Source organism: Streptomyces mangrovi (assembly GCF_900114215.1).
Lineage (GTDB): Bacteria > Actinomycetota > Actinomycetes > Streptomycetales > Streptomycetaceae > Streptomyces > Streptomyces barkulensis.
The window spans coordinates 57672-164182 of record NZ_FOSG01000013.1 but is presented as its reverse complement, the minus strand read 5'-3'; the positions used below and the strand labels follow the sequence as shown (position 1 = coordinate 164182).

At 73.4% G+C, this 106511-nt stretch carries 101 protein-coding genes, 7 tRNA genes and 2 pseudogenes (1 of these 110 only partly in view); 78 read left to right on the top strand and 32 right to left on the bottom strand.

Translation table 11 applies throughout. The features are described 5' to 3' along the window. From BM237_RS19040 to BM237_RS19025, 4 genes are all read left to right on the top strand, one after another. The coding region (locus tag BM237_RS19040) for a vitamin B12 dependent-methionine synthase activation domain-containing protein (protein WP_281253939.1) at positions 1-584 on the top strand (584 nt) is incomplete at its 5' end. A 100-nt stretch (positions 585-684) separates the two neighbouring features. Then, positions 685-1467, top strand: coding sequence for an HAD family hydrolase (locus BM237_RS19035; RefSeq protein WP_093850899.1), 783 nt, complete (start codon positions 685-687; stop codon positions 1465-1467). Between the two features lie 387 nt (positions 1468-1854). Continuing rightward, the gene (locus BM237_RS19030) at positions 1855-3453 is read left to right on the top strand and encodes an ABC transporter substrate-binding protein (protein WP_093850898.1); all 1599 of its coding nucleotides are present in this window, start codon (positions 1855-1857) and stop codon (positions 3451-3453) included. A gap of 93 nt (positions 3454-3546) precedes the next feature. Further along, complete coding sequence (locus BM237_RS19025; RefSeq protein ID WP_093850897.1) at positions 3547-5139, top strand: ABC transporter substrate-binding protein; 1593 nt, start codon at positions 3547-3549, stop codon at positions 5137-5139. A gap of 82 nt (positions 5140-5221) precedes the next feature. Here BM237_RS19025 and BM237_RS19020 read toward each other — a convergent pair whose 3' ends face one another. Then, complete coding sequence (locus tag BM237_RS19020) at positions 5222-5893, bottom strand: response regulator (protein ID WP_093850896.1); 672 nt, start codon at positions 5891-5893, stop codon at positions 5222-5224. A gap of 95 nt (positions 5894-5988) precedes the next feature. After that, positions 5989-6948 (bottom strand): RecB family exonuclease, encoded by a 960-nt coding sequence (locus BM237_RS19015; protein ID WP_245793748.1) that lies wholly within the window; start codon positions 6946-6948, stop codon positions 5989-5991. Here BM237_RS19015 and BM237_RS19010 point away from each other — a divergent pair. The 3 genes from BM237_RS19010 to BM237_RS19000 all read left to right on the top strand — a co-directional run bounded on the left by BM237_RS19010 (position 6937) and on the right by BM237_RS19000 (position 10164). After that, positions 6937-8313, top strand: a complete 1377-nt coding sequence (locus tag BM237_RS19010) for a site-2 protease family protein (RefSeq protein ID WP_093850895.1) — start codon at positions 6937-6939, stop codon at positions 8311-8313. The genes BM237_RS19015 and BM237_RS19010 overlap by 12 nt on opposite strands. Before the next feature lie 122 nt (positions 8314-8435). Then, a complete protein-coding gene (locus BM237_RS19005) occupies positions 8436-9335 on the top strand; it encodes a tRNA (adenine-N1)-methyltransferase (RefSeq protein ID WP_093850894.1) in 900 nt (299 codons plus the stop codon). Positions 9336-9486: 151 nt separating this feature from the next. Beyond that, entirely contained in the window at positions 9487-10164 is a 678-nt protein-coding gene (locus BM237_RS19000; RefSeq protein WP_342746246.1) for a hypothetical protein, read from the top strand. A gap of 48 nt (positions 10165-10212) precedes the next feature. On the opposite strand, the gene BM237_RS18995 is transcribed toward BM237_RS19000, so the two are convergent. Further along, positions 10213-10527 carry a ferredoxin gene (locus BM237_RS18995; RefSeq protein ID WP_093850893.1) on the bottom strand — a complete coding sequence of 105 codons (315 nt, stop codon included), beginning with the start codon at positions 10525-10527 and terminating at the stop codon, positions 10213-10215. A gap of 278 nt (positions 10528-10805) precedes the next feature. On the opposite strand from BM237_RS18995, the gene arc reads away from it, so the two are divergent. The 5 genes from arc to prcA all read left to right on the top strand — a co-directional run bounded on the left by arc (position 10806) and on the right by prcA (position 16543). Then, entirely contained in the window at positions 10806-12572 is a 1767-nt protein-coding gene (arc, locus tag BM237_RS18990; protein ID WP_093850892.1) for a proteasome ATPase, read from the top strand. A gap of 260 nt (positions 12573-12832) precedes the next feature. Then, a complete protein-coding gene (gene dop, locus BM237_RS18985; RefSeq protein WP_093850891.1) occupies positions 12833-14344 on the top strand; it encodes a depupylase/deamidase Dop in 1512 nt (503 codons plus the stop codon). Positions 14345-14536: 192 nt separating this feature from the next. Continuing rightward, positions 14537-14755: a ubiquitin-like protein Pup gene (locus BM237_RS18980; RefSeq protein ID WP_093850890.1), complete on the top strand. Its 219-nt coding sequence runs from the start codon at positions 14537-14539 to the stop codon at positions 14753-14755. Between the two features lie 125 nt (positions 14756-14880). Then, the gene (gene prcB, locus BM237_RS18975; RefSeq protein ID WP_093850889.1) at positions 14881-15726 is read left to right on the top strand and encodes a proteasome subunit beta; all 846 of its coding nucleotides are present in this window, start codon (positions 14881-14883) and stop codon (positions 15724-15726) included. 22 nt (positions 15727-15748) lie between these two features. Then, entirely contained in the window at positions 15749-16543 is a 795-nt protein-coding gene (gene prcA, locus BM237_RS18970) for a proteasome subunit alpha (RefSeq protein WP_093850888.1), read from the top strand. Positions 16544-16595: 52 nt separating this feature from the next. On the opposite strand, the gene BM237_RS18965 is transcribed toward prcA, so the two are convergent. Then, positions 16596-17792, bottom strand: a complete 1197-nt coding sequence (locus tag BM237_RS18965; RefSeq protein ID WP_093850887.1) for a LacI family DNA-binding transcriptional regulator — start codon at positions 17790-17792, stop codon at positions 16596-16598. A 96-nt stretch (positions 17793-17888) separates the two neighbouring features. Here BM237_RS18965 and BM237_RS18960 point away from each other — a divergent pair, with 96 nt between their 5' ends. The 11 genes from BM237_RS18960 (at position 17889) to BM237_RS18910 (ending at position 30046) form a co-directional block, all read left to right on the top strand. Continuing rightward, positions 17889-19184, top strand: a complete 1296-nt coding sequence (locus BM237_RS18960) for an MFS transporter (protein ID WP_093850886.1) — start codon at positions 17889-17891, stop codon at positions 19182-19184. Positions 19185-19193: 9 nt separating this feature from the next. Next, complete coding sequence (pafA, locus tag BM237_RS18955; RefSeq protein ID WP_093850885.1) at positions 19194-20555, top strand: Pup--protein ligase; 1362 nt, start codon at positions 19194-19196, stop codon at positions 20553-20555. A 191-nt stretch (positions 20556-20746) separates the two neighbouring features. Further along, positions 20747-21757, top strand: a complete 1011-nt coding sequence (locus BM237_RS18950) for an FKBP-type peptidyl-prolyl cis-trans isomerase (RefSeq protein WP_093850884.1) — start codon at positions 20747-20749, stop codon at positions 21755-21757. Positions 21758-21836: 79 nt separating this feature from the next. Beyond that, positions 21837-22208, top strand: coding sequence for an FKBP-type peptidyl-prolyl cis-trans isomerase (locus BM237_RS18945; RefSeq protein WP_093850883.1), 372 nt, complete (start codon positions 21837-21839; stop codon positions 22206-22208). A 114-nt stretch (positions 22209-22322) separates the two neighbouring features. Continuing rightward, the gene (locus BM237_RS18940; protein ID WP_093850882.1) at positions 22323-23306 is read left to right on the top strand and encodes a helix-turn-helix transcriptional regulator; all 984 of its coding nucleotides are present in this window, start codon (positions 22323-22325) and stop codon (positions 23304-23306) included. Between the two features lie 91 nt (positions 23307-23397). Further along, entirely contained in the window at positions 23398-24360 is a 963-nt protein-coding gene (locus BM237_RS18935) for a helix-turn-helix transcriptional regulator (RefSeq protein ID WP_093850881.1), read from the top strand. A gap of 73 nt (positions 24361-24433) precedes the next feature. Beyond that, positions 24434-24631 (top strand): hypothetical protein, encoded by a 198-nt coding sequence (locus BM237_RS18930; protein ID WP_093850880.1) that lies wholly within the window; start codon positions 24434-24436, stop codon positions 24629-24631. A gap of 279 nt (positions 24632-24910) precedes the next feature. Continuing rightward, complete coding sequence (tatA, locus tag BM237_RS18925) at positions 24911-25204, top strand: Sec-independent protein translocase subunit TatA (RefSeq protein WP_093850879.1); 294 nt, start codon at positions 24911-24913, stop codon at positions 25202-25204. Positions 25205-25340: 136 nt separating this feature from the next. Then, complete coding sequence (gene tatC, locus BM237_RS18920; RefSeq protein WP_093850878.1) at positions 25341-26249, top strand: twin-arginine translocase subunit TatC; 909 nt, start codon at positions 25341-25343, stop codon at positions 26247-26249. A gap of 17 nt (positions 26250-26266) precedes the next feature. Next, a complete protein-coding gene (locus BM237_RS18915) occupies positions 26267-27193 on the top strand; it encodes a diacylglycerol kinase (protein WP_093850877.1) in 927 nt (308 codons plus the stop codon). Positions 27194-27238: 45 nt separating this feature from the next. Then, positions 27239-30046, top strand: a complete 2808-nt coding sequence (locus BM237_RS18910) for a DEAD/DEAH box helicase (RefSeq protein ID WP_093850876.1) — start codon at positions 27239-27241, stop codon at positions 30044-30046. A gap of 43 nt (positions 30047-30089) precedes the next feature. On the opposite strand, the gene BM237_RS18905 is transcribed toward BM237_RS18910, so the two are convergent. Both BM237_RS18905 and BM237_RS18900 read right to left on the bottom strand, forming a co-directional pair. Further along, entirely contained in the window at positions 30090-30998 is a 909-nt protein-coding gene (locus BM237_RS18905) for a siderophore-interacting protein (protein WP_093850875.1), read from the bottom strand. A gap of 96 nt (positions 30999-31094) precedes the next feature. Further along, positions 31095-32030, bottom strand: coding sequence for a 5'-3' exonuclease (locus BM237_RS18900; protein WP_093850874.1), 936 nt, complete (start codon positions 32028-32030; stop codon positions 31095-31097). An 88-nt stretch (positions 32031-32118) separates the two neighbouring features. Between BM237_RS18900 and BM237_RS18895 the strand changes: the two genes are divergently transcribed. Further along, positions 32119-32940, top strand: a complete 822-nt coding sequence (locus tag BM237_RS18895; protein WP_175541059.1) for a helical backbone metal receptor — start codon at positions 32119-32121, stop codon at positions 32938-32940. A gap of 148 nt (positions 32941-33088) precedes the next feature. Continuing rightward, positions 33089-34054 carry a DUF2510 domain-containing protein gene (locus BM237_RS18890; RefSeq protein WP_245793759.1) on the top strand — a complete coding sequence of 322 codons (966 nt, stop codon included), beginning with the start codon at positions 33089-33091 and terminating at the stop codon, positions 34052-34054. Positions 34055-34139: 85 nt separating this feature from the next. Here BM237_RS18890 and BM237_RS18885 read toward each other — a convergent pair whose 3' ends face one another. Then, positions 34140-35354 carry an amino acid deaminase/aldolase gene (locus BM237_RS18885; protein ID WP_245793743.1) on the bottom strand — a complete coding sequence of 405 codons (1215 nt, stop codon included), beginning with the start codon at positions 35352-35354 and terminating at the stop codon, positions 34140-34142. A 388-nt stretch (positions 35355-35742) separates the two neighbouring features. Here BM237_RS18885 and BM237_RS18880 point away from each other — a divergent pair, with 388 nt between their 5' ends. The 3 genes from BM237_RS18880 to BM237_RS18870 are packed head-to-tail and all read left to right on the top strand — an operon-like array spanning position 35743 to position 38562. Continuing rightward, positions 35743-36540, top strand: a complete 798-nt coding sequence (locus BM237_RS18880) for a hypothetical protein (protein WP_342746245.1) — start codon at positions 35743-35745, stop codon at positions 36538-36540. Then, positions 36537-37799, top strand: coding sequence for a type VII secretion-associated serine protease mycosin (gene mycP, locus BM237_RS18875; protein ID WP_093850871.1), 1263 nt, complete (start codon positions 36537-36539; stop codon positions 37797-37799). The genes BM237_RS18880 and mycP overlap by 4 nt, the downstream gene beginning before the upstream one ends. 22 nt (positions 37800-37821) lie before the next feature. After that, a complete protein-coding gene (locus BM237_RS18870) occupies positions 37822-38562 on the top strand; it encodes an SseB family protein (protein ID WP_093850870.1) in 741 nt (246 codons plus the stop codon). 99 nt (positions 38563-38661) lie between these two features. Here BM237_RS18870 and BM237_RS18865 read toward each other — a convergent pair whose 3' ends face one another. Then, on the bottom strand, positions 38662-39066 hold the full coding sequence (locus BM237_RS18865; RefSeq protein WP_175541057.1) for a DUF1844 domain-containing protein: 405 nt from the start codon (positions 39064-39066) through the stop codon (positions 38662-38664). Between the two features lie 422 nt (positions 39067-39488). Between BM237_RS18865 and infC the strand changes: the two genes are divergently transcribed. From infC to pheT, 7 genes are all read left to right on the top strand, one after another. Continuing rightward, positions 39489-40103 (top strand): translation initiation factor IF-3, encoded by a 615-nt coding sequence (gene infC, locus BM237_RS18860; protein WP_093850869.1) that lies wholly within the window; start codon positions 39489-39491, stop codon positions 40101-40103. A gap of 137 nt (positions 40104-40240) precedes the next feature. Beyond that, positions 40241-40435 carry a 50S ribosomal protein L35 gene (rpmI, locus tag BM237_RS18855; protein WP_093850868.1) on the top strand — a complete coding sequence of 65 codons (195 nt, stop codon included), beginning with the start codon at positions 40241-40243 and terminating at the stop codon, positions 40433-40435. A 137-nt stretch (positions 40436-40572) separates the two neighbouring features. Continuing rightward, the gene (rplT, locus tag BM237_RS18850; RefSeq protein ID WP_093850867.1) at positions 40573-40956 is read left to right on the top strand and encodes a 50S ribosomal protein L20; all 384 of its coding nucleotides are present in this window, start codon (positions 40573-40575) and stop codon (positions 40954-40956) included. A gap of 137 nt (positions 40957-41093) precedes the next feature. Then, positions 41094-41951, top strand: coding sequence for a TrmH family RNA methyltransferase (locus BM237_RS18845; RefSeq protein ID WP_093850866.1), 858 nt, complete (start codon positions 41094-41096; stop codon positions 41949-41951). A 39-nt stretch (positions 41952-41990) separates the two neighbouring features. Next, positions 41991-43151, top strand: coding sequence for a sensor histidine kinase (locus BM237_RS18840; RefSeq protein WP_425443712.1), 1161 nt, complete (start codon positions 41991-41993; stop codon positions 43149-43151). 191 nt (positions 43152-43342) lie between these two features. Beyond that, positions 43343-44488 carry a phenylalanine--tRNA ligase subunit alpha gene (pheS, locus tag BM237_RS18835; RefSeq protein WP_093850865.1) on the top strand — a complete coding sequence of 382 codons (1146 nt, stop codon included), beginning with the start codon at positions 43343-43345 and terminating at the stop codon, positions 44486-44488. Next, positions 44488-47025 carry a phenylalanine--tRNA ligase subunit beta gene (gene pheT / locus BM237_RS18830; protein WP_093850864.1) on the top strand — a complete coding sequence of 846 codons (2538 nt, stop codon included), beginning with the start codon at positions 44488-44490 and terminating at the stop codon, positions 47023-47025. Before pheS ends, pheT begins: the two co-directional genes overlap by 1 nt. Before the next feature lie 153 nt (positions 47026-47178). Here pheT and BM237_RS18825 read toward each other — a convergent pair whose 3' ends face one another. Both BM237_RS18825 and BM237_RS18820 read right to left on the bottom strand, forming a co-directional pair. Further along, the gene (locus tag BM237_RS18825; RefSeq protein WP_093850863.1) at positions 47179-48036 is read right to left on the bottom strand and encodes a 3-hydroxybutyryl-CoA dehydrogenase; all 858 of its coding nucleotides are present in this window, start codon (positions 48034-48036) and stop codon (positions 47179-47181) included. Between the two features lie 170 nt (positions 48037-48206). Next, complete coding sequence (locus BM237_RS18820) at positions 48207-50954, bottom strand: cellulose binding domain-containing protein (protein WP_412720814.1); 2748 nt, start codon at positions 50952-50954, stop codon at positions 48207-48209. Between the two features lie 227 nt (positions 50955-51181). Here BM237_RS18820 and BM237_RS18815 point away from each other — a divergent pair, with 227 nt between their 5' ends. Then, positions 51182-52441 carry a glycoside hydrolase family 10-like protein gene (locus BM237_RS18815; protein ID WP_093850862.1) on the top strand — a complete coding sequence of 420 codons (1260 nt, stop codon included), beginning with the start codon at positions 51182-51184 and terminating at the stop codon, positions 52439-52441. 63 nt (positions 52442-52504) lie between these two features. Here the strand turns inward: BM237_RS18815 and BM237_RS18810 are convergent, their stop codons facing one another. Next, positions 52505-52726: a DUF1918 domain-containing protein gene (locus BM237_RS18810; RefSeq protein WP_093850861.1), complete on the bottom strand. Its 222-nt coding sequence runs from the start codon at positions 52724-52726 to the stop codon at positions 52505-52507. Positions 52727-52909: 183 nt separating this feature from the next. Between BM237_RS18810 and BM237_RS18805 the strand changes: the two genes are divergently transcribed. Together BM237_RS18805 and BM237_RS18800 are read left to right on the top strand one after the other, a co-directional pair. After that, positions 52910-53329 (top strand): GNAT family N-acetyltransferase, encoded by a 420-nt coding sequence (locus tag BM237_RS18805; protein ID WP_175541056.1) that lies wholly within the window; start codon positions 52910-52912, stop codon positions 53327-53329. Between the two features lie 72 nt (positions 53330-53401). After that, a complete protein-coding gene (locus BM237_RS18800) occupies positions 53402-53974 on the top strand; it encodes a histidine phosphatase family protein (protein ID WP_093850859.1) in 573 nt (190 codons plus the stop codon). 82 nt (positions 53975-54056) lie between these two features. On the opposite strand, the gene BM237_RS18795 is transcribed toward BM237_RS18800, so the two are convergent. Together BM237_RS18795 and BM237_RS18790 are read right to left on the bottom strand one after the other, a co-directional pair. Then, positions 54057-54806 carry a MerR family transcriptional regulator gene (locus BM237_RS18795; RefSeq protein ID WP_093850858.1) on the bottom strand — a complete coding sequence of 250 codons (750 nt, stop codon included), beginning with the start codon at positions 54804-54806 and terminating at the stop codon, positions 54057-54059. A gap of 136 nt (positions 54807-54942) precedes the next feature. Next, positions 54943-55764, bottom strand: coding sequence for a LysR family transcriptional regulator substrate-binding protein (locus BM237_RS18790; protein WP_093850857.1), 822 nt, complete (start codon positions 55762-55764; stop codon positions 54943-54945). A gap of 72 nt (positions 55765-55836) precedes the next feature. On the opposite strand from BM237_RS18790, the gene BM237_RS18785 reads away from it, so the two are divergent. The 6 genes from BM237_RS18785 (at position 55837) to BM237_RS18760 (ending at position 61483) form a co-directional block, all read left to right on the top strand. Continuing rightward, positions 55837-56232, top strand: coding sequence for a DUF5997 family protein (locus BM237_RS18785; RefSeq protein WP_093850856.1), 396 nt, complete (start codon positions 55837-55839; stop codon positions 56230-56232). 227 nt (positions 56233-56459) lie between these two features. Continuing rightward, the gene (gene argC / locus BM237_RS18780) at positions 56460-57488 is read left to right on the top strand and encodes an N-acetyl-gamma-glutamyl-phosphate reductase (protein ID WP_093850855.1); all 1029 of its coding nucleotides are present in this window, start codon (positions 56460-56462) and stop codon (positions 57486-57488) included. A 102-nt stretch (positions 57489-57590) separates the two neighbouring features. Continuing rightward, positions 57591-58745: a bifunctional glutamate N-acetyltransferase/amino-acid acetyltransferase ArgJ gene (argJ, locus tag BM237_RS18775; RefSeq protein ID WP_093850854.1), complete on the top strand. Its 1155-nt coding sequence runs from the start codon at positions 57591-57593 to the stop codon at positions 58743-58745. Beyond that, positions 58742-59656, top strand: a complete 915-nt coding sequence (gene argB / locus BM237_RS18770) for an acetylglutamate kinase (protein ID WP_093850853.1) — start codon at positions 58742-58744, stop codon at positions 59654-59656. Before argJ ends, argB begins: the two co-directional genes overlap by 4 nt. Next, positions 59653-60915, top strand: a complete 1263-nt coding sequence (locus BM237_RS18765) for an acetylornithine transaminase (protein WP_093850852.1) — start codon at positions 59653-59655, stop codon at positions 60913-60915. Before argB ends, BM237_RS18765 begins: the two co-directional genes overlap by 4 nt. A gap of 7 nt (positions 60916-60922) precedes the next feature. Next, a complete protein-coding gene (locus tag BM237_RS18760) occupies positions 60923-61483 on the top strand; it encodes an arginine repressor (RefSeq protein ID WP_093850851.1) in 561 nt (186 codons plus the stop codon). A gap of 44 nt (positions 61484-61527) precedes the next feature. Here the strand turns inward: BM237_RS18760 and BM237_RS18755 are convergent, their stop codons facing one another. From BM237_RS18755 to BM237_RS18745, 3 genes are all read right to left on the bottom strand, one after another. Further along, complete coding sequence (locus tag BM237_RS18755; RefSeq protein ID WP_093850850.1) at positions 61528-62094, bottom strand: GNAT family N-acetyltransferase; 567 nt, start codon at positions 62092-62094, stop codon at positions 61528-61530. 125 nt (positions 62095-62219) lie between these two features. Next, positions 62220-62732 carry a GNAT family N-acetyltransferase gene (locus BM237_RS18750; protein WP_245793752.1) on the bottom strand — a complete coding sequence of 171 codons (513 nt, stop codon included), beginning with the start codon at positions 62730-62732 and terminating at the stop codon, positions 62220-62222. 127 nt (positions 62733-62859) lie between these two features. After that, a complete protein-coding gene (locus tag BM237_RS18745; protein WP_093850848.1) occupies positions 62860-63447 on the bottom strand; it encodes a pyridoxamine 5'-phosphate oxidase family protein in 588 nt (195 codons plus the stop codon). A gap of 60 nt (positions 63448-63507) precedes the next feature. On the opposite strand from BM237_RS18745, the gene BM237_RS18740 reads away from it, so the two are divergent. From BM237_RS18740 to argH, 3 genes are all read left to right on the top strand, one after another. After that, complete coding sequence (locus BM237_RS18740; RefSeq protein ID WP_093850847.1) at positions 63508-63933, top strand: DUF488 domain-containing protein; 426 nt, start codon at positions 63508-63510, stop codon at positions 63931-63933. Between the two features lie 133 nt (positions 63934-64066). Next, complete coding sequence (locus BM237_RS18735) at positions 64067-65263, top strand: argininosuccinate synthase (protein WP_093850846.1); 1197 nt, start codon at positions 64067-64069, stop codon at positions 65261-65263. Positions 65264-65423: 160 nt separating this feature from the next. After that, on the top strand, positions 65424-66890 hold the full coding sequence (gene argH, locus BM237_RS18730) for an argininosuccinate lyase (RefSeq protein WP_093850845.1): 1467 nt from the start codon (positions 65424-65426) through the stop codon (positions 66888-66890). 86 nt (positions 66891-66976) lie between these two features. Here argH and BM237_RS30555 read toward each other — a convergent pair. Further along, positions 66977-67342 (bottom strand): annotated as a pseudogene (locus BM237_RS30555) (carbonic anhydrase); the annotation flags it as partial. 162 nt (positions 67343-67504) lie between these two features. Here BM237_RS30555 and BM237_RS18720 point away from each other — a divergent pair. After that, entirely contained in the window at positions 67505-68107 is a 603-nt protein-coding gene (locus BM237_RS18720) for a hypothetical protein (RefSeq protein ID WP_093850844.1), read from the top strand. Between the two features lie 100 nt (positions 68108-68207). On the opposite strand, the gene BM237_RS18715 is transcribed toward BM237_RS18720, so the two are convergent. After that, positions 68208-68888: a lysophospholipid acyltransferase family protein gene (locus BM237_RS18715; protein WP_093850843.1), complete on the bottom strand. Its 681-nt coding sequence runs from the start codon at positions 68886-68888 to the stop codon at positions 68208-68210. A 246-nt stretch (positions 68889-69134) separates the two neighbouring features. Here BM237_RS18715 and BM237_RS18710 point away from each other — a divergent pair, with 246 nt between their 5' ends. Next, positions 69135-70289 (top strand): glycerophosphodiester phosphodiesterase, encoded by a 1155-nt coding sequence (locus BM237_RS18710; protein ID WP_093850842.1) that lies wholly within the window; start codon positions 69135-69137, stop codon positions 70287-70289. Between the two features lie 394 nt (positions 70290-70683). Then, positions 70684-71211: a GNAT family N-acetyltransferase gene (locus BM237_RS18705; RefSeq protein WP_093850841.1), complete on the top strand. Its 528-nt coding sequence runs from the start codon at positions 70684-70686 to the stop codon at positions 71209-71211. Positions 71212-71300: 89 nt separating this feature from the next. Here the strand turns inward: BM237_RS18705 and BM237_RS18700 are convergent, their stop codons facing one another. Continuing rightward, entirely contained in the window at positions 71301-71729 is a 429-nt protein-coding gene (locus BM237_RS18700) for a hypothetical protein (protein WP_093850840.1), read from the bottom strand. Further along, a complete protein-coding gene (locus BM237_RS18695) occupies positions 71722-72090 on the bottom strand; it encodes a hypothetical protein (RefSeq protein ID WP_093850905.1) in 369 nt (122 codons plus the stop codon). The genes BM237_RS18700 and BM237_RS18695 overlap by 8 nt, the downstream gene beginning before the upstream one ends. Positions 72091-72650: 560 nt before the next feature. Between BM237_RS18695 and BM237_RS18690 the strand changes: the two genes are divergently transcribed. The 9 genes from BM237_RS18690 to BM237_RS18650 all read left to right on the top strand — a co-directional run bounded on the left by BM237_RS18690 (position 72651) and on the right by BM237_RS18650 (position 84008). Further along, a complete protein-coding gene (locus tag BM237_RS18690) occupies positions 72651-73745 on the top strand; it encodes a methionine ABC transporter ATP-binding protein (protein ID WP_093850839.1) in 1095 nt (364 codons plus the stop codon). Then, positions 73742-74410, top strand: a complete 669-nt coding sequence (locus BM237_RS18685; protein WP_093850838.1) for a methionine ABC transporter permease — start codon at positions 73742-73744, stop codon at positions 74408-74410. Before BM237_RS18690 ends, BM237_RS18685 begins: the two co-directional genes overlap by 4 nt. Before the next feature lie 114 nt (positions 74411-74524). Further along, a complete protein-coding gene (locus BM237_RS18680; RefSeq protein ID WP_425443711.1) occupies positions 74525-75400 on the top strand; it encodes a MetQ/NlpA family ABC transporter substrate-binding protein in 876 nt (291 codons plus the stop codon). Between the two features lie 121 nt (positions 75401-75521). Further along, complete coding sequence (locus BM237_RS18675; RefSeq protein WP_093850836.1) at positions 75522-76187, top strand: GNAT family N-acetyltransferase; 666 nt, start codon at positions 75522-75524, stop codon at positions 76185-76187. 180 nt (positions 76188-76367) lie between these two features. Next, positions 76368-77606, top strand: a complete 1239-nt coding sequence (gene cbiE / locus BM237_RS18670) for a precorrin-6y C5,15-methyltransferase (decarboxylating) subunit CbiE (RefSeq protein WP_093850835.1) — start codon at positions 76368-76370, stop codon at positions 77604-77606. Between the two features lie 203 nt (positions 77607-77809). Further along, positions 77810-81238: a nicotinate-nucleotide--dimethylbenzimidazole phosphoribosyltransferase gene (cobT, locus tag BM237_RS18665; protein WP_093850834.1), complete on the top strand. Its 3429-nt coding sequence runs from the start codon at positions 77810-77812 to the stop codon at positions 81236-81238. A 186-nt stretch (positions 81239-81424) separates the two neighbouring features. Next, the gene (gene cobA, locus BM237_RS18660; protein ID WP_093850833.1) at positions 81425-82657 is read left to right on the top strand and encodes a uroporphyrinogen-III C-methyltransferase; all 1233 of its coding nucleotides are present in this window, start codon (positions 81425-81427) and stop codon (positions 82655-82657) included. A 56-nt stretch (positions 82658-82713) separates the two neighbouring features. After that, on the top strand, positions 82714-83550 hold the full coding sequence (locus tag BM237_RS18655) for a TrmH family RNA methyltransferase (protein WP_093850904.1): 837 nt from the start codon (positions 82714-82716) through the stop codon (positions 83548-83550). A gap of 245 nt (positions 83551-83795) precedes the next feature. Beyond that, positions 83796-84008: a hypothetical protein gene (locus BM237_RS18650; protein ID WP_093850832.1), complete on the top strand. Its 213-nt coding sequence runs from the start codon at positions 83796-83798 to the stop codon at positions 84006-84008. A 20-nt stretch (positions 84009-84028) separates the two neighbouring features. Here BM237_RS18650 and BM237_RS18645 read toward each other — a convergent pair whose 3' ends face one another. Beyond that, the gene (locus BM237_RS18645; RefSeq protein WP_093850831.1) at positions 84029-85396 is read right to left on the bottom strand and encodes a serine/threonine-protein kinase; all 1368 of its coding nucleotides are present in this window, start codon (positions 85394-85396) and stop codon (positions 84029-84031) included. Between the two features lie 246 nt (positions 85397-85642). Between BM237_RS18645 and BM237_RS18640 the strand changes: the two genes are divergently transcribed. The 4 genes from BM237_RS18640 to BM237_RS18625 all read left to right on the top strand — a co-directional run bounded on the left by BM237_RS18640 (position 85643) and on the right by BM237_RS18625 (position 88068). Beyond that, positions 85643-85885: a DUF8836 family protein gene (locus tag BM237_RS18640; protein ID WP_093850830.1), complete on the top strand. Its 243-nt coding sequence runs from the start codon at positions 85643-85645 to the stop codon at positions 85883-85885. Positions 85886-86141: 256 nt separating this feature from the next. Next, complete coding sequence (locus BM237_RS18635) at positions 86142-86351, top strand: hypothetical protein (protein ID WP_093850829.1); 210 nt, start codon at positions 86142-86144, stop codon at positions 86349-86351. A gap of 344 nt (positions 86352-86695) precedes the next feature. Then, the gene (locus BM237_RS18630) at positions 86696-87604 is read left to right on the top strand and encodes a phosphotransferase family protein (RefSeq protein ID WP_425443713.1); all 909 of its coding nucleotides are present in this window, start codon (positions 86696-86698) and stop codon (positions 87602-87604) included. Between the two features lie 137 nt (positions 87605-87741). Next, positions 87742-88068 carry a TFIIB-type zinc ribbon-containing protein gene (locus BM237_RS18625; protein ID WP_093850828.1) on the top strand — a complete coding sequence of 109 codons (327 nt, stop codon included), beginning with the start codon at positions 87742-87744 and terminating at the stop codon, positions 88066-88068. Positions 88069-88146: 78 nt separating this feature from the next. Here BM237_RS18625 and BM237_RS18620 read toward each other — a convergent pair. The 5 genes from BM237_RS18620 to BM237_RS18600 all read right to left on the bottom strand — a co-directional run bounded on the left by BM237_RS18620 (position 88147) and on the right by BM237_RS18600 (position 88579). Further along, positions 88147-88218, bottom strand: a tRNA-Val gene (locus BM237_RS18620). Between the two features lie 18 nt (positions 88219-88236). Continuing rightward, positions 88237-88308 (bottom strand) — tRNA-Val (locus BM237_RS18615). Positions 88309-88335: 27 nt separating this feature from the next. Continuing rightward, a tRNA-Val gene (locus tag BM237_RS18610) sits at positions 88336-88407 on the bottom strand. Between the two features lies 1 nt (position 88408). Further along, positions 88409-88479 (bottom strand) — tRNA-Cys (locus BM237_RS18605). Between the two features lie 27 nt (positions 88480-88506). Next, positions 88507-88579: transfer RNA gene (locus BM237_RS18600), tRNA-Gly, on the bottom strand. A 134-nt stretch (positions 88580-88713) separates the two neighbouring features. Here BM237_RS18600 and BM237_RS18595 point away from each other — a divergent pair. The 3 genes from BM237_RS18595 to BM237_RS18585 all read left to right on the top strand — a co-directional run bounded on the left by BM237_RS18595 (position 88714) and on the right by BM237_RS18585 (position 91572). Beyond that, entirely contained in the window at positions 88714-89829 is a 1116-nt protein-coding gene (locus tag BM237_RS18595; RefSeq protein WP_093850827.1) for a chorismate-binding protein, read from the top strand. Beyond that, positions 89826-90650 carry an aminotransferase class IV gene (locus BM237_RS18590; RefSeq protein ID WP_093850826.1) on the top strand — a complete coding sequence of 275 codons (825 nt, stop codon included), beginning with the start codon at positions 89826-89828 and terminating at the stop codon, positions 90648-90650. The genes BM237_RS18595 and BM237_RS18590 overlap by 4 nt, the downstream gene beginning before the upstream one ends. 91 nt (positions 90651-90741) lie before the next feature. Then, positions 90742-91572: a GNAT family N-acetyltransferase gene (locus tag BM237_RS18585; RefSeq protein ID WP_093850825.1), complete on the top strand. Its 831-nt coding sequence runs from the start codon at positions 90742-90744 to the stop codon at positions 91570-91572. A 23-nt stretch (positions 91573-91595) separates the two neighbouring features. Here the strand turns inward: BM237_RS18585 and BM237_RS18580 are convergent, their stop codons facing one another. Then, entirely contained in the window at positions 91596-92099 is a 504-nt protein-coding gene (locus BM237_RS18580; protein ID WP_093850824.1) for a DsbA family protein, read from the bottom strand. Between the two features lie 142 nt (positions 92100-92241). Between BM237_RS18580 and BM237_RS18575 the strand changes: the two genes are divergently transcribed. Continuing rightward, positions 92242-92721 (top strand): hypothetical protein, encoded by a 480-nt coding sequence (locus BM237_RS18575; RefSeq protein ID WP_093850823.1) that lies wholly within the window; start codon positions 92242-92244, stop codon positions 92719-92721. A 74-nt stretch (positions 92722-92795) separates the two neighbouring features. Next, positions 92796-93005: a hypothetical protein gene (locus BM237_RS18570; protein WP_093850822.1), complete on the top strand. Its 210-nt coding sequence runs from the start codon at positions 92796-92798 to the stop codon at positions 93003-93005. Between the two features lie 19 nt (positions 93006-93024). Here the strand turns inward: BM237_RS18570 and BM237_RS18565 are convergent, their stop codons facing one another. Together BM237_RS18565 and BM237_RS18560 are read right to left on the bottom strand one after the other, a co-directional pair. Further along, the gene (locus tag BM237_RS18565; RefSeq protein WP_093850821.1) at positions 93025-93585 is read right to left on the bottom strand and encodes a CGNR zinc finger domain-containing protein; all 561 of its coding nucleotides are present in this window, start codon (positions 93583-93585) and stop codon (positions 93025-93027) included. Between the two features lie 192 nt (positions 93586-93777). Beyond that, the gene (locus BM237_RS18560; protein ID WP_003959770.1) at positions 93778-94191 is read right to left on the bottom strand and encodes an SsgA family sporulation/cell division regulator; all 414 of its coding nucleotides are present in this window, start codon (positions 94189-94191) and stop codon (positions 93778-93780) included. Between the two features lie 121 nt (positions 94192-94312). Between BM237_RS18560 and BM237_RS18555 the strand changes: the two genes are divergently transcribed. The 7 genes and pseudogenes from BM237_RS18555 to BM237_RS30035 form a co-directional block, all read left to right on the top strand. Beyond that, complete coding sequence (locus BM237_RS18555; protein WP_093850820.1) at positions 94313-94777, top strand: TIGR02611 family protein; 465 nt, start codon at positions 94313-94315, stop codon at positions 94775-94777. A gap of 76 nt (positions 94778-94853) precedes the next feature. Further along, positions 94854-94925 (top strand) — tRNA-Val (locus BM237_RS18550). A gap of 210 nt (positions 94926-95135) precedes the next feature. Next, positions 95136-96407: an ABC transporter substrate-binding protein gene (locus tag BM237_RS18545; protein WP_093850819.1), complete on the top strand. Its 1272-nt coding sequence runs from the start codon at positions 95136-95138 to the stop codon at positions 96405-96407. Between the two features lie 20 nt (positions 96408-96427). Beyond that, positions 96428-97435 carry a carbohydrate ABC transporter permease gene (locus BM237_RS18540; protein ID WP_093850818.1) on the top strand — a complete coding sequence of 336 codons (1008 nt, stop codon included), beginning with the start codon at positions 96428-96430 and terminating at the stop codon, positions 97433-97435. Beyond that, positions 97432-98331: a carbohydrate ABC transporter permease gene (locus BM237_RS18535; RefSeq protein WP_093850817.1), complete on the top strand. Its 900-nt coding sequence runs from the start codon at positions 97432-97434 to the stop codon at positions 98329-98331. The genes BM237_RS18540 and BM237_RS18535 overlap by 4 nt, the downstream gene beginning before the upstream one ends. Then, on the top strand, positions 98328-99032 hold the full coding sequence (locus BM237_RS18530) for a hypothetical protein (RefSeq protein WP_245793736.1): 705 nt from the start codon (positions 98328-98330) through the stop codon (positions 99030-99032). Before BM237_RS18535 ends, BM237_RS18530 begins: the two co-directional genes overlap by 4 nt. 89 nt (positions 99033-99121) lie before the next feature. Continuing rightward, positions 99122-99331 (top strand): annotated as a pseudogene (locus BM237_RS30035) (exo-rhamnogalacturonan lyase family protein); the annotation flags it as partial. A gap of 78 nt (positions 99332-99409) precedes the next feature. On the opposite strand, the gene BM237_RS28775 reads toward BM237_RS30035, so the two are convergent. Then, positions 99410-101998, bottom strand: coding sequence for an SCO7613 C-terminal domain-containing membrane protein (locus tag BM237_RS28775; RefSeq protein WP_139238128.1), 2589 nt, complete (start codon positions 101996-101998; stop codon positions 99410-99412). Positions 101999-102224: 226 nt separating this feature from the next. Here BM237_RS28775 and BM237_RS18515 point away from each other — a divergent pair. Next, positions 102225-102296, top strand: a tRNA-Val gene (locus BM237_RS18515). Positions 102297-102387: 91 nt separating this feature from the next. On the opposite strand, the gene BM237_RS18510 is transcribed toward BM237_RS18515, so the two are convergent. Continuing rightward, a complete protein-coding gene (locus tag BM237_RS18510; RefSeq protein WP_093850816.1) occupies positions 102388-103113 on the bottom strand; it encodes an exonuclease domain-containing protein in 726 nt (241 codons plus the stop codon). Positions 103114-103364: 251 nt separating this feature from the next. Here BM237_RS18510 and thrS point away from each other — a divergent pair, with 251 nt between their 5' ends. After that, a complete protein-coding gene (gene thrS, locus BM237_RS18505) occupies positions 103365-105344 on the top strand; it encodes a threonine--tRNA ligase (protein ID WP_093850815.1) in 1980 nt (659 codons plus the stop codon). 100 nt (positions 105345-105444) lie between these two features. Next, a complete protein-coding gene (locus BM237_RS18500) occupies positions 105445-106008 on the top strand; it encodes an HIT family protein (RefSeq protein ID WP_093850814.1) in 564 nt (187 codons plus the stop codon). A 39-nt stretch (positions 106009-106047) separates the two neighbouring features. On the opposite strand, the gene BM237_RS18495 is transcribed toward BM237_RS18500, so the two are convergent. Next, a protein-coding gene (locus tag BM237_RS18495) for an AbeC-like domain-containing protein (RefSeq protein WP_093850813.1) crosses the window boundary here: on the bottom strand, positions 106048-106511 show its 3' portion. 1204 nt of this gene lie beyond the right edge of the window; the window shows 464 of its 1668 coding nt (coding positions 1205-1668); its start codon lies off the right edge, out of view — the gene reads right to left on this strand; the stop codon is at positions 106048-106050.

The window sequence follows — 106511 nt, the reverse complement described above, 5'->3', positions numbered from 1 at the left end:
TGCTGGAGGCCGCGGTGGTCTACGGCTACTTCCCCTGCCACGCCGAGGGTGAGGACCTGGTGGTGCTGGCCGAGGACGGGGCCGAGCGGTGCCGGTTCACCTTTCCCCGCCAGCGCCGCGGCCGGCGGCTGTGCCTGGCGGACTTCTTCCGCCCGAAGGAGTCCGGTCAGACGGACGTGGTGGGTTTCCAGGTGGTCACCGTCGGCTCCCGTATCGGCCAGGCCACCGCGGAGCTGTTCGCCGCGGATGCCTACCGCGACTATCTGGAGCTGCACGGCCTGTCGGTGCAGCTGGCCGAGGCGCTGGCCGAGTACTGGCACGCCCGGGTCCGTGCCGAGCTCGGCTTCGCCGGCGACGATCCGGACGCGATCGAGGACATGTTCGCCCTCAAATACCGCGGCGCCCGCTTCTCGCTGGGCTACGGGGCGTGTCCGGACCTGGAGGACCGCGCCAAGATCGCCGAGCTGCTCCGGCCGGAGCGGATCGGGGTGAAGCTGTCCGAGGAGTTCCAGCTCCATCCCGAGCAGTCCACCGACGCCATCGTCGTCCACCACCCCGAGGCCAAATACTTCAACGCGCGATAGTTCGCGGGCCGACGTAGACTGATCTGTCCGGTACAGGCCGGTCGTCCGTATCCGTCAGGTGCGGGCGACCGGCCTTCGCGTCCCCGTAGGAGGCACACGGATGACTCGTCCCCTTTCCCGCGCCGAGGTCCCGCCCGCCTTCGGCGGCAGCGCTCCGGCTTCCGTCTCCGCGCCCGTGCGGGTCCCCGGCGGAGGGGGGAGACCGGCGGCGGCCGGGTCCGCCGCGGCCGGCCTTCAGGCCGTCCTGCTGGACATGGACGGCACGCTGGTGGACACCGAGGGGTTCTGGTGGGAGACCGAGGTCGAGGTGTTCGCCGAGCTGGGGTACGAGCTGGCCGACGAGCACCGTGAGGTGGTGGTCGGCGGGCCGATGTCCCGGAGCGCGACCTATCTGATTCAGGCCACCGGGGCGGATGTCTCCCTGGGGGACCTGACGGTGCTGCTCAACTCCAGGTTCATCGAGCGGGTCGAGCGCGGGGTGTCCCTGATGCCCGGTGCCCGGCGGCTGCTGACGGAGCTGGCCGCGCACGACGTGCCCGCCGCCCTGGTGTCGGCCTCGCACAGGCGGGTGATCGACCGGATGCTGGTCTCGCTGGGGCCGGACCACTTCGCGCTGACCCTGGCGGGCGACGAGGTGGAGCGGACCAAGCCGCACCCGGACCCGTATCTGACGGCCGCCTCGCGGCTGGGGGCGCATCCGGGGCGCTGTGTGGTGGTGGAGGACACCGCGACCGGTGTGGCCTCGGCGGAGGCCGCGGGCTGCCATGTGGTGGCGGTGCCGTCGGTGACGCGGATCGAGCCCGCGCACCGGCGCACGGTCGTGCCGTCCCTGGAGGAAGTGGATCTGCCTTTTCTGCACTCCCTGATCGCTTCCGCGTACTGAGCGTACGCCGTTCGCTGCACGATGAATGCATCGAAAACCGTGAGCAGCGGACCGTTCATTATCAGTGACGAATGCGGTGGCCGAATTCCCGCTTTTCACCTGGTGGTTGAATGCGTGACGTTCATCACGTGGCTCCGGGCCGCGAGGCGGGGGCCGGAGCGGTGGCGAGGGTGGTTGGCCCCTTTTCCGCGCATCGATTTGTCTCGTTTGGTGCCAGCTCGCGCCGATCGCTCCGGCGTCCGGTTATCGGATCGTGCGACGGAGTTATCGGAGCGTGATAATTCCGCGTCGGTGGCCGGGGGAAGTGACGGACTCCACGGCTACTAATGTCTGTCTCCCGGCCGGAGAATTCGGCGACAACCCGGCTGGACGAGGAGACCGTCACCGATGAACCGCAAGACGCTGCTGCTGCCCGCCCTCGCGGGCCTGCTGGCACCACTGGTCGTTGCATGCGGCAACGACAGCGCCGGCGGCGGAAACGGTGGAACGATCGTTGTCGGTACCACCGACCGGATCGAGGCCACCGCGAAGGCGCCCGCTCCGCTCGACCCCGCGGCGGTCTACGACGTCGGTACGTGGAACATCTTCCGCAACACCTTCCAGACCCTGCTGCGCCTGCCGCGCGCGGGCACCCAGCCGGAGCCGGAGGCCGCGCAGGAGTGCGGGTTCGCCGACCAGCGCAGCACGCAGTACCGCTGTACCCTCCGCGAGGGGCTCACGTTCTCCAACGGCAACGAGCTGACCGCCGAGGACGTGGTGTTCTCCGTCAACCGCATGCTCGGCATCGACGACTCCGGCGGCCCCGCGTCGCTGCTGAGCAACCTCGACCGGATCGAGGCGCCCTCCGGGGACGAGGTGGTCTTCCACCTCAAGAAGCCCGACGCCACCTTCCCCCACAAGCTCGCCACCCCCGCGGCGGCGATCCTGGACAGCGAGGTCTACCCGGCCGACAAGCTCCACGAGGAGTACTCGCTCACCGGCTCCGGCCCCTACGTCCTGGAGTCCTTCGACGTCGAGGGCGACCGGGCGGTCCTCGCCCGCAACAAGGCGTACAAGGGCGACCTGGAACTGCGGAACGGCCGTGTCGAGCTGCGCTTCTTCGACGACTCCAAGGCCATGGAGAAGGCCCTGCGCGACGGCGACATCGACGTGATGAACCGGAGCCTGTCGCCCGAGCAGATCGACCGGCTGGGGAGCGACAAGGGCGACGGCATCGACGTCGTCGAGATGTCGGGCCAGGAGATCCGCTACCTCGTCTTCGCCACCGACGACCCGGTCGCCGGCCGCAAGGCCGTGCGCCAGGCCATCGCCCAGACCGTCGACCGCGGCGAGCTGGTGCGCGATGTGTACGCACGGACCGCCGAGCCCCTGTACTCCATCGTCCCCAGCGGGCTGACCGGCCACCACAACTCCTTCTTCAACGTCTACGGCGAGCCCGACGTCGAGGAGGCCCGCGCCGTCCTCGAACGCGCCGGCGTCGACACCCCGGTCGAGGTGGAGCTCACCTACACCACCGACCACTACGGTCCCGCCACCGCCGAGGAGTTCGAGGTGCTGGCCGAGCAGCTCAACGACTCCGGACTGTTCCGGGCGGAGGTCAAGGGCGTGCCGTGGAAGACCTACCGGCCCGCCTCCGCGGAGCAGGAGTACGCGGTCTACGGCATGGGCTGGTTCCCGGACTTCCCGGACCCGGACAACTTCGTCGCGCCCTTCTTCGCCGAGGACAACTTCCTGGGCTCCCCGTACGAGAACAACGAGATCCGCGAACAGCTCATCCCGCGCACGCGGGTCAAGGAGCAGCGCGACGAGGCGGTCGACGACTTCGTCCGGGTCCAGGACATCGTCGCCAAGGAGGTGCCCGTGCTGCCGCTGTGGCAGGGCAAGCAGTACGTCGCCGCCCGCGACGGCGTCACCGGGGTGGAGTGGGCGCTCAACTCCTCCTCCGTGCTCCAGCTGTGGGAGCTGGGCAGAGGCGTCCAGGACTGAGCTTTCCCCGCGCCGCCCCCGGTCCCGGGGGCGGCGCGGGGCTGTGCGAACGGGGGTTCGGAGAACGGCACACCACTGATTGAGGATGCGAACGTGAGGAAAAGGGCCCGTTTCCGGGCGCTTGCGGTAGGTACGACCCTGGTCGCCGCGCTGCTCGCCGGCTGCGGTGAGGAGCGGGGGACGAGCGCCGGGGAGGGGGAGCGGATCGTGATGGGCATGACCGACGAGGTCATGGCCGTCGACCCGGCGTCCGGATACGACCCGGGGTCCTGGCTGGTCTTCAACAACGTCTTCCAGTCGCTGCTCAGCTTCCCCCGGAACGGGACGGAGCCCCAGCCGGAGGCCGCGCAAAGCTGCGAGTTCACCGACGAGGGCAGCCAGGTCTTCCGGTGCGTCCTGAAGGACGGGCTGAAGTTCACCAACGGCAACGCGCTCACCTCGAAGGACGTGAAGTTCTCCTTCGAGCGGACCCTGCGCATCGACGACCCCGACGGCCCTGCCGTGATGCTGTCGGGCATCGAGGAGATCGAGACCCCGGACGCCAAGACGGTCGTCTTCCGCCTCGTCTCGCCCGACGCCACCTTCCCGCAGAAGATCGCCTCCGGCGCCGGCTCGATCGTCGACCACCGCGCCTACCCGGCCGACGAACTGCGCACCGACGGCAAGGCCGTCGGCTCGGGCGTGTACCGGCTGGACTCCTACGGCGACAAGGAGGCCGTCTTCTCCGTCAACCCGGACTACGTCGGGCCCGCCGAGGTGCGGAACTCCGGGATGACCATGAAACTCTTCCACGGCGACCAGGCGGCGCTGAAGAAGGCTCTGAGCAGCGATGAGGTGGATCTGGCCTACCGCGGCCTGGCCATGGACGACATCGCCGACCTGGACGCGGCGGCGAGCGCCGAGAACGGGGTGGAGGTCGTCGAGGGCAGCAGCGCCGAGGTGCACCACCTGGTCTTCAACATGGAGCACCCGGTCACCGGCAAGCCGGGGGTGCGCAAGGCCGTCGCGTACCTGCTGGACCGCTCCACGCTGATCCGCGACGTCTACCGGCGCACCGCCGAGCCGCTGTACTCGATCGTGCCCGCCGGGATCACCGGCCACAACACGGCCTTCTTCGACACCTACGGCAGCCGCCCGCAGCCGGCCAAGGCCAAGGCGGCCCTGCGCGACGAGGGCATCACGGAGAAGGTGGAGCTGACCTTGTGGGCCACTCCCGTGCGTTACGGCCCCGCCACCGTCCGGGAGTTCGAGGAGATCGCCCAGCAGCTCAACGCCAGCGGCCTGTTCGACGCCAAGGTCGAGAGCGTGGAGCTGGAGGAGTACGAGAAGGGCATCGAGGCCGGCGAGTACGGGGTGTACGTCAAGGGCTGGGTGCCCGACTACCCCGACGCCGACAACTTCACCGCGCCCTTCTTCGGTGAGGACAACGTGCTGGGCAACGGCTACGACGCCGGACGGATCACCTCCGAGCTGCTGCCGCGCACGGCCGCGGCGAGCGACCGCGCCGCCACCGTCGGGGACTTCGGCGAGATCCAGGACACCGTCGCCCGGGACCTGCCGATCCTGCCCGTCTGGCAGGGCAAGCAGTACGCCGTGGCGCACGAGGACATCTCCGGGCTGGAGTGGACGCTGGACGCCTCCACCGTCTTCCGCTTCTGGGAGATCGGCAAGGGCGCCGCGGGCTGATCCCGTTCCCTCCCCGAAACCGGCGCCGCGAAACCGGCGCCGGTTTCGCGGCGCCCCGGCGTCACCGGCCCCGGCGGGCGCCCTACCGGTCGCCGGGGCGGACCAGCCCGCTCTCGTAGGCGTACACCGCCGCCTGCACCCGGTCGCGCAGGCTCAGCTTGGTCAGCACATGGCCGACATGGGTCTTCACCGTCGTCTCGCTGACGAAGAGGTCCGCGGCGATCTCGGCGTTCGACAGGCCGCGCGCCACCAGTTTGAGCACCTCGACCTCTCGGTCGGTGAGCGTGCCCAGTGCGTCGGGCACCTCCTCCTCGCCCGAGGGCAACTTCCCGGCGTACTTGTCCAGCAGGCGCCGGGTGATGCTGGGGGCGAGCATCGCCTCGCCGGCCGCCACCACCCGGATCGCCTGCACCAGCTCGGCGGCCGGCGCGTCCTTGAGCAGGAAGCCGGACGCGCCCGCGCGCAGCGCCTCCACCACGTACTCGTCCAGGTCGAACGTGGTGAGCACCAGCACCTTGGCGGGGCCGTTCCGCTCCGGGCCGGTGATCTGCCGGGTCGCCTCCACGCCGTCCATCCGCGGCATCCGGATGTCCATCAAGGCCACGTCCGGCTGGAGTGCCCGCACCTGCTCCAGCGCCTGCAGGCCGTCCCCGGCCTCGCCCACCACGGCGATGTCCCCCTCGGCCTCCAGGATCATCCGGAAGCCGGTGCGCAGCAGCGGCTGGTCGTCGACCAGCAGGACGCGGATTGCCACGGGAACTCCTAACGGGGCGGGGGCTCGACAGGCCCATTCTCGCCCAGCCGGTCGCGCCCTCGGCCGCCGGGAGGGTGCTCCGGGAGCCGCCGCCGTCAGGAGTGCCCGCCGCCCTCCCCGCCGGTGCCCGTGCCACTGCCCGTGCCGTCGCCCCTGCCGCCGTCCGGCTCCAGCGGCAGCCGAGGCTGGATCATCAGCGGATACGGCGGGGGAGTGCCCCCGAACTCCGGGCACAGCGCCTGGTGGGCACACCAGCCGCACAGCGGGCCCGGCCTGGGCCGCCAGTCGCCGGTCTCGGTCGCCTGCCGGATCGCCTCCCACAGGGCCAGCAGCTTGCGCTCCACGCCGCGCAGGTCGTTCTCGTCCGGGTCGTAGGTGAGCACGTCCGCGCTGCCCAGGTAGACCAGCTGCAGCCGGCGCGGGATCGTGCCGCGCAGCCGCCACAGCACCAGGGCGTAGAACTTCATCTGGAACAGCGCCTCGGCCGCGTACTGCGGCCGGGGCGCCTTGCCGGTCTTGTAGTCGACGATGCGGACCTCGCCGGTGGGCGCCACGTCCACCCGGTCGATGATGCCGCGCAGCCGCAGCCCGGACTCCAGGCGGGCCTCCACGAACAGCTCGCGCTCGGCCGGCTCCAGCCTGGTGGGGTCCTCCAGGGAGAACCACCGCTCGACCAGCTCCTCCGCCCGGGCCAGCCACTGCGCCAGCTCGGTGCCGTCGGCCGCGCCCTCGCCCGGGGCCGCCCGGCCGTCCTGTGTGAACAGCTCCGCCAGCTCCGGCCGCTTCGCCAGCAGCCGCTCCCACTCCCGCACCACCAGCGAGCGCGCCCGGCGCACACTGCGCTCGGCGGCCGGAGCGTCGAACAGCCGCTCCAGCACCGCGTGCACCACCGTGCCCCGGGTGGCCGCGGGCGTCGGTTTCTCGGGCAGCCTGTCGATCACCCGGAAGCGGTACAGCAGCGGGCACTGCATGAAGTCGGCGGCCCGCGACGGTGACAGGGAGTTGGGCGGCGAGGCGGGTGAGGGCGCCTTGCCGGACGCCGGATGGGAGACCATGGACCCGACCCTACGGCCCGCCACCGACACACCGCCGCTTACCATCGATGGCGTACCCCTTCGCACCCTCCCCCGCACCACACGGACGCGGGGACCGACCACCGGGTGCGAGGGCATCTTCTACGAGGGGAACCCGTGGCGGACACGGACAACGGCGGGCGGCCGGAGCCCGGCCCCGGCGAATCGGCGGACGGCAGGCCGAAGCGCCCGCGGGAGAGCGGCGGCGGCCTTCTCATGGGCCGCCCCTTCGGCGTGCCCGTGTACGTGGCGCCGAGCTGGTTCGTCGTCGCCGCGCTGATCACCTGGGTCTTCGGCGGCCAGCTGGAGCGCGTGCTCCCGGAACTGGGCGGCGCCCGCTATCTGGTGTCCCTGTTCTTCGCGGTCGCCTTCTACGCCTCGGTGCTGGTCCACGAGCTGGCCCACACCGTCGCCGCACTGCGCTTCAAACTCCCGGTGCGCCGCATCCAGCTCCAGTTCTTCGGCGGGGTGTCGGAGATCGAGAAGGAGAGCGAGACCCCGGGCCGGGAGTTCGTCCTGGCCTTCGTCGGCCCGCTGCTCTCCCTGGTGCTGTCGGGCGTGTTCTACCTGGGGCTGTTCGCCGTCGAGTCCGGCACCGTGCCCGCGGTGCTGCTGGCCGGGCTGATGGTCTCCAACCTCATCGTCGCGATCTTCAACCTGTTGCCGGGCCTGCCCCTGGACGGCGGCCGGATGCTGCGCGCGGTGGTGTGGAAGATCAGCGGCAAGCCGATGACCGGCACCGTCGCCGCCGCCTGGACCGGCCGTGCGCTCGCCGTCGCCGTCCTGGTCGGGATGCCGCTGCTCAGCTACGCGGGGGGCTACGGAGCAGAGGAGGGCTTCGGCGGGGTGGACTCCATCACCGACGCCCTGCTCGCCGCGATCCTCGCCGCGATCATCTGGACCGGCGCGGGCAACAGCCTTCGCATGGCCAGGCTGCGCGAGCGCCTGCCCGAGCTGAGCGCCCGGGCCCTGACCCGCCGAGCCGTCCCCGTCTCCGCCGACACCCCCCTGTCGGAGGGGCTGCGCCGCGCCAACGAGGCCGGGGCCAGGGCCCTGGTGGTCGTGGACGGCCAGGGGGAGGCGGTCGCCGTCGTCCGCGAGGCGGCCATCGCCGGGGTGCCCGAGCACCGGCGCCCCTGGGTGGCGGTGAGCACCCTGGCCCAGGACCTCACCGAGGGCATGCGGGTGTGGGCCGAGCTGGCCGGGGAGGAGCTGCTGGAGCACCTGCGCGCCACCCCCGCCAGCGAGTACCTGGTGGTGGAGGGAAGCGGCGAGATCTACGGGGTGCTGTCGGCCGGGGACGTCGAGCGGGCGTTCGTGGCGGCCATGGCCAAGCCCGCCTCCTGACCCACGAGACCTCGCGAACCCGTTCCCGGCCACCCCCGCCGGGGCCGCCCGGGGACGGGGGCATGCGGGAGGGGCGGGCCTCGATTACGGCCGGAGGGCGTGCCTGGACTACCCTTGCCCCCATGTCCGAACCGACCGGTGCCGCCCGCCGTCGCGGGCCCTTCCAGGTCGGGGACCAGGTCCAGCTCACCGACCCCAAGGGACGCCACTACACCTTCACGCTCGAGGCGGGGAAGAGCTTCCACACCCACAAGGGAGCCTTCCCCCACGACGAGCTGATCGGTGCTCCCGAGGGCACGGTCGTCCGTACCACGGGAAACGTCGCCTATCTCGCGCTGCGTCCCCTGCTCCCCGACTACGTCCTGTCCATGCCGCGCGGCGCTGCCGTCGTCTACCCCAAGGACGCGGGGCAGATCCTCGCGATGGCCGACATCTTCCCCGGCGCGCGCGTCGTCGAGGCGGGCGTCGGCTCCGGCTCGCTGAGCACCTTCCTGCTGCGGGCCGTGGGCGACCAGGGCATGCTGCACTCCTACGAGCGCCGCGCCGACTTCGCCGAGATCGCGCAGGGGAACGTCGAGCGGTACTTCGGCGGCCCGCACCCGGCCTGGCGGCTGACCGTCGGAGACCTCCAGGACAACCTGTCCGACACCGAGGTCGACCGGGTCATCCTGGACATGCTCGCCCCCTGGGAGTGCCTGGAGGCCGTCTCCAAGGCCCTCGTCCCCGGCGGCATCCTGTGCGCCTACGTCGCCACCACCACCCAGCTCGCCCGCACGGTGGAGTCCATCCGCGAGCACGGCACCTTCAACGAGCCGGCCGCCTGGGAGACCATGGTGCGCACCTGGCACGTCGAGGGCCTGGCCGTCCGTCCCGACCACCGCATGATCGGGCACACCGGCTTCCTGCTCACCGCGCGCCGGCTCGCCGACGGGGTGGAGCCCCCGATGCGCCGCCGCCGCCCGGCCAAGGGCGCGTACGGGGAGGACTACAGCGGCCCGGGCAGCGGCTCGGGCCGCGGCTGAGACGGCTCTTTTCCGCCACCCGCCCGGCCCTGTGCGGGCCGGGCGGGGGACGGAGCGGCGGCGAAGCGCACCCGGCCGTTCCGCCGCGGTGTGACGTATGGCACGATGCTGGGCACCCCCGGCCGCCCGCACCTCACAGGAGCCGTCCCGCGTGCAGCTTCCGGCAGACTCCGCGCCCGCGCCCTCCGCCTCGCCCCGTCCAGCCGCCACCCCCGCCGTCCCGCCCCAGCCCGGTCCGGCCGGGACCCCCGGGGCGGACCGGGCACCGTCCTCCCCCGACGCCCTCGCCGCCCACACCCGAGCCCGCGCACCGCACTGGTTCGCCACCGCCGCGGCGCTGGGCGCGCTGCTGGGGGCCGCCGCGCTGCTGGAACCCGCCGGCGCCGACGCCACCCAGCCGCGGGAGACCGCCGCGGTGGCTCCCGGGCCGGACGCGGACGCGGCCCGCTACCCGCTGGAATGCGGCCCCGTGGAGGCCGAGGTGATCGACAGGGCAGCCGTGGACTTCGACGGCGACGGCCGCGCCGAGACCGTCGCGGTGGTCCGCTGCGCCGCGGGTATCGGCACCCCGCCCAGCGGGGTGTACGTCCTGGCGCACCCCGCGAGTGAGGGAGGCGGGCCCCGGATCGCCGAGACCCTGGTGGACCCGGGGGAGGGGATGGCGGTGCAGGACCTGACCGTCCGCGACCGCACGGTGTCCGCCAGGCTGCTGGGCTACTCGTCGCCGGACGTGCCCCGCTGCTGTCCCGACCGGGCGCGGGACGTCGAATGGGAGTGGCGGGGCGGGAAGTTCGTGCTGGAGGCCGCGCCGACCGCCCGGAGTGTCTGAGCGGTCACGCAACGCCCGGCGCCGCCGGAGACCGGAGCGCCGCCGTAACTACTGCCCGGCGTCGGGACCGTACACCTCGACGCCGTCGGCCGCCCGGCGCACGTGGATGCACTCGCCCGGACACTCCTTGGCCGAGTCCACCACGTCGCTCAGCAGCGGGAGGGGGACGGGGGCGGTGGCGCCCGGCTCGGTGCGCAGCTCCGCCTCCTCGCCCGCGGGTGCGGGGCCCTTCACGTAGGCGAGCCCGTCGATGTCCAGCTCGAAGACCTCGGGCGCGTACTGCGCACAGATCCCGTCGCCGGTGCAGAGTTCCTGGTCGATCCAGACTTCCAGTTCTGCGGTCTGCTCGTTGTGCGAGCCCATGTTGCTGCCTGCCGTTCCTGCGCTCGTGACCGGACCGTGTGACGGATTGTCGGTGTGATCTTGGCGGAATAGAGCCACCCGTGACGGGGGTTGACGCTTCAGACGATACAACCGGCCGCTTTCCGGAGAGGTTGGGTGGGTATTCACCCGGGGTAAGGGAGTGCGCAAGGGTGAAGATCAGACACACCCCGACCGTGTTTGTGATCTAGGGGTTTCAACCCCCACGGGTCCAGGTAGGGTCAGGAAGCGTCCAGCTCCCCTTGGAGGAGGTGAGGACCGTGGCAGCCCACGACGACGACATCAACCGCGGCATCCGGCCCGAACGGGGTTCCGACGACCCGGCAGGCCAGGTTGCCCATCTCGAGCAGGAGATCGCCGTCCTGCGCCGCAAGCTCGCCGACTCTCCGCGCCACACTCGGATTCTCGAGGAGCGGATCGTCGAGCTGCAGACGAACCTGGCCGGTGTGTCCGCACAGAACGAGCGGCTCGCAGGCACCCTCCGTGAGGCCCGTGACCAGATCGTGGCCCTCAAGGAGGAGGTCGACCGGCTGGCCCAGCCACCGGCCGGCTTCGGGGTTTTTCTGCAGGCGAACGAGGACGGCACGGCCGACATCTTCACCGGCGGGCGCAAGCTCCGGGTGAACGTCAGCCCCAGTCTCGATCTCGGTGAGCTCAGGCGTGGCCAGGAGGTCATGCTGAACGAGGCGCTCAACGTGGTCGAGGCCATGGAGTTCGAACGCGCCGGGGACATCGTCACCCTCAAGGAGGTCCTGGAGGACGGCGAGCGCGCCCTGGTGATCGGGCACACCGACGAGGAGCGCGTGGTCAGGCTCGCCGAGCCCCTTATGAAAGCCACGCTCCGGGCCGGTGACGCGCTGCTGCTGGAGCCGCGCTCGGGGTACGTCTACGAGGTCGTGCCCAAGAGCGAGGTGGAGGAGCTCGTCCTCGAAGAGGTCCCGGACATCGACTACAACAAGATCGGTGGCCTGGGCGGGCAGATCGAGCTGATCCGCGACGCGGTGGAGCTCCCCTACCTCTATCCGGACCTGTTCAAGGAGCACGAACTCCGCCCGCCCAAGGGCGTGCTGCTCTACGGCCCGCCCGGCTGCGGCAAGACCCTGATCGCCAAGGCCGTGGCCAACTCCCTTGCCAAGAAGGTCGCAGAGGTGACCGGGCAGCCCCAGGGGAAGAGCTACTTCCTCAACATCAAGGGCCCCGAGCTGCTGAACAAGTACGTCGGCGAGACCGAGCGGCACATCCGCCTGGTCTTCCAGCGGGCCCGGGAGAAGGCGAGCGAGGGCACGCCCGTCATCGTCTTCTTCGACGAGATGGACTCCCTGTTCCGCACCCGCGGCTCCGGCGTCAGCTCGGACGTGGAGAACACCATCGTCCCGCAGCTGCTGTCGGAGATCGACGGTGTGGAGGGGCTGGAGAACGTCATCGTCATCGGCGCCTCCAACCGTGAGGACATGATCGACCCGGCGATCCTGCGCCCGGGACGCCTCGATGTGAAGATCAAGATCGAGCGTCCGGACGCCGAGGCCGCCAAGGACATCTTCTCGAAGTACCTGACCCCGAACCTCCCGCTGCACGCGGACGACCTCGCGGAGCACAACAAGGACCCCGAGGCCACCGTCGCCGGGATGATCCAGTCGGTCGTCGAGCAGATGTACGCCGAGTCCGAGGAGAACCGCTTCCTGGAGGTCACCTACGCCAACGGTGACAAGGAGGTTCTGTACTTCAAGGACTTCAACTCCGGCGCGATGATCCAGAACATCGTCGACCGGGCCAAGAAGATGGCGATCAAGGCCTTCCTCGACCACAACCAGAAGGGCCTGCGGGTCTCCCACCTGCTCGCCGCGTGCGTGGACGAGTTCAAGGAGAACGAGGACCTGCCCAACACCACCAACCCCGACGACTGGGCCCGCATCTCCGGCAAGAAGGGCGAGCGGATCGTCTTCATCCGCACCCTCGTCACCGGAAAGCAGGGCGCGGACACCGGACGCTCCATCGACACGGTGGCCAACACCGGTCAGTACCTGTAGAAGACACCGTCCGGCTGCGGACGCCCGTGTCCCCGTCGAGAGGCGGGGACGGGCGTCCGCAGCCGGATCTTTTCGGACCGATCTCCACCGAGGAAACACGGGAAGTCCGCAGCGATCTCCCAACCGGGGCCCGACCGCCCTAGGCTCGTCCGTACCGCCGCCATGCGGAGCGCGGGGCCAGGGGCCGCGAGCGGGCCGGATGCGCAGCGGGACTTGAGCGGTGGCCCAAAGGCGGGCCGCCGCCGGGCAAGGAGGGCCGCATGACCGTACGGCGAGTGATGGGCATCGAGACGGAGTACGGGATCTCCGTCCCCGGTCACCCGAACGCCAATGCCATGCTCACCTCGTCCCAGGTCGTCAACGCCTACGCGGCGGCGATGCACCGGGCGCGCCGCGCCCGCTGGGACTTCGAGGAGGAGAACCCGCTGCGGGACGCCCGGGGCTTCGACCTCGCGCGCGAGGCAGCCGACTCCAGCCAGCTCACGGACGAGGACATCGGCCTGGCCAACGTGATCCTCACCAACGGCGCGCGGCTGTACGTGGACCACGCGCACCCCGAGTACAGCGCCCCGGAGGTCACCAACCCGAGGGACGCCGTGCTGTGGGACAAGGCCGGTGAGCGGATCATGGCAGAGGCCGCCCGGCGCGCCGCCGAGGTGCCCGGCACCCAGCCGATCCACCTGTACAAGAACAACACCGACAACAAGGGCGCCTCCTACGGCTGCCACGAGAACTACCTGATGAAGCGGGAGACCCCCTTCTCGGACATCGTGCGCCATCTGACGCCCTTCTTCGTCTCCCGCCAGGTCGTCACCGGGGCCGGACGCGTCGGGATCGGACAGGACGGCTCCGAACACGGCTTCCAGATCAGCCAGCGGGCCGACTACTTCGAGGTGGAGGTCGGCCTGGAGACCACCCTCAAACGGCCGATCATCAACACCCGCGACGAGCCGCACGCCGACGCCGAGAAGTACCGCCGGCTGCACGTGATCGTCGGAGACGCCAACCTGTCGGAGATCTCCACCTACCTCAAACTCGGCACCACCTCCCTGGTGCTGTCCATGATCGAGGACGGCTTCATCGCCGTCGACCTGGCCGTCGACCAGCCCGTGCGCACCCTCCACCAGGTCAGCCACGACCCGTCGCTGCGCCGGCCGGTCACGCTGCGCAGCGGACGGACGCTCACCGCCGTACAGCTCCAGATGGAGTACTACGAGCTGGCCCGTAAGTACGTGGAGGAGCGCTGGGGACAGGACGCGGACGAGCAGACCAGGGACGTGCTGGCCCGCTGGGAGGACGTCCTGGTGCGTCTGGAGAGCGATCCGATGAGTCTGGCGGGCGAGCTGGACTGGGTCGCCAAGCGGGAGCTGATGGAGGGCTACCGGCGCCGCGACGGCCTGGACTGGGACGCGGCCCGGCTGCACCTGGTGGACCTGCAGTACGCCGACGTGCGCCCCGACAAGGGGCTGTACAACCGCCTGGCGGCCCGCGGCCGGATGAAGCGGCTGCTGGACGAGGCGGAGGTGGAGCGTGCCCGCTCCCAGCCCCCGGAGGACACCCGCGCCTACTTCCGCGGCCAGTGCCTGGAGCGGTACGCCGACGCGGTGGCCGCGGCCTCCTGGGACTCGGTGATCTTCGATCTGCCGGGTCGGGACTCCCTCCAGCGGGTACCCACCCTGGAGCCGCTGCGCGGTACGCGTGCCCACGTCAGCGAGCTGCTCGACCGCTGCGGTACGGCGGAGGAGCTGGTCAGGGCGCTGTCCGGGAAGTGAACCGGGAGGAGAGGGGACGGCTGAACGTCTCCGGAGGCGGGAATCATGGAGATGGCTTCCGGACGTCCGCGACGGCGGAGTGACAGCGATATGGCGGGAAGCGGGAAAGAGCCACTTGCAGGAGAAGGGCCGATGTCAGGCCCGGCTTGTAGGGTCTGATCTTGTACCGTCCAACCGAGCGGGGTGAGGTATATGGCGACCAAGGACACCGGCGGCGGTCAGCAGAAGGCGGCACGCTCCACCGAGGAGACCGACGAGCAGGCGCAGGACGCGCAGGTTTCGGAGGACCTCAAGGAGCGCCAGGAGGCGCTGTCGGACGAGGTGGACTCCGTGCTGGACGAGATCGACGACGTGCTCGAGGAGAACGCCGAGGACTTCGTGCGCTCCTTCGTGCAGAAGGGCGGGGAGTAAGGCGTGCGCATCCGTCCCGCACCCCCGCGACGGCGGGGGTGCGGGACGGATGACATCCGCCGCCACGGGTAAGGTCCGTGCAGAATTCTCAAGATCCGGTCTCACGATCTGGTGGAAGGAAACGTGTGGAAGCCAACACCCGTAGCACAGGGCGTCTGCCTGCTGCCTTCCTGACGCCGGGCTCGTCCTCGTTCATGGACTTCCTGTCCGAGCACGCGCCCGAGCAGCTCCCCGGCAACCGTCCGCTCCCGCCCGTGAAGGGCGCCGTCGAGGCGCCGCACGGCACGACGATCGTCGCGGTCACCTTCCCCGGCGGCGTGGTGCTGGCCGGCGACCGGCGCGCGACGATGGGCAACATGATCGCCCAGCGCGACATCGAGAAGGTCTTCCCGGCCGACGAGTACAGCGCCGTCGGCATCGCCGGGACCGCCGGGCTCGCAGTGGAGATGGTCAGGCTCTTCCAGCTGGAGCTGGAGCACTTCGAGAAGGTCGAGGGCACCCAGCTGTCCTTGGAGGGCAAGGCCAACCGCCTGTCCACGATGATCCGCGGCAACCTCGGCATGGCCATGCAGGGCCTGGCGGTGATCCCGCTGTTCGCCGGGTACGACGTGGGCCTGGGCAGGGGCCGCATCTTCTCCTACGACGTCACCGGCGGGCGGTCCGAGGAGCAGGGCTTCGCGGCGGTCGGCTCCGGCTCGGTCTTCGCCCGCGGTTCGCTCAAGAAGCTGCACCGCGACGACCTCGGCGAGCGGCAGGCGGCCACGGTCGTCGTCCAGGCCCTCTACGACGCCGCCGACGACGACTCCGCCACCGGCGGCCCCGACCTGGTGCGCCGGATCTACCCCGTCGTCACGGTGATCACCGAGGACGGCTTCCGCAGGCTCACCGAGGAGGAGGTCGCCGAGATCGCCCGCTCGGTGCACGACGGCCGGCTCCAGTCGCCCAACGGGCCCCAGGCCCCTGTGCTCTAGATCAGGAAGGGACCGATAGCCGGTGTCGACGCCGTTCTATGTCTCACCCCAGCAGGCCATGGCGGACCGCGCCGAGTACGCCCGCAAGGGCATCGCGCGCGGCCGCAGCGTGGTCGTGTTGCAGTACGCCGACGGCATCGTGTTCGTCGCCGAGAACCCCTCTCGGGCACTGCACAAGGTCAGCGAGATCTACGACCGGATCGCCTTCGCGGCGGTGGGCAAGTACAACGAGTTCGAGAACCTGCGCATCGGCGGCGTCCGCTACGCCGACCTGCGCGGCTACACCTACGCCCGCACGGACGTCACCGCGCGGGGCCTGGCCAACGTCTACGCCCAGACCCTGGGCACCATCTTCTCCAGCGCGGCGGAGAAGCCGTACGAGGTGGAGCTGATCGTCGCCGAGGTCGGGGAGGGCCCCGAGGACGACCAGATCTACCGGCTGCCGCACGACGGCTCGATCGTCGACGAGCACGGCTCGGTGGCGGTCGGCGGCAACTCCGACCAGATCGGAAGCTACCTCGAACAGCGCCACCGGGACGGGATGACCCTGGCCGAGGTCCTCAAGCTGGCGGTGGAGTCCCTGAGCCGGGACAGCAACGGCGGCGAGCGCACCCTCACGGCCGACCAGCTGGAGGTCGCCGTCCTGGACCGCACCCGGCCCCAGCAGCGCAAGTTCAAGCGCGTGCTCGGCGGGCAGCTCTCCCGGCTGCTGGAGGAGGGCGGTACGTCCGCCTCCTCCGGCGAGTCGTCGGGCGAGTCGTCCGAAGAGTCGTCGGGCGGGGCCTCCTCGGGGGAGTCCTCCGCCTCCGAGGAGTAGCCTGCGCCCCCCTCCCGCTCTGTGTCGGGCGTCCCGTGGGCCCCGGCGGCGCTCAGCGCCCGCCGGGGCCCACGGGCGTACCCGGGGGAGGGGCGGTGGAGCCCCGTACGGTCAGCCGCACCGGCAGGCTGGTCACCCAAGCGGGGGAACCGGAGCCGCCGGCCTCCCGCGTCCGGCCGTCCGGCACGGCACCTTCCCTCCGGCCGTCCGGCACGGCACCTTCCCTCCGGCCGTCCGGCACGGCACCTTCCCTCCGGCCGTCCAGCACGGCCAGCAGAGCCCGCATCCCGGCCGCCCCCGCCTCCTCGGCGGGCAGCCGCACCGTCGTCAGTTCCGGCTCGACCGCCCGGGCGAGCGTCAGATCGTCGAAGCCGGTCACCGAGACGTCCTCCGGTACCCGCAGCCCCAGCCGCCGTACCGCCTTGCACGCGCCCGCGGCGAGCACGTCGTCATCGCACACCAGCGCGGTCGGCCGGGGGACCGCCGCCAGCGCCCGTGCGGCGGCACGCGTGCCGTCGGCCACGTCCAGGCCGGCCGTCCAGACCGGCGGCGGCGGGCAGCCGGCCGCCTCCAGAGCCTCGGTCAGTGCCGCGGACCGCACCTCGAAGGTCCAGGAGTCCACCGCCGCGGCGATGTGGGCCACCCGGCGGTGGCCCAGCTCCAGCAGGTGCCCCACCGCCTGGCGCATGCCGTCGGCGATGTCGAGGTTGACGGTGGCCGCCGCCTGGGTGTTCTCCGGTTCGCTGTCGAGCATCACCAGCGGCAGCTCACCGCCGGAGCGCAGGGCGGCCAGCGCCTCGGAGGCCATCGAGGAGGCGATCACGCCGTCCAGGGCGGCGCCGGCGGAGTCGAAGGGATCCCGGGCGGGCCCGACACCCTCCGGAGACGGGTAGAGCACCACCCCGAAGCCGTGCTCGGCGGCCACCCGCGCGGCGCCCGCGTGGAGCCGGGCGAAGAACTCGTTGGTGAGCGCCGGGACCACCAGCAGCGCGGTGCGGGTGCGCCCCAGCCGCAGACTGCGCGCGGCCAGGTTCGGCCGGTAGCCCAGCTCCCGTGCCGCCTCCCGCACCGCCGCCGCCTTGCCCGGCGAGACCCGGCCGCGCCACTTGCCGCCCAGCACCAGGGAGACGGCCGCCTGCGAGACCCCGGCGGCACGCGCCACGTCCCGGCTCGTGGGCCGGGGTCGGTCGGTGGTCACTGGCCGGCTCCCGGAGTGGACGGACGGTACGGGCGGCGCCCGGTCCGGCATGGACCCGGGGGCTGGTTCATGGTACGTATGACGGAGCAGGTTATACGTAACACTTCCGCAGACCGCCGGAGGACTCCGGGGAAGAGGGGCCGACCCATGGCGACGGGCTACGCCGAACTGCTGCGCGTCAGACACGCCGCGCGGCTGCTCACCGGCACCCTGCTCGGCCGGCTGCCGAACGCCACCGCCGCCCTGGCGATCGTGCTGTTCGTCCGCGCGGAAGGCGGCAGCTACACCCTGGCGGGCGTGCTGTCGGCCGTCTACGGACTGTCCAACGCCGTCGGCCAGCCGCTGCTGGGCCGCGCGGTGGACCTGTGGGGCCAACCGAGGGTGATGCTGCCTGCCGCGCTGCTCTCCGGCCTCGGTATGGCCGCCCTCGCCCTCGCCGGCGTCGAACCCCTGCCCGTCGCCTACGCCGCGACGGCCGTCGCAGGCCTGTTCACCCCGCCCCTGGAAGGCGGCCTGCGCGCCCTGTGGCCGTCCGTCCTGAAGCACCCCGACCGGGTGCACGCCGCCTACGCGCTGGACGCGGTGGCCCAGGAGGTGATGTTCACCCTGGGGCCGCTGGCCGTCACGGTGCTGGTGGCCCTCTGGAGCGAGGCCGCGGCCCTGCTGGTGATCAACGCCCTGGGAGTGCTCGGCGCCCTGTCGGTGGTGGTCTCGCCGCCCTCCCGCCGCTGGCGCTCCGAACCGCGCGAGGCGCACTGGCTGGGGGCTCTGCGCTCCGGCGGCCTGCTCGCCCTGCTCGGCTCGTTCTTCTTCGTCGGCCTCGCCCTGGGGACGATCGCGGTGGCCGCGGTCGCCTACGCCGACGGCCACGGCGACGAGCTGATCTCCAGCTATCTGCTCTCGGCGCTGGGCGCCGGCGCCCTGGTCGGCGGCCTGGCCTACGGAGCCCGCACCTGGGCGGGGGAGCCCGAGACCCGGCTGCGTGTCCTGATCGCCGCCCTGGCGGCCGGCTATCTGCCGCTGGCGCTGGCGCCGGGCCCCGTGGCGATGACCCTCCTGGCCGGGGTCGCGGGCCTCTTCCTGGCCCCCGCGCTGGCCTGCGCCTTCGTGGTGGTGGACCGGCACGCACCGGTCGGCACGGTCACGGAGGCGTTCTCCTGGCTGGTGACGTCCTTCGGCGTCGGAGCCGCGGCGGGGACGGCCGTGGTGGGCCCGGTCATCGAACGGGGCGGGGCGCCGGCGGGCTTCCTCGTCGCCGGCGCGGGCGGCCTGGCCGCGCTGCTGGTCCTGCTGGCCACCCGGCGTGTCCTGGCGGCTCCCGCCCTGGTCGCGCCCCCGGCCCCCACCCCGCCCTCTGCCCCGTCCTCCGGCGCCGTCGCCCGGATGGAAAGTGATCGGAACGGGGGCGCCGGAGCCGGTTTCAAAACCGGGCATCAGGCGTAAAGTTCATTCATGGACCGCCGAATCTTCGGGCTGGAGAACGAGTACGGCGTCACGTGTACGTTTCGGGGACAGCGGCGCCTGTCTCCTGACGAAGTGGCGCGGTACCTCTTCCGCCGTGTCGTGTCATGGGGCCGCAGCAGCAACGTCTTCCTCCGCAACGGCGCCCGCCTCTACCTGGACGTGGGATCGCATCCGGAGTACGCCACTCCGGAGTGTGACAACGTGACCGAGCTGGTCACCCACGACAAGGCGGGCGAGCGCATCCTCGAAGGACTCCTCGTCGACGCCGAGCGACGCCTCCACGAGGAGGGCATCGCGGGCGACGTCTACCTGTTCAAGAACAACACCGACTCGGCCGGCAACTCCTACGGCTGCCACGAGAACTACCTGGTGGCCCGGCACGGGGAGTTCTCACGCCTGGCCGACGTCCTCATCCCGTTCCTGGTGACCAGGCAGCTCGTCTGCGGCGCCGGCAAGGTGCTCCAGACCCCGCGCGGCGCGGTCTACTGCGTCAGCCAGCGCGCCGAGCACATCTGGGAGGGCGTCAGCTCCGCCACCACCCGGTCCCGCCCGATCATCAACACCCGCGACGAGCCGCACGCCGACGCCGAGCGCTACCGCCGCCTCCACGTCATCGTCGGCGACTCCAACATGTCCGAGACGACCATGCTGCTCAAGGTCGGCGCCACCGATCTGGTGCTGCGCATGATCGAGGCCGGCACGGTCATGCGCGACCTCACCCTGGAGAACCCGATCCGGGCGATCCGCGAGGTCAGCCACGACATCACCGGCCGGCGCAAGGTCCGGCTGGCCAACGGGCGGGAGGCGTCCGCGCTGGAGGTGCAGCAGGAGTACTACGAGAAGGCCGCCGACTTCTGCGAGCGCCGGGGCATCCGCACGGGCGTGGTGGACCAGGTGCTGGAGCTGTGGGGCCGCACCCTGGAGGCGGTGCGCACCCAGGAGCTCGACAAGGTCAACACCGAGATCGACTGGGTGATGAAGTACCAGCTCATCGAGCGGTACCGGGCCAAGAACAACATCACCATGTCCCACCCCCGGATCGCCCAGATAGACCTCGCGTACCACGACATCCACCGCCGCCGGGGGCTGTACTACCTGTTGGAGCGGAAGGGACAGGCCGCCCGGATCTGCAACGACGTGAAGATCTTCGAGGGCAAGTCCGTGCCGCCGCAGACCACCCGTGCCCGGCTGCGCGGCGACTTCATCCGCCGGGCCCAGGAGCAGCGCCGCGACTTCACGGTGGACTGGGTGCACCTGAAGCTGAACGACCAGGCCCAGCGCACGGTGCTGTGCAAGGACCCGTTCCGCTCGGTGGACGAGCGCGTGGAGAAGCTCATCTCCGGCATGTGAGCCCGGAGGGCAGCGCGCCCGGGGCCGTGGCACACCGCCACGGCCCCGGGGCGCGGACTCGGGCTCGATCCGCACCCGGCCCGGGAACGAAATCGGCCCTTCCGCGAGTTGTGGGAGGTGGGCCGGGCGGCCCGTAGAGTGGCCGGCACGCCCGGAACGCCCGGACACCTCCTACACCACGAGTTGGACAGATGCTGCAATCTCGAGGGGGACGCCCCCCACACCCCCGCCCCCTGGCGAAGGTCGGCCGCCGCGTCGCCGCGGCCCTGGTCGTGCCCGCCATGCTGTTCACCGCGGCGTGCGGCTCCGACGGGTCCGACGGCTCCTCCGAAGCCGCCACGAAGGTCTCCGGCAAGGTCGGCGAGGAGCCCGAGCTCACCGTCGCCGAGGACGCCGAGGCCCCCGACGAGGCCGCCGTGCGGACGGTCGCCGAGGGCAAGGGCGACAAGCTCGCCGAGGGCGACTTCGTCCGCATCGACATCCTGATGACCAGCAACGGCCAGGAACTGATCAACACCTGGAAGCAGCAGCCGGAGGGCGCCTCCGAGGGGGACGCCCGCCGCCAGGAGGTCCTCCGTCTCGGTGAGGCACAGGGGCTTCCCGAGCCGGTCGCCCAGTCCCTGATCGGCGAGCGGGCCGGCAGCCGCGTCCTGATCGAGGGCACCGCCGAGGCGATCATGGGCGACTCGATCAACCCGCAGCTGGGGATCGACGGAGCCGACAGCATGGTCTGGGTGGTCGACGCCGTCGCCTCCGCCAAGACCGACGCCAAGGCCGAGGCAGAGGGTGAGCAGGCGGCCACCGGCGAGGGCATGCCCGAGGTGAAGGCCAACGAGCAGAAGGCCGCCACCATCACCGTCCCCAAGGGCGAGAAGGCCCCCGAGAAGCTGAAGGAGCAGGTGCTGATCGAGGGCGACGGGCCCGAGGTGGAGGCCGGTGACGGCCTGATCGCCCAGTACACCGGGGTCAAGTGGGAGGACGGGAAGAAGTTCGACTCCTCCTGGGACCACGGCGGCGCCACCGCCTTCCAGATCGGCACCGGCAAGGTCGTCAAGGGCTGGGACGACGCCCTGGTCGGCAAGAAGGTCGGGGACCGGGTCCTCCTGGTCATCCCGCCGGACCTCGCCTACGGCGGGAACCCGCAGTCGGAGCTGGCCGAGAACACGCTGGTGTTCGTCGTGGACATCGTCGGCAAGGTCTGACGATCTTCTTCGGCGGCGGCCCGCCGGGTCTGCGAGACTGTTCCGGTTGACCGATGGAAACGTTCGTAGGAGCAATTTCGTGAGCATCGACAAGCCCGAGATCGACTTCCCGGGCGGCGAGCCCCCGGCCGACCTGGAGATCAAGGACATCTGGGAGGGCGACGGACCGGTCGCCAAGGCCGGCGACACCGTCTCCGTGCACTACGTGGGCGTCGCCTTCTCCACCGGCGAGGAGTTCGACGCCAGCTGGAACCGCGGCACCCCGCTGAGCTTCCAGCTCGGTGTCGGCCAGGTCATCTCCGGCTGGGACCAGGGCGTACAGGGCATGAAGGTCGGCGGGCGCCGCCAGCTGGTCATCCCGCCGCACATGGCGTACGGCGACCGCGGCGCCGGCGGCCGGATCAAGCCGGGCGAGACGCTCGTCTTCGTCTGCGACCTGGTCTCCGTCTGAGACCGGTGGAGCACCCGCCCGGGCCCCCGCCGTACGGCGGGGGCCCGGGCTTTGTACCGGGCACGTCCGGAGCGGTACGGTCGACGATCGGGACAAGTACGAGAGAGGGCGTCGATGGCCATTGCCAAGGCCGAGCGGCTGATGAATCTGGCGCTGTGCCTGCTGGGGACACGGCGTCCGCTGACCAAGCGCGAACTGCGGGCCTCGATCGAGGCGTACCTGGAGGTCGGCGGGGGTTCGGGCAGGGGCGGCGAGGACGCCTTCAACCGGATGTTCGAGCGTGACAAGGACGATCTGCGCGAGCTCGGCCTGGTGATCGAGACGGTGGAGAACCTGGAGGGCGAGATCGCCTACCAGGCCCGCCGCGACAGCAACCGCCTCCCGCCCGTCGCCCTGGACGCCGAGGAGGCCGCCGCCCTCACCCTGGCCGCCAAGGTCTGGCAGCAGGCCCGTCTGGCCGGGGCCGCCAGCGGCGCCCTGCAGAAGCTGCGCGCCGCCGGGATGCCGCTGGCCGACAGCGGCGCGGAGGACCCGTACGGCGGCCACAGCGCCCTGGAGCCGCGCATCCCCGTGCGCGAGGCCGCCTTCGAACCGCTGATGCTCGCCTGCCGCGACCGGCGCCCGGTCACCTTCGCCTACCGCAAGTCCAACGCCGCCCGCCCCGGGACCCGGCACGTGGAGCCGTGGACGCTGGAGTGCTGGCGCGGCCACTGGTACCTGGCCGGCCACGACCGCGACCGGGGCGCCGAGCGGGTCTTCCGGCTCTCCCGCATCACCGGCCCGGTCCGCTCCCGTGCCGGGGCCTACACCGCCGAGGTGCCCGACCACGTCACCGTCCGCGAGACCGTCGAGCGGTGGGCCGGGGAGATCGCCACCGCCACCGCCCGCATCCGGCTGCGGCAGGGCGCCGGCTATCCGCTGCGGGCCAGGGCCCTCCGGACGCGCGAGGCCGGGGACGGCTGGGACGAGCTGGAGATCCCCTACGGCCACGGGCTGGACGCCTGGCTGGTGGAGTTCGGACCGGACGTGGTCGTGCTGGAGCCCGCCGATCTGCGGGCCGACGTGGTGGACCGGCTGCGCGCCGTGGCCAAGGGATGACCGGCCCCGGTAGGGGGCCGCACAGGATTGACCGGCCCGGCACGGGGCCGTCAAGGGCTTGAGGGAACTCAGGGGAAGAGGCACCACCGACATGGCCACCAACGCCATCGACCAGACCCGCCGGATGCTGTCCCTGGTGACGTATCTGCGCGAGCGGCCCGGCGCCCGCGTCGAGGACGTCGCCCGCGCCTTCGGCATCACCACCGACGAGCTGATCTCCGACCTCCACGTCCTGCCGATGTGCGGCACCAGTTTCCGGGGCGGGGACCTGCTGGACATCGACACCGACGGCGAGCGCATCTGGTGGCACAACGCCGACGCGGTGGGCTCCAGCACCGGTGAGCCGCTGCGGCTGGCCGCCGACGAGGCCACCGCGCTGCTGGTGGCCGCGCGGGCCGTCGCCACCCTGCCGGGGCTGCGCGAGAGCGATCGCGAGGCCCTCCAGCGCGCCACCGCCAAGATCGAGGCGGCGGCGGGCGAGAGCGCCGGGGCCAGTTCCCGGCTGTCGGTCAGTTTCGAGTCCGAGGGCGGGGTCTTCGCGGACGTCGACCGGGCCATCGCCGAGCGCCGCAGGCTGTGGATCCGCTACTACTCGCCGACACGCGACACGCTGACCGAGCGGGAGATCGACCCGATCCGGCTGTTCGCCGTCGGCCACACCTACGTCGAGGCCTGGTGCCGCCTGTCCGAGGCGCACCGCACCTTCCGGCTGGACCGGGTGGCCGAGATCAGGCTGCTGGACGAGCCCTCCGACCCGCCGCCGGTGGAGCTGCGCGACCTGTCCGAGGGGCTGGTCCAGCCCTCCGCCGAGGACCCGCAGGTGGTGATCGAGGTGGGGCCGGGCGGGCGCTGGGTGGCCGAGTACTACCCGCACGACAGCGCCGAGGAGCTGCCCGAGGGCGGTCTGCGCATCACCCTGCGCGCCCCCGACCCGGCCTCCCTGCGCCGCCTGGCCCTGCGGCTGGGCCGCGACGGCCGGATCGTCTCCCCGAGCGAGCTGGCCGACAGCGCCCGGGAGGCGGCGCGGGCCGCGCTGGCGGCGTACGGCGACTGAGAGCCGGCCGGGCCCGGCGGGTCCCGGACGGGGCGTTCCCGCTCCGGCCGGGGCCGTCCACTACGCTCCCCCCATGCTCTGGCCCATGTTCTTCCTCACGCTCGCCTTCTGCGGAATCGCCGTGCTCGGCGTCCTCGCCGTCCGGGTGGGGCTGGAGGTACGGCGCTTCGCCCGCGCGGTCGGCGACGGCTGCGAGCATCTCGCCCGGGCCGCCGAGGACCTGGAGCGGGCCGCGACCCCCCTGGCCGCACGGGCGCGGATCGAACGCTGAACGGGGCGCCGGCGGTGTGCCGACCGCATGCCGACTGCCCGGCGGTGTGCCCCCGGGGTACCGCCGGGCGTCGCCCCCTCCATGTCCGGACGCCGGGGCGGTACCCTTCAAGACGGTGTGGGCGTGGTGTCCGTGACCGGCACCGGGATGACGCGGAGGCATTGCCCCGCGTTCACCCCCCGGGGTTACGATCGCTGCCAGCGCACCAGTACGAGGAAGCCCGTCCGAATCAGTAGGGCAGGCACAAACACCGCCGCCCCGGCGAGAAGGTAGTGGCACATGATCGGCAACCTCAGGCCCATGGAGATCGTACTGATCCTCCTCGTCGTCCTGCTGCTGTTCGGCGCCAAGAAGCTCCCCGACATGGCCCGGTCCCTCGGCAAGTCGGCCCGCATCCTCAAGAGCGAGGCCAAGGCCATGAAGAAGGAGAACGAGGCCGCCCAGCAGGACACCTCCGCCCAGCAGGACGCCTCCGCCCAGCAGGCCGCGCCCAGGACCATCCAGGCCGCGCCCGGCGACGTCACCAGCTCCCGCCCGGTGAACGAGCCCGGCCAGCAGACCACCAAGAACTGACCCGGCCCCAGGCCCGGTGACGGGCCCGGTGCCGTCCGAGCCAAGACACCCGGCACACCGCCACTGACACCGAGGACGTGGGTTGCTCAAGTCCGCCCGCAGACAGGGGAAGCCGCAGAGGGATCCCGAGGGGCGCATGCCGCTCGCGGAGCACCTGCGGGAGCTGCGCAACCGCCTGATGAAGTCGGTGCTGGCCATCCTGGCCGTCACCGTCGTCGGGCTGGTGTACTACAAGCAGATCGCCGACTTCCTCACCGAGCCGCTCCGCGACGCCGTCGGCTGCACCGAGGGCTTCGGCCGGGCCGCGGACGAGGGCGAGGCCTGCGCCGAGATCACCCTCAACGGCCTGATCGCCCCCTTCACCGTCATGCTGAAGGTGGGACTCACCACCGGCATCGTGCTGGCCTGCCCGGTCTGGCTCCACCAGCTGTGGGCCTTCCTCGCCCCCGGTCTGCACAGTCACGAGAAGAAGTACGCGCGCTCCTTCGTCGCGGCCGGTGTGCCGCTCTTCCTCGGCGGCGCCTACCTCGCCTACATCGTCCTGCCGGCGATGGCCGCCACCTTGATCGAGTTCACCCCCGACGGCACCGGCAACCTCGTTCCCCTGGACGACCTCCTCGACATCATCACGCGGATGGTGGTCGTCTTCGGCCTCGCCTTCGAGCTGCCGCTGGTGCTGGTGATGCTCAATCTCAGCGGCATCATCACCGGCCGCAGGATGCTGGGCTGGTGGCGGGTCATGGTCATCTCCATCACCCTCTTCGCCGCCGTCGCCACCCCCAGTGGCGACCCGCTGACCATGGGCGCCCTGGCGGCGCCGATCGTGCTGCTGTACTTCATCGCCGTCGGGATCTCCCTGTTCAACGACCGCCGCCGCAGCCGCAAGGACCCCTACGCCGGACTGAGCGACGACGAGGCGTCCCCGCTCGACCACACCCCGGAGAAGGTCGGTGCGATCGAGTCCGTCGACGGCCCCTCCGCCCTGCCCGAGGGCTCGCCCGAAGACGGTCCGACCAGGCGCAACGGTTACGACGACGCCACCTGAGCCGGTATGGTCCGCGCGTGACCGGTGAGATCACCCTGTTCGTCAACCCCACCGCGGGCGGTGGCCGCGGTGCGGGAGCCGCCCAGCCCGCCGCACGCGCCCTGCGCGCGGCGGGCCTCTCGGTGCGCACGGTCGTCGGCACGGACGCCGACGACGCGCTCACCCGGGCACGCCGGGCCGTGAGCGGCGGCACCGGCGCGCTGATCGCCGTCGGCGGGGACGGGATGACTTCCCTCGCCCTCCAGGCGGTGGCCGGCACCGACACCCCGCTGGGCGTGGTCGCGGTCGGCACCGGCAACGACATCGCCCGCGCCCTGGGCCTGCCCGTGCGCGACCCGGCCGGGGCGGGGCGGGTGATCGCGCGGGCGCTCAAGGAGGGGCGGAGCCGGAGCATCGACCTCGGCCGGGCCGGCGGACGCTGGTACGGCAGCGTGCTGGCCTCCGGCTTCGACTCCCGCGTCAACGACCGGGCCAACCGTATGCGGTGGCCTGCCGGACGCCTGCGCTACGACGCGGCGATACTCGCCGAACTGGCCGGGCTGCGGACGGTCCCGTACCGCATCGCACTCGACGACGGCCCGCCGCTGGAGACCGACGCGACACTGGTCGCGGTCGGCAACGGGCCCTCCTACGGCGGAGGCATGCGGATCTGCGCGGACGCCCGCCTCGACGACGGCCTGCTGGACGTCACGGTGGTGGGGGAGTGCGGCCGCGCCACCCTGCTGAGGGTCTTCCCGCGCGTCTACCGGGGCACCCACCTCGCCCACCCCGCGGTCACCGTGCACCGGGCGGCGAAGGTGACCCTGGAGGCCGCCACGCCCGGGGAGACGGTGACCGGCTACGCCGACGGCGAGCCGCTGGGACCTCTGCCCCTCACGGTCGAGGCGGTCCCCGCGGCGGTGCGGGTACTCGTCCCGGAGCCCGCGGGGCCCGCCGGGCCGTAAAGACCGGGTGCCGTGTCGGTGGCGGCCGGTAGGCTCGTAAGTACGATGACCGAGGACATGTCCCCAGCAGAGCGCTACGCCGCCGCCCGGGTCCGCGCCGCCGAGCAGGCCACCGCTCTGGCTCCCTTCCGCGAGATGTACGACTTCGAGCTGGACCCGTTCCAGATCGAGGCGTGCAGGGCACTGGAGGCCGGCAAGGGCGTGCTGGTCGCCGCGCCCACCGGATCCGGCAAGACGATCGTGGGCGAGTTCGCCGTCCACCTGGCCCTCACCCGGGGCCGCAAGTGCTTCTACACCACGCCCATCAAGGCGCTGTCCAACCAGAAGTACAACGACCTGGTCAAACGCCACGGCGCGCGGAACGTCGGCCTGCTGACGGGCGACAACAGCATCAACTCCGGCGCGCCGGTGATCGTGATGACCACCGAGGTCCTGCGGAACATGCTCTACGCGGGCTCGCAGGCGCTGGCGGGCCTGGGCTACGTGGTGATGGACGAGGTGCACTACCTCTCCGACCGGTTCCGCGGCGCGGTCTGGGAGGAGGTCATCATCCACCTCCCCGACTCGGTGACGCTGGTGTCGCTGTCGGCCACCGTCTCCAACGCCGAGGAGTTCGGCGACTGGCTGGACACCGTCCGCGGCGACACCGAGGTGATCGTCTCCGAGCACCGGCCCGTGCCGCTGTGGCAGCACGTGCTGGCCGGGCGGCGGATGTACGACCTGTTCGAGGAGAAGAACGGCCGCCGCGAGGTCAACCCGGACCTGCTCCGCATGGCCCAGCTGGAGAACAGCCGCCTGCCCTCCGCCCGCGACAGGCGCCGGGGCAAACCGGTGCGCGAGGCCGACCGGGAGCGCGAGCGGCGCCAGCGCAGCCGGATCTGGACGCCCGGCCGCGCCGAGGTGATCGACCGGCTCGACTCCCAGGGGCTGCTCCCGGCGATCACCTTCATCTTCAGCCGCGCCGGCTGCGAGGCGGCCGTACAGCAGTGCCTGTACGGCGGGCTGCGGCTGAACGACGCCGGGGAACGGGCGCGGGTGCGCGAGCTGGTGGAGGAGCGCACCGCCTCCATCCCCGACGAGGACCTGCACGTGCTGGGCTACTTCGAGTGGCTGGAGGGCCTGGAGCGGGGCATCGCCGCGCACCACGCCGGCATGCTGCCGACCTTCAAGGAGGTCGTGGAGGAGCTGTTCGTCCGCGGCCTGGTCAAGGCCGTCTTCGCCACCGAGACCCTCGCCCTGGGCATCAACATGCCCGCCCGTTCGGTGGTGCTGGAGAAGCTGGTCAAGTGGAACGGCGAGCAGCACGTCGACATCACCCCCGGCGAGTACACCCAGCTCACCGGACGCGCCGGGCGGCGCGGCATCGACATCGAGGGCCACGCGGTGGTGCTGTGGCAGCGCGGCATGGACCCGGGCGCGCTGGCCGGGCTCGCCGGCACCCGCACCTACCCGCTGCGCTCCTCCTTCCGCCCGTCGTACAACATGGCGGTCAACCTGGTCTCGCAGTTCGGGCGGCACCGCTCGCGCGAACTGCTGGAGACCTCCTTCGCGCAGTTCCAGGCCGACCGCGCGGTCGTCGGCATCTCCCGGAAGGTGCAGCGCAACGAGGAGGGCCTGGAGGGCTACCGCGAGGCGATGACCTGCCACCTGGGGGACTTCGAGGAGTACGCGCGGCTGCGGCGCGAGCTGAAGGACCGTGAGACCGAACTGGCCCGGCAGGGCACCCTCCAGCGGCGCGCGGCGGCGGCCGACTCGCTGGAGAAGCTGCGGCCGGGCGATGTGATCCACGTGCCCACCGGCAAGTTCGCCGGCCTGGCGCTCGTACTGGACCCGGGCGTTCCGGCCGGGCGCAGCCACGGCCACCGCGGCTGGGACCACCACGACGGTCCTCGCCCGCTGGTGCTGACCGCCGCCCGGCAGGTCAAGCGGCTGGCCTCGATGGACTTCCCCGTGCCCGTCGAGCCGCTGGAGCGGATGCGGATCCCCAAGTCGTTCAACCCGCGCAGCCCGCAGTCCCGCAGAGACCTGGCCTCCGCGCTGCGCACCAGGGCCGGCCACCACGAGCCGGGGCGCACCCGCCGCAGGCAGCGCTCGGAGGCCGCCGACGACGCCGAGATCGCACGGCTGCGCAAGGCCCTCCGCGCCCATCCCTGCCACGGCTGCGACGAGCGCGAGGCGCACGCCCGCTGGGCCGAGCGCTACCACCGCCTCAAGCGCGACACCCGGCAGCTGGAGCGCCGCATCGAGGGCCGCACCAACACCATCGCCCGCACCTTCGACCGCGTCTACGCGCTCCTGTCCGACCTGGGCTATCTGCGCGGCGACGAGGTGACCGAGGACGGCAGGCGGCTGGCCCGGCTCTACGGAGAGCTGGACCTGCTGGCGAGCGAGTGCCTGCGCGAGGGCGTCTGGGAGGGCCTGTCCCCGACCGAACTGGCCGCCTGCGCCTCGGCCCTGGTGTACGAGGCGCGCTCGGCCGACGACGCCCTCCAGCCGGTGCTGCCCGGGGGGAAGGCCAAGGACGCGCTGGGCGAGATGGTCCGCATCTGGGGCCGGCTGGACGCCCTGGAGGAGGAGCACCGGATCAACCAGTCCGAGGGCGTGGGCCAGCGAGAGCCCGACCTCGGCTTCGCCTGGGCCGCCTACCGCTGGGCCGAGGGAGACAGCCTGGACTCGGTGCTGCGGGAGGCCGAGATGCCCGCCGGCGACTTCGTGCGCTGGTGCAAGCAACTGGTCGACGTACTCGGCCAGATCGCCGCGGCGGCACCCGAGGGCGGCACGGTGGCGCGCAACGCCCGCAGGGCGTCCGAGAAGGTGGTGCGCGGCGTGGTGGCGTACACCTCCGTCGGCTGACGGAGGTGTACGCGCCGGGGCCGGGGCACGGCCCCCCGTGCGGTCAGCGCGTGCGCGCGCCGTCCTCCGCTCCGGCCTCCGCCCCGACCGGGGCGACGGAAGCGGAGGCGCCGGGCGCTTCCTCCTGCTCCGCCTCCACCCGCGCGTTCCACTCCCGCTTCGACGCCTGCCAGCCGTCCTCGTCATGGCCCAGGCGCCAGTAGCCGGAGACCGACAGCCGCTCGCGCGGCACACCCCGCTCGGTGCGCAGATGGCGGCGCAACTCCCGTACCCAGCCCGCCTCGCCGTGGACGAACGCCTGTACGTCGCCGGGCGGGAAGTCCAGTGCGCGCACCGCCTCGACCAGACGGGCGCCGACCCGCCCGGAGCCGCGGTGCAGCCAGCGCAGTCCGGCGTTCGGCGGCAGGGCGAGATCCTGCTCCTCCTCCGGGCCCGCGACCTCGACGAAGGCGTGTACCGGGGCCCCGCCGGGGACCGCCTCCAGCGAGGCGGCGACGGCGGGCAGCGCGCTCTCGTCGGCCACCAGCAGGTGCCAGTCGGCCTCGGGGGAGGGGCGGTAGCCGCCGCCGGGGCCGAGGAAGAGGACCTCCTCGCCCGGCTCGGCGCGCGCCGCCCAGGGCCCGGCCAGCCCCTCGTCGCCGTGGACGACGAAGTCCACGGTCAGCTCGCACGCCTGTGCGTCCCAGGCGCGCACGGTGTAGGTGCGGGTGACGGGCCACTGGTCGCGCGGCAGCCGGGCGCGGATGTCGGCCAGGTCGAAGGGCTCGGGGTAGCGCACGCCCTCCGCCGGGAACAGCAGCTTGACGTAGTGGTCGGTGTACGCGCCGGCCGGGAAACCGGCCAGGGACTGACCGCCGAGCACCACGCGGACCATGCCGGGCGACAGGCGCCGGGTGCGCACCACCCGGGCCCGGTTCAGGCGGGGCGTGCGGCGGGTCGGGCGGTCTGCCACGGAACTCTCCTCGCGAGGTTAGGTATACCTAACTCTACGGGACGTCCGCCGGACCGTCACGGTCGCCCGGGTCGTGAGGGCGGACCCGCTGGGCACTCAGCCCGCCAGGGCGTCCAGCAGCCGCCGCAGCGAGCCGCCCAGCCCCCAACGCCCGGCCAGCTCCTCCAGCTCCCGGGCGTGCAGCGGCTCGGACGGAAGCGCCGGGTCGAACTCCGGAAGCGCCACGTCCCCGGCCACCCGCACCACCTTCGGCGCCACGGCCAGATACTCCCGTGCCGCCTCCAGCTTCCGCCGCTGCGCCGGCGTCAGCCCGGAGGCGGGATCGCCGACGGCGGCCAGGATGCCGGCCAGATCGCCGTACGACTGAAGCAGCCGGGCCGCGGTCTTCTCGCCGACGCCGGCCACGCCCGGCAGCCCGTCGCTCGGGTCGCCGCGCAGCAGGGCCAGATCCGCGTACGCCGACCCGCTCTCCACGCCGTACTTCTCCCGCAGGGCCGCCTCGTCGACGACCATGGGGTCGCCCATGCCCTTGACGGGGTAGAGCACCCGCACCCCGCGCGCGTCGTCGACGAGCTGGAACAGGTCGCGGTCGCCGGTGACGACGTCCACCGGGCCGCCGGCCCGGCGGGCGAGGGTGCCGATGACGTCGTCGGCCTCGTAGCCGTCCGCGCCGACCCGGGCGATGCCGACCGCGTCCAGCACCTCCTCGATCACCGGGATCTGGGGGGAGAGGGCGTCGGGCGTCTCTTCCCCCGGCTTCGCCGGGGAGGCCCCTACCACGTCCGGACCCCGGTCGGACTCCTCCGCCACCCGGTGCGCCTTGTAGGACGGGATCAGCTCGACCCGCCAGTGCGGCCGCCAGTCGTTGTCCATACAGGCGACCAGATCGTCGGGGCGGTGGTCGCGCACCAGGCGGGCGATGAAGTCCAGCAGCCCGCGCACCGCGTTGACCGGGGTGCCGTCGGGCGCCCTGACCGACTCGGGAACCCCGAAGTAGGCGCGGTAGTACAGGGATGCGGCATCGAGGAGCATCAGGCGTCGCGTGGTCACGCACCGATCATGCCGCACCGGTCCGACAGCCGGGCCCTCCCCGCGGCGGGACAGGGCCTAGGCTGACCGCATGGCGACCGCACGACGGCACCGGACTCCCTCCCTCCGGACCCGGCCCCAAAGCCGCGGCACCGTCCGCCGCGTCGTCTCGCTGGTGCCGTCGCTGACCGAGGCGGTGGCCGCCACCGGCCCGGAACTGCTGGTCGGGGCCACCGACTGGTGCAGCCATCCGCCCGGCCTGGACGTGGCGCGGGTGCGGGGCACCAAGAACCCCGACCTGGAGCGGATCGCGGCCCTCCGTCCCGATCTGGTCGTCGCCAACGAGGAGGAGAACCGCCCCGCCGACCTCGCCGCCCTGCGCGGCGCGGGCATCGAGGTACTGGTCACCGAGATCCGCACGCTTCCGCAGGCGTTCGCCGAACTGGACCGGGTGCTCACCGCCGGGTGCGGACTGCCCCGGCCCGCCTGGCTGGACGAGGCCGAGGACGCCTGGAGCGCGCTGCGGCCCGCGGTCGAGGCCACCGCCGTGGTGCCGGTCTGGCGGCGGCCGTGGATGGTGCTGGGCCGGGACACCTTCGCGGGCGACATCCTGGCCCGCCTCGGTGTGCGCAACGCCTACGCCGGCCACGCCGAGCGCTATCCGCGCGCCGGGATCGGGGAGCTGAACGAGCCGGGCCGGGCCGATCTCGTGGTGCTGCCCGACGAGCCGTACCGCTTCACCGCCGACGACGGCCCCGAGGCGTTCCCCGGTCTGCCCGCGGCCCTCGTCAGCGGGCGGCATCTGACCTGGTACGGGCCCTCGCTGACCGAGGCGCCGGCCGTGCTCGGCGCGGCGCTGGCCGCCGCACCCTCCGGCCCGCCGACCGACCGCCCGGCCGCTCCGCCGTCCTGACCGGCGCGCGTCGCCGCGGCTCCCGGCCCGCCGACGCCGGACTCCCGGCGGACCGCGGCATGCCGGGGCGTACCCCGCGCCGTCGCGGCCGATGGGGGCGCACCGGTCCTCCCGGGCGCCGGTTGGCGCTACTGTGCACGCCGTGAGCATGATGACACCGCCCGGCTGGTACGCGGACCCCGGGCACACGGGCCCCGGCCCGGCACCGGAGCGCTGGTGGGACGGTTCGGCCTGGACCGGACACACCCGGACCGCCGGCTCCGGCGCACACGAGGTCCACGACATGTACGGCACCCGGGACACGCACCCCCCGTACGGGCAGCCGGCCGTCCTCCCACGGGAACCGGAGGCGAGGCCGTCGCGCGGGCCGCTGGTGGCCGCCGTCATAGCCGCCGCGGTCGTGGTGAGCGCGCTTTTGGCGGGAGGACTGCTCCTGCTCGGCGGCTCCGGCGGCTCCGACGGCTTTGACGACCGGCGGGCGCGGCCCGGCGCCACCGCCGGCGAGGACGGGAAGCCCGGCGGAGCGCCGTCCGGCGGGCCGGAGGAGGACGAGCCGGACAGAGGCCCGGGGGGCGAGGAGGGCGACGACGGCACCCCCGGCACCGCGGTCGACCGCGTCAACGGCGTCAGCGTCCCCGTCCCCGAGGGCTGGAACGAGTCGGAGACCGACAGCGGGATCTGGCTGTCCTCCGGCTCCTACCCCTGTCCCGGGGACGCCTCCCTCACCTGCGTCCGCGCCGGTGTCTCCCTGCGGGCCGCCGACGACCCCACGGGTGCGGGCCCGCGGGCGATGGCCGAGGCGGACATCGCCCGTCACGCCGAGGAGTCCTACGACACCAGGGGCTACGGCGGGATCGAGGAGCACGAGGTGGTCTCCTTTGGCGAGGTCACCGTCGCGGGGCAGAAGGGCCACCGGGTGCGCTGGCGGATCGCCAACGAGCTGGAGCCCGACGCGTACGTGGAAACCGTGGTCTTCCCCGCGCCCGACGGCAGCGGCCGGATGCTGGTGATGCGTCTGGGCTTCGACATCCACGCCGACGCCCCGGACCCCGGCGAGATGGACCGGATCGTGGCCGGCGTCCGCGCCGCCGGCGGCCCCGGCATGGAGGTCTGAGACCCGCCCCGGCCCCCGGCCCGCCCCGGCCCGCCCCGGCACGACACGGGCAGGCCGGGCCGGGAAGCCCGGTGGCCGGGGAAGCTCAGAGGAAGGTGCGGCCCTCGCCGCGGTAGGTCGGCACCGTCGCCGCCACCCGGTCGCCCTCGATCAGGTGCAGTGCCGCGAAACGCTCGCAGAGCTCCCCTGCCTTGGCGTGCCGGAACCACACCTTGTCGCCGATCAGCAGGTCGTCGGCGGGCGGTCCGAGCAGCGGCGTCTGCACCTCGCCCGGCCCCTCCGCCGGGTCGTAGCGCAGCCCGGCCGGCAGATACGGCACCGGCAGCCGGTCCCGGCCCGCCGCGCCGGAGGCCGGATAGCCGCCGCCGAGCACCGTCACCACGCCCACTCCGGGCCGCCGCACCACCGGCTGCGCGAACAGCGCCGCGGGACGGCCGGAGAACGAGGTGTAGTGGTCGAACAGGCGGGGCATCAGCAGCCCCGAACCCGCGGCGATCTCGGTGACCGCCTCCTCGGCGGCGGTGTGCTGCACGCTCCCGGTCCCGCCGCCGTTGACGAACTCCAGGTCCGGCGCCACCGCCCGCACCGCGCGTACCGCCGCCGCGCGCCGCTGGACCAGCTCGCGCCGCGCGGCCGACTGCATCAGCCGCACCGCCCGCGCGCGCAGCGGGCGCCCGGGGGGAGCGTCGCCCACACCCGCGATGTGCCCCTCGTACGCCATCAGGCCCACCAGCCGGAAGCCGGGCCGGCGCGCCACCGACCGGGCCAGCTCGGCCAGTTGGGCGGGGGAGTGCAGCGGCGAGCGCCGTGCGCCGATCCGCACCCGGCCCCCCAGCAGCCACAGCGAGGCGTCCAGCTCCAGGCAGACCCGTATCTCCTCGCGTCCGCCGCCGCGGGCCGCGTCGATCAGGGCGAGCTGTGCGGGGTCGTCGACCATCACCGTCACGGCTGCGGCCAGCTTCGGATCGGAGGCCAGCTCGGCGTAACCGGCCCGGTCCGCCGACGGGTAGGCGAGCAGGACGTCGTCGAACCCGCAGCGGGCCAGCCACAGCGACTCGGCGAGCGTGAAACTCATGACCCCGGCGAACCCGTCCCGCGCCAGCGCGCGCTCCAGCAGGGCGCGGCAGCGCACGGACTTGCTGGCCACGCGGACGGGCTTGCCGTCGGCGCGGCGCACCAGATCGGCGGCGTTGGCGTCGAACGCCGCCAGGTCGACGACGGCGAGCGGCGCGTCGAGATGGGCGGTGGCCCGGTCGTAGCGGGCCCGGTCGGCTGCGGGATCAGCGGTCGCGTCGAACACCCCGGCAGCTTGCCAGAGTCCACCGTGCCCGCGACAGACCCGGTGGCGGCGGCTCGGTCCCGCACACGGGACCGGAGCCCCGCGCGGAGGCCGGGACGCGGGTTGCCGCCACCGTGCCGGATCCCCGTAGAGTGACGCGCACATCACCGTCGGCCGCTGGTCAGCGGTGTGATGTCCCGATACCGACCGGCCTGCCCCGAAAGGGACTCGACGGGGCGGCACAGAACACGAGGGGGTGCCGGTGAGCACTGAGGCCGACCCGGTCCGGGCTCCGCTCCCACCCGTCCTGCCACCGCGGCCCGCCGTGCCGCCGAGAGCTCCCCGGGTCGCGGCCGCCGCGCCCCCGATAGCGACGGGGCCGCCGCCACCGCGGTTCACCGGCCCCCTGGTGTACCCGGACGCACCGGTCGCCGCCCCGGGGCCGGGGCGGCGCGTGCGCGGGCCGGCCCGCACCGCCGCAGCGGCCGTCTGCCTCGTCCTGGGCTTCGGGCTGCTGGGCGGGGCCGCCGCCGGGGTCTGGCTCGCCGGCGACTCCGGCGAGCGTCCCGCGGCCGACTACGCCGAGACGCGCTCGCTGTGGCGCGAGATACCCGTCGACACGCTCTTCCCCCGCACCCTGCGCGGCAGGGGCGCCGGACCGGGACGCGCCGACCGGCGCTGGACCCGGGTGGCGGTCGCCCCCGACGCCGGCTGCCGCGACGCCTTCGACCCTCCGCTGGCCGGGATCCTCGCGCCGGCCGGCTGCGAGCGGCTGCTGCGCGCCACGTACACGGACGAGACCGGCAGCGGCGTCACCACGGTCGGGCTGCTGTTCACCGAGTCCGACGAGAAGGACATGCGCGCCCTGCGCGAGCGGTTCGACGAGGAGAACCTGGAACTGCGCGCCGATCTGATGCCCCGTCCGTACGCGGCGCGCGGCACCGCCGCGGCCCGCTTCGGCGACGCCCAGCGCGCGAGCTGGACGGTACGGCCGCTCGTCGACGCCCCCGTGGTGGTCTACACCGTCTCCGGCTTCGCCGACGGCCGTACCGTCGGCGACCCGCAGCCGGCCTCCGAGGCGGTCCTGGAGGACCAGACCACCGCACCCGCCCAGGCGGGCCTCGGCCACGACGCCCGCGGCATCGCCGACCGCATCGAGCGCGGCCTGCGCCGCATCGTCGCCCAGGAAACCGGACAGGACCGATGAACACGACGGGCCTCCCCGCCACCGCGAACCCCCCGCACACCCGCCGTTCCCGCCGCGCCGCCGGGCTGCTCTCCGCGCTGTCGGCGTTCGCGGTGCTCTGCGCCTGCCTCCTGCTGACCGCGCCCGCCGCGCACGCCGACGAGGTACGCGACCGGCAGTGGGGCCTGGACGCGGTGGGCGCGCGCGACGCCTGGAACACCACCAGGGGGCAGGGCGTCACCGTCGCCGTGCTCGACACGGGGGTCGACGCCGGCCACCCCGACCTGCGCGGCCGGGTGCTGAAGGGCAGGGACCTCATCGGCTTCGGGGCCCGCCGGGGCGACGAGCACTGGGCCCGCCACGGCACCGCGATGGCCGGGATCATCGCCGGACGCGGCCATGGCCCCGGCGACTCGCAGGGAGTCCTCGGAGTCGCGCCCGAGGCGCGGATCCTGCCCGTGCGCGTCCTGCTGGAGGACGGCGACCCGCAGCGGAAGAGAGCTCGCGAGGAGCGTGGCGAGGCGCTGGCCGAGGGCATCCGCTGGGCCGCCGACCAGGGCGCCGACGTCATCAACCTCTCCCTGGGCGACGACAGCGCCTCCGCCCACCCCGACCCGTCCGAGGACGCCGCCGTCCGCTACGCGCTGGGCAAGGGCTCGGTGGTGGTCGCCTCCGCCGGCAACGGAGGGGAGAGGGGCGACCGGGCCTCCTATCCGGCCGCCTACCCCGGCGTGATCGCCGTGACCGCGGTGGACCGCACCGGCCGGCGCGCCCCCTTCTCCACGCGCCGCTGGTACGCGACCGTCAGCGCCCCCGGCGACGATGTGATCATCACCTACCCCGACCGCGAGTACTACGAGGGCTGGGGCACCAGTGCCGCGGCCGCCTTCGTCTCCGGCTGCGTGGCACTGGTACGGGCCGCCCACCCCGATCTCAGTCCGGCGCAGATCAAGGAGCTGATCGCGCAGACCGCCCGGAACACCCCGCCCGGCGGGCGCAGCGACGACCTGGGCAGCGGGATCGTCGACCCGGCCGCCGCCATCGAGCTGGGCGCGAAGATCGAGCCGCGGCGGCAGCAGCCGGTGGCCGAGGCCTATCCGAAGGAGTACTTCGGCGCCGGTCCGGCCACCGAGCGCGGGTACGGCGGCCGGCTGGCGCCCGCCGCCGCGGTCGCCGGCCTGCTGCTGGTGCTCTGCGCCGTACTGCTGTACCGGGGCGACCGGCCGGCGAAGCGACAAGGGGTGCGCAGCGGGGAGCGGGCCGGGGGGCAGACCGTCTGAACCGGGCGGATACCCTCGAGGCGTGGCGCTCAAGAACATCCCCGATCCCGGCTTCTCCGGCGACGACGGCTCGGCCGACCCCGCACTCGCCCGGGCGCTGGCCGCCTGGGCACAGGACCGCACCGCCGAGCCGGAGGTGCTGGCCGCCCTGGCCAGGGCCCGGCTGCTGGTGCCCGTGGTCGCCGTCCTCGGCGAGGTGGAGACCGGCGAGGACGGTCTGCGCCGGGAGAAGACCAGCGACATGGCGGTGCCCACGCTCAGCGCGCCGGGCGGGCGGAAGGCCCTGCCGGCCTTCACCTCCACCGACAGCCTGGCCCGCTGGCGCCCTCAGGCCCGTCCGGTCGCCGTCCCCCTGCGCCAGGCGCTCCAGGCTCTCGCCCAGGAGGGCGCCGACACCCTCGTGCTGGATCTCGCCGGGCCGGTGACCTACCAGCTCACCGGCCCCGCGCTGCTGGCCCTCGCCGAGGGCCGCGCGGAGGCCGCCGATCCGCTGGAGGACCCGGCCGTCACCGAGGCGCTGCGCACGGTGCTGGCCGCCGAGCCCGCGGTGAGCGCCGCCCGGCTGGGGCCCGGCCGCGGCACCGACGGAGTGCTGGCCCTGCGCCTGGACCCGGCCGCGCCGCCGCGCGAGACCGCCGGGCGGGTGGCCGCCGCGCTCGCGGCGGACGAGACACTCCGCGCGCGCCTGGTGCGCGGTCTGGATCTGGCCCTGCTGCCGCCGGAGGGAGCCCTGCCGGGGCGCCCGCTGTACGACCGCGACTGAGCGGCCGCGGCCGGACGGCCGTGCCGGACGGGACCGTCTGTGGCGAACGGGACGGACGGGACGGCCGTGCCGGACGCCGGGAGCCCGGGCCGGCGGCCCTCAGCCGATGACCGGGCCGGTGAACTTCTCGCCCGGCCCCTGACCCGGCTCGTCCGGCACCGCCGACGCCTCGCGGAAGGCGAGCTGGAGCGACTTCAGCCCGTCGCGCAGCGGAGCGGCGTGGTAGGAGCCGATCTCGGTGGCGGCGGCGGTCACCAGCCCGGCCAGCGCCTGGATCAGCTTGCGGGCCTCGTCCAGGTCCTTGTGGTCCTCGCCGCCCTCGGCCAGGCCCAGGTTGACCGCGGCCGAACTCATCAGATGGACCGCGACCGTGGTGATCACCTCGACCGCGGGCACGTCCGCGATGTCGCGGGTCATCGTCTCGAAGTCGGCTGCCCCTCCGGCCCCTCCGGCCCCTCCGGCGGCGCCGGGGGAGGGGGTGGGGGTGCCGCTGTCGTCGCTCATCGTTCTCCGCTTCCTGCTGGTCGGGTGCGCTCCAGCCTAGGCTCCGCCCGTCGCGCGCGCGTACGACGCCCGGGGAGGAAGTTCCCCGCGACCCTGCTATGCTGGGAAATCGACCGGCCGGACCATACTCCCGCTGTGACCACCCGGGTGGATCATCCAGATGATGCACCCGAGCGATCCGCGCAGAGCGCGTTCCGGCCCGCAAGTGGAGGCTCCGAAGCTCCCACCCGATCGACCTCCGGGTCGGCGGGTCACAGGTCAGGCTGCGCCCCGCGGTGTATCGCGGCGGTGCTCCCGGTCAATGAGGAGCCCCGCCTGCGTCCCGTCCGGGGCGTTTTCGCGTTCCGGTTCGGTGGTCGTACCGAACGCAACCGTGCGCGGCTGTCCGCCAGGCATCCGCGTGGCGCAACCGAGGAGGCCCCATCAGCGCCGAGCCCCGCATCAACGACCGGATTCGCGTCCCCGAGGTGCGACTCGTCGGTCCCAGTGGCGAGCAGGTCGGCATCGTGCCGCTTGCCAAGGCCCTGGAGCTTGCCCAGGAGTACGACCTCGACCTGGTCGAGGTCGCGGCGAACGCCCGTCCGCCGGTGTGCAAGCTCATGGACTACGGAAAGTTCAAGTACGAGTCGGCCATGAAGGCCCGTGAGGCGCGCAAGAACCAGGCGCACACGGTCATCAAGGAGATGAAGCTCCGGCCGAAGATCGATCCGCACGACTACGACACCAAGAAGGGTCACGTCGTCCGGTTCCTCAAGCAGGGGGACAAGGTCAAGATCACGATCATGTTCCGCGGTCGTGAGCAGTCCCGTCCCGAGCTGGGCTACCGGCTGCTCCAGCGCCTCGCGGACGACGTCCAGGACCTGGGCTTCGTCGAGTCGAACCCCAAGCAGGACGGCCGGAACATGATCATGGTCCTCGGTCCGCACAAGAAGAAGACCGAGGCGATGGCCGAAGCCCGTGAGGCGCAGGCCGCCCGCAAGGCGGAGCGCCAGCAGCAGGGGAACGAAGCCCCTGCCGAGGAGCGCGCCGAGGCATGATCCGGCGGCCGCGGAGCCGGCCGCCGGGTCGCACGGGCCCCTTCCCGGGCCCGGACAGCAACCGAAACAGCTGACGCTGCCGCACGCCGGCCCACGGCCGGCTCCGGCGGCGCCACCGACGAGGAGAGAACGGCGACATGCCGAAGAACAAGACGCACAGCGGTGCGAGCAAGCGCTTCAAGATCACCGGCTCCGGCAAGGTGATGCGCCAGCGCGCCGGCCGCCGCCACCTTCTCGAGCACAAGCCGTCCACGCTGACGCGCCGCCTTGCCGGCAAGACCGAGATGGCTCCGGCCGACGCCAAGAAGATCAAGAAGCTTCTCGGCAAGTGAGCCCGCCGCCCGCCGGTCCCCGTGACCGGCCGGGCGCAGGACACCGGACACCGGGACCCCATCGAACCTTCGGGCCGACGGCGCCGTAGCACGGCAGCCGGACCACCACACCGGCCCCGCGACAAGGAGTAATTCACGTGGCACGCGTCAAGCGGGCGGTCAACGCCCACAAGAAGCGCCGGGCGATCCTCGAGCAGGCCAGCGGTTACCGCGGCCAGCGCTCCCGCCTCTACCGCAAGGCGAAGGAGCAGGTCACCCACTCCCTGGTCTACAACTACAACGACCGCAAGCGCCGCAAGGGCGACTTCCGGCAGCTGTGGATCCAGCGGATCAACGCCGGCGCCCGCGCCAACGGCATGACCTACAACCGCTTCATCCAGGGGCTGAAGGCCGCCGAGATCGAGGTGGACCGCAAGATCCTGGCCGACCTCGCGGTCAACGACCCGAACGCGTTCGCCGCGCTGGTCGAGGTGGCCAAGAAGGCGCTGCCGAGCGACGTCAACGCCCCCAAGGCCGCTTGACGACGGCACGGGACGCCACCGGACCCGCGGGCCATCGAGCCCGCGGGTCCGGTCGTTTGCCCCCGGCCTGCCCGGCCGTCCAGTCCTTCAGCCCGCCGAGAAGCCCCGAGAAACCCGAGAAGCGAGAACGCCGCGCCATGGCCGCCGCCCCGGAACTGACCTCCCCGCGCTCCCCGCGCGTCACCGCCGCCCGACGGCTGGCCCGCCGCAACACCCGCGGCAAGGAGCGCCGCTTCCTCGCCGAGGGACCCCAGGCCGTGCGCGAGGCGGTCGGCCACCGCAGCGGCGGCGAGCCCACGCTCACCGAGCTGTTCACCACCCCCGAGGCCGCCGAGCGGCACGCCGACATCGTTGCCGCCGCCCGCGCCGCCGGGGCCCGCATCCGCACCGCCACCGACGAGGTGATCGCGGAGCTGTCGCAGACCGTCACCCCGCAGGGACTGGTCGGAGTCTGCCGCTTCCTCGACCTGCCCTTCGACCGGGTGCTGGCCGCCCGCCCGAAGCTGGTGGCCGTCCTCGCCAACGTGCGCGACCCCGGGAACGCCGGGACGGTGCTGCGCTGCGCGGACGCGGCCGGCGCCGACGCGGTGGTGCTCACCGACGCCTCGGTGGATCTGTACAACCCCAAGTCGGTACGGGCCTCGGTCGGCAGCCTCTTCCACCTCCCCGTCGCCGTCGGGGTCCCCGTCGAGCGGGCCGTGGCCGGGCTGCGCGAGGCGGGTGTGCGGGTGCTGGCCGCCGACGGCGCGGGCGAGCACGACCTGGACACCGAACTGGACGAGGGCCGCATGGGCGGCCCCACCGCCTGGGTCTTCGGCAACGAGGCCTGGGGGCTGCCCGAGGAGACCCGCGCGCTGGCCGACGAGGTGGTGCGCGTCCCCATCCACGGACGCGCGGAGAGTCTGAACCTCGCGACCGCCGCCGCGGTCTGCCTCTACGCCTCGGCCCGTGCGCAGCGCGCACCCGGAGGGTGCCGCAGCGTGACTCCGGGCTAGTAGGGTGGCGGCCCCGGGGACCGAAGGGGGTGAACGGGAGTGGACGTGAGGACGTCCGGCGGGCAGGACGGCGTGCCGCCCGAGGCGCCCGGCGCGCCCCGTACACCCCGCGGCCTCCCCGCGCGGCGGGAGCCGCCGCGGCCCGACGGCGCTGGGGTGCTCCCCGACGACCTGCCCGACGGACTGGTCGTCGCCGACGCCCGTGGCCGGGTCGTCTGCTTCAACGCCGCCGCCGCCCGTATCACCGCACTGCCGCGCGAGGAGGCGCTGGGCCGCCCCGTCGAGCAGGTCCTGCCCCTGGAGGACCTGAGGGGGCGGCGCTGGTGGAAGGTCACCGACCCCTATGGGGGCCTGGTCATCCGCACCGGCCAGCCCGAACGCAACCTCTTACTCCCCGGAGGCCGGGAGGTCCTGGTCTCCGCCCGGTACGTCCGCGCCCGCCCCGCCGGCCCCGTGCAACGCCTGGTGGTCACCCTGCGCGGCACCGAGGCCCGGCGGCGCACCGAGCGCAGCAACGCCGAGCTGATCGCCACCGTCGCCCACGAACTGCGCTCGCCCCTGACCTCGGTGAAGGGCTTCACCGCGACGCTGCTGGCCAAGTGGGAGAGGTTCACCGACGACCAGAAGCGGCTGATGCTGGAGACGGTGGACGCCGACGCCGACCGCGTCACCCGGCTCATCACCGAACTGCTGGACATCTCGCGCATCGACTCCGGGCGGCTGGAGATCCACCGCCAGCCCGTCGACATGGCCGCCGCCGTGGAGCGGCACGTCCGCGCCCACATCGCGGCGGGCCGCCCCGAGGAGCGCTTCGCCCGCAGGATCGTCACTCCGCTCCCGCCGCTGTGGGCGGACCCCGACAAGATCGACCAGGTGCTCGGCAACCTGCTGGAAAACGCCGTGCGCCACGGCGAGGGAACGGTCACCATAGAGGTGGCACCGGCACGGACGAAGACGGGCGACGAAGGAACGGCGGTCACGGTGAGCGACGAGGGCCCCGGCATCCCCGAGGAGTCGATGAGCCGCGTCTTCACCCGTTTCTGGCGCGGCAGCAAGCGCGGCGGCACCGGCCTGGGCCTGTACATCGTCAAGGGCATCGTCGAGGCCCACGGCGGGGTGATCACGGTCGGCCGCTCGTCCGCGGGCGGCGCCGAGTTCCGATTTACCCTGCCCGCGGGCGTCCCGGCCTTCATGGCCTGAGCGGGCGCCCGCGGGCTCCTCCGGGTCAGTAGCGATCTTCCTCGCCCCGTAGACTCGGCAACCGGTACCTTCGAGCGGCCCGGGAACCGGCTCCGCCGAGAAACCAGCCGAGAGACCAAGGGTGCCGAAGCGCCGGAGCGGGGCGCAGCAGCCAACCGAAACCACGGGCCAACCGAAAAGCACGGGAAGAGATGTCCGCACCCAACAAGTCGTACGACCCCGTAGAGGTCGAGGCACTGAAACCGGAAGAGATCGACCGGGCACGGGACGCGGCCCTCGCCGCGATCGCCGCCGCCGGTGATCTGGAGGCGCTGCGCGAGGTGAAGGCCGCCCACGCGGGCGACCGCTCGCCGCTGGCGCTGGCCAACCGCGAGATCGGCGCCCTGCCGCCGCACGCCAAGGCCGAGGCCGGCCGGCGCGTCGGCCAGGCGCGCGGCGCGGTGGGCCAGGCCCTCAAGCGGCGCCAGGAGGAGCTGGAGGCCGAGCGCGACGAGCGCGTGCTGGTCGAGGAGGCGGTGGACGTCACCCTGCCCTTCGACCGCGTCCCCGCGGGCGCCCGCCATCCGCTGACCACGCTGTCCGAGCGGATCGAGGACGTCTTCGTGGCGATGGGCTACGAGGTCGCCGAGGGACCCGAGGCCGAGGCCGAGTGGTTCAACTTCGACGCCCTCAACATCGCCCCGGACCACCCGGCCCGCACCATGCAGGACACCTTCTTCGTCCAGGGCCCCGGCGAATCCGGCGGCTCCGGCGGCTCCGGCGAGGGGGAGTCGGGCGTCGTGCTGCGCACCCACACCTCGCCGGTGCAGATCCGCTCCCTGCTGGAGCGGAAGCCGCCGGTGTACGTGATCTGCCCCGGTCGGGTCTACCGCACCGACGAGCTGGACGCGACCCACACACCGGTCTTCCACCAGGTCGAGCTGCTCGCCGTGGACGAGGGCCTGACCATGGCCGACCTCAAGGGCACCCTGGACCACATGGTCAGGTCCCTGTTCGGCGAGGACCTGCGCACCAGGCTGCGCCCGTCGTACTTCCCCTTCACCGAGCCGTCCGCCGAGATGGACATGGTGTGCTTCGCCTGCCGCGGGGAGTCCGTCGGCAACCCCGACCGTCCCTGCCGCACCTGCTCCTCCGAAGGCTGGATCGAGCTGGGCGGCTGCGGCATGGTCAACCCGCGGGTGCTGACCGCCTGCGGCGTGGACCCGGAGCGCTACAGCGGCTTCGCCTTCGGGTTCGGCATCGAGCGGATGCTGATGTTCCGCCACAACGTCGAGGACATGCGAGACATGGTCGAGGGTGACGTCCGGTTCACCCGGCCGTTCGGGATGGAGATCTGATGCGGGTCCCGCTTTCGTGGCTGCGGGAGTACGTCGACCTGCCGGCCGGTGAGACCGGCCGCGACGTCGCGGCGAAGCTGATCGCGGCCGGGCTGGAGGTCGAGACCGTCGAGCGGCTCGGCGCCGACATCACCGGGCCGCTGGTCGTCGGCCAGGTCCTGGCGATCGAGGAGCTGACCGGCTTCAAGAAGCCGATCCGCTACTGCCAGGTCGACGTCGGCGAGGCCGGGGGCGCCTCCCGGGCCGGAGGCTCCGGGGGAGGCACGGGTGAGCCGCAGAACATCGTCTGCGGCGCCACCAACTTCGCCGTCGGCGACAAGGTCGTGGTGATCCTGCCCGGCGGCGTGCTGCCCGGCGACTTCCGGATCGGCTCCCGCAAGACCTACGGCAAGCTGTCGGAGGGCATGATCTGCTCGGCCGGTGAGCTGGGCATGGGCGACGACCACGAGGGCATCATCGTGCTCCCGCCCGAGCACGAGGTGGGCACCGACGCGATCGAGCTGCTGGAGCTGGTCGACGAGGTCCTCGACATCGCCGTCACGCCCGACCGCGGCTACTGCCTGTCCATGCGCGGCGTCGCCCGCGAGGCGGCCACCGCCTACGGCCTGCCGCTGCGCGACCCGGCGCTGCTGGACGTCCCCGTGCCCAACGAGCACGGCCACCCGGTGAAGGTGGAGGACCGGCGCGGCTGCGACCGCTTCACCGCCCGCACGGTCACCGGTGTGCGGCCCGACGCCCGCTCCCCGATCTGGCTCCGGCGAAGGCTGCAGAAGGCCGGCATGCGCCCGATCTCGCTGGCCGTGGACATCACCAACTACGTGATGCTCGAACTCGGTCAGCCCCTGCACGCCTACGACCGCTCCCGCGTCAGCGGGGCGATCGGCGTGCGCCGGGCCCGGCCGGGGGAGAAGCTCACCACCCTCGACGGCACCAAGCGCGAGCTGCACCCCGAGGACCTGGTCATCACCGACGACAGCGGGCCCATCGGCCTGGCCGGGGTGATGGGCGGAGCCGACACCGAGATCGCCGACGCACAGGAGGCGGCGGGCACCACCGAGATCGTGATCGAGGCCGCGCACTTCGACGCGGTCTCCATCGCCCGCACCGCCCGCCGCCACAAGCTGTCCTCCGAGGCGTCCAGGCGCTTCGAGCGCGGCGTCGACCCGCAGGCCGCCTCCGCCGCCGCCCAGCGCACCGTGGACCTGCTGGTCCTGCTGGCGGGCGGCACCGCCGAGGCGGGCGTGACCGAGATCGTCTCGCCCAGCGGCCCGCACACCGTCAGGATGCGCGCCGACCACCCGGACCGGGTCGCGGGCGTGGCCTACGGCCGCGAGACCGTGGCGCGTCGGCTGCAGGACGTGGGCTGCGACGTCTACGGCACCGACGAGCTGACCGTGACCGTGCCGTCGTGGCGGCCGGACCTGACCGACCCCAACGACCTGGCCGAGGAGGTCATGCGGCTGGAGGGCTACGAGGCACTGCCCTCCACCCTGCCGCGCCTGCCCTCGGGCCGCGGTCTGACCGAACGGCAGCGGCTGCGCCGCCGGGTCGGGCGGGCGCTGGCCGGAGCGGGGTACGTCGAGGCGCCGAACTACCCGTTCGTCGGGGACGCCGCCTTCGACCGGCTCGGCCTGGAGGCGGACGACCCCCGCCGCCGCACTGTACGGCTGGTCAACCCGCTCTCCGACGAGGAGCCGGCGCTGCGCACCACGCTGCTGCCCGGGCTGCTCGCCGCACTGCGCCGCAACGACGGCCGGGGCTCCCACGATCTGGCGCTCTTCGAGACCGGCCTGGTCTTCCGCCCCACCGGGCAGGAGACCGCCGCCGTCCGGCTGCCGGTCGACCGCCGTCCCACCGACGAGGAACTCGCCTCCCTCACCGCCGCGCTGCCCGAGCAGCCGCGCCGGGCCGCGGTCGTACTGGCCGGGGCGCGCGAGCAGGCCGGCTGGTGGGGCAAGGGCCGCCCGGCGACCTGGGCCGACGCGGTCGAGGCGGCCCGCGGCGTCGCCCGTGAGGCCGGTGTGGAGCTGGAGGTGGAGGCCGACCGGCACGCTCCCTGGCACCCGGGACGTTGCGCCGCGCTGTACGCGGGCGCCGACGGTGGGCGCACCCTGGTCGGGCACGCCGGCGAGCTGCACCCGCGCGTGATCAAGGCGATGCAGCTGCCCGCCCGCACCTGTGCCATGGAGATCGACCTCGATCTGCTGGAGCGGGCCTCCTCGGGCGCTCCGCAGGCCCCGCACGTGTCCACCTTCCCGGTGGCCACGCAGGACGTCGCCCTGGTGGTGGACGCCTCCGTCCCGGCGGCCGAGGTCGAGTCGGCGCTGCGCGACGGCGCGGGCGAGCTGCTGGAGTCGCTGCGGCTGTTCGACGTCTTCACCGGCGAGCAGCTCGGCGAGGGGAAGAAGTCCCTGGCCTACGCCCTGCGCTTCCGCGCGCCCGACCGCACGCTGACCGCCGAGGAGGCCACGGCCGCCCGCGAGACCGCGGTGGCCGCGGCGGTCACGCGTACCGGCGCGGTGCTGCGCGGCGCGTAGCCGCCTCCCGTCCGCCGCGGCCGGCCCGCCCGGTGCCGGCGGACGGGGAACGCAGAACGCCGACGGCGGGGCACCCCCTTCGACAAGGGGTGCCCCGCCGTCGGCGTTCCCGCCTCCGCGCGGCCCGGCCGGCGCCGTGCGGCTCGGCGGATCTCAGTACGTGTAGAAGCCCGCGCCGGTCTTGCGGCCCAGGCGGCCGGCGTCGACCATCCGCTGGAGCAGCGGCGGGGCGGCGTACAGCGGCTCCTTGTACTCCTCGTACATCGAGTACGCGACCGAGGCGACGGTGTCCAGGCCGATGAGGTCGGCGAGCTTGAGCGGCCCCATGGGGTGTGCGCAGCCCATCTCCATGCCGTTGTCGATGTCCTCGCGGCTGGCGATGCCCGTCTCGAACATCCGGATCGCCGAGAGCAGGTACGGGATCAGCAGCGCGTTGACCACGAAGCCCGAGCGGTCCTGGGCGCGGATGGCGTGCTTGCCCAGCAGCTTGACGACCGCGGTCTCGGCCCGCGCGATGGTGTCGTCGGAGGTGGTCAGCGCGGGGATCAGCTCCACCAGCCGCTGCACCGGCGCGGGGTTGAAGAAGTGGATGCCGATCACCCGGTCCGGGCGGGCGGTCGCCACGGCCAGCTTCACCAGCGGGATGGAGGAGGTGTTGGAGGCCAGGATCGCGTCCGGGCTGGTCACCACCTGATCGAGGATCTGGAAGATCTCGGTCTTGACCTGCTCGTTCTCCACGACCGCCTCGACCACCAGATCGCGGTCGGCGAACTCGCCGAGGTCGGTGGTGAAGGAGAGGCGCTCCAGGGTGGCGTCGCGCTCCGCCTCGCTGATCTTGCCTCGTGCGGCGGCCTTGTCCAGGGAGGTCACCAGCCGGGTACGGCCTATCTCCAGGGCTTCGCCGGTGGTCTCGGCGACCATGACGTCCAGGCCGGCCCGTGCGCAGACCTCGGCGATACCCGAGCCCATCTGGCCGCAGCCAACCACTCCGACGCGTTCGATGTCGGTCACATCGTGCCTTTCGCTGATCCACTGGTCCGTGACGCCGCCCCCGTACGGTTCCGGCCGCAGCGCCTCGCCGACCGACGTTACCGCGTCGCGCCGGAGAAACGGTCGGCCGGGGCTTCGCGGCCCCGGCCGACCGGCCGTCCGCACGGCGGTCCGTGCGGACGCCCGCACGGTCAGCTTGTCGTGCAGGCCGCCCCGTTGAGCTCGAAGGAGTCGGGGACGCCGTTGGCGCCCGACCAGGAGCCGGTGAAGCCGAAGGACGCCGAGGCGCCCGGTTCCAGTCGCGCGTTCCAGCCCACCGAGGAGGCCGTCACCGTGGCGCCGCTCTGGGTGAAGGAGGCGTTCCACATCTGGTCGACCCGCTGGCCGTCCGTGAAGGACCAGGCCGCCTCCCAGCCGTCGACGGCCGTGTCGCCGGTGTTCCGCACGGTGACGTCGGCCTGGAAGCCGCCCTGCCACTGGTTGGTGACCTCGTAGGCGACGGCGCACCGCGCGGTGCCCGGCTCACCGGGATCCCCCGGGTCCCCCGGCTCCTCGGGGTCCTCGGGGTCGTCCGGGTCGCCGGGCTCCTCCGGATCGGTCGGGTCCGTCGGGTCCGTCGGGTCGGTCGTCCCGGGGCTGTCGCCGTAGAGGATTCCGCGGCCGTTGGTGGCCACGTAGACCCGTCCGTACACCCGCGGGTCGCCGGTGATGTCCGCGCCGGTCCAGCCCCACTGGTGGGCGTCGTCGTTGATCCGCACCCAGCTCGCCCCGGCGTCGTCGGAGCGGTAGATCCCCCGCACCCCGCCGATCTTCGCGCTGCTGTACAGGGCGGGGTACGAGGCGTTCGGCGCGGCCCTGCCGAAGCCGATGGTGTCCGCCTCCTCGACGCCTGCGACCCGGGCGAAGCTCTCCCCGCCGTCGGTGGAGCGCCACAGCCCGTAGGCGTCGCCGCTGCCGCCCGCGAGCCAGATGTGGCCCTCCTCGCCGGGCACGGCCTTGAAGCGGACGTCGCCGTCGGCGGGCAGCCCGGTGGCGCCGGAGGCGGTGAAGGTGGCGCCGCCGTCGCCGCTGACGTAGAAGGTCCCGCCCGAGAAGCCGTAGAAGGTGTCGGCGTCCACCCGGTCCGCCTCGACGCGAGCACCCGCCGGGATGCCCCGCGAGGCCGACCAGGAGCTGCCGTAGCCGGTGGTGCGGTGCACGCCGGCGCCTTCCGGGCTCCACACGAAGCCGCTCGCGTCGGCCGCCGCGGCCACCGTGCCGCCGCCGGTCACCCCGGACGGCTGGCCGCTGCCGGCGAACCAGTTGGCGCCGTTGTCGGTGGAGAAGGCGATGTGCTGCCCGCTCTCGCCGCTGCCGGCCCGGACCACCGTGTTCGGGTCCTTCTCGGCGTAGTCCAGGCTGGAGACGGCCTCCATGAACGGCGACCGGTACATCAGCTCCGGCACCCGGTCCAGGTCGGTGTGCCGGAAGCCGCCGATGTCGAGCATGCCGCTGAGCAGCGGGGCTCCGGAGGGCGGGCTGATCAGGTCGTTGACCGCGGTCTCCTCCAGGCCCTCGACCATCGGCTTGACGGTGAAGGTCTCGTCGCGGTCCCAGGAGGTCAGCTCCTCGGTGCCGTAGACCGTGGCCCCGGTGCCGTACATCATCCGGTCGGAGTCGAACGGGTCGATCTCCAGCGACTCGGTCATCCAGCCCAGCTTCGGCGCCGTCTCCGGCGGGGAGGGGTTGCCGCCGAAGGTCAGCCAGGGCACGGAGGAGACGTCCATGGTGAAGCGGTCGGAGCGGTTGGGGTAGCCCTCGTACTCCCAGGCGCCGGTCCAGGTCTCGCCGCTGTCGGTGCTGCGGAAGATCTGGGTGTCCGGCCACCAGGAGCTGTAGCCGGTGACCATGACCGTGCCCGGGTTCTGGCGGTCGACCGTCAGCCCGCTGTAGCCGAAGTAGGTGTCGGCCTCGGGCACCGGGCTGACGTCCGTCCACTCACCGCTGCCGGTGTCGTACCGCCACACCTGGCCCTTGGCGCCGTCGTACGGGCCGCCGGTGTCGGAGGTGGCGATGTAGAGGTGGCCGCTGTCGGTGTCCAGCACGCCCTTGTGGGGGAGGTAGCCGGTGGGCTGGCCGGGGACGGCCTCCCAGGTGGCACCGCCGTCGGTGGAGCGGTAGACCGACTCCTCCTTGTCGGCGACGCCGGCGTAGATCGTCCCGGTCCGGCTTCCGGCGCTGCCGGTGCGCTCGTCGAAGGTGACCCAGACGACGCCGACCTCGTCCGTCAGATAGCTGTTGTCACTGTCCGGGTCGGGGACGTAGGTGCCGGGGTTGGGGAAGCTCTCCACCTCGGACCAGGTGGCGCCGGAGTCGGTGCTGCGCCACAGGCCGTGGCCGCTGGGGGCGCCCAGGTAGAGGACGCGGTTGTCGTTGGGGTCGACGGCCAGCCGCTCGCCCATGCCCCGGCCCGGCATGTTCCCGCCGAGCTTGAAGGGCAGCTCGGTCTTCTTCCAGGTGGCCCCGCGGTCCGACGATCGCATGACCGCGCCGTTGTTCGGGTCCCAGTCGTTGGTGTAGTTGCCGACGGCGACGTACACGTTGTCGGGGTCGACGGGGTCGGTGGCCAGGGACGCCACCCCCGTGTGACCCCAGTCGTCCCAGCCCACGGAGTCCAGCAGCGGTGTCCACCGCTTCCCGGCCTCGTCCCAGCGGTAGGCGCCGCCGATGTCGGTCCGGGCGTAGACCAGGTCCTTCTCCGAGGGGTTGAAGACGATGCCGGGCACGAAGCCGCCACCGTCGATCCGGACGTTCTTCCAGGTGTAGCTGTCGGCCGAGACCTCGACGCCCCCCGGCGGGGCCTCGGGGCCGGCCGAGGCCGGGCTCATGGAGGCGGTCAGTAATCCTCCGGCCAGTGCCAGCGCCGCCAGGGCGGCGCCGGCCGATCGTCTTCCGGGCACGATACGTCCTCTCCGGGCAGATCCGCCCAGGTGGGCGGTGAGGGGATCAACCAATCTTTGGGAGCGCTCCCAGGTGTGCGGATGCTAGTTGTCGAACAGTGTTCGCATAAGGGGGTGCGTCAGGAGGACGGCGCGGCATCGGCCGGCGCGCACTCGACCGTTACGCGCAGTTGCCATGCCGCTACCCGGCCGGGATGATCGGGTGAGTCGTCGTCGAAGGAGGCAGCATGGGGCTTTTCTCCAGGAGAACCTTCGGTGCGGCGGCGGTCGGGGTGCTCTCCGGCTCGCTGCTGACGGGTCCGGGGGCGGGTGCGGCGTCGGCCGCGCAGGAGGGCGGCGGGGGCGGCCGGTACCGGCAGCGCCCGCAACTGCGCGGGATGTGGGTGGCCACCGTCGCCAACATCGACTGGCCGACCAGGCCCGGGCTCGCCCCGGCCGAGCAGCGAAGACAGCTGCTGGCGCATCTGGACACGGCGGTCGAGCGCCGCCTCAACACGGTGTTCCTCCAGGTGCGGCCCACCGCGGACGCCCTGTGGCCCTCGCCCCACGAGCCCTGGGCGCAGTACCTCACCGGCACCCAGGGCGAGGATCCCGGCTGGGATCCGCTGGGCTTCGCCGTGTGCGAGGCGCACCGTCGCGGGCTGGAGCTGCACGCCTGGTTCAACCCCTACCGGGTGGCCAACCACGACGATCCCGGGCGGCTGGCCGACTCCCACCCCGCACGCCGCCGCCCGGAGTGGGTGGTGGCTTACGGCGGCAAGCTCTACTACAACCCCGGGCTGCCCGAGGTGCGCGCCTTCGTCCAGGACGCGATGTTCGACGCGGTGGAGCGCTACGACATCGACGGCGTGCACTGGGACGACTACTTCTACCCGTACCCGGTGGCGGGGGAGGTCTTCGACGACGACGAGGCCTACGAGCGGTACGGCGGTGCCTTCGCCGACCGGGCCGACTGGCGGCGCGACAACATCGACAAGCTGGTGCGGGAGACCTCGCTGCGCCTGAGGCGGACCAAGCCGCGCGTGCGCTTCGGGATCAGCCCCTTCGCCGTGTGGCGCAACGCGGGCACCGACCCGGAGGGCTCCGACACCCGCGCGGGCGTGGAGACCTACGACGACCTGTACGCCGACACCCGCAAGTGGGTGCGCGAGCGCTGGGTCGACCACATCGTGCCGCAGGTGTACTGGAACATCGGCTTCGCCGCCGCCGACTACGCGAAGCTGGTGCCCTGGTGGGCCGATGTGGTGCGGGACACCGGCGTCGAACTCCACATCGGCGAGGCGCTGTACAAGGCGGGCGATCCGGCCCAGGGGCCGGCCTGGCACGACCCGGCCGAGCTCTCCCGCCATCTGACGCTCTGCGGCCGTCACCCCGAGGTCCGCGGCAACGTCTACTTCTCGGCGAAGCACGTCGCCGCGGACCCGATCGGGGCCATGAGCCGGGTGGTGGAGGACCACTACGACCGACCGGTGCGGGCGCCCCGCTAGCCGGTCTCCCGCGGCGGCCCCCGTCTCCTTCCGTGTTCCTTCGTCCGGTGCGCGGCCCCGGCGTCAGCGGCGCCGGGGCTCGCCGTGCTCCAGCAGGGGCTCGCCGTGGCGCCGCACCACGGAGTCGGGCCCCGGTGACATGACGGTCTCGTGCCCGTCCTCGAAGCGGACCCGGTACGGCGGCTCGCCGTTCGTCCCCAGTACCTCGATGATCTCCGCGACCCTCTCGTGCTGCCCCACGAACCTGCCGTGGACCAGCAGCAGGTCGCCCGCGTTCGCCTGCATCGGCGGTCTCCTGTCCGTATCGAGAAGAAAATCCTGTTCATCACGATTCTAGAGGCGGAGGGCGGCCGGGCGCCCGCGAACACGGATGCGGAGGGGAACAGGGGGCAGGGGGAAGCGGAGGGAAGCTGAGGAGGGGGCAAAACCGGTCGACGGACCGCGCACCGGCTGCCAGGCTCTCCCGCCATGAGCACCCCGTACGAGATCTCCACCGATCCCGCCCGCCTCGACGCAGCCCGCGTCCACCACTGGCTTTCCACCGATGCCTACTGGGCGCTCGGCCGCAGCCGCGGCAAACAGGACAGGGCCATCGCGGGCTCGCTCAATCTCGGGGCGTACGACAGGGCCACCGGCGAGCAACTCGGCTACGCGCGGGTGGTCACCGACCGGGCCACCTTCGCCTGGCTGTGCGACGTCTACGTCGCCCCCGCCGCCCGCGGCCGGGGTCTGGGGAAGGCGCTGGTGAAAGCCGCGCTCGCGGAGCTCGAGCCGTACGGGCTCGGGCGGGTGCTGCTGGCCACCGAGGACGCGCACGGCCTCTACGAGGGGGTCGGCTTCCGTCCGCCGGAGGATCCCGGGCGGCTGATGACGCTGATCCCCGAGTGATCCGGGCATACGTCCGAAAACAGTCCGTGCCCGACCGTCGAACAATCCGGTTCACGGTTCTACCATCCGGTAATGCACCTGCGGATCACGCTGCTCGCCGCCGCCCGCAGCTCATCCCTGCTGGACGTGCGCTTCGAGGACGACCGCCCCCTGGACGCCGCCGGGTGGCGGGAGGCCGAGCGGGCCCTCCCGGCGTACGGGCACTTGGCGGGCGCCGAACTGCGCTACTGCTCGCCGACCATGCGCTGCCGCGAGACCGGGGACGTCCTGGGGATGCGGCCGCTGGCCCAGCCCGCGCTGCGCGAGTGCGACATGGGCCGGTGGCGCGGGCACACCCTCAGGGAGGTCGCCGCGGTCGAGCCGCGGGCCGTGGACGCCTGGCTCGCCGACCCCCACGCCACCCCGCACGGCGGTGAGTCGCTGCTCTCCTTCATCCTGCGGGTGGGCGACTGGCTGGACACCCGGCCGGGTGGCGAGGGCGACACCCTGATCGCCGCGGTCGTCGAACCGACGGTGCTGCGCGCGGCCGCGGTGTACGCGCTGAAGGCGCCGCCGCACACCTACTGGCGTGTGGACGTCCGGCCGCTGTCGTCGGTCACCCTGGCCGGGTGGGCGGGGGACTGGACACTGGCCATGGACCACTGACGCGCGGCGGGGGGCGCGGCGTTCCCGGCCGCACCCCCCGCCGCACTTCCGCGGCGCCTCGCCGCGCCTGCTCCGAGGAGCCCTACAGTTCGCGCTCGGCATAGGCGGCCATGGCGTCCCGGACGAAGGCCGCCGTGCCCTCGCCGTACTGGTCGTAGGTGGCGGTGAAGCGGGGGTCGTCGACGTACATCTGCCCGAGCCCGGCGAACTGCTCCGCACCGGGGTGCCTGCCCTGCCAGCCGGCGGACACCCACTCGTAGTGCCGCCGGGTGATCGCGAGCACCTCCTCACTGTCCGGTGCGAGACCGGCCCGGTGGGCGCGGGCGTAGTCGGTGGTGATGTCGATCCGGCGCTGCTGGAGGGACTTCTTGTCGTCCTCCGTCAGCGAGCGCCACCAGCGGTCGCCACGCTCGAAGGCGTCGCGGCCCCAGCGTTCGATCACCTCGTCCTTGTACCTGGTGTGGTCGAAACCGTCGAGAGCCTCCTGTGGCATCAGGGGCTCGCCTCCTTCCATCCTGGTCAGCGTCTTCCGTACCGACTCGATCTGCCGGCCCAGGCGCTCCCGCTCCCGTTCGAGCAGCTCCAGATGGGTGCGCAGCGCGGCGGCCGCGTCCCGCTGCCCGTCGAGGGCCTCGGAGATGGCGGCCAGCCCCAGGCCGAGTTCGCGCAGCAGCAGGATCCGCTGGAGCCGCACCAGCGCGTGCTCGTCGTAGTAGCGGATTCCGCCGTGCCCGACCCGGCTGGGACGCAGCAGCCCCACGGCGTCGTAGTGGCGCAGGGTGCGGCTGGTGGTCCCGGCCGAGCGGGCGATCTCCTGAATGGACCAATCCATCGCCTGCGGCCTCCGAGTCCCGGTCGTTCGGTCGGTGCTGACGAGGCTAGGGGTTTACGCGGCGTCAACCACAAGCCCGGTGCCGGGGCCCGCCCCCCGGAGCCGCAGAAGCGCGGTGAGGGGCGCGGCGGAGACGCTACGACCTGCGGCGGGGCCTGCCGCGCCGGCCGCCTCCGGAGCCCTTGGCGCTGCCGGAGCCGCGCCGTCCGGCCCGGCCGGTCTGCCCGCCTGCCGCGGATTTCCGCCGCGCTCCGCCCCCGTCCGAGCGCTGCGGTTTCGCCCTGCCCTGCTTCTCCTGCCTGTTCGGCCTCTCCCGTCCGCCCGGCCCGGCCTCCTCGGCGGCGGGGCGCCGGCCCCGGGTGCTGTTGACGGTCCGCCCCCGGACGATCCCGATGAAGTCCTCCACGAGATCGGTGGTCCGGTCCTCCCGCCACGACAGCGCGACGCGGGACTGGGGGGTGTCCGTGACGGGCCGGTAGGTGAGGTCCCTGCGGTGGTGCAGCCGGGCGAGCGACTGCGGTACGACGAGCAGCCCCACCCCCGCCGCCACCAGTTCGATCGCGTCCGCCGTGGTGGCGGGGCGCTCGAGGGCGGGCCGCCCCGGCGGGCGCTCCCAGTCCAGGGTGTCGTCGAGGGGGTGCAGCACGATCTCGTCGGCCAGTTCCCCGGCGGACACCTCCTCGGCCGCCGTCACGAGGTGGTCCCTGGGGACCACGACCACCGTGGTCTCGGTGTAGAGGGGGATGGCGCTGAGGTCCGTCCGGTCGGTGGGCAGGCGCAGGAAACCCGCGTCGGCGCCGCCGTCGCGCAGTACACCGGACGCCTCGGCGGCGGGCACCTGGACGAGGTCGAGCGGGATGCCGGGCAGACGCTCGTTCCAGATCCGCACCCACTTGGTGGGTGTCACTCCCGGGACGTACGCGAGCCGGAACGAGGGGGGTGCTTCCGAGCCGTTCACCGAGCCAGGCTACCGGGCGGCCGGGGAACCGGGTGGCGGGAGGAGCCGTGGGCGCTCGATACCCTGGACCCCATGAAGTCGCAGCAGACCGCCCAGACGATGAAGCCCGCCACCGCGGCGAAGAAGCTGGGTGTGTACCTCGAGGCCACCCCCGCCGAGTTCCGGGAGGGCGTCGTCTCGCGCGCGGAACTGAACGCGCTGCAGACCGACCCGCCCGAGTGGCTGCGGGAGCTGCGGCGCGACGGACCGCATCCCCGTCCGGTGGTGGCGGCGAAGCTGGGCGTCTCCAACTCGGGACTCGCGCGCGGCGGGATCACCGAGCCCCTGACCACCGAGCAGATCGAGGCGCTCAAGGCGGAGAACCCCGAGTGGCTGCGGAAGGAGCGCGCCACTCAGGCGGAGGTCCGCAAGGAGGCGGCACGCCTGAAGGAGCGGAAGGCGGAGCAGGGCGACCGGCCCAGCCCCTGACCCCCGCTCCCCCTGCCGCTACCGTGCGGCGTCCGTGTGACGCCGCACTCACCGCCGAGCCGCAGCCGCAGCCGCAGTCCTGTCCGGCCCGCCGACCGGTCCCCCGACCGGTCGGCGGGCCGGTCGTCTTCCGGGGCGCGTTCCTTGCGCCCCCGCGGTGTCGCCATGAATTCATTGCATAAAACTGCTGAGGTGCGTATAGTCATGCTGTCGATGAGGAGGATTCCATGGCAGTGCGAGCGGCAGTGGCGGGAGCGAGCGGCTACGCGGGAGGCGAGATCCTGCGCCTGCTGACCGGGCACCCCGAGGTCGAGATCGGGGCGCTGACGGGCAACTCCAACGCCGGGCAGCGCCTGGGCGCGCTCCAGCCGCACCTGCCGCCGCTTGCCGACCGTGTCCTGGAGGTCACCACGGTGGAGGCGCTGACCGGCCACGACGTGGTGTTCCTCGCCCTGCCGCACGGCCAGTCCGCGGCCGTCGCCGAGCAGCTCGGGGACGAGGCGCTGGTCATCGACTGCGGGGCCGACTTCCGGCTGAGGGATCCGGGGGACTGGGAGCGCTTCTACGGCACGCCGCACGCCGGCACCTGGCCGTACGGCCTCCCCGAGCTGCCGGGGGCACGCGACGCGCTGACGGGGTCCCGGCGCGTCGCGGTCCCCGGTTGCTATCCGACGGCCGTGACGCTCGCCCTCTTCCCGGCCTTCGGGGCCGGCCTGGTCGAGTCCGACGTGGTGGTGGTCGCGGCCACCGGCACCTCGGGTGCGGGCAAGACGCCCAAGCCCCACCTGCTGGGCAGCGAGGTGATGGGCTCGATGAGCCCCTACGGCGTCGGCGGCGTCCACCGGCACACCCCCGAGATGGCGCAGAACCTCTCGGCCGTCGCGGACGAGCCGGTCACCGTCTCCTTCACTCCGACCCTCGCCCCGATGTCCCGGGGCATCCTGGCCACCTGCACCGCCAGGGCCCGGTCCGGCCTGACCGCCGACCGGCTGCGTGAGGTGTACGACAAGGCGCTGGCCGCCGAGCCGTTCGTCCATCTGCTGCCCGAGGGGCAGTGGCCGTCCACCGCCGCCGTGTACGGCTCCAACAGCGCGCTGGTCCAGGTCGCGTACGACGAGGCGGCCGACCGCGTGGTCGTCGTCAGCGCCATCGACAACCTCACCAAGGGCACCGCGGGCGGCGCGGTGCAGAGCATGAACATCGCCCTCGGCCTTCCCGAGGAGACCGGCCTCCCCGTGACCGGGGTCGCTCCGTGAACCGGAGGCGCCTGCCGGGGACGCACGCGCGGCTGCCGGCCGGCTGTTGACGACGATGCCCGCGCTGTGCCGCGCGGGCGGAGAAGGGAGCGGAAGAACACCATGAGTGTGACCGCTGCGAAGGGATTCACCGCGGCGGGGATCGCCGCCGGGATCAAGGACAACGGCAACCCCGACCTGGCTCTGGTCGTCAACACCGGGCCGCGCCTGGCCGCGGCCGGTGTGTTCACCTCCAACCGCGTCAAGGCCGCGCCCGTGCTCTGGTCCGAGCAGGTCCTCAGGGGCGGGCAGGTCTCGGCCGTCGTCCTCAACTCCGGCGGCGCCAACGCCTGCACCGGCCCGCTCGGCTTCCAGGACACCCACGCCACCGCCGAGAAGACCGCCGAGGTACTCGGTCACAGCGCCGGCGAGGTCGCCGTCTGCTCCACCGGCCTGATCGGCGTCCGGCTGCCGATGGACCGGCTGCTGCCGGGGATCGGGAAGGCCGCCGAGGCGCTCTCCCCGCACGGCGGCGACAGGGCCGCCATCGCCATCAAGACCACCGACACCGTGCACAAGACCGCCGTCGCCGAGGGCTCCTCCGGCTGGGTCGTGGGCGGCATGGCCAAGGGCGCGGGCATGCTCGCCCCCGGGCTGGCGACGATGCTGGTGGTCCTCACCACCGACGCCGACGTGGACACCCCCGGACTGGACGCCGCGCTGCGCGAGGCCACCCGCACCACCTTCGACCGCATCGACTCCGACGGCTGCATGTCCACCAACGACACCGTGCTGCTGCTGGCCTCCGGAGCCTCGGGGGTCGCCCCGGAGGCGAAGGAGTTCGCCGAGGCCGTGCGGGCCGTCTGCGACGACCTGGCGCAGCAGCTGATCCGGGACGCCGAGGGAGCCTCCAAGGACATCCGGATCGAGGTGGTGAACGCCGCCGGCGAGGACGACGCCGTCGAGGTGGGCCGCTCCATCGCCCGCAACAACCTCCTCAAGTGCGCCGTCCACGGCGAGGACCCCAACTGGGGCCGGGTCCTGTCCGCCATCGGCACCACCTCCGCCGCCTTCGAGCCCGACCGGCTGAACGTCGCCATCAACGGCGTGTGGGTCTGCCGCGACGGATCGGTGGGCGAGGACCGCGAACTGGTGGACATGCGCTACCGCGAGGTCCGCATCACCGCCGACCTGGCGGCGGGCGAGAAGTCCGCCGTCATCTGGACCAACGACCTCACCGCCGACTACGTCCACGAGAACAGCGCTTATTCGTCATGAGCACACGTAGGCACACCGCCCTGCCCAAGGCCCAGATCCTCATCGAGGCGCTGCCCTGGCTGACCCGCCATCACGGGAAGACCGTGGTCGTCAAGTTCGGCGGCAACGCCATGGTGGACGAGGAGCTGAAGGCCGCGTTCGCCCAGGACGTGGTCTTCCTGCGGCACGCGGGCCTCAAGCCCGTCGTCGTCCACGGCGGCGGTCCGCAGATCAGCGCCCACCTGGACCGGCTCGGCCTGGTCAGCGAGTTCAAGGCCGGGCTGCGGGTCACCACCGACGAGGCGATGGACGTCGTGCGGATGGTGCTGGCCGGCCAGGTACAGCGCGAACTGGTCGGCCTGCTCAACCGGCACGGCCCGCTCGCCGTCGGCATGACCGGCGAGGACGCGCACACCCTGACCGCCACCAAGCGCTACGCGCACATCGACGGGGAGAAGGTGGACATCGGCCGCGTCGGCGAGATCACCGAGGTGGACGCGGGAGCCGTCCAGGCCCTGCTGGACGACGGCCGCATCCCGGTGATCTCCTCCATCGCCCGCAGCGCCGACGACGGGCACGTCTACAACATCAACGCCGACACCGCCGCCGCGGCCCTCGCGGCGGCGCTCGGCGCCGAGACGCTGATGGTGCTCACCGACGTCGAGGGACTCTACGAGGACTGGCCCAACAGCGACGACGTGATCAGCCGGCTGACCGCGAGCGAGCTGGAGAGGCTGCTGCCGGACCTGGCCAGCGGGATGGTGCCCAAGATGGAGGGCTGCCTGTACGCCGTGCGCAACGGCGTCAACACCGCCCGGGTCATCGACGGGCGTGTCCAGCACTCCATCCTGCTGGAGATCTTCACCGACGAGGGGATCGGAACCATGGTCGTACCGGACGGCGCCGCGCCGGAGAAGGAGAAGCGGGCATGAACGACACCACCGCCACCACCGCCACCACGGGCGCCACCCCCGCCCCCGTACCCGCCGCCCCCGCGCCCGGCAACGCCGGTCTCACCCGGCGCTGGCAGGGCTCGCTGATGGACAACTACGGCACCCCCCGCGTTCCGATCACCCACGGCGAGGGCGCCCGGCTGTGGGACGCCGACGGCAGGGAGTACCTGGACTTCGTCGGCGGCATCGCCGTCAACTCGCTCGGCACCGCCCACCCGGCGGTCGTCCGCGCGGTCTCCGGGCAGATCGCCACCCTCGGCCACGTCTCCAACCTCTTCGTCGCCGAACCCCCGGTCGCCCTGGCCGAACGGCTGCTCCGGATCTTCGGCCGCACGGGGCGCGTCTACTTCTCCAACTCCGGTGCGGAGGCCGTCGAGGCGGCGTTCAAGATCGGCCGCCGGACCGGCCGGACGCACATGGTCGCCACCGAGGGCGGCTTCCACGGCCGCACCATGGGCGCCCTCGCGCTGACCGGCCAGCCCGCCAAACGCGACCCCTTCCTCCCGCTGCCCGGCGAGGTCACCCATGTCCCCTACGGCGACGCCGGTGCGCTGCGGGCGGCCGTCACCGAGGAGACCGCCCTGGTGATCGTCGAACCGATCCAGGGCGAGAACGGCGTCGTCGTCGCGCCCGAGGGCTATCTGGCCGCGGCCCGCGAGATCACCGCCGCCACCGGCACCCTGCTGGTGATCGACGAGGTCCAGACGGGCATCGGCCGCACCGGGCACTGGCTCGCCTGCCAGGCGCAGGGGGTGCGGCCCGACGTCGTCACCCTCGCCAAGGGGCTGGGAGCCGGACTGCCCATCGGCGCCACGGTCGCCTTCGGCGAGGCCGCCGAGCTGCTGGGCCCCGGACACCACGGCTCCACCTTCGGCGGCAACCCGGTCTCCTGCGCGGCGGCGCTCGCCGTCCTGGACACCATCGCCTCCGAGGGCCTCCTCGGCCACGTCGAGCGGATCGGCGGCCGGCTGCGCGACGGTGTCCGGGCGCTGGGGCACCCGCTGGTCGACCACGTCCGCGGCGCCGGGCTGCTGCTCGGTATCGTACTGACCGAACCCGTCGCACCCCAGGTGCAGCAGGCTGCCCAGGACGCGGGCTTCCTGGTGAACGCGTGCGCTCCGGACGTCATCCGGCTGGCCCCGCCGCTGATCATCGGCGAAGCCGAGGCGGACGCGCTGGTCCGGTCCCTTCCCGCCGTCCTCGACGCCGCCGGCGGGCCCCGACGAGCCGGAGACTGACGAGAAGATGACCGAGGCGCAGGCGCAGGGCGGCAACCACGGCGGCCCGGCCGTACCCCACACGCGTACGGCCCGGCACCGCCGGATCGTGGAGATCCTGAACCGCGAGCCGGTCCGGTCCCAGAGCCAGCTCGCCAAGCTGCTCGCCGACGACGGGCTGAGCGTCACCCAGGCGACGCTCAGCCGGGATCTGGACGAGCTGGGCGCGGTGAAGATCCGCAACACCGGGGGCGAACTGATCTACGCCGTCCCCGGCGAGGGCGGCGACCGCACGCCCCGGGCCCCGCTGGGGGAGTCCGCGAGCGAGGCGAGGATGGCACGCCTGGCGGGCGAGCTGCTGATCTCCGCCGAGGCGTCGGCCAATCTGGTGGTGCTGCGCACCCCGCCCGGCGCCGCCCAGTTCCTCGCCTCGGCCATCGACCAGGCGGAGGTGCACGACATCATCGGCACCATCGCCGGCGACGACACCCTGCTGCTGATCAGCCGTCACCCCACCGGCGGGCAGGCCCTGGCCGATCATCTGCTGCGGCTGGCGCAGAAGAACTCCCACCAGGGCAACGGCGCCTGAGGCCCGGGGCCCGGCCGGGATCCGGGCCGCGCGGTTCGCCCCCGTCAGCCGTGTGCGCCGTTCCCGTCGGCGGCCTGCCACTCGTGGGCCAGCACAGCCCAGACCTGGAGGTCGTGGCGGCGGCCGCCCATGGGGAACACGCTGCGCAGGGTGCCCTCGTGCGTCATGCCCAGCCGCTCGGCCACCGCGATGCTGGGGCCGTTGTCGGGGGAGACCAGCCACTCCGCCCGGGCCAGACCGCGCACCCCGACCGCCCAGTCGATCATGCGGCGGGCCGCGGTGGTGACCAGCCCGCGCCCCTGCGCCTCGGGGGCCAGCCAGGCGCCCAGCTCGCAGGAGCCCTCGGAGACGCTGAACAGCCGGAAGAGCATGCCGCCCACCAACTCGCCGTCCAGCCGGATGCCGTGGATCCGGCCCTCGTCGGCGGCCTGCTTGTCGGCGTAGCGCTGGAGGAAGGCACGGGCCGAGGCGGTGTCGGTGACGGTGTGCGCCCACGGCAGCCAGGGCGCCAGATGGTCACGCACCCGGTCGGTGTAGGCGGCCAGCTCCGGCGCCTGCCACGGCTCCAGGGGGCACAGCTGTGCGCCGTCGCCGAGAGGGGTGCTGAACATGGGGACTCCTCGAAGGGTCGTTTGCCGGTGTCGGTGGGGGTGTGTGGTCGCGGCGGTCTTGCCGCTCCCGGTGGCCGCCATGACCGAGTCCGCCGTCACACCGGCGGCGCCCGCCCTCCGCCTGCTCAGAGCGGCTTCTTGTGGAAGAAGGTCGTGGGCCAAAGCACGCCCTCGGCGTCGGCGGCGTAGTCGGGGATCGTGCCGGCCTCGGTCCAGCCGGCCGAACGGTAGAGGTGCTCGGCCGGGCTGCCGGTCCGGGTGTCCAGCACCAGCAGGCGGATCCCCGCGCCGGCGGCCTCCCGTTCGGCCGTCGCCAGCAGTCGCCGGCCCAGCCCCCGGCCCCGGGCGTCCCGGTGCACGATCAGCTTGGCCATCTCCGCACGGTGGCGGCCGTTGGGCATGCCGCAGAACTTCAGCTGCACCGTCCCCAGGATCCGGCCGCCGCCCCGGGCGACCCACACCGCCGTCCTGCCGTCGGCGACCTCGGGCGCCAGACCTTCCCACCAGGCCGCCGCCTCGGCGAGGTCGAGCGGGGCGAGGAAGCCGATCGAGGAGCCGCCCTCGACGGCGTCGCGGAGCAGGGCGGCCAGGTCCCGGGCCGCGGCGGGGATCTCGGTGGCCGGCAGACGGTTGATCACCGGCGCGGCACTGCTGATGTGTTCGGTTCGCACCGCCCGATCGAACTCCTTCCGTGGCTCCGGCCGCAAGGGCGTTCCGCCAGGCGGGCATGTGTCCAGGCAGGCGGGTGCCCAGGCGGGCAGGTGGTCAGGCGGGTGTGGGCGGCAGGGGAAGCGGAAGCCCCGGGAGACCGTCGATGCTGGTGGCGACATGCTCCTTCTTGTGGAAGTACGCGTCCAGCGACTCGTCCGTCTCGCGCTCGAAGCGCGAACCGTGCAGCGGACGGTCGCTCTCGTAGGTCATCAGCGGTACGGCGTAACCGCAGGTGTCGCGGATCAGCTCGGCGGTGACCACGATGATCGCGCGCAGGCCGTGCCGGGAGTGGTCGATGCCGGGGAATCGGGCGATCAGCTCTCCCCAGCGCGGGTCGTCGCGGAAGACGGGCTCCCCGCGGCCGTGGACGCGCACGATGTTCGGCGGGCCGGTGAAGGCGCACCACATCAGGGTGATCCGGCCGTTCTCCCGCAGATGGGCGACGGTCTCGGCGTTGGAGCCGGCGAAGTCGAGATAGGCGACGGTGCGCTCGTCGAGGACGGCGAAGGAACCCCTCAGCCCCTTGGGGGAGAGATTGACGGTGCCGTCGCCGGACAGCGGCGCGGTGGCGGTGAAGAAGACGGGCTGGGCCTCGATGAAGTCCCGCAGCCGTCCGTCGATGCGTTCGTATGTCTTTCCCACATGGGCATCATGCCGCCGTGTGCGCGTGCGCGCCCGGTATTTCCGGCGCAGGCTGGACACATGGCCGAAGGCAGGGGAGCAGGCGGGGACAGGAGCCGGGACGGGAGCGGGGGCCCCGAGGTGCGGGTGCGCCGTGTGTACGAGGAGGCCGGCCCCGGGGACGGCCGGCGGGTGCTGGTGGACCGGATCTGGCCGCGCGGCCTGAGCCGGGACGCGGCGGAACTGGACGAGTGGTGCAAGGACGCCGCCCCGTCGGACGGGCTGCGCCGCTGGTACGGCCACGCCCCGGAGCGGTACGCGGAGTTCGCCGGACGCTACCGCGCGGAACTGGAGGAGGCGGGGCGGCACGAGGCGGTGGAGCGGCTGCGGGAGTCGGCCGGGGAGGGGACGCTGACGCTGCTGACGGCCACCAGGGACGTGGAACGCAGCCACGCGGTCGTACTGGCCGAGGTGCTGCGGGAGACCGCCCGGGGCGCCCCCGACTGACGCGTTCGGTGCGCTGCGGATCACCGGAAGGCATCTGACCTGCGATTTTCCTGATGGATGACCGCTCTTTGACGAACCATACGGAGGGATGCATACTTATACCAGTCACCGTATGCATCGTAAGGAGCCCCCTGTGACCGAGCGCGTCGTACTCGCCTACTCCGGTGGCCTGGACACCTCCGTCTGCATCGGCTGGATCGCCGAGGAGACGGGCGCCGAGGTCATCGCCGTCGCCGTGGACGTCGGCCAGGGCGGAGAGGACCTGGACGTCATCCGCAAGCGCGCGCTCGCCTGCGGCGCCGTCGAGGCCGAGGTCGCCGACGCGAGGGACGAGTTCGCCGAGGAGTACTGCCTCCCCGCGATCAAGGCGAACGCGCTCTACATGGACCGCTACCCGCTGGTCTCCGCCCTCTCCCGGCCGGCCATCGTCAAGCACCTGGTGGCCGCCGCCAGGAAGCACGGGGCCACCACCGTCGCCCACGGCTGCACCGGCAAGGGCAACGACCAGGTGCGGTTCGAGGCCGGCATCTCCTCCCTCGCCCCCGAGCTGAGGTGCATCGCACCGGTGCGGGACTACGCCATGACGCGTGATGCGGCGATCGCCTTCGCGGAGGACAAGGGACTGCCGATCGCCACCACCAAGAAGTCGCCCTACTCCATCGACCAGAACGTCTTCGGGCGGGCCGTGGAGACCGGCTTCCTGGAGGACATCTGGAACGCGCCGATCGAGGACGTCTACGACTACACCCGGAACCCGGCCGCCGCGCGCGAGGCCGACGAGGTGGTCATCACCTTCGACAAGGGCGTCCCCGTGGCCCTCGACGGCAGGCCCGTCACCGTCCTGCAGGCCATCCAGCAGCTCAACGAGCGGGCCGGGGCCCAGGGCGTGGGCCGGATCGACATGGTCGAGGACCGTCTGGTGGGCATCAAGTCCCGCGAGGTCTACGAGGCGCCGGGCGCTATCGCGCTGATCACCGCCCACCAGGAGCTGGAGAACGTCACCGTCGAACGCGAACTGGCCCGCTACAAGCGGCAGGTCGAGCAGCGCTGGAGCGAACTGGTCTACGACGGCCTGTGGTTCTCCCCGCTCAAGCGCGCCCTGGACGGCTTCGTCGAGGAGGCCAACGAGCACGTGTCCGGCGACATCCGGATGACCCTGCACGGCGGCCGGGCCACCGTCACCGGCCGGCGCTCCCACACGTCGCTGTACGACTTCAACCTGGCCACCTACGACACCGGCGACACCTTCGACCAGTCGATGTCCAGGGGCTTCATCGAGATCTTCGGTATGAGCAGCAAGATCGCCGCCAAGCGGGACCTCGCGCAGTAACCTGCCCCCCGCGGCAGCCGCACACCGCACACCGCCCGCCTCCTCCGCCCTGTGGTGGAGGAGGTGGGCGCCTTCCCGTCCCAGCCGGGCCCGGCGGTCCGATACCGCCCGAAACCGCCCGGCACGCCCAGCACGACCGGTAAGCGCACGAGGAGCACCGATGACCAACGCCCCCCAGACTCCGCCCCCCGCCGCAGGCGGCGACGTACGGCTGTGGGGCGGCCGGTTCGCCGACGGACCGGCCGAGGCGCTGGCCGCCCTCTCGGCCTCCGTCCACTTCGACTGGCGGCTGGCCCCCTACGACATCGCCGGGTCGCGCGCCCACGCCCGGGTGCTCCACCGGGCCGGCCTGCTGACCGCCGACGAGTTGGAGAAGATGCTCGCCGGCCTCGACCGGCTGGCCGCCGACGTCGCCGACGGCACCTTCACCGGCACCGTCGCCGACGAGGACGTGCACACCGCCCTGGAGCGCGGACTGCTGGAGCGCCTCGGCCCCGAGCTCGGCGGCAAGCTGCGCGCCGGGCGCTCCCGCAACGACCAGGTCGCCACACTGTTCCGGATGTACCTGCGTGACCACGCCCGGATCATCGGCGGTCTGCTCGCCGACCTGAACGAGGCACTGGTCTCCCTGGCCGAGGCGCACCCGGACGTGGCGATGCCCGGCCGCACCCACCTCCAGCACGCCCAGCCGGTCCTCTTCGCCCACCATGTCCTCGCCCACGTCCAGGCGCTGTCGCGGGACGCCGAGCGGCTGCGGCAGTGGGACGCGCGCACCGCCGTCTCGCCCTACGGGTCGGGGGCGCTGGCGGGTTCCTCGCTCGGCCTGGACCCCCGCGCGGTCGCCGCCGACCTCGGCTTCGAGCACGGCTCGGCCGCCAACTCCATCGACGGCACCGCCTCGCGCGACTTCGTCGCCGAGTTCGCCTTCATCACCGCGATGATCGGCGTGGACCTCTCCCGGATCGCGGAGGAGGTGATCATCTGGAACACCAAGGAGTTCTCCTTCGTCACCCTCCACGACGCCTTCTCCACCGGCTCGTCGATCATGCCGCAGAAGAAGAACCCGGACATCGCCGAGCTGGCGCGCGGCAAGTCCGGCCGGCTCATCGGCAACCTCACCGGACTGCTGGCCACTCTCAAGGCGCTGCCGCTGGCGTACAACCGTGACCTGCAGGAGGACAAGGAGCCGGTCTTCGACTCCTGCGACCAGCTGGAGATCCTGCTGCCGGCGTTCACCGGGATGATGGCCACCCTCACCGTCAACCGCGAGCGGATGGCCGAGCTGGCCCCGGCCGGCTTCTCCCTGGCCACCGACGTCGCCGAGTGGCTGGTGAAGCGGGGCGTGCCGTTCCGGGACGCGCACGAGATCGCCGGTGAGTGCGTCAAGGTCTGCGAGGCCGCCGGGATCGGGCTGGACGAACTGACCGACGGGCAGTTCGCGGAGATCTCGCCGCATCTCACCCCCGAGGTCCGCACCGTGCTGAGCGTCTCCGGAGCCCTGGCCTCCCGCGACGGGCGGGGCGGCACCGCGCCGTCCGCCGTCGCCGTCCAGCTCGCCGAGGTCAAGGAGGACCTGGCCCGGCAGCGGGATTGGGCCGGGCAGGCCCGTCCGGGCACCGTGGGCTGACCCTCCGCCGGGCCGCCGCCGAGCGGGCGGCGGCCCGGCGCCCGCCGTACGCGACTCCAGCGCCGCGGCCCCGTCCCGCAGCGCTCGTGCCCCAGCACGGCCACCAGCGGCACGCCCGGCTCCACCGGCCCGTACCCGACACTGCCCTCGACCACCGCGTCCAGGGTGTGCGCGGCGGTACGGATCACCAGCAGCGCGCCGGGCTCCCGGCCGAACAGCGTCTCCGGCATCACCGGGCAGTCCACACACAGGCCGCCGGAACAGCGGCGACGGGGCGCGGGGCGGCGGAGCACCCGCCGCCTCCTCTCCTCGCGCCCCTCGCGCCTCTCCTGGGCCGGCGCCCGCGCCCTCCGCGCGGCCCAGCCGGACGTCCCGCGCAGCGCTGTCCGGCGGCGGTTCGTCGAAGAGCGCGGAACCTGTTCCTCCGGGCCCGTCGCCGTCCTGGGAAGCATGGACGGCCCCGGGCCCGGGCATGCCGCCGGAAGGAGGGAACCCGGGTGTGCCGAAGGGGACGCGGTCGCCCGGGGGAGTGGCTGTCCGCCCGGACACCCGTCCGGGACGCCGTGGACCGCGCCGCCCATCCGCGGCGGTGGCGACGAGAAGGAGCGGAGAGGGTGCGGGAGCCCGGGAGGACCGGCAGGCCGGACTGGCTCTTCGGCACGGGCGCGACCCCCGCGCAGAAGGTCCTGGCCCACGCCGTGGCGGCGGCCGGGTGCGCGGTCCTCGCGGTGTACGGCCGGGACGAGGGCTGGACCTGGTGGCAGTGGGTGCTGGGCCTGCTGCTCGTGTGGGACCTGGCGGGGGGTGTGGTGGCCAACGGGCTGGACACGGCCAAGCGCTTCTACCACTCGCCGCCGCCTTTGGGAACGGGGACGGTGGGGCGCTTCCTGCACCATCCGGTGGGCTTCACCGCCGCGCACGTCCAGCCGGTCGCGGCCGGCCTCGCCTTCGACGGCGGGCCCTGGTGGTGGGGCCCCCTGTGGTACCTCTGGGCGCTGGCCGGCGCCGTACTGGTGGCCCGGGTCCGCGAATCCCTCCGGCGCCCGGTGGCGCTGGGGGCCGTCGGCCTGGGAGCCATGGTCGCGCCGCTGGTCACCGCACCCGGGGGAATGGCCTGGCTGCCCGTGGTGCTGCTGCTCAAGCTGGTCCTCGCGCACGGTGTTCCCGAAGGAGCCGCCGGGCCGGCCGGGCCGGCGGCCGGGTGCCCGCCCCGGTGAGCCGTCCACCCGGTGGGCCGCCCGCCGGCGGGAAGACGCCGGCCCCCGGAGCCCGGTACCGTCCGCGGGCGGTACCGGGCTCCGGGAGCCGGACGAAGCTTCAGGCCGCCTTGGCCTTGGTGGCGTACACGTCCACGTACTCCTGGCCCGACAGGCGCATCACATGGCTCATCACCTCGTCGGTCACGGCCCGCAGCACATAGCGGTCGCGGTCCATGCCGTCGTAGCGCGAGAAGTCCAGCGGCTCGCCGAAGCGGACGGTGACCCGGCGTCCCGGCCCGATCCGGGGCAGCCCGCTGCCGCCCGGCTGCACACGGTCGGTACCGATCATCGCGAACGGGACGACCGGCGCGCCGGTCATCAGCGTCAGCCTGGCGATGCCGGTGCGGCCCCGGTACAGGCGGCCGTCGGGGGAGCGGGTGCCCTCCGGGTAGATGCCGAAGACGTTGCCCTCCTCCAGCACCCGGCGGCCGGTCATCAGCGCCGCGACACCGCCGCGCCCGCCGTCGCGGTCCACCGGGATCATGCCGACGCCGGTGAAGAACCACGCCATCAGACGGCCCTTGAGGCTCTTCCCGGTGACGTACTCGTCCTTGCCGATGAAGAAGACCTGCCGGTCGACGACGAGGGGGAGGATCATCGAGTCGATGAAGGTCAGGTGATTGCCGGCCAGGATCACCGGGCCGCTGCCGGGGATCCGCTCCGCTCCCTCGACCTGCGGACGGAACAGCACGCGCAGGAGCGGGCCGAGCAGCGCCTTGATGAGCAGGAAACGGGACAACGTGCCCTCCGGTCGTGATGGTCAGCGCGCGCACCCGCGCGGATCAGTACGGTACTCGCCGGTCACCGGCGGGTGCGCGCCGGGTTCGTCCCACGGATACCCCGTGATGGCGCGATTTGTCAGCCGTTCACGCCTCGTTTCGTGCGCGGCCTCCCGCAGTGAAGTGACGCGCACCTACCATGCGCGGGTTCCGTTGCCTGGCGGGCGCGGGACAGTCACAGGCGTGTGAAGAGGAGAGGAGTGCCCATGGGACAGGCGCAGAGGCCGGACCGCAGGACCGTGCTGGGCGCGGCGGTGCTGGGCGCGGGCGCGGCGGCGCTGGGACCGGCCGCCGCGGCGGCCACGGCCGACGGCGGCCGGGGGAGAGGCGCGGGCCGGGGACGCACGGCCCTGCCGGTGCCCGCCGTCATCGCCCATCGCGGCGCCAGCGGCTACCGGCCCGAGCACACTCTGGGGGCCTACCAACTCGCCCTCGACATGGGCGCCGACGTCATCGAGCAGGATCTCGTGCCCACCCGGGACGGCCATCTCGTCTGCCGCCACGAGAACGACATCACCGGCACCACGGACGTGGCCGACCACCCGGAGTTCGCCGACCGCAAGGCCACCAAGACGGTGGACGGCACCGAGATCACCGGCTGGTTCACCGAGGACTTCACCCTCGCCGAGCTCAAGACGCTGCGCGCCACCGAGCGCATCCCCGGCACCCGCCCCGACAACACCCTCTACGACGGTCGCTGGACGGTCCCGTCCTTCGAGGAGGTGCTGCGCTGGGCCGAGCGCGAGGGCCGCCGGCGCGGACGCCCGGTCTGGCTGCACGTCGAGACCAAGCACCCCAGCCACTTCCGCGCACTGGGTCTGGGCCTGGAGGAGCGGCTGGCGAAGCTGCTGCGCCGGTACGGGCGGGACCGCGCCAACTCCCCCACGTTCCTGCAGTCCTTCGAGCCGACCAGCATGGAGCGGATGAGCCGGCTGGTGAGGACTCCGCGCGTGGTGCTGCTGTGGACCGCCGACTCCCGCCCCTGGGACTTCGAACAGGCCGGCGACCCGCGCACCGTGGCGGACCTCGTCACCCCCGAAGGGCTGGAGTGGATCTCCGGCTTCGCCCAGGGCGTCGGCCCGGTGCTCGACCTCGTCGTCCCCCGGCGGGCGGACGGGCGGCTGGGCGAGCCCACCACCCTGGTGCGCGATGCCCATGCCCGCGGGCTGCTGCTCCACCCGTACACCATGCGCAACGAGAACCGCTTCCTGCCCGCGGACTTCCGCCGCGGCACCGACCCGGACGCCTACGGGGACGCCTTCGGCGCCCTGCGGGCGTACTTCGAGACGGGCATCGACGGCATCTTCGCCGACCAGCCGGACACCGCTCTGCTGGCCGCCGAGGACTTCCGCCGGAACTGACGGCCCGGCCGGCCGGGCCGTCAGTTCCGGTCGGCCCGGCCCGAAGGCCGGCGCGGGCCGCGGCGGTCACCCGCGAGGGTGGTGCGGGCCGCGGCCCGCGCGACCGTTTCGCACCGCGGCCCGCACGGCAGCCGCGACGCGGGACGGCCCTCCCGCCGGATCCCCGCCGCGGGGAAGAGGCCCGCGAGTTGGGAATCTCACAGGGCGGTCCCGGACCGATTCGTTCCCCTTGCATCGATTGCCCGCGCAGAATGCTCACGACGGAGGTTGCGCCCCCCGAACCAGGGGAAAGGTGCGGTGAACCACCGGCGTCATCAGGGCAGACAGTTCGGGCGCGCGACCCTCGTTCGACACGCGCGCCCGGACATGACGAGACATGGGGAGACGTGCGCACATGGGAACGAGCGTGACCATCTCGGCGGCGACGGACGAAGACGCCGAGCAGATCCTCAAACTGCAGTACCTGTGCTACCAGTCCGAGGCCGCGCTGTACGGCGACTACGGCATCGAGCCGCTCACCCAGACCCTCGACGGCCTCCGCGCCGAACTGGCCCGCGGCTGCGTGCTCGTGGCCCGGCTCGGCGCGGAGGTCGTCGGCTCGGTACGGGGCCGTGTCGAGGACGACGGCACGGCCGTGATCGGCAAGCTGATCGTCCACCCCCGCATGCAGCGGCACGGGCTCGGCGGGAGGCTGCTGTCCGCGGTCGAGGAACGGCTGGCGCGGGAGCGGTCCGCCAGGCGCTACCGGCTGTCCACCAAACACCGCAGCGAGAGCGGCATCCGCCTCTACCGCAGGCTCGGCTACACCCCGGTGGCCACGGAGCGGGTCTCCTCCAGGCTGGACATGGTGACCCTGGAGAAGGCGCCGGAGCCCTCGCCGGCGGGCGGGGACGTCTCCCGGACGTACGCCGCCAGCGCCTGACCGCGCCCCGTACGCATCACGCGTCCCGTACGAGCACGGCCGCCCCGGTGGAATCCCCACCGGGGCGGTCGTACGTATGCCGGGGCCGGTCAGGCCGCGCCGGCCCCGGCGGGCGAACGGCGCAGCCACAGCAGGCCGATCACCGGCAGGACCAGCGGGAGCAGCAGATATCCCAGGCCGTAGTCCGACCAGACGGTCGCGTCGGGGAAGGCCGATGGATCCAGCACCGTCCAGGTGCCGACCGTCAGCACCCCGGCCAGCTCGGCCGCGCAGCACACCAGCGCCACCCGGCGGGCGCCCCTGCCGCCGCGGACCAGGGCGACGGTGATCACCACGTAGACGGCCGCGGCCACCGCCGACAGGACGTACGCCAGCGGCGCCTCGTCGAAGCGGGTGGAGAGCTGGTAGACCGAGCGGGAGGTCGCACCGATCGCGAAGACCGCGTACAGCGTGACCAGCAGCCGGCCCGGCCCGCGGTTCAGACCCGGCCGCTCCGGGGGGCCCGGGGGATCAGCCATGCCCGCCTCCCCACACGTCGTACAGCCGCACCTGGAGCACGGCCATCACCACCGCGCCCGCGGCGACCGTCGCCGAGCCCCAGCGGGTGCGCTCGGCCAGCGACATGAAGCCGACCGCCGGCACGCAGGCCGCCACGCCCAGCAGGTAGGAGACGAAGACCACCGTGCCGCCGTCCGGCTTCTCGCCGCGCGCCAGCTGTACGACGCCGACGACCAGCTGCACCAGGGCGAGCGCGGTCACCACGGCCATGCCGGCGAAGTGCCAGTCCTTGGTCGGCTGGTCCCGGTAGGCCGCGAAGCCGCACCATGCGGCCAGGGCGAGCGCGGCCACGGCGACCGCGACCGTCAGCGGGGTGAGCATGTCGGCACTGTATTCGAGCCCGTCATCGCGGACGGAACGACCCCTCCGGAAGCCCCCGCCCATCGTGGTCTTGACCACAGACCGGGCCGCTCCCCGTACGGCTCACGAATAGCGTCCACGCAGGTGGAAGCGGGTACGGCGACTTTTCGGCGAGGGCGGGCGGGCCGGTCGTCGCACACTCGAATGTCCAGTATCCGGACACGGGTGTCCGTTTTTTACGTGTAGAGGGCAGGGGTCTGCTTTACTCGTCCGCATGACCGCGACGAGCTGCCGCATCCATGCGACCGAGGCGACCACGACGCCCGGTGCTCGCCGTATGTGTCGAATGTGTGACCGCTGAGGGCCCCCGCCCGAGCCGCCTCGCGCCCCGAAGCGAGACCTGAGCCTCCCGCCTCCCGGCAGTCCGCCGGGAGAGCGCCGGATGTGCCCGGCCCCGTGCTCGCCCGCCGTCCGCCCGCGCCAGGCGTGGCCCGGACCGCGGGTCCCCACCCCCTTCGTCAGGAACATCCCGTGCCCGGCGCCGCACCCCGCGCCGCGCACTCGACAGTCATGGACACCCAGTGATCACCACCACGGGACTCACCAAGGTCTACCGTTCCCGAGGCCGCGACGTGACAGCGCTCGACGGCGTCGACCTCCATGTCCGCGAGGGCGAGGTCTTCGGCGTCGTCGGCCGCAGCGGCGCGGGGAAGTCCTCCCTCATCCGCTGCGTCAACCTGCTGGAGCGCCCCACCTCCGGCACGGTCGTCGTCGACGGCCGGGACCTCACCGCCCTGGCCGGGCGCGGACCGCGGGCCGGCGCCGAACTGCGCCGGGCCCGCAGCCGCATCGGCATGGTCTTCCAGCACTTCAACCTGCTGTCCTCCCGGACCGTCCAGGGCAACGTCGAACTGCCGCTGGAGATCCTCGGCCTCCCCGGCCGCGAGCGCGCCCGGAAGGCCCGGGAACTGCTCGGCCTGGTCGGCCTCGCCGACCACGCCCGCTCCTGGCCCGCACAGCTCTCCGGCGGCCAGAAGCAGCGCGTCGGCATCGCCCGGGCGCTGGCGGGCGACCCCGGGGTGCTGCTGTCGGACGAGGCGACCTCCGCCCTCGACCCGGAGACCACCCGCTCCGTCCTGGCCCTGCTGCGCGACCTCAACCGGCAGCTCGGCCTGACCGTTCTGCTCATCACGCACGAGATGGACGTCGTCAAGACCGTCTGCGACTCGGCCGCACTGATGCGGGACGGGAAGGTCGCCGAGTCCGGCACCGTCTCCGGGCTGCTGGCCACCCCGGGCTCGGAGCTGGCCCGCGAGCTGTTCCCCCTCGGGGGAGCGACCCCGGCCGGGGAGGCGGAGACCGGGAAGGAAACGGTCCGGGAGCGCACCGTCGTGGACGTCACCTTCCACGGCGAGAGCACCGGACGGCCGCTGATCTCCCAGCTCTCACGCGCCCAGGGCGTCGACGTGTCGATCCTCGGCGCCGCCATGGACACCATCGGCGGCCGCCAGGTGGGCCGGATGCGGATCGAACTGCCCGGCCGGCGCGAGGACAACGCCGTGCCGATCGGCTTCCTGCGAGAGCGGGGACTGACCGTCGAATTCCCCGAGGCGGCCGGAGCCGCCCGGGCCCCTGAGACCCCCGAGACCCCCGAGACCGTGGAGAAGACCCGATGACCTGGCCGGAGATGCAGCCCATCCTGCTCCAGGGCACCGTCGACACCCTCTACATGGTCGGCTGGTCCACCCTCGTCACCGTCCTGGGCGGCCTCCCGCTGGGCGTGCTGCTGGTGCTCACCGACCGCGGCGGGCTGCTGGCGAACAGGGCGGTCAACAAGGCCGTCGGCACCGTGGTCAACGTCGGGCGCTCCCTGCCCTTCATCATCCTCGTCGTCGCCCTGATCCCCTTCACCCGCGTGGTCGTCGGCACCTCCATCGGCCCGACGGCCGCCGTGGTGCCGCTGTCCATCGGTGCCATCCCCTTCTTCGCCCGCCTGGTGGAGACGGCCGTGCGCGAGGTGGACCACGGACTGGTCGAGGCCGTCCTGTCCATGGGCGGCGGCACCGGCACGGTCGTCCTCAAGGCGCTGCTGCCACAGGCCCTGCCCTCCCTCGTGGCCGGTCTGACCACCACCGTCATCACCCTCGTCGGCTACTCCGCGATGGCCGGCGCGGTGGGCGCCGAAGGCCTGGGGAGCAAGGCCATCACCTACGGCTACCAGCGCTTCGAGACCGGCTTCATGCTCGCCACCGTCGTCGTGCTGCTCGCCCTCGTCACCGCCGTACAGCTCCTGGGCGACGGCGCGGTGCGCCTGCTCTCCCGCCGCGAGCGCGCCACCTGAACCACCCCCGAACCACTCCCCACACCCATGGAAGCCGGACCCCTTGTCCGGCACGACCGGAGCCCCGGCACACCCCGGAGCCCGGAGAACGCAGAACGGAAAGAGGCACTCTTCGTGCGCACCATCACCAAGTCCGCCATCACCAGGTCCGCCATCACCAGGTCCGGCGCCGCCCTGGCCGCCACCGCGCTGGCCCTGTCGCTGGCCGCCTGCGGCACCGACTCCGACCCCGCCGCCTCCGGCGGTTCCGAAGGCGCCGACGCGCCGCTGACCGTCGCCGCCTCCCCGACCCCGCACGCCGACATCCTCGGCTTCGTCAGGGACAATCTGGCCGAGGAGGCCGGACTGAACCTGGAGATCCGGGAGTTCACCGACTACGTCCTCCCCAACACCGCCACCGAGAACGGCGAGGTCGACGCCAACTACTTCCAGCACAAGCCCTACCTGGACGACGTCAACGCCAAGCAGGGCACCCACCTGGTGCCCGTGACGGGCGTCCACCTGGAACCGCTGGGCCTGTACTCCTCCACCCTGAAGAAGGCCTCCGAACTCGGCGCCGGCGACACCGTCGCGGTGCCCAACGACACCACCAACGAGGGCCGCGCCCTCAGGCTCCTGGACGACCACGGCCTGATCGAGCTGAAGGACGGCGCCGGGCAGGACGCCACCCTGGCCGACATCGCCGACGCCAAGGGCCTGGAGTTCAAGGAGTTGGAGGCGGCCGCGCTGCCCCGCTCCCTCGAAGACGTGGACGCCGCCGTCGTCAACGGCAACTACGCCATCGAGGCCGGTCTGGAGCCCGCCGAGGACGCCCTGGCCCTGGAGGAGGCCGAGGGCAACCCCTACGTCAACCTCCTGGTCGTCAAGGAGGGCAACGAGGACGACCCGCGGGTGAGGAAGCTGGCCGGCCTGCTGGCCTCCGAGGAGGTCGCCGGCTTCATCGAGGAGGAGTACCGGGGCTCGGTGGTGGCCGCCTCCGACGCCTCCTGACACCGGTACGGCGGTGGGCCGGGCCCCGGCGGTGGGCCGGCCCGCCGCCGGGGCCCGCGCTGCACGCCGCCGGGGTGATGCTGCATGCTGTGCACTCGACCCCGTCAGGCTGGAGCGGCGCATGACATCCATCTTCCCGGAGATCTCGATCAGCACGGAACGGCTCGTGCTGCGTCCCCTCGAGACCGAGGACGCCCCGGCGTTCACCGAGATGATGAACGACGAACTGGTCACCGCCTGGACCTCCGTACCCGCCCCCTACACCGAGGAGCACGCCCGGGAGTGGATCACGCGGGGGGCGCCCGCGGAGCGGACCGGGGGACGCGGCATCGTCTTCGCCGTCACCGAGTTCCTCACCCAGCGCCTGGTCGGCACCGTCCACCTGCGCAAGGCCGACTGGCGGGTGCTGTCCGCCGAGGCCGCGTATGTGATCGCGCCCTGGGCACGGGGCGAGGGGTACGCCGCCGAGTCGCTGCTCGCCGCCGTCCAGTGGCTCTTCCAGGACCGGAAGTTCGAGCGGCTGGAGATCCGCACCCCGGCCGGCAACACCGCCTCCCAGCAGGTCGCGCAGAAGGTCGGCTGCGTCAGCGAGGGCGTGCTGCGCAACGCCTGGATAGCCCGGACCCGCACCGAGGACGGGAACTGGACCGACATCCGCACCGACCTGATCGTGTGGAGCCTGCTGCCGGAGGACCTGGAGGACGGGCCGGGCGAGGCGGCCGACGCCGGCGGCTACTCCGCCTACCCCGAGGCCGGGAGCTACTCCGCCTACCCCGACTGGCGCTGACGGCCCGGAAGCCCGCAACCGTGAAGCCCGAGCCGTGAAGCCCCGGTCGGCCCCCCGCGCCGGGCGCGGTAACCTCACTGCGGCGATCCCGCCGCCCCACCGGCACCGCACCCCGCACCCGCGCACATCCCCGCACCGCCTTCCGTCCCCGCCCCGCGACGCGCCAGGAGAGAGCCGACGATGGCCGACCGTGTCACCGTGATCGGGTGGGACGGCTCGCCGCTGACCGAGGCCGCCCGCGCCGCTCTCGGAGCCGCCACCCTCGTCGCCGGCGCCGCCCACCATCTCGCCCTCCCCGAGGTCCCGCCCGGGGCCGAGCGCATCCGGCTGGGCGGTGTGGCGCCGGCCGCCCGCCGTATCGCCGGGCACCGCGGCACCGCGGTGGTCCTCGCCGACGGCGACCCGGGCTTCTTCGGCGTCGTCCGCACCCTGCGCGCACCCGAGTACGGCCTGGAGGTCGAGGTCGTACCCGCCGTCTCGTCCGTCGCCGCGGCCTTCGCCCGCGCGGGGATGCCCTGGGACGACGCCCGGATCGTCGTCGCCCACGGCCGCACCCTGCGCCGCGCCGTCAACGTCTGCCGCGCCCACACCAAGGTCGCCGTCCTCACCTCGCCCGGCGCCGGGCCCGCCGAACTGGCCCTGCTGCTGGAGGGGGTGCACCGCACCTTCTTCATCTGCGAGGCCCTGGGCACCGACCGCGAGCGGGTCACCGTACTGACCTCCGACAAGGTCGCCGACCATGTCTGGCGCGACCCCAACGTCGTGATCGTGGTGGGCGGTTCGGCGGCCGCGGCCGGGCCCGGTGCGGCCGGCCGGGGCGGATGGCTGGCCGGCCGTGATCCGAACTACCCGCCCGCCGTGCGGGGCTGGGCCCGGCCGGCCGCCGAGTACACCGGACAGGACGCCCGGGCGGCCGCGGCGGGGACCGCGGACTCCGCGCAACTGCGCGCCGCCCAGCTCGCCCGGCTCGGCCCCAGGCCCGGCGACCTGCTGTGGGACATCGGCGCGGGCAGCGGAGCCGTCGCCGTGGAGGCCGCCCGCTTCGGCGCCGCGGTCCTCGCGGTCGAGCGCGACGCGGCCGCCTGCGCGCGGATGTCCGCCGCCGCACGGCACTTCGGCGTCCAGCTCCAGGTCGTGCACGGCATCGCACCCCTGGCGCTGGAGGCGCTGCCCGAGCCCGACGTGGTGCGCGTCGGCGGGGGAGGGGTGCGCACGGTCGCCGCCTGCGCCGACCGCAGACCCGAGAGGATCGTCACACACGCCTCCACCCGCGACGAGGCCGAGGCCGTCGGACGGGTGCTGGCGGACGGCGGATACGCCGTGGAGTGCACCCTGCTCCAGTCCCTGGAACTGGACACCCGGGAGTGGACGGAACGCGAACGCGCGGTCGTCTTCCTGCTGTCCGGCAGCCGGATGTGATCTCGTCCGAGACGAACCGGACCAACCGGGGTCAGTCGTCCACCCCCGCCCCCCGAGGGGTGCGGCGGCGGGTAGGCTGATGGACCGTTGTGCCGCCAGCCGGTATTGACACTTTGTCTGTCGATGTCCGGATGGTTCAGGCGGGGGCACGGCGGGCGCCCGCTGGGGCTGGAAGGAGCACTACCGATGGGCGAGGGGTACGCATGACTGACACCGGCCGGGTCCCGGGCGAGGGGCAGCCGGAGAACGCAGGCGGACAGCCGGAGCAGCCGGGTACACCGGCACCCGGCACGTACACCTTCGCGGGCCCGGTCGAAGGTGTGGCGTCGGGCTACGAGGACGATCTGCTGCTGCCCGGCTCCCACGGATGGGGCGAGGCGGCGGCGTCCGCGCAGCCTCAGGCGTCCGCGCCCGCCTCCGTGCCCGGCCCGCGCGAGTCGGACGGCTACGGGCAGCGCCCCGTGCCGCCCGCGCAGACGGCCCACGGGCAGGTGCCCCACACCGCCGCGACGCCTCCCCGGCCGCCGCACCTGGGGCCGCCCGTGCCCGAGCAGTCCGGCGTGGTGCGCACGCTCGCCGACCGCAGCAGCACCCCGGCGGCTCCGGCGCCCACGCCCCCGCAGGGCGTGCCCGTACGGCAGCCGGGACCGCCGACCACGGGGCCCGAGTACTTCGACGTCGCCCACGAGGAGCCCGCGGCGCAGGCCGCTCCCTCTCCGGAGGCACCCGAGACCGTCGCACCTGAGGCGGCCGCGCCCGCTCCCGCCGCGCAGCCCGGCACGCTTCCGTCCGACCCGGTGCAGCCCGGCGCCTGGGCGCCGCAGCCTCCGGCGCCGGCCCCGGCGGCGGAACCCGGGCCCGCTCCCGTGCAGCCGGCGGCCGGATGGCCGGCCGAGCCGCTGCCCGGCCCGGACCTCGCCGCGATGCCTCCCGTCCCGGAGACCGGTGAGGCGCCGACCGCAAAGGGCCAGGCCCCCGCTTCCGCCCCGGAGCAGGAGTCCTCGCCCGAGGCGGAGCCCGCGCCCGAGGCGGAGGAGGCCGAGCCGCAGCCTTTCCAGGAGCCCGTTCCGGCGCCGGCGGACGAAGTTTCCGCTCCTGTCCCTGGTTCTGCCCCGGAGTCGGAGTCCGTGCCCGAGGCGGTCGAGCCGTCCGTGGCTGCGGCCCCTGTCGCCGAGTCCGCCGAACCCGCAGCGCCCGAACCCGCCGTGGCCGAACCCGGTCCGCGGACCGTCCACGAGGCACAGGGCGCGGAACCGGAGCAGCCCCGGCCCGCCGCCGAGCCGGAGGCCGTGTCCGAGGCGCCGAAGACCCCGGAAGGCCCGGGGGACGCCGGGGAGCCCGTCGCGGCGGAGACCCCGGTGAGCGTTTCGGCCGAGGCGACTCCCGCCGAACCCGTCCCTGCCGGACCCACCTCCGCGGAGGCCGCTTCCGCGGAGGCTGCCGAGGCGCCCGCCCCCGAACCCGCCACTGTCGAACCCACGGCGGCCGAACCCGCGTCTGTCCAGGCACCCTCCGAGCCCGTCCCCTCCGAGCCCGTCCCCTCCGAGCCCGTGCCCTCCGAGCCCGTCCCCTCCGAGCCCGTCTCCTCCGAGGCCGAGCCGCAGCCCTCTCAGGAGCCCGCTCCGGCGCCGGCGGACGAGGCCCCCGCGCCGGCCCCCGAGCAGCAACTCGCCGTGGCCGCGGTGCCCGGCGCCGGACCGCAGGTGATGGAGGCCGTGGCGGTCACCGCCGAGACCCTCCGGCAGGACGACGCACAGCCGCCCGCCGACGGTGGGCCGGCCGTACCCGTCGCCGAGCAGGAGCCCGGGACCGGGACGCCGGACGCGGCCGGCACCGCCGGAGCGGTTGCCACCGATGAGGCCACCGAGGCCACCGGTGCCGCCCCCGCCCCCGCCCCCGCCGCCCCGGGCTACGACGAGGTCGAACGCGAGACGCTGCACCGCCTCATGCGCGAGAGGCGGGACATCCGCAACGGTTTCCGCTCCGACCCGATCCCCGACGACGTGCTGCTGCGCGTCCTGGAGGCGGCCCACACCGCTCCCAGCGTCGGCCACTCCCAGCCGTGGGACTTCGTCCTCATCCGCTCCGAGGAGACCCGCAGGACGATGCACGAGCTGGCCATGCGCCAGCGCGACGCGTACGCCCGGTCGCTGCCCCGGGCCCGTGCCAAGCAGTTCAAGGAGCTGAAGGTCGAGGCGATCCTCGACACCCCGGTCAACATCGTCGTCACCGCCGACCCCACCCGTGGCGGCCGCCACACCCTCGGCCGCCACACCCAGCCGAAGATGGCGCCCTACTCCTCGGCCCTGGCGGTGGAGAACCTCTGGCTCGCGGCCCGCGCGGAGGGCCTGGGCGTGGGCTGGGTCAGCTTCTTCGACGAGCGCGAGATGGTCCGGGTCCTCGGCCTGCCCGAGCACCTGGAGGTCGTCGCCTACCTGTGCATCGGGTACGTGGACGCCTTCCCGGACGAGCCCGAGCTGGTGCAGGCGGGCTGGTCCAGGCGCCGCCCGCTGTCCTGGGTCGTCCACGAGGAGTCCTACGGCCGCCGGGTCCTGCCCGGTGCGGAGGAGCCGCACGACCTGCTCACCGAGACCCTGGCGGGTATCCGCCCGCTGGACGCCAAGGCGCTCGGCGAGGCGTGGGAGCGCCAGAAGCGGATGACCAAGCCGTCCGGCGCGCTCGGCATGCTGGAGATCATCTCCGCGCAGCTCAGCGGTCTGGCCCGGCAGTGCCCCCCGCCGGTCCCCGAGCCCGCGGCCGTCGCCGTCTTCGCCGGGGACCACGGGGTGCACGCCCAGGGCGTCACCGCCTGGCCGCAGGAGGTCACGGCGCAGATGGTCGCCAACTTCCTGGCCGGCGGCGCGGTCTGCAACGCCTTCGCGAACCAGGTGGGCGCCGAGGTCTGTGTGGTGGATGTGGGCGTGGCGGCCGACCTGCCGTCCGCGCCCGGTCTGCTGCCGCGCAAGGTGCGGCCCGGCACGGCGGACTTCACCGCCGGGCCCGCGCTCACCCGCGAGGAGGTGCTGCGCGCGGTCGAGGTGGGCATCGAGACCGCCCGCGATCTGGTGGCGGCGGGCAACAAGGCGCTGCTGACCGGTGAGATGGGCATCGCCAACACCACCGCCTCCGCAGCGCTGATCGCGGTCTTCACCGGCGCCGACCCGGCCGAGGTCACCGGTCGCGGCACCGGTGTCAGCGACGAGATGCACGCCCGCAAGGTCGAGGTGGTGCGCCGCGCCCTGGAGTTGCACCGGCCCGACGCGGCCGACCCCCTCGGCGTCCTGGCGGCGGTCGGCGGACTGGAGCACGCCGCGCTGACCGGGCTGATCCTCGGCGGCGCCTCGCTGCGCACCCCCGTCGTCCTCGACGGGGTGAGCGCGGGGGCGGCGGCCCTGGTCGCGCGGGCCATCGCGCCCGAGGCGCTGGCGGCCTGCATCGCGGGTCACCGCAGCGCGGAGCCCGGCCATGTCGCGGCACTGACCAAGCTGGGCCTGCGTCCCCTGATCGACCTCGACCTGAGGCTCGGAGAGGGGACGGGCGCCCTGCTGGCCCTGCCGGTGGTGCAGAGCGCGGCCCGGGCCATGCACGAGGTCGCCACCTTCGACTCGGCGGGCGTCACCGAGAAGAACTGACGCGCCCCGCCGCCGTACCGCCCGCAGGTCATCGGAAGGTCCCGGATCCCCTCCGGTGACCTGCGGCACAGCGGGGCCGGGCCGCCGCGTCGTACGCTGCCCGCACCCGCTGCCCTTTGCAGCCAGTCCCGTCTTCGCCGCTCCACCGTCGCAGCGGCCCGCGATCCTTTGAGGAGCCGCACCGCCATGTCCGAGCACTCCGCGCACCCCGCCTACCCCGTGGGCCTGCGTCTGACCGGGCGCCGTGTGGTCGTCCTCGGCGGCGGGACCGTCGCCCAGCGGCGGCTGCCCGCACTGCTGGCCGCGGGCGCCGACGTCCTGGTGATCGCCCCCTCGGCCACCCCCTCGGTGGAGGCCATGGCCGAGGCGGGCGAGCTGCGCTGGGAGCGCCGCGCCTACCGCCCGGGCGATCTGGACGGCGCCTGGTACGCGGTCGTCGCCACCGACGACGCCGGGGCCAACGCGACCGCCTCCGCCGAGGCCGAGGAGCGCCGGGTGTGGTGCGTCCGCAGCGACGACGCCGGCGCCGCCACCGCCTGGACCCCGGCCACCGGACGCAGCGAGGGCGTCACCGTCGCGGTCCTCACCGGACGCGATCCGCGCCGCTCGGCCGCCGTGCGCGACGCTGTGGTCGAGGGCCTGCGAGACGGCACCCTGACCGCCCCCCGGCACCGGGCCCGCAGGGCCGGTGTCGCCCTGGTCGGTGGAGGCCCGGGCGACCCGGACCTGATCACGGTGCGCGGCCGCCGGCTGCTGGCCGAGGCGGACGTGGTGATCGCCGACCGGCTCGGCCCGCGCGACCTGCTGGACGAACTGCCGCCGCACGTCGAGGTGATCGATGCGGCCAAGATCCCCTACGGCCGGGCGATGGCCCAGGAGGCCATCAACGCGGCCCTCGTGGAGCACGCCAGGGCCGGGAGGTTCGTCGTGCGCCTCAAGGGCGGCGACCCCTATGTCTTCGGCCGCGGCATGGAGGAGGCGCAGGCGCTGGCCGGGGCCGGGATCCCGGTCACCGTGGTGCCCGGCATCTCCAGCTCCGTCAGCGTGCCCGGCGCCGCGGGCATCCCGGTCACACACCGCGGGGTGGCCCATGAGTTCACCGTCGTCAGCGGCCATGTCGCACCCGGCGACCCGCGTTCGCTGGTGGACTGGGCGGCCCTGGCGAAACTGCGCGGCACCCTGGTGATGCTGATGGCGGTGGAGCGCATCGGCGCCATCGCCGAGGCGCTCATCGAGCACGGGCGGGCCCCGGACACGCCCGTCGCCGTGGTCCAGGAGGGCACCATGGCCGGCCAGCGCCGGGTGGACGCCACCCTGGCGACCGCGGCGCGCACGGTCGAGGAGGAGGGCGTACGTCCGCCCGCGGTGATCGTCGTCGGCGAGGTGGTCGGTGTGAACCGGGCCGGGACCGGCCGGTGACGGAGCGGGGGGCCGAAGGCGCCGGGAGGCCCGGGGCGGCGGACGGTGACGCCGCCGTGGCGGAAGGCGGGAGCGGGGACGTCCGGGGCCCGGTCACCGTCGAGGACCCCGGCGATCCGCGCCTGGGCGACTACACCGGCCTGACCGACGTCCGGCTGCGGCGCGTACGCGAACCGGCGGAGGGCCTGTTCATCGCCGAGGGCGAGAAGGTCATCCGGCGGGCCCTCGCGGCCGGTTACGAGATGCGGTCGATGCTGCTGACGCCCAAGTGGGCCGAGGCGATGTGCGATGTGGTCGCCGCGGCCCGGGCGCCCGTCTACAGCGTCGGCCCGGAGGTGGCCGAGCGGGTGACGGGCTACCACGTGCACCGCGGGGCCCTGGCCTCGATGTGCCGAAAGCCCCTTCCGAGCCCGGCGGACCTGCTGGCCGACGCGCGCCGGGTGGCGGTGCTGGAGGCCGTGAACGACCACACCAACGTCGGTGCCCTGTTTCGCAGCGCGGCGGCGCTGGGCATGGACGCGGTCCTGCTCTCACCGGACTGCGCCGACCCCCTCTACCGGCGTTCGGTCAAGGTCTCCATGGGCGCGGTCCTCCAGGTGCCGTGGACCAGGCTGGAGTCCTGGCCCGGGGACGTCGGGGTGCTGCGGGAGGCGGGGTACGTCACGGCGGCGCTCGCCCTGGACGAGAACGCGGTCGGCCTCGGCGAGTTCGCGGCCCGCCGGCACCCCAGGACCGCCCTGATCCTCGGCTCCGAGGGGGACGGCCTGCGCCCGTCCACGGTCGCGGCCGCCGACGTGACCGTGCGGATCCCCATGAGCGCGGGCGTCGACTCCCTCAACGTCGCCGCGGCCGCGGCCGTGGCCTTCTACGCGACCGGCCCCGCCGCGGGGTGAGTCCGTCAGTGTGTCCCCCGTCCGCCAAAGCGGGCATTTGGTGACACTGGGTGATAAAGTGAGCGCGCCAGTACTCGGTCGGCGCGGCCGACGGCGGGCCAACCGCCGCCCGGCCCGCTCACGTCGATGAAACGCGGATCTGTACTGGGGGTGCAGATCTCGACTTTGCCCCATCCAGAGGGCGGTCGGGTCGGGGCTGTCCGTGCTCGCCCCGGCCGTCCTCCCGAAGGGAAGGAAGACGACCGATGAGCACCCAGCCCGTCTCCCACCCCCCGGTGGTCAGAGCCCTGTGGGTCCTGGTCGCCGTCCTGTTCTCCGCCCTCGTCGCCCTGGTCGCGGGCATCCTCTCCGGCGCCGCGGGCAGTACCCTCCCCGAAGCCGTGCTGCACGCGGGCGGCGCCTTCGCCGCGACCCTCCCGCTGTGCCTGACCGTCCTGTCCGCGCTCGGCGCGCTGTAGGGCGCCGCGGTGAGGGGGCGTCAGCGAGCCGGGCGCCCCACCGGAGCGGCGGAGCCCGTCCCCCCGGCCCCCGTCGCGCCGGCAGCCGTGTCCGCGGTTCCGGCGCCGACGGCCGGACCCGCGGGACCTCCCAGCCCCCGCGCCGGCCCCTGACAGCCCTGCGCCGCCGCGATGCCGAGTGCGACCAGCAGCGTCACCGTCACGAACACGACCAGGCGCTGGCGCAGCAGACGGGGGTTCGCCGGCCGCCGCGGTCCCGGCCGGGTGCCGCCCGCGGTGCGCACCGGACGCCGGGCCGACGCCCCTCCCGCGGTGCCGCCCGTCCGCCCGCCGGCGGACGGCCGGACGGTGTTCCGGGCCGGTGTGCGGGGTACCGGGCCCCGGGACGTACCCGCCCCGTCCCGGTCGGCGAGGCCCGCACGGCCGGAGGCCCCCCGGGAGCCGCGGCCGCCCGAGGGGCGATCGCCGTCGCGCGAGGTTCGCTGCCGCAGATACTGCTCGGCCCGCTTCCCGGCCGGCCGCGCCGGGCGTACGGCCGCCCCCGTGGCCGCGCCCTCCGGCAGCCCGCGCGCCTCCCGGGCGGCGATCTCCCGCAACCGCAGCGACAGCTGCAGCGTGCTGGGCCGGTCCTCCGGATCCTTCGCCAGGCACGCCCGCACCAGCGGCGCCAACGCCGCGTGCACACCGTGCAGCTGGGGTTCCTCGTGCACCACCCGGTACAGCATCACCTCCGAACTGCCCTGCCCGAAGGGCGAGTCCGCGGTCGCCGTGTACGCCAGCGTCGCGCCCAGCGAGAACACGTCCGTCGCCGGGGTCACCGCCGCGCCCCGCACCTGCTCGGGCGCCAGGAAGCCGGGGGAGCCCACCGCCGTGCCGACGTGCGTGAGGGTGCTGGCGCCGGTCGCCCAGGCGATGCCGAAGTCGATGATGCGCGGACCCTTGGGCGACAGCAGGATGTTCGACGGCTTCAGGTCCCGGTGCACCACACCGGCCTCGTGCACCGCCACCAGCCCCTCGGCCAGCGCCGCGCCGATCGAGGCGACCTGCGCTGCGGGCAGCGGGCCCTCCTCGTTCACCTTGTCGTGCAGCGACGGACCCGGCACGTACTGGGTGGCGAACCACGGGCGTTCCGCCTCCAGATCCGCCGCCACCAGCCGGGCCGTGCACCCGCCGCGGATCCGGCGGGCGGCCGACACCTCGCGCGCGAAGCGCGAGCGGAACTCGGGGTCCTCCGCGAGATCCGGCCGGATCACCTTCAGCGCCACCCGCTGCCCGCGCCGGTCGGAGCCGAGGTACACCACGCCCATCCCGCCCGCGCCCAGCCGCCGGTGGAGCCTGAACGAGCCGACGACTCGCGGGTCCTCGCGCCGGAGCCGCATCATCGCCATGTCCTTCCCCTACCTCCGGCCGGGAGCCCGTCCCGCCCCGGTGGGGCGGCCCCGCACTGCCCGGTCCCTCTGACGTGCCACAGCTTACGGACTGCGGCCCCCTCGCGCCGACAGGCCGCGCATGCGGAACACCCCGGTTGTCAGTGCCCGGTGGGAGACTTCAGGAGTGGGCGCGCGGCAGTCAGGGGCGGGAGAAGCCCTGCTCAGGAGGCGTCCGACAGGCCTTCCCGGAAGGGGGATCGCACGATGAAGGGCGACTGGGTGGAGATCGTGGTGGACGCCGGAGACACCACCCGTACCTACGAGATGGCGGCCACGCGTGCGGGCCGGCGGGTGGAGACGCAGGTGCGCAGGGGAGTGGTGGAGGTGAGCGAGATCACCCGCAGCGGCACGGTGGTGCGCACCGCGCGCTTCATGGCCAACCGGGTGCTGGCCCTGGTCGAGCACCCGGTGCCGCGGGAGGACGCGGCGCAGGAGCCGGCGCGCTGACCGGCGGCGCGGGTCCAAGCCCTCCCCCTCCGGCAAGCCCTCCCCCTCCGGGAAGTCCCGGGCCCCGGAGAGCTCCTCTCCACCCTGGGGAGTACCCGGGGCGGAGAGGAGTCATCCTGCGGGAGGCCCTTGTTCGGTACGCGGGCATGACGCCGAGGGGCACCCCTCACTTCTAGTGTTGTTCTCAAGCGGCGGGTGCAGCACTCGTCCCCCGAGCCAGACGCCCGCCGCCCCGTACCACGACAGGAGCGGAACCATGGCGCACACAGCACAGCGCCCGGCGTCCCGGACGCAGGGGCGCCTGGCGGACCTCGCCGCCCTCGGCACCCGGCCGGGCGACCGCCGCCACCCGCTGGTGGCCGCCGTCATGGTCCTTCCGCTGGCCGTCCTGCTGGCCGTCGTCTTCGGCGGGGCGGAAGCGGTGATCACACAGGCGTCGTCCGTGGCCGGACTGCTGGGGCTCTGATACAGGGCCCGGGCTCGGGAGAGCGGCCCGAGCCGGGAGATCCGGTCACCCAACCCCGTGGGGACGGGGGTACGGCGGACGGCGTGAGGCCCGGGCAGTTGGGGAACTGCCCGGGCATCGCGCCGCCTTGGGCCGTACGATCCGCCGCACGGCCCGTGCCCGCGGGCCCGGGAGGGGCCAAGGACACCGTGGCGCACGCACCGCTCATCGCACATCTCGCCCACCGGGCGGCCTCTGCCGACGCCGCGGCCTCTGCCGACGCCGCGGCCTCTGCCGACGCCGCGGCCTCTGCCGACGCCGCGGCCTTTGCCCGCCTCGCGGCCGTCGACGGCGCCGGCCGGCCCGTGGTGCTGGCCGAGCGGGCCGACGCCACCGTCGTACGCAGCGGGAGCGTCGTGGCCAAGGCGCATGCCCCCGGTGGCGACCCCCAACGGCTCGCGCTCCGGCTGGACGTCGCCGCCCACCCGCTGCTGGGCCGCGTCCTGCTCGCGCCGCTGCCCGCCGCCGAAGGCCCGCGGTCCCCGGCCCCGCAAACGGGGGCGGGGCCGGGGCGGCGGCTTCTGGACACCCTGCCCGACGGCCGCCCGGTGAGTCTGTGGCCCTACGGCACCCCTGTGGACCCCGGCGCACCCGAGGCCGCCCCCTGGGAGGCGGTCGGAGCGCTGCTCGCCCGCCTGCACGCCGTACCGCCCGCCGCGCTGCCCGGACCGCTCCCGCCGATGCGCGGCCCCGCCAAGGCCGCCCGTGCCCTGGAATCCCTGCGCCGCACGGTCCGCCGCACCGCCGCGGCACGGGCCGTCGAGGCGGCCTGGGCCGGCCTGCCCGCGTGGACGCGCGACGAGGCACCGCCGCCGCGCGCGGACTCCCTCTGCCACGGCGACCTCCACCTGGGCCAACTCGTCCGGCACCCGGCGCCCGACGGCCCCTGGCGCCTCATCGACGTGGACGACCTGGGCCTGGGCGACCCGGCCTGGGACCTGGCCCGGCCCGCCGCCTGGTTCGCCACCGGACTGCTGGCCCCCGCGGACTTCGGCCGCTTCCTGGGCGCCTACCGGGCCGCGGGCGGCACCGCGCTCCCCGGCGGCGCGGACGGCCGTCCCTTCGACCCCTGGCCTCGGCTGGACGCGCCCGCGCGGGCACTGACCGTCCAACTGGCGGCCCGCGCACTGGTCAGGGCCGAGGCCGAGGGCCGCGCACCGGACGAGACCGACCGCGCCCTGGTCGACGCCTGTTCCCGCATCGCGGGGTCCTGAAGGAGCCCACGGGCCCTACGCTGGGCGCGCCCGGACGGCCCGCCCCACCGATCCGACCGGTACGCGGACGCATCCGGAACACCCCGCGGCGCGTCTGTACAACCACACAGCCCCTACCGCCACGGAGGCGAGACACGATGCAGTGCCCCAAGTGCCGAGCGCACATGCAGACGTACAACCGCAGTGGAGTCCAGATCGAGCAGTGCGGCGGCTGCCGGGGGGTCTTCCTCGACTACGGGGAGCTGGAGGCGCTCACCCGCCTCGAGTCGCAGTGGTCGCAGCCGGCACCGCCCCCGCCGGGCCCGGCCGCCCAGTCCTACCCGACCCCGCCCGCTCAGCCTTACCCGACCCCGCCCGCCCAGTCCTACCCGGCTCCTCCTCCCGCCTGGGGAGCCCCGCACCACGGCCACCACGGTCATCACGGCCGCCACAAGAGCTTCAGCCGGATGCTGTTCTCCTCCTGACCGCACTCCGGCCGTGACCGCGGGACGACCCGGAACACGACGAAGGGCCGGAGCAACAGGCTCCGGCCCTTCGGGATGTGGACGATACTGGGATTGAACCAGTGACCTCTTCCGTGTCAGGGAAGCGCTCTCCCGCTGAGCTAATCGTCCGCAGTGCGGTGTGCCGCGTGCGCGATACTGGGATTGAACCAGTGACCTCTTCCGTGTCAGGGAAGCGCTCTCCCGCTGAGCTAATCGCGCGGAACAAGGACCCCGAGGGGTCCTCGGTGGACGATACTGGGATTGAACCAGTGACCTCTTCCGTGTCAGGGAAGCGCTCTCCCGCTGAGCTAATCGTCCGAGGTGGAGACGGGATTTGAACCCGTGTAGACGGCTTTGCAGGCCGTTGCCTCGCCTCTCGGCCACTCCACCAGCGCGGGGGCCGCAAGGCCCCCATCGAGCGGACGACGAGACTCGAACTCGCGACATCCACCTTGGCAAGGTGGTGCTCTACCAACTGAGCTACGTCCGCAGTGCCTCCCCCGGGCGCTGCCCGGGAGCTGCCGCCACCTCCCGCTGCCGCGCTCGGTGACGACATGAACTCTAGCGGATTCCCGGGCCAGCTCAAATTCCGTTTCCCCAGCGTGCCCGCCATAGACTCGCCGTGTGCACGATCCGGCCCCTGTAGCCCGCTTCGGTGGCCTTGTCGCCACCGACCTGCGCGACGTCACCAGCGACCCCACCGCCCTGGACTCCACGGGCTGGTGGGCGGTGGTCGCCTCCTTCGAGGGGCACCTGGTCTGCGCCCGTTTCGGCGACGTGCGGCCCGCCCCCGTGCCCCGCCCCCGGCCGGGACGCTGGCACGGGCCGGGCGCCGGCGCCTGGACGTCGTCCCTGGACCGCGCCGCCTACACCGCGGGCGTGCGGCGCATACGCGAGCACATAGCGGCCGGCGAGGTCTACCAGGCCAACCTCTGCCGCGTGCTCACCGCACCGCTGCCGGACCCGGCCGCCGCCGACCCCGACGAACTGACCGCGCTCCTGGCGCGCGGCAACCCCGCTCCCCACGCCGGCACCGTCCGCCTCCCCGCCCACGGGGTCGAGATCGCCACGGCCTCGCCCGAGCTGTACCTCGCCCGCCGCGGACGCACCGTGGAGTCCCGCCCCATCAAGGGCACCGGACGCACGGCCGCCGACCTGCTGGACAAGGACCACGCCGAGAACGTGATGATCGTGGACCTGGTCCGCAACGACCTCGGCCGCGTCAGCGCCACCGGATCGGTCACCGTCCCCGCCCTGTGCGCCGTCGAGCCGCACCCCGGGCTCGTCCACCTGGTCTCCACCGTCCGCGGCGAACTGGCGCCCGGGGCCGGCTGGGCCGAGCTGCTGGAGCACACCTTCCCGCCCGGATCGGTCACCGGCGCCCCCAAGTCCAGCGCCCTGCGCGTCATCCGCTCCCTGGAGACCGCCCCGCGGGGCCCGTACTGCGGCGGCATCGGCTGGGTGGACGCCGACCGCGGCACCGGGGAACTGGCGGTGGGCATCCGCACCTTCTGGATCGACCGCGCCGCGCCCGGCGGCCCGGCGCTGTGCTTCGGCACCGGCGCCGGGATCACCTGGGGATCGGACCCGGAGCGGGAGTGGGAGGAGACCGAGCTCAAGGCGGAGCGGCTGCTCACGGTAGCGTCGGGGGAGTACGCGAAGACGTCTGCCGCGAGCGGCGCGATCCGGACCACCGGCGCGGCGGGTGCGACAGGCGGGACCGGAGGAGCTGGGGCATGACGCTGATCTGGGTGGACGGAGAACTGCGGGACGCCGACGCCGCGCGGGTGTCCGTGCTCGACCACGGACTGACCGTCGGCGACGGGGTCTTCGAGACGGTCAAGACCGTCGGCGGGCGCACCTTCGCCCTCACCCGCCACCTGGAGCGACTGGCCGTCTCCGCCCGCGGTCTGGGCCTGCCCGAGCCGGACCGGGACGAGGTGAGCCGCGCCTGCGCCACCGTGGTGGAGGCCAACCCCGTGCCGCTGGGCCGGCTGCGGATCACCTACACCGGAGGGCTCTCCCCCCTCGGCTCCGACCGCGGCGACGCCGGGCCCACCCTGGTCGTCGCCCTCGGCGAGGCCAAGCCCCGTCCCGACACCACTGCCGTCGTCACCGTCCCCTGGGTCCGCAACGAGCGCGGCGCGCTGGCCGGCCTGAAGACCACCTCGTACGCCGAGAACGTCGTCGCGCTGGCCCACGCCCACCGGCAGGGCGCCTCGGAGGCCCTGTTCGGCAACACCGTCGGGCAGCTGTGCGAGGGCACCGGCTCCAACGTCTTCGTCGTCCTCGGCGGAGAGCTGCACACCCCGCCGCTCGCCTCCGGCTGCCTCGCCGGGATCACCCGAGCACTGGTGGCCGAGTGGACGGGGGCACAGGAGACCAACCTGCCGGTGGACGTCCTGGAGCGGGCCGAGGAGGTCTTCCTCACCTCCACCCTGCGCGATGTCCAGGCCGTCCACCGGATCGACGGACGCGAACTGCCCTCCGCGCCGGGCCCGGTCACGGCCAAGGCGATGCGGATCTTCGCCGAGCGCTCGGCGGCCGACATCGACCCGTGAGGCGGCGGCCGCACCCCCGGTTCCCCCGGATTCCCCGGTCTTCCCCGAGCCCCGGTGACAGCTGGGCGCCGCGGTGGGTAGAACCCGGGCGATGACCACCACCCTGCGCCCCATCGGACCTGAGCGGCGCGCCGCGGACGGCGCCCGCTCCCGCTCGTACGACATCTGCGTCAACGGCCGCCCCGCGGGCCGTGTGCGCCTGGCCACGGACGAACGCTTCGGCCCGTCGGCCGGCCGAGTCGAGGAGCTCTCCGTCCACGAATCCGACCGCCGCCGGGGCCGGGCCACCGTCGCCGCGCTCGCGGCCGAGGAGGTGCTGCGCGGCTGGGGCTGCCGCCGGATCGAGGCGAGCGTCCCGGCGGACGCCGGCCACGCCCTGCGGCTGACCGCGGCCCTGGGTTACACCGAGCGCAGCCGGAGCATGGCCAAGGAACTGTCCGAGGCGCCCGTGCTGCCCGGCGGCAGCACGGTGCGCCCCCTGGAGGCGGGCGAGTACCCGGCGTGGCTGGAGAGCCGCCGGGAGGCCTACGTCCGCCTCTGGACCGGGTGGGGCATGGACCCCGGGCGGGCCCGCCTCAGGGCCGAGGCGGACCACGCCGAGCTGCTGCCCGACGGACCGGACACCACCGGCACCGCCCTGCGGGTCCTCGTCCACGGGGGAGCGGACGTCGGCACGCTCTGGCTGGCGACGGCCCGTGCGCGCGGATCCGGCGCCTGGGTCTTCGACGTGGAGGTGGCCCCGGCGCACCGCGGCCGGGGCCACGGCCGGACACTGCTGCTCGCCGCCGAGCGCGAGTGCCTGGCGGCCGGGGCGCGCACGCTGGGGCTGAACGTCTTCACGGACAACACCGCGGCCCTGCGGCTGTACGAGTCGCTCGGTCACCGGCCGACCGCCCACCATCTGCACAAGCCGCTGCTCTAGTGCCGCCCGGTCCCCTCCCCGGCTCAGGCCAGCAGCCGGTCGGCGATCTCCTCGATCCGCTCGCGCAGGCCCTCCTGGCTCTTCCCGCCGTCCAGCCGCTCACCGCCGATCACATAGGTCGGGGTGCCGGTGACCCCGATCGCCCGGCCCTCGGCCTGGTCGGCGTCGACGATCAGCAGATGCCGCCCGTCGATCAGGGCGGTGTCCATCTCCTCGGCGTCCAGGCCCAGCTCCCGGGCCACCTCCAGCAGCAGTTCCTCGCCACGCTTCCCCAGCTCCCCGGCACGGGCCAGGACCGCCCCGGCGTACTCGTCGCCGCGGCCCTGCGCGTACGCCTCCTCGGCGGCCTGGGCGGCGGCGTAGGAGTGGCGGTGCTTGTCCAGAGGGAAGTGGCGCAGCCGGATCTCCAGTGCGTCGCCGTACCGCTCGCGCAGCGCGCGCAGGTCGGCCATGGCCCGGTCGCAGTCCGGGCACTGCAGCTCGCACCAGACGTCCAGGACGGGGCGGGTGGGGCGGGTGTCGTTCATGCGGACAAGTCTCCCAGCCCGGCTCCGGGAGGAGAGCGGGAGGTGCGCGAGGTGGCCCTGAGGAGGAGAGGGCCCGGAAATCCCCCCGAGATCGCGGGGCGGAACGTGGCACATCCGGGGTGAGGAGCGGCACGATGGATACATGCTGACCACGACCGTCTGCGCGGCGCTCTCCGCGGCGGGACTGGCCGTCGCCTTCCTGACGGCCTACCGCCGCCGCTTCGCCGCGGCCACCCGCATAGCGGCCCTGTCCCTGGTGCCCGTCGGGCTGGCGATGTCCGGCCTGCTGGGAATGTTCGGCGAGATCGGAGGGGCGGTGGCGGCCTGGGCCTCGGACCTGGTGTTCAAGCCCACGGTCTGGACCGGCTTCGGGGTGCTCGCCGCGGCCTTCGTCCTCTATGTGGTGGGCCGCGCCGCCGGGAGGCGTACGCGTGCCCGCGAGGGCGGTACCGGAACCGGGCGCGGCGCGCGCCGCGCGGCGGAGTCCGGTGCCTCCCGGCCGGCCCTCGGCGGCGAGGGCACCAGGGGAGGCGGGGGCCGTGAGGAGCGGCCCGCGGCGGGGGCGACCGACGCGGACGACTTCTCGGACATCGAAGCGATTCTGAGGAAACACGGCATCTGAATCCGGTGAACCGTGCCCGCACGATGGTGTGTTGAACCGCGCGGCGCTCCGGCCTGCGCCATCATCGCGGCGAGATGCGCGACACCACCGAAACACCCGAGGACCGTGCTCCCGGCCCCCCGCGCGAGGAGGGCTCCGGCGTCCTCCCGGGCGGCCTCCCCGCCGAACTGCCCGAGCCCCGCGGCTGCCTGTTCGCCCTGTCCCAGCCGCCGCTGATGCTCTTCCTGGCCGTCATCGGCGCGCTGGTCCTCCTGGCGGCGGTGCACGACCTTTTCCTGCTCTGACCGCCGCCTGTCGGGCCGGTCAGTTCCCGGAGGCCTCACGCTGCCGCGCCCGGTAGGCGGCCACGTGCAGACGGTTGCCGCAGGTGCGGCTGTCGCAGTACCGGCGCGAGCGGTTGCGGGACAGGTCGACGAAGGCGCGGCGGCAGTCGGGGGCGGCGCAGCGGCGCAGCCGTTCGCGTTCCCCGGCGACGACCAGGAAGGCCAGCGCCATGCCGCCGTCCGCGGCGAGGTGGTCGGCGAGGGAGGCGCCCGGGGCGAAGTAGTGGATGTGCCAGTCGTAGCCGTCGTGGTCGGTGAGCCGGGGCGTGGTGCCGGCGGCGGCCACCAGCGTGTTCACCAGCTCGGCCGCGCGGTGTGCGTCAAAGGCCTCGAAGACCCGCCCGAACTGATCGCGCACGTCCCGTACGGCGGCCAGGTCCGTGTCGTCCAGGGCGCCCACGTCGCTGACGGCGTTGCGTTCCACGAAGGCGCGCAGCGCGCCGGTGTCGGTGAGCGTGTCGGGGGTGTGTTCGTCGGGCGCGGTGTTCAGGAGGTCGACAACGGCGTCGAGAGCGCACCGGGTGTCGTGGTTGATCAGCACGGTCGTCGCTCCCTGGCCGGTTTCTCGTCGGCAGCCCTGCGGGCCTTGCTGCGGTGAGACTCTAGCCCCTCCCGGAAACGGCGACGCCGCCGCCACGGTGGTACGTGGCGGCGGCGTCGCCGTCGCTGGGTGGTGAGGGCCGGGCCCCGAGCCGTCGCCCCGAGTCGGACGGCAGCGGGGTGCCGGCGTCTGTCAGCTCTCCGCGAGGATGTGGGAGAGCTCGGTGTCGAGGTCGAAGTGCCGGTGCTCGGTGCCGGGGGGGACGGCGGCGTCCGTTCGCTTGAGGAAGGATTCCAGGGCCCGCGCGGGGGCCTCCAGCAGCGCCTCGCCCTCCGGCGAGCTGAGAGCGATGCAGACGACGCCCTGACCGTGGCTGCGGGACGGCCAGACACGGACGTCGCCGGTGCCTGTGGGACGGTGCAGGCCTTCGGCGAGGAGGTCGCGGGCGAAGACCCACTCGACGGTCTCCTCGGCGCCGGTGTGGAAGGTGGCGTGCACGGCGTAGGGGTCGGCCGTGTCATACCGCAGGCCCGCGGGTACAGGCAGGGAGGACTCGCTCGATACAACGAGGCGCAGGTGCAGCTCGCAGCTGACCGTGGTGTTCATAAGCGCCAGGGCCTTTCGCTCAGTGTGCGCTCGGGGATTCGCACGTCGGCGAAATCGACATGCCACCTACAGGAGGGGTGTAAACCCCTCTGCCCCTTTTGTTTCCCTTCACATCATTCAGATGGAGGAATGGGGATTTGGCCGGTGGTCTGTTCGGGCGAACGGGGTGGAGGCCTCGGGTAATCTGGGGCGGGTGGAAACCGAGAGTAAGGAACGGGCCCTCGGTTCACGGGCGCCGCGCTTCATCAAGGCGTCCCGGGCGCTCCATCTGAGCTGGCAGGTGGGGGTCTTCCTGGTCGGGCTCGCCATCGTGTTCGCCGGAGTGCTGATGCTGGCGCTGCCGGGGCCGGGCTGGCTGGTGATCTTCACGGGGCTGGCGGTCTGGGCGACGGAGTTCGTCTGGGCCCAGATCGTCCTGCGGTGGACACGGCGGAAGGTGTCCGAGGCGGCCAGGCGCGCGCTCGACCCGAAGGTGCGGCGCCGCAACATGACACTCACGGCGCTCGGTGCGACCGTCGCCGCGGTCCTGGTGGGTCTGTATCTGGCCCGGTATGGGCTGGCGATGCCGTGGGACGTCGCGGGCTGAGCCGGCGAGGTCCCTCCCGGGTGCGCGAGGGGGTCACGAGCAGTCGCTGACATGCGGTAATGTTGTCGCCGCACCCGGGCGATTAGCTCAGCGGGAGAGCGCTTCGTTCACACCGAAGAGGTCACTGGTTCGATCCCAGTATCGCCCACCGAAGGCCGGGGTCCCGGCAGGCTCGGAGCCTGCCGGGACCCCGGCCTCTTCGTGTCCGCCCGCACACGCTCCGGATGCCCGGCGGTGAATTCCGTCCGAACCGTTGACGCCTCTGCCGCACGTCCCTAAGTTGGCCCGGCAAGCGCTTGCCTAAAACGTTTCAAGTAACCGGGGTGGCGGGACGAACCCGCCCGGGAGGGGCGTTTCGATGAGTTCTCGACGGAGCAGGGTCACGGGTCTGCGGGCCATGGGGGCCGGCCTGGCCGCGCTGGGGCTGCTCGCCTCCGGATGCGGCGGCGGCGACACGGGTGCGGACGGCAAGGTGACCATCCGCTACTCCTGGTGGGGTGCGCAGGACCGGGCCGACCTGATCAACAGGACCATAGACCTGTTCGAGAAGGAGAATCCCGGCATCGAGGTCAAGACCGACTTCCAGGAGTACGGCGACTTCTGGACGAAGTTCAACACCCAGGCCGCGGGCGGCAATCCGCCGGACGTCTTCCAGAACTCCTATGCCTTCCTGCGCAAGTACGGCCGGAAGAACCTGCTGCTGGACCTCAACGCCCAGGTGAAGGCGGGCAATCTGAACCTGGACGACTTCCGCCAGGGGCTCGGCAGGGCCGGCGAGATCGACGGGAAGCTGCTGGGCGTGCCGGTGGGAGCAAACACCTTCACCCTCGTCTACGACGTCAAGGCGTTCGAGGAGGCCGGTGTCACCCCCGAGCACGGCTGGACGTGGAAGGACTTCGACGCGGCCGTCAAGAAGATCAGCGAGCCCGGAGAGGAGTTCTGGGGCGCCAGCAGCAACGGCGGCGTGATGTACCTGTACGACCTCTACCTGCGCCAGCAGGACAAGGCGTTCTTCACCGAGGACGGGCTCGGCTTCACCGAGGCCGACCTGAGGAAGTGGTGGGGCGACCACCGCGCCAAGCTCGACGACGGGCTGCTCGTCCCGGCCAAGCAGGCCGCACAGGTCCTGCCCAAGTCCGAGGTCAGCGCCGGTCTGTCGGCCGCCGAGTTCACCTGGGACAACTTCCTGGCGCGCTACGCCTCCGAGACGGACAGGGAACTCGCCCTGGCGCCGATTCCGACCATGGACGGCGAGCGCACCGCGCAGTACCTCTCCTCGCTGATGCTCAGCGCCTCCGCCCGGACCGAGCACCCGGAGGAGGTCGCCAAGTTCATCGACTTCATGGTCAACGACCCCGAGGTCGGGAAGATCATGGGCTACAACCGCGGGGTGCTGCCGACCAACGCGCAGTTCGAGGCCTACGAGCCCGAGGGGCCCGACGCCAAGATCGCCGAGTACGAGCAGAGCGTCACCGACTACCTGGAGCCGATCACGCCCCACCCGGCCGGGACCGACACCGTCGAGGCCGCCTTCCTGAGCATCTACCGCTCGATGGCGCAGGGCTCCGTGTCCGTCGACGAAGCGGTGTCCCAGTTCTTCGACGAGGCCAAGACCGCCCTCGGCTCCTGATCCGAGGAGAACGTCCCGTGATGCGTACCGAAACCCCCGCACCGGCCGGGACGGAGGAGGAGCGGGCGGCGGGGAACCCCCGCCGCCCCGATCCCTCCGCCCCCGCCTCCCGGCCCGCCGCCACCGCGCGGCGGCGGGCCCGCCGGGAGACCCTGGCCGGCTACCTGTTCCTCTCCCCGTGGTGCGTCGGCATCCTGCTGCTGACGCTGGGGCCGATGCTCGTCTCCCTCTATCTGGCCTTCACCGACTACAACCTCTTCGACTCGCCCCGCTGGGTGGGCCTGGAGAACTTCTCCGAGATGTTCTCCGACGGCCGCTGGTGGACGTCGGTGCGGGTCACGGCCGTGTTCGTGCTGGTCGCCACCCCGCTCAAGCTCGCGGTCGCGCTCGGCGTGGCGATGCTGCTGGTCCGGCCCCGCAAGGGGCAGGGCTTCTACCGCTCGGCGTTCTACGCCCCCTCGCTGATCGGGGCGAGCGTGAGCATCGGCATCGTCTGGCGAGCACTGTTCCAGGACGACGCGGTCGTCGACCGCTCCCTGAGCCTGTTCGGCTGGGACGGCGGCGGCTGGGTCGGCGACCCGGACTGGTCGATACCCACCCTGATCGCCCTGTCGGCCTGGCAGTTCGGCGCGCCGATGGTGATCTTCCTGGCCGGTCTCAAGCAGGTGCCGCGCGAGCTGTACGAGGCGGCGGAGGTGGACGGCGCCGGCGCCTGGCGGCGGTTTCGCTCCATCACCCTGCCGATGATCTCCCCGGTGCTCTTCTTCAACCTGCTGCTGGAGATCATCCACTCCTTCCAGATCTTCACCTCCGCGCTCGTGATCGCCGGACCCGGCGGGCGCGCGGGCGGCCCCGGCGACTCGCTGCTCGTCTACACCTGGTACCTGTACGAGCAGGGCTTCTCCAACCTGCGCATGGGCTACGCCTCCGCGATGGCCTGGATGCTGCTCGCCGGGATCGCCGTGGTGACCGCCGTGCTGTTCTGGTCCCAGCGCCGCTGGGTGCACTACGAGGAGGGGGGCCGATGAGCGCGCCCACCGGTACCGTCCGTCCCGCCCGCCCCTCGCGCGGCGGGGCCAACGCCTCGGCGCGCCGCAGGGCGCGGTCGGTCCTGTGGCACCTGGGGGCACTGGCCCTCCTGGCCGTGGTGCTCTACCCGGTCGTCTGGGTGCTGGGAGGCTCCCTCAAACCGGGCGACGAGATCGTGGGCAGCCTGGAACTGCTGCCCACCGACCCGATCACCGACAACTACGAGCGGCTCGCCGACGGGATCGCGGGCATCGGCATCGAGACGTTCTTCGTGAACTCGCTGCTGGTCGCGCTGGGGTCGGTGGCCGGTGTACTGATCTCCTGCTCCCTGGCCGCGTACGCCTTCGCCCGGATCCGCTTCGCGGGCCGCAACGTGCTGTTCGCGCTGATGATCGGCACTCTGCTGCTGCCGGTCCACGTGCTGCTGGTGCCGCAGTACGTGCTGTTCCAGAAGATGGAACTGGTCAACACCTATGTGCCGCTGCTGCTGGGCAAGTTCCTCGCGGTGGACGCCTTCTTCGTCTTCCTGATGGTGCAGTTCATGCGCAACCTCCCCAGGGAACTGGACGAGGCGGCCCGCATCGACGGCTGCGGCCACTGGCGGATCTACTGGACGATCGTGCTGCCGCTGTGCCGCCCGGCGCTGATCACCAGTGCCATCTTCAGCTTCATCTGGGCCTGGAACGACTTCCTCGGGCCGCTGATCTACCTCAACGAGCCCGACAAGTACACCGTCTCGCTCGGCCTGAAGATGTTCATGGACCAGGACAGCCTCGCCGACTACGGAGGCATGATCGCCATGTCGGTCGCGGCCCTGCTGCCGGTGCTGCTGTTCTTCCTCGCCTTCCAGCGCTACCTCGTCGAGGGCGCGGCCACCTCGGGGCTCAAGGGATGAGCGGGACGAACGCCGCGGCGCGGGCTTTTGCGAACGTCCCCCCGGACGCCCCTCCGGACATCTCTCCGGACACCGCCAGGGGCGCCTCTCCGGACACCGCCACGGACACCGCCGCCGGCACGGACCGGAGGCCCCTCGCCGCCCGGTTCGCGCTCTTCGCCGAGTGCCTGCTGGCCGGGGTGTGGCTGCTGCTCGCCGCGCTCGCGCTGGTGACGGCGCTGCCCGCGTTCGCCGCCGCCTGCGGGCATCTGCGGCGCCACCTGGACGCCGAGCAGGCCGGATGGCGGGAGTTCGCCGCCGAGTGGGCGGCCGCCGTACGGGCTGGCTGGCGGTTCTCGCTGCTGTGGTGGGCCGCCCTGGCGCTGCTCGCCTTCGATCTGCGGGTGGTCTCCTCCGGGCTGCTGCCCGGTGGCCCCGCGGTGGCCGCGGTCGGCGCCACCGCGGCGGTGGCCGCGGTGGCCGTGGTGGTGGCCGGGCTGCGCACCGCCGCCGCCTGGCGGCCCGGCGACGACTGGGCCCGTACCGGCCGGGCGGCGGCCCGGCGCACCCTGCGCACCGAACCGGGCGGCTCGCTGCTGCTGGCCGGGGGACTGGCCGTGGTCGTCGTCGCCGCCTGGATGCTGCCGCCCCTGGCCGCCCCGGCGCTCGGCTGCCTGGCCGCCTGCGCGGTCGCCGCCGAGCGCCGGTACGGCCGCACCTGACCGCGCCTTTCCGGTCCGGCCGCCGCGGTACCACCGCCGGCGGTCGCGACCCCTGTCTGTCATGCCCCTGACATAGGGGCGAGCGGGACAGGTACGGCACCCGCGCCTGGCGCGAGTTCTTCACCAAGGACGCCTGGGGGTACAGCGAGTCCTCCCCGTGGAGGACGGAGAGGAGCAGCGGGCCCATGGCCCTGGTCGAGGGCAGCGGGGCCGCCTGGGTGGACACCAACACCACCGCCCTGTACGGCCTGGCCGCCATCCAGAACCTCGCCCTGATCGGGGATCTCCTCCCCGAGTGAGGCCGTACCGGACCGGGGCGGACGGTCCAGGCTCCCGTCCGCCCCTCCCGGCCTTCCCGTCCCGGTACGGCGCGCCGGTCAGCGCATCCGGCCCACCGCGCGGCGCAGCCGCCGGGCCTCCCGCAGCCGCCGCTCGTAGGTCGCGCCGACGAGCAGGAGCAGCACGCCCGCGGCGGCCGGCGGCACCCAGCGGGGCAGGAGCCCGGCCACCTGGACGACATGGGGGGCCAGTTCGTGCACGGCGACCAGCGCGGCGGTGCCCCCGCCCATCAGCAGCGGAGCCTTCAGCCGCGACCGTGCGCCCAGCACGGTCAGGGCCAGCGCGGCGGCGCCCAGCAGCAGCGGGCGCGGCCAGTGCGCGTCCACCCAGACCGCCGCCAGGCTCGGCACCAGGGTCGTCGCCAGCCCGGGGCCGTACGCCGCCCAGGAGGAGACCTCCGGACGGATCCGGTGCAGATGGCCGATGGCCAGCACGGGGACGGTGACCGGCAGGGTGTACGCCTCCGGCGAGGTCACCTCCCAGCTCCCCAGCCGCACCCACCAGGCCAGCACCAGCAGCGCGCCCCCCGCGTACGCCGCGACCGGCCGGCGCTCCGCGCGCAGCGCCACGCCCCCCGCGGCCACCCCGCACAGGGCCAGGGCCAGGGAGAGCGCGACGGGCTCCGCGACCGTCAGCACGACGGCCGCGGCGGCGACGGCGTACCCGGCGCACTCCACCGGCACCCCGGCCGGACACGCCCGCAGCCGGGCCGCCAGGGGCACCGTGGCGACCGCGACGCCCAGCACCGCGAACGCCGTCCGGTGCGGCGGTACGTCCAGGGCCAGGGGCAGGGCGGCCGCGAACGCGCCCGACCACACCACCGCCGCCACGGCCGCCACCGGACCCACCGCCGCGTCGGCACGCGCGACCACCGCGGCACCGGCGAAGGCGGCGGCCAGCGCGCCCAGGACGGCCACCGTCATCGCCGGTTCGGCCAGGGACCAGCCACTCACCGCCACGGCCGCCGCCACCGCCGCCACCAGCGCGGTCACAGGAGCCGCCCCGGCCGTACCCGCCAGGGGCGGGCTCACCGGGACCGCCAGCAGCAGCACCACCAGTGCCACCAGCAGCACCACGGCCACCCGGTAGGGCAGGTCCAGCACCACCGGCAGCACGGCCGCCGCCGCGCCCGCCACCGCCAGCGCGCCCCCACAAGCCCGTACGCGCCACTCCCGCGGCATCCGCGCCCCCGCCCCCAGGCCCCGGCCCACCGCGGCCGCCGCCACCGCCAGCGTGCCCAGCACCACCGGCAGCGCCATCCCGTACGGCCAGCCCAGCCCCGGAGCGACCGCGGCCCGGGCGCCCCGCGGCGCACCGTCCCACACCCTGAACACCCAGCCCAACGGCCCCAGCACCAGCCGTGCCACGGCGGGCAGCGCCCACAGCGCCGCGCCGGCGCACACCGCTGCGGCCGCCAGCCGCAGCCCCGCCGCCACGGACCGTTCCCCCACCGGGGCCGCCCCCAGCGCCAGCGCGCACAGCAGGAAGCCCAGCACCGGCCACCCCGGCTCCGGTAGCGCCCCCACCCTCCACAGTGCGCCGCCGCCCGCCACCAGCACGGCCAGCCCCGCCACCGCCGCCGGCACCACGGCGGCCGGTGCCACCGCCGCGGGGGCCGCCGCGTCCGCGCGGGCGGCGCCGCGGGCGAGACGGCGGGCCGCGTACAGCAGCACCGCCGCGGCCGCCGCGAGCAGCGCCGCGGCGTGCGCCGACTCGGCCCAACCCGCGGCCCTCAGGGCCAGTACGGCGGAGGTCAGCAGCCCCGGAGCCCCCAGCGCACAGCCCGCGACGAGTGCCGTCACCGCCGGCGCCCGCCGTCCGCGCCCGGCGCGCCGCCCGGCACACCACAGCGCCACCGCCGTGTCACCGGCCGCCGTGGCCAGCAGCGCCCAGGAGAGCGCGTACGGGCCGCCGTCCGCGCTCAAAACCCACAGTGGCAGCGGGAGTTGGGCCAGGCACAGGGCGACGGGCAGCGGGCCGCGCAGCCGCGGCAGCGCCGCCCCGTAGCCCGCCCAGAGCGCGGCGGTCACCGCCGCCGCCACCGCCGCGTAGCCGGCGCCGCCGGCCTCCGGCAGCGCCACCCGGTGCAGTGCGTAGGCGTCGAGCAGCAGTAGGACCAGCCCCAGCGACGCCACCGCCTCGGCCGTCGCGGTCAGTTTGCGGCGGAGCAGTGGTGCGGGCACGCCGAGCGCCAGCAGCGTCAGCGCGCCCAGTACCGCGGAGCGCCCCCCGATACCCAGCGTGCCCCAGCTCACCAGCGTGAAGGCGGTCACCGCGACCGCCAGCAGCGCCCCGCCGAGGGCCAGCAGCACGTTCCGCGCGGCCGGCGGTGCGGCCGGCGGTGCGGCCGGGGCGATCGGGGTGGACGAGCCGACCGAAGCGGCATCCGCCCGGCCACCGCTCCCGGAACCGGAAGCGCGCAGCCCGGCCAGCAACTCCTGGCGCGTGGCGAGCAGTCCGGTGCGCCGGGCCTCCAGCCGCCACAGCTCCGCGTCGATCTCCAGCACCCGCTGCGGCACCGGACCGGTGAGCGGCAGCGCGCACCGTGGGCAGACGGCCCCCGGAGCACCGGGAGCGAGCGGCAGGGAACAGCCGGGGCAGTAGGCGGGCGGCGGGAGGTTCGGCATGAGCGGAGTGTGGCGTGTACGAGGGCGGGCGGGCATGCGCGGTGGTACTCAGGGCCGCATGAGTACCACCGGGCCCGGTGTGGAGGGAGGGGGACGCGGTGGGCCGGGTGGCACCCCCGGCGGTGGCCGCGGGTGGGTGAGACCGTCCGGTGGGAGGGAGCGGGAAGGAGTTTGGATGAACACCCGCGATCCCTGTATGGTTCTCGTCGTGCCGCAGGGCACACAGGGGCGATTAGCTCAGTGGGAGAGCGCTTCGTTCACACCGAAGAGGTCACTGGTTCGAACCCAGTATCGCCCACCGCCCGGGAGGCCGGTTCCGTCCGACGGAACCGGCCTCCCGCGTTTCGCGCCCGTGTTCCCGGCCCGCCCCCGACAGCCCCCGGCCGTTCTCAGACGGCGGCCGGGACCTCCGTCCGTAGCGGCCACGCCGGATCGACCGTCTCGTCGGAACCGTTGCGGGCGAACCACGCCTGCAGCCCGCGCGCCTGGGCCGCGTGCCAGACCGACTGCAGGGTGTGCAGCTCGGCCGGGGACAGCGAGGACAGCCGCCGCGCGTGGCGGCGCCCCACCTCCCGCACGACCTCGAGCGCCGCGGCGGCGTCGGCGGCCGCGTCATGGGCCTCGGCCAGTTCCACGCCGTAGTGCTCGCACAGCGCGGCCAGGGTGCGGCGGCCCTTGCGGTAGCGGTCCAGATGCTTGTCCAGCACCCGCGGGTCCAGCACGCACAGCGCGGGCGAGGCGACGGCATCGGTCAGCGAGGCGCCGCCGTGCCGCCGCAGCTCCCGGTCCAGCAGCGTCAGATCGAACGGCGCGTTCATCACCACCAGCGGCATCCCCTCGGAAGCGCGCTCCGCCAGGGCCGCCGCGATCTCCCCGACCACGTCCGCCGGGCGGCGGCCGTGCTCGCGCAGATGCTCCCCGGTCAGACCGTGCACCGCCGCCGCCCCCTCGGGCACCGGCACCCCCGGATCCACCAGCCAGCGCACGGCGCGCACCTCGGCCCCCGGCGCGTCCTGTACCACCAGCGCGGCCGAGACGATCCGGTCCCGCTCCGGGTCCACCCCCGTGGTCTCGGTGTCGAATGCGGCGAGCGGTCCCTCGTACCACACCGTCATGCTCTGCTTCCCCTCCGTGTCGAGACCGGGACCGTCCCGGTGGGCGGGCGCACACGGCGGCGCGTACGCCCGTCGCCCGTCTTGATACCTCACCCCGCTCGCGGCCAACCCCGGCGCCCCTGGACCGTGCCGCAACCGTTTCGCGGCGGGGGCGTCCGGCTCGGTACGATTCACGGTGCGCGGCGATCGTCCGCGCCTCGGGCGGATCCCGAGACGGGGAGACCCGAGACGACAGCAGTCAGGAGAGACCGGTGACGGACGTCCGTGTGATCATCCAACGCGATTCCGAGCGGGAAGAGCGCGTGGTGACCACGGGCACCACGGCCGCCGATCTCTTCGCCGGCGACCGCTCGATCGTCGCCGCCCGCATCGGCGGGCAGCTGAGGGACCTGGCGTACGCCGTCGCCGACGGCGACGAGGTCGAGCCCGTGGAGATCTCCTCCGAGGACGGGCTGAACATCCTGCGGCACTCCACCGCACACGTCATGGCCCAGGCCGTGCAGGACCTCTTCCCCGAGGCCAAGCTCGGCATCGGCCCGCCGATCAAGGACGGCTTCTACTACGACTTCGACGTCGCCGAGCCGTTCACCCCGGACGATCTGAAGCGCATCGAGAAGCGGATGCAGGAGATCGTCAAGCGCGGCCAGCGCTTCTCCCGTCGTGTGACCGACGACGAGGCGGCCCGCGAGGAGCTGGCCGGCGAGCCGTACAAGCTGGAGCTGATCGGGCTCAAGGGCAACGCGGCCGAGGCCGCCGAGGGCGCGTCGGCCGAGGTCGGCGCGGGCGAGCTGACCATCTACGACAACCTCGACGCCAAGACCGGCGAGCTGTGCTGGAAGGACCTGTGCCGCGGTCCGCACCTGCCCACCACCCGCACCATCCCGGCGTTCAGGCTGATGCGGTCGGCCGCCGCGTACTGGCGGGGCAGTGAGAAGAACCCGCAGCTCCAGCGGATCTACGGCACCGCCTGGCCGTCCAAGGACGAGCTGAAGGCGTACCTGGAGTTCCTGGCCGAGGCAGAGAAGCGCGACCACCGCAGGCTCGGCGCGGAACTGGACCTGTTCTCCATCCCCGAGGAGATCGGCTCCGGCCTGGCCGTCTTCCACCCCAGGGGCGGCATTATCCGCCGCACCATGGAGGACTACTCGCGCAGGCGGCACGAGGAGGCGGGCTACGAGTTCGTCTACACCCCGCACGCCACCAAGGGGAAGCTGTTCGAGAAGTCGGGCCACCTGGACTGGTACGCCGACGGCATGTACCCGCCCATGCAGCTCGACGAGGGCGTGGACTACTACCTCAAGCCCATGAACTGCCCCATGCACAACCTGATCTTCGACGCGCGGGGGCGCTCCTACCGCGAACTGCCGCTACGGCTGTTCGAGTTCGGCACCGTGTACCGCTACGAGAAGTCGGGCGTCGTCCACGGCCTGACCCGGGCGCGGGGCTTCACCCAGGACGACGCGCACATCTACTGCACCAGGGAGCAGATGGCGGACGAGCTCGACTCGCTGCTGACCTTCGTGCTGAACCTGCTGCGCGACTACGGTCTGGAGGACTTCTACCTGGAGCTGTCCACCAAGGACCCGGAGAAGTTCGTCGGGACGGACGAGAACTGGGAGGAGGCCACCGAGATTCTGCGCCGGGCCGCCGGGAAGCAGGGCCTGGATCTGGTCATGGACCCGGGCGGCGCCGCCTTCTACGGGCCGAAGATCTCGGTGCAGGCACGTGACGCCATCGGCCGGACCTGGCAGATGTCGACCATCCAGGTCGACTTCAACCTCCCCGAGCTCTTCGACCTGGAGTACACCGCCCCCGACGGCTCCCGGCAGCGGCCGGTGATGATCCACCGCGCGCTGTTCGGCTCCATCGAGCGCTTCTTCGCCGTGCTGCTGGAGCACTACGCGGGCGCCTTCCCGGCCTGGCTGGCCCCGGTCCAGGCGGTCGGCATCCCGATCGGCGACACCCATGTGCCCTACCTGGAGGAGTTCGCGGCCCGGGCGAAGGCGAAGGGGCTGCGGGTGGAGGTGGACTCCTCCTCGGACCGGATGCAGAAGAAGATCAGGAACGCGCAGAAGAGCAAGGTGCCGTTCATGGTCATCGCCGGCGACGACGACATGGCGGCGGGCGCGGTCAGCTTCCGCTACCGCGACGGCTCGCAGAAGAACGGTGTGCCGCTCGACGAGGCGATCGCGGAGATCGTCAGGGCCGTCGAGGACCGCGTCCAGGTCTGAGCACCGCACGCAGGGCGTGCTTCCGGGGCGACGCCGCCCCGGAAGCACGCCCTGCGCCGTCGCCCGGCCCCACCGGCCCGCCGCGGACCGGTGAAGTCCTATGCTGGCCCGCATGAGCAGCGAGCCGGAGCAGCAGATCGGAGTGGGGTCGCCGGACGCCTTCCAGCGCCTGTGGACGCCCCACCGGATGGCCTACATCCAGGGGGAGAACAAGCCGAGCGGCCCGGGCGCCGGTGACGGCTGCCCGTTCTGCACGATCCCGGCCAAGTCCGACGAGGACGGGCTGGTGATCGCCCGCGGCGAGCTGGTGTACGCGGTGCTCAACCTCTACCCGTACAACGGCGGCCACTTGATGGTGGTGCCCTTCCGGCACGTCGCCGACTACACCGACCTCACCGATCAGGAGACGGTGGAACTGGGCGACTACACCAAGCGGGCCATGAAGGCGCTGCGCGCGGCCTCCGGGGCGCAGGGGTTCAACATCGGCATGAACCAGGGCGAGGTCGCGGGCGCCGGGATCGCCGCCCACCTCCACCAGCACATCGTGCCGCGCTGGGGAGGCGACACCAACTTCATGCCGGTGGTGGGCCACACCAAGGTGCTGCCGCAGCTGCTGGCCGACACCCGGCGCATGCTGGCCGAGAAGTGGCCCGCCGGGGCCTGAGCCCGGGCGCCGCCCGCGCCCCTCGGGGGCGCGGGCGGATCAGACGTTGTACACGTCGGCGTTGCCCGGCTCGGCCGACTGCACCTGGCCGCTGAGGTTCAGGGAACGGGCGCCGAACTTCTCGATGTCCACGTTGTTCTCCTTCAGCACCTTCAGGGCCGCCGCGTGCACCACCCGCAGCACCGGGGTGGCCGCGCGCAGGGCGTCGTCGGCCATGAAGCGGTGGCGCCAGGGCTTGTCGGCCCACACGTGCCGCAGCCCGAAGGGCTCGGGAAGGCTCAGCTTGCCGCCCAGGAAGTCCAGCACCGGCGGGAACCACGTCAGCGGGGCGCGCACCGCCAGCCGCACCACCTCGCTGGGCTGGATCAGCGGCAGCTCGATGTCCTTGGTCTCCCAGAACCGGACGGTCTTGGAGACCGTCTTCTTCCTCGGTGACGGCTTGGAGAAGAACACCGAGTTGACCGGGCCGAGCGCGTGGCCGGTGACCTCGATGCGCAGGGTGT

Bases quoted from the DNA above. Each gene is read 5' to 3' on its own strand.
- BM237_RS19035 (WP_093850899.1), top strand. From the start codon at position 685: ATGACTCGTCCCCTTTCCCGCGCCGAGGTCCCGCCCGCCTTCGGCGGC.
- BM237_RS19030 (WP_093850898.1), top strand. From the start codon at position 1,855: ATGAACCGCAAGACGCTGCTGCTGCCCGCCCTCGCGGGCCTGCTGGCA.
- BM237_RS19010 (WP_093850895.1), top strand. From the start codon at position 6,937: ATGGGAGACCATGGACCCGACCCTACGGCCCGCCACCGACACACCGCC.
- BM237_RS19015 (WP_245793748.1), bottom strand. From the start codon at position 6,948: ATGGTCTCCCATCCGGCGTCCGGCAAGGCGCCCTCACCCGCCTCGCCG.
- BM237_RS19005 (WP_093850894.1), top strand. From the start codon at position 8,436: ATGTCCGAACCGACCGGTGCCGCCCGCCGTCGCGGGCCCTTCCAGGTC.
- BM237_RS18995 (WP_093850893.1), bottom strand. From the start codon at position 10,527: ATGGGCTCGCACAACGAGCAGACCGCAGAACTGGAAGTCTGGATCGAC.
- dop (WP_093850891.1), top strand. From the start codon at position 12,833: ATGACCGTACGGCGAGTGATGGGCATCGAGACGGAGTACGGGATCTCC.
- BM237_RS18980 (WP_093850890.1), top strand. From the start codon at position 14,537: ATGGCGACCAAGGACACCGGCGGCGGTCAGCAGAAGGCGGCACGCTCC.
- BM237_RS18965 (WP_093850887.1), bottom strand. From the start codon at position 17,792: ATGCCGGACCGGGCGCCGCCCGTACCGTCCGTCCACTCCGGGAGCCGG.
- BM237_RS18960 (WP_093850886.1), top strand. From the start codon at position 17,889: ATGGCGACGGGCTACGCCGAACTGCTGCGCGTCAGACACGCCGCGCGG.
- pafA (WP_093850885.1), top strand. From the start codon at position 19,194: ATGGACCGCCGAATCTTCGGGCTGGAGAACGAGTACGGCGTCACGTGT.
- BM237_RS18950 (WP_093850884.1), top strand. From the start codon at position 20,747: ATGCTGCAATCTCGAGGGGGACGCCCCCCACACCCCCGCCCCCTGGCG.
- BM237_RS18940 (WP_093850882.1), top strand. From the start codon at position 22,323: ATGGCCATTGCCAAGGCCGAGCGGCTGATGAATCTGGCGCTGTGCCTG.
- BM237_RS18935 (WP_093850881.1), top strand. From the start codon at position 23,398: ATGGCCACCAACGCCATCGACCAGACCCGCCGGATGCTGTCCCTGGTG.
- BM237_RS18930 (WP_093850880.1), top strand. From the start codon at position 24,434: ATGCTCTGGCCCATGTTCTTCCTCACGCTCGCCTTCTGCGGAATCGCC.
- tatA (WP_093850879.1), top strand. From the start codon at position 24,911: ATGATCGGCAACCTCAGGCCCATGGAGATCGTACTGATCCTCCTCGTC.
- tatC (WP_093850878.1), top strand. From the start codon at position 25,341: ATGCCGCTCGCGGAGCACCTGCGGGAGCTGCGCAACCGCCTGATGAAG.
- BM237_RS18910 (WP_093850876.1), top strand. From the start codon at position 27,239: ATGACCGAGGACATGTCCCCAGCAGAGCGCTACGCCGCCGCCCGGGTC.
- BM237_RS18900 (WP_093850874.1), bottom strand. From the start codon at position 32,030: ATGCTCCTCGATGCCGCATCCCTGTACTACCGCGCCTACTTCGGGGTT.
- BM237_RS18895 (WP_175541059.1), top strand. From the start codon at position 32,119: ATGGCGACCGCACGACGGCACCGGACTCCCTCCCTCCGGACCCGGCCC.
- BM237_RS18890 (WP_245793759.1), top strand. From the start codon at position 33,089: ATGATGACACCGCCCGGCTGGTACGCGGACCCCGGGCACACGGGCCCC.
- mycP (WP_093850871.1), top strand. From the start codon at position 36,537: ATGAACACGACGGGCCTCCCCGCCACCGCGAACCCCCCGCACACCCGC.
- BM237_RS18865 (WP_175541057.1), bottom strand. From the start codon at position 39,066: ATGAGCGACGACAGCGGCACCCCCACCCCCTCCCCCGGCGCCGCCGGA.
- rpmI (WP_093850868.1), top strand. From the start codon at position 40,241: ATGCCGAAGAACAAGACGCACAGCGGTGCGAGCAAGCGCTTCAAGATC.
- BM237_RS18845 (WP_093850866.1), top strand. From the start codon at position 41,094: ATGGCCGCCGCCCCGGAACTGACCTCCCCGCGCTCCCCGCGCGTCACC.
- pheS (WP_093850865.1), top strand. From the start codon at position 43,343: ATGTCCGCACCCAACAAGTCGTACGACCCCGTAGAGGTCGAGGCACTG.
- pheT (WP_093850864.1), top strand. From the start codon at position 44,488: ATGCGGGTCCCGCTTTCGTGGCTGCGGGAGTACGTCGACCTGCCGGCC.
- BM237_RS18815 (WP_093850862.1), top strand. From the start codon at position 51,182: ATGGGGCTTTTCTCCAGGAGAACCTTCGGTGCGGCGGCGGTCGGGGTG.
- BM237_RS18810 (WP_093850861.1), bottom strand. From the start codon at position 52,726: ATGCAGGCGAACGCGGGCGACCTGCTGCTGGTCCACGGCAGGTTCGTG.
- BM237_RS18805 (WP_175541056.1), top strand. From the start codon at position 52,910: ATGAGCACCCCGTACGAGATCTCCACCGATCCCGCCCGCCTCGACGCA.
- BM237_RS18800 (WP_093850859.1), top strand. From the start codon at position 53,402: ATGCACCTGCGGATCACGCTGCTCGCCGCCGCCCGCAGCTCATCCCTG.
- BM237_RS18795 (WP_093850858.1), bottom strand. From the start codon at position 54,806: ATGGATTGGTCCATTCAGGAGATCGCCCGCTCGGCCGGGACCACCAGC.
- BM237_RS18785 (WP_093850856.1), top strand. From the start codon at position 55,837: ATGAAGTCGCAGCAGACCGCCCAGACGATGAAGCCCGCCACCGCGGCG.
- argC (WP_093850855.1), top strand. From the start codon at position 56,460: ATGGCAGTGCGAGCGGCAGTGGCGGGAGCGAGCGGCTACGCGGGAGGC.
- argJ (WP_093850854.1), top strand. From the start codon at position 57,591: ATGAGTGTGACCGCTGCGAAGGGATTCACCGCGGCGGGGATCGCCGCC.
- argB (WP_093850853.1), top strand. From the start codon at position 58,742: ATGAGCACACGTAGGCACACCGCCCTGCCCAAGGCCCAGATCCTCATC.
- BM237_RS18765 (WP_093850852.1), top strand. From the start codon at position 59,653: ATGAACGACACCACCGCCACCACCGCCACCACGGGCGCCACCCCCGCC.
- BM237_RS18760 (WP_093850851.1), top strand. From the start codon at position 60,923: ATGACCGAGGCGCAGGCGCAGGGCGGCAACCACGGCGGCCCGGCCGTA.
- BM237_RS18755 (WP_093850850.1), bottom strand. From the start codon at position 62,094: ATGTTCAGCACCCCTCTCGGCGACGGCGCACAGCTGTGCCCCCTGGAG.
- BM237_RS18740 (WP_093850847.1), top strand. From the start codon at position 63,508: ATGGCCGAAGGCAGGGGAGCAGGCGGGGACAGGAGCCGGGACGGGAGC.
- argH (WP_093850845.1), top strand. From the start codon at position 65,424: ATGACCAACGCCCCCCAGACTCCGCCCCCCGCCGCAGGCGGCGACGTA.
- BM237_RS18710 (WP_093850842.1), top strand. From the start codon at position 69,135: ATGGGACAGGCGCAGAGGCCGGACCGCAGGACCGTGCTGGGCGCGGCG.
- BM237_RS18705 (WP_093850841.1), top strand. From the start codon at position 70,684: ATGGGAACGAGCGTGACCATCTCGGCGGCGACGGACGAAGACGCCGAG.
- BM237_RS18700 (WP_093850840.1), bottom strand. From the start codon at position 71,729: ATGGCTGATCCCCCGGGCCCCCCGGAGCGGCCGGGTCTGAACCGCGGG.
- BM237_RS18695 (WP_093850905.1), bottom strand. From the start codon at position 72,090: ATGCTCACCCCGCTGACGGTCGCGGTCGCCGTGGCCGCGCTCGCCCTG.
- BM237_RS18685 (WP_093850838.1), top strand. From the start codon at position 73,742: ATGACCTGGCCGGAGATGCAGCCCATCCTGCTCCAGGGCACCGTCGAC.
- BM237_RS18675 (WP_093850836.1), top strand. From the start codon at position 75,522: ATGACATCCATCTTCCCGGAGATCTCGATCAGCACGGAACGGCTCGTG.
- cbiE (WP_093850835.1), top strand. From the start codon at position 76,368: ATGGCCGACCGTGTCACCGTGATCGGGTGGGACGGCTCGCCGCTGACC.
- cobT (WP_093850834.1), top strand. From the start codon at position 77,810: ATGACTGACACCGGCCGGGTCCCGGGCGAGGGGCAGCCGGAGAACGCA.
- cobA (WP_093850833.1), top strand. From the start codon at position 81,425: ATGTCCGAGCACTCCGCGCACCCCGCCTACCCCGTGGGCCTGCGTCTG.
- BM237_RS18650 (WP_093850832.1), top strand. From the start codon at position 83,796: ATGAGCACCCAGCCCGTCTCCCACCCCCCGGTGGTCAGAGCCCTGTGG.
- BM237_RS18645 (WP_093850831.1), bottom strand. From the start codon at position 85,396: ATGGCGATGATGCGGCTCCGGCGCGAGGACCCGCGAGTCGTCGGCTCG.
- BM237_RS18640 (WP_093850830.1), top strand. From the start codon at position 85,643: ATGAAGGGCGACTGGGTGGAGATCGTGGTGGACGCCGGAGACACCACC.
- BM237_RS18635 (WP_093850829.1), top strand. From the start codon at position 86,142: ATGGCGCACACAGCACAGCGCCCGGCGTCCCGGACGCAGGGGCGCCTG.
- BM237_RS18625 (WP_093850828.1), top strand. From the start codon at position 87,742: ATGCAGTGCCCCAAGTGCCGAGCGCACATGCAGACGTACAACCGCAGT.
- BM237_RS18590 (WP_093850826.1), top strand. From the start codon at position 89,826: ATGACGCTGATCTGGGTGGACGGAGAACTGCGGGACGCCGACGCCGCG.
- BM237_RS18585 (WP_093850825.1), top strand. From the start codon at position 90,742: ATGACCACCACCCTGCGCCCCATCGGACCTGAGCGGCGCGCCGCGGAC.
- BM237_RS18580 (WP_093850824.1), bottom strand. From the start codon at position 92,099: ATGAACGACACCCGCCCCACCCGCCCCGTCCTGGACGTCTGGTGCGAG.
- BM237_RS18575 (WP_093850823.1), top strand. From the start codon at position 92,242: ATGCTGACCACGACCGTCTGCGCGGCGCTCTCCGCGGCGGGACTGGCC.
- BM237_RS18570 (WP_093850822.1), top strand. From the start codon at position 92,796: ATGCGCGACACCACCGAAACACCCGAGGACCGTGCTCCCGGCCCCCCG.
- BM237_RS18560 (WP_003959770.1), bottom strand. From the start codon at position 94,191: ATGAACACCACGGTCAGCTGCGAGCTGCACCTGCGCCTCGTTGTATCG.
- BM237_RS18555 (WP_093850820.1), top strand. From the start codon at position 94,313: ATGGAGGAATGGGGATTTGGCCGGTGGTCTGTTCGGGCGAACGGGGTG.
- BM237_RS18545 (WP_093850819.1), top strand. From the start codon at position 95,136: ATGAGTTCTCGACGGAGCAGGGTCACGGGTCTGCGGGCCATGGGGGCC.
- BM237_RS18540 (WP_093850818.1), top strand. From the start codon at position 96,428: ATGCGTACCGAAACCCCCGCACCGGCCGGGACGGAGGAGGAGCGGGCG.
- BM237_RS18535 (WP_093850817.1), top strand. From the start codon at position 97,432: ATGAGCGCGCCCACCGGTACCGTCCGTCCCGCCCGCCCCTCGCGCGGC.
- BM237_RS18530 (WP_245793736.1), top strand. From the start codon at position 98,328: ATGAGCGGGACGAACGCCGCGGCGCGGGCTTTTGCGAACGTCCCCCCG.
- BM237_RS28775 (WP_139238128.1), bottom strand. From the start codon at position 101,998: ATGCCGAACCTCCCGCCGCCCGCCTACTGCCCCGGCTGTTCCCTGCCG.
- BM237_RS18510 (WP_093850816.1), bottom strand. From the start codon at position 103,113: ATGACGGTGTGGTACGAGGGACCGCTCGCCGCATTCGACACCGAGACC.
- BM237_RS18500 (WP_093850814.1), top strand. From the start codon at position 105,445: ATGCTGGCCCGCATGAGCAGCGAGCCGGAGCAGCAGATCGGAGTGGGG.